This window comes from Sulfuricella sp. T08 (assembly GCF_000971475.1).
GTDB lineage: Bacteria > Pseudomonadota > Gammaproteobacteria > Burkholderiales > Sulfuricellaceae > Sulfuricella.
Genome location: NZ_DF967533.1, coordinates 113,450 through 199,681 on the forward strand (window position 1 = coordinate 113,450; position 86,232 = coordinate 199,681).

Here is an 86,232-nt window from a genome sequence, read left to right on the forward strand (position 1 = left end):
CACACTCAGACCCAGGCTGCGCCCCAAGCTGATGACAGCCACGGCGATTGCCGCGTCGTTCGAATCGGTAATAATGTCCTGCACAAAAGACCGGTCGATCTTGAGGCGGTCGATCGGAAAACGTTTAAGGTAGCTGAGCGAGGAATAGCCAGTACCGAAATCGTCGATGGCCACCAGCACACCGCGAATCTTGAGTTGTCCCAAAATCAGGCTGGTTTCGCTGATGTTTTCCATCAGCAAGCCCTCAGTCAGCTCAAGCTCCAGCAGCTTGGGGCTGATCCCCGTTTCCCGCAAAATGCTATCGATCATTTCCACCAGGTTATCCTGGCGGAACTGGCGAGCGGATAAATTCACCGCCATGCGCAGTGGCGGCAGCCCGGCATCCTGCCAGGCCCGGCACTGGGCGCAGGCGGTGCGCAAGACCCACTCGCCAACGGGAATGATCAGGTTGTTCTCTTCCAGCAACGGGATGAATTCGCCGGGCGGAACCAGGCCGCGCTCGGGATGATTCCAGCGCAGCAGCGCTTCCACACCGATCACCTGTCCACTTTTTATGTCCACCTGGGGCTGGTAGTGGAGTGTAAACTCTTCTCGCTCCATGGCTCGCCGCAGCGCGCCTTCCATGGCAAAACGCTCAATCGCGAGCGCATTCATGTCCGTGGTGTAAAAACGGAAATGGTTGCGCCCGTATTCCTTGGCACTATACATCGCGGCATCGGCATTCTTGAGCAGGCTATCGCTGTCGCGGCCGTCCATGGGGTAGATGGTGATTCCCATGCTGGGCGTGACATAAATCTCCTGGCTGGAGGGCGTAAAGGGCAGGGAAAAAATATCCACGATTTTCTTTGCAATTAACGCGATTTCCTCAATCTCCGACACCCCTTCCAGAACCATGGCAAATTCATCACCACCAATCCGCGCCAGGGTGTCATCCTCCCGCACACAGCGGCGAAGGCGATCCGCGATATCCTGCAGCAGCAGGTCGCCATGGGTGTGCCCAAGGGTATCGTTAATGTTCTTGAAATTGTCTATATCGAGCAGCATCACCGCGATCATCCGGTGGCTGCGGGCAGACTGGCTGATCGCATGCCCAAGACGATCGAGAAACAAGAAGCGGTTCGGCAGCCCCGTCAGCACATCGTAGTTGGTCACCTGGACCAGGTTCTGCTCCGCCTCTTTATGATGGCCGAGAATACTGGTTATCTTGAGGGATTTTCCCGACAACTCTTTTTCGGTTTCCCGCAAAACGCTGACCAGATAATAGAGGAAGGGAACCATGGCCGTTGTGGCGATAACAGCCGTGATCATGCTGACCCAGAAATTATCGGCCGATCCGTTACCGGTGAGCACAATGATGGATTCCGTCAAAAGCACGGAGACCAGAACCGGCAGCACGACGAAAACCCATAGCCTTCCGGATTTGGCCTTTTCAGCCAAGTGCGCTGCGGCCGACTTGATCAATTCCAACCTGTCACCTGGGCTTAAAGGGTGGGACGTCCTTCATGAGCATAGGCAAGCTCATGAATGGACTGGCATGAAATGCAACGCGCAGCGGTCGGGTAAACCCGTAGCCGCTCTAGTGGAATATCCGCTCCGCAGTCGACACAGGCACCATAATCCCCTGCAGCGAGACGCTTGAGCGCCACCTCGATAGCACGCACCTCAATAACTTGCCGGTCGACCATCGCAGCGCCCAAGTCGGCCAGCATGTCCGCCACCGACTCATCGCCCAGATCGGTAACGCGCCCGGCAAAATCAACATAATGCTGCTCACCCGAACGGGCCAGCTCGTCGCGAATTTCTTCAAGCAGTAGCTGGCGGCGCTTCTCCAGGCTCTGCTTGAGTTGCGCAGCTTCGTCAGCAGTAAAAGCAGCCATGATTCAGACTCCTCGTAAAAAAAATCGGCAGAACAAAATGGCAATTCTATCACAGGATATGGAGATCCTGTTTTAACGATTATTCATCAAGCTACTCTACTTCAGCACTCAGATTTCTCTGTGCCCGCTTCACAATATAGCAGCAAGCGCTGTTGTCCTTGTAACTCTGGAACCACCCCCGGCATACTTCCCTGACCCATTCCGGCCGGCTCCTGGCAGCGTCATTCAGCCAGTTGGCAACAGAATCCTGTACATATCGGCTTTCGTCGCGGCAGCATGGCTCAAGCAATTTCAGGCCATGCCAGGGTTCGGCCTGCAACGGAGCAACGTGTTTCGCCCACACCCCGCGTGGCCGCGTAATCTCGACGGCAAACCAGCGCAAATTGGCATCCGGCTCGGACACCCATCCCTGCAACAGGGCAATCGCCTCGAACGGTGCGATCACGACAACCGGACGCAACGCCAGCCAGGCCCATTCGCGCACGCCGAAATGACGGTCCGCGGCAAGCGGCCTCATCGCCATGAATTTATCGGCGAACCCCAACTCCGGATGCAAAGCAATAGCAAAGCAGGCAAACCCGCGCACCGTATCAGCGGGATGAACGATGAGCTGCTGCAATGCCTCCACATCGTCAAATGCACCATGCCGGCCCACCATCCTCCCGGCCAGCTCCATGCGCTTTACCAGTCCATGCCCGGAAAAATCCTGGCGCGCAGCTTCCTGCGCCAGTCCTGCCGCGCTTCCAGACCAGCCATCCAGCGTGCCGAGCAACACAGCGAAATCCATCGACGTCTGCTCGGTCAGGGTGGCGGTTTCCGTTTCACCGCGGTTGAGAAGATCGGTCAGATCAGGCGGGATATCGCGCAGCCGGACATAGCCTTTACGTTTCGGCATAAACCGGCTGCCACAATCGATTTTATCCATCCATGAATTTTAGCGTAAAATGGCGACCTCGCCCCAGTAGCTCAGTGGATAGAGCGCCCCCCTCCTAAGGGGTAGGTCGGACGTTCGATTCGTCTCTGGGGCACCACTACTTATTCACAATCACCGGCTCCCCCACTGCGATATGCCACTTATTTCTGGGGCTATCCTTTACTGGCATCCGCAGCCGGTTTGGGCAAGGTTCCAGATGGCTTGAGAATTGGCAAGGACCGTGGAGGAGCCTTGACAGGATTTCCTGGCGCTACGGCTTTAGCCTTGTCGCCAGATATTATGTTCTTGGCCGATATGTCGGCGGTTTTAGCCGCTTCCTTCGATTTTCCGCTCTCCTTCCTGGTTACGGCGACAAGCTTCTTTTCCTCTGGCTTTTTATACTGGCAGGCGTGCTCGAATTTTTGTTCGCCTTCAGTATCGGGAATCACGTAATTCGGCTTGCCATAGTAACTGGCGGTAATGGTGGTAATCTCGCTGCCATCCTCAGCGTAATACACCTTCATCAGCAGATCTGCGGTGCGGCCGCTGCAGTTGTAGCGCATCAGGGATTTTGCCGACTTGAAGTAGAAATCGCCTGGCCGCGCCTGCTCCAGCGCAGAGTAAACTTCCCGGTCCCAGGCCGTCACGATGTCCCCCTGACGCAGCAAACTGGCCAGATCGATCTCGGCATGCATTTGTGCGTTGGATATTACCGACGACCACATGGCCGCCTCGGTTCCAGGCGGGAATATCAAAAACGCTACCGTCAGCACAAATCGCAATGGTGTTTTCATGCATCTCTTCAATATGGGCATATCCTGCGGACAAGGATATTTTTATTATCATGGAACGCCAGAGAACCTGATGCATATCAATTCAGCTGACCATTCCATGGTTATCGGCCGTAATCGTGATAAGTTTAATTCCGCAAAAAAACATTTACCAATTAAGAAGTTGTCGATGACGGGAACATCCTCTTTACCTACGATTAATTCACACTTTGCAGAGGATGGATGCGCATTGGCGACTAAACCCATGATGTCAGTATCTATTTACATATAGCATTGATTTTATACATTTAATTTTTAGTTGAATTATTGAGCTTCACAACAAAATCCCTTACCCTCAAGACACTTAAAGATGATTAAAACAAGTTCTCCACAAAGTTATCCACAGAAAATGTGCAGAAGCCGTAGGAACTAACCTCTATCCATTCGCTGCTTTTTTTGGTAACTTTCAGTGATGAATTATTGCAGCCATTGCGGCGCCAAAGTGGAGCTGAGAATTCCACCCGGAGAGCATCTGCCGCGCCACATGTGCGGCATCTGCGGCGCCATCCATTACGAAAATCCGAAAATGGTCGTCGGTGCGATCCCCGAATGGGAGGACAAGATTCTATTGTGTCGTCGTGCCATTGAACCACGCTACGGGCTGTGGACCTTGCCTGCGGGGTTCATGGAAAACAACGAAACAACGGCCCAGGCGGCGATGCGCGAAACCGCGGAGGAAGCGCATGCCCGCGTGGAAATCGTCGCGCTCTATACGCTCTATAATCTGCCGCACATCAGCCAGGTGCATCTATTCTTCCGCAGCCGCCTGCTCGACCTCAACTTCATGCCGGGCAGCGAAAGCCTGGAAGTTGCACTATTCAGCGAAGCAACAATCCCTTGGGAGAAACTGGCCTTTTCCAGCGTCCGCAGCACCCTGCGGCATTTCTTCGAAGACAAGCGCAAGGGTGAGTTCGCCCTGCACTTCGGCGACATCACCCTGCCTCTTGACGAGAAAAAAGGCGCACAAGGCGCCCCTTAACTCCGAGCCAGCAGCAGGGGTGGCTAACTTCCCGCCATCGCCAGCAACAGGCCATTAAGACGCTGCACGAAGGCTGCAGGATCGTCCAGCTGGCCACCTTCGGCCAGCAAAGCCTGGTCGAACAGGATGTGGCTCCAGTCGCCGAAGCGCTCGCTCCCCGCCTCGCCCTTGAGTTTCTGCACGATCGGATGGTGCGGATTGATCTCCAGGATCGGCTTAGTCTGGGGCGCTTCCTGCCCCATCGATTTCAGCATCCTGGCCAGATTCCCACCCAAGTCGTGGGCATCGGCTACCAGACATGCTGGGGAGTTGGTCAGGCGGTGGGTGATACGCACTTCCTTGACCTTGTCGCCGAGCACTTCCTTGACCTGGTCGATCAGCTCCTTGAACTCGCCGGCTTCCTTTTCCTGCTCCTGCTTCTCGGCCTCGTCCTCCAGCTTGCCCAGGTCGAGCTCGCCCTTCGCCACCGACTGCAGCAGCTTGCCATCGAACTCGGTGAGGTGCGACACCATCCACTCGTCCACTCGATCCGCAAGCAGCAGCACTTCGATGCCCTTTTTCCGGAAAATTTCCAGATGTGGGCTGTTCTTCGCGGCGGCAAAGCTGTCGGCGGTAACGTAGTAAATTTTGTCCTGGCCCTCCTTCATGCGGCCGATATAGTCTGCAAAGGAAACACTCTGCTCGGCAGTATCGGCATGGGTTGAGGCAAAGCGCAGCAGCTTGGCAATGCGCTCCTTGTTGGCGTGATCCTCGCCGACACCCTCCTTGATCGCCTTGCCAAACTCGCCCCAGAACTTGGCGAATTTTTCCTTGTCGTTCTCAGCCAAGTCGTCGAGCAGGCCGAGCACTTTCTTCACCGAACCGGCACGGATCGAGTCGATATCCTTGCTGTGCTGGAGAATCTCGCGCGAGACGTTGAGCGGCAGATCGTTGGAATCGATCACCCCGCGCACGAAACGCAGGTAGCGCGGCATCAGCTGCTCGGCGTCGTCCATGATGAACACCCGACGCACGTACAGCTTGATTCCATGACGTACTTCACGGTCCCACAGGTCGAACGGGGCGCGTGCCGGGATGTAGAGCAGCTGGGTGTACTCCTGCTTGCCCTCCACCTTGCTGTGGGTGTAGGCCAGCGGCGCTTCAAAATCATGCGCCACATGCTTGTAGAACTCCTCGTATTCCTCGGCGGTCACTTCGTTTTTCGGCCTCGCCCATAAAGCACTGGCGCGGTTCACCGTTTCATCCTCTTCGGTGAGCCGGCTTTCCTGCTTGTCGGCATCCCACTCTTCCTTCTGCATCAGGATGGGCAGCGTGATGTGGTCGGAATACTTCTTGATGATGCTCTTGATGCGCCAGCTGTCGAGCAGATCGTCCTCGCCCTCTCGCAGATGCAGGATAACATCGGTGCCACGACCGGCCTTCTCCACTGTTTCCAGGGTGTAGTCGCCCTCGCCAGCGGATTCCCAGCGCACGCCGTGCTCGGCGGTCAGCCCGGCGCGGCGGGTGATCAGCGTGACCTTGTCGGCCACGATAAAAGCGGAATAGAAGCCCACGCCGAACTGGCCAATGAGGTTGGCATCCTTGGCCTGGTCGCCGCTCAACGCCTCAAAAAACTGGCGCGTGCCGGACTTGGCGATGGTGCCGATATGCTCGATCACCTCCTGGCGCGACATGCCAATGCCGTTGTCGGAAATGGTGATGGTGCGCGCCGCCTTGTCCTGGCTGACGCGTATCCTCAAACTGGAATCGCCTTCGAACATCGCATCGTCGGCGAGTGCTTCAAAACGCAGCTTGTCAGCGGCATCCGAGGCATTGGAAATCAGCTCGCGCAGGCAAATTTCCTTGTTGCTGTAGAGGGAATGGATCATCAGCTTCAGCAGCTGACGGACTTCAGTCTGGAAACCCAGTGTTTCCTTGTGTGCTTCTACGGTCATGTTGTTTTTTCTCCAGTTGCGAAAACCCTATACTGAATAGGGGCTGACGCAGGAAATTCAAGAGGGCAATCTACCTAAAAACGGCGATTGACCGCTCATGTTTCGATACGGCCTTCGGCCGACTCAACACGAACGGCCATTATGCGGCATCACCATCTGGGTGAAATCCGTTCGTCCTGAGTGGCGCGGTTTCTCGCGCGTATCGAAGGATGTGGGTTGATCGGTTCGTGTAAACGATCCGATTTAGGTTTTAATGAGGTTAAGCAATGCGTCGATAGTCAGCTCATGCGAGCGACCCGCTTGCAGGCGTTCAGGGCTGAAATGGTTGGCGTAGTTCTGACTTTGCGTTGCGTCGTTATTAACGAAGGGGGCGAACTGCTTTTTCAGCGCTTGGGCATTGCCGTTGGGGTTTTCCTCCAACACGCGCAGCATCAGAGCCTCAAAGCAGGGTTCCGATGTGAGCACCTGAATTTTCTTTTTCTTTGCCAGCTTTCCAACGGCAGGCGACCAATCGACATCAGTGTCTAGCAGGGCGGCAACCTTATCATAATCAGCGATGGCCATTTGCCGTGCAGTCCACTCGACCACATGCTTTGCACCCTTGCCCTGTGCATTTTTGATCTTTACCGATAACCCGCAACCACGCGGCACATATAACTGCTTAACATGGTTGAGAAACGCCACTTCATCGGCACCTTCCCCCACGATTAGCAGCGTACGCTTTGCTTGCCGGATAGCCATGGGTGCCAATTAGATTTGCGGCACAGCGCCATAGGCACCTGCCATGTATTTTGCGTAGAGATTATCGTCGTTGCGGATACCTGCAACAGCATCCAAACGAATTGCCGAACTCTCGCAGTTAGAATCCTTCTGCACCAACATCACCTGAGACTTGTGAATCACGTTCAACACTTCAACAGCATGGCAAGTAAACAAGAGTTGTGCCTGGTGCGGGTTGCTGGAAGGGTTGGCGAACAAGTCGAGGATGGGTTCCAGCATGTGCGGGTGCAGGTCATTCTCGAACTCGTCTATGATTGCGAGGCCACCAATCTCCAAGGCGTTTAGCAGACGCGACAACAGCACGAATGCACCCTGCGTGCCGCTCGATTCCATGACAAAAGGCAAGCTGAATTCAGTCTCCCGGTCTTTGTGCTTGCCGAAGGGCACCCATACTTTCTCATCGGGCTTCTGAGGGTTATTGGTAGGCATTTCATGCAATTCAACGCCGGACAGTCCTAAATCCCATGCCGCCAGCAGTTGATCCATCCGCTCACGCTGATTGGGATAAACCGAGAAATGCTGAGCGGCTGATGATACGTCCTGCGCTCCTATCGGTATCCTGCCCAGCACATTGACGTTGGTGACGACATAAGGCATCACCATGCGTGTCGCCAGCGGCACGCCGAACTGCGCCGCCCATGAAATCAGCGAAACATTCGGACGCACCTTGCGTGCCTCCTGTGCCGCCAAACCAAAATCTTGCTGCTTCACTGCATAGGTGTTGGTTGCCGCGTTCCAATCACGAACGAAGACATAGCTGAAACGCTCACGTTTCTGGTAAAGCGCCTCATGGAGCACCCGCTCCGGCGTGCATCGCAGCACATACCGCCACAGCTTGCCGTCAAAATCCAACATGCACTCGAAGTCGGTTGGCTCGTGGTGGGCTGCGGCGTGTGGGGTCAGTGGAATAAGTGCATCTGGCTGATTCTGAAATGAATGCGCAACAAACCAGCTCAGAAAAGCCATGGGTTTAAGCAAAGCCGTCTTGCCGCTGCCATTAGGGCCAACAACGGCCATCAGCTTGGACACGCGCTCGCCCGTGGCCGCCTCGTCCATCCAATTCGTCAAAGGTACCTTGCGGCTCAACGTCAGATCAACCTCGGTCCGCTCCCGAAAAGACTGGAAGTTGGAAAACGCATAACTATGGAGCATAGATGTCTCCTTTAACTCATATAATAAACAAAATAATGTTCATTATATGAGTTAATTAAAAATAATCCAGTAAATATGTTGGGGCTGGCAGTCATTCTGTCGAATCCTGTTCAGTTTCCAATGCCAGCTCTCCTTGCCCAACATCGCGCACATTTGATGCCGATGGTTTATTGCTGGCACACGCATCGATCAAGACGACATCACGGCGACCGGTCAGGCCAAGTTCTGTCAGAATAGTCTGCACCCTGCGGAATTCAGTGTCGGCGAAATAGAGAATGGCCTTGATTGATTTAGCCGTATCATTCGCTGCTTCATATACACCCACTTGGTGTTTCAGGTTTTGTTTCAGTTTCGAGTTCGATGCCAGTTTGAACTCAATCAGCGTCTTGTCGCGACTACCATTGGAAACCTTGAAATCAACCGGGCCACGCCCGTTATTGACCTCGCGATTGACATCGTAAGTGGTGGCGCACCAAGTTAGCAGATACATAATTTGCAAGTCTGCCTCGCGCTGAATCGGCTTGCCTTTGTGGTAGAAAATCCGGTAGCCATCCTGATCCTCAATCACGGATTTCAGGAAATGTAGGCGACGCAGAGATTCTTCATAGCCGTCGCTTGCCTCATCATAGAACGGGGTGCCAAGCAGCTTTTCATCAACCAGTGCTCGAATCTGAGTAATGAACTGCTCCTCTGTATCGCGAACCTTCAAGCCACTAACCTTGTGCGCTTCATCGCCCGTCTTTTCTTTGTGGCGGATGTAGTAGTCAAGCACCTGTGGAAATTGTTCGATGGTTGAGGCGGCGGCTTCACGAATTTCCTCCTCCTTGGCATCCTCGGACAGGCGGCGCAGAAAATAGTCATTCACCTGTGCTCGCAACTGCTCATCAGGCACCGCTTGATAGATGTCCTGGAAATGATCGATAAGGTCGCCTCGATTGATCCACGCTTCATCCTTGGTCAGGATGTCTCTGGGCGAGAGAAGAACAAAGTCATTGCCGATAGTCGGCAATTCATACTTGGCACCCTTCCAGCGGCGAGCGGCATAGTCAAAGCGTACCTTCTCTATCGCAAATTCACGCCGCAACGATGCGTCGATATGCTTCCTTGCAAATTCCTGCGTGTATTCGAGTAAATAGGGTTTGATCAGATTCGTGGTGAAGTCGCTCAAATGGTCACGACCTACGCCATCCGCCATCAAACACAGTTTTTCTAGGTGACTGCCCTGAGTAATGGTCTCGTCACCGAAATTCTTGAACACCCGATGTAGATTGCGATGCAGCGTCTCGGCAAACTTGTTGCCCAGCCCGCTTCCTTTATTACCAGTGCGGCTAAACCCCAGCCAGTTCTGGCCGACTTCCGGGAAACGGAACCAGTTGCCGAGCAACCCCTTGTTGATCGAGGCGTCAGTCGAAATATCGCGCAGAAACTTAACATAGCGAATGATCTCTTCGTGAAGATCGTGGTATTCCGGCTTGTTGCTATCAAAAAGCAGGAAGGGATCGACAAACAAGGGCAGATCATTGATCAGAGAAACATTGAATGCGCCGTAGTCTTTCAGCACTTCCGGCGATACCTCGAAGAAATCAGTGAAGTATATTTTCGCGGTCTTCGAGGTCATGTTTTCTCCGATCAAATTGCGACGCTGAAAGCCTGTGCCAGCAGCATGTCGGTGGCGGTCTTGACCTTCTGCATGGTGTGTTGGGATCTGCGCTTTTCCACCTGGCTATTTCTTCGTGATATCTACCAGTTTATAGACTTGAACGAGTTTTTTCTGGACATGGCGCACCATCCATCGCAGGTTAGTCCAGTCCTGAAGAAACTCATCATGACTTGGGAATTCCGCCTGCCGCTGAAATGGCGGTAAAGTCTTATCGCTTTCGTTCTCCCACCAGTGGCGATATTGTCCATGCCATTTTTCGAGAAAAGGCCGCAATACATCCTGCATCATTCGGAAGATCAACGCTCCTAGATGATTCTGTTGATCGGCACTGAGCCGCCCAACGGGAAATTTCCGCATGATCGCCCGTGCTTCCTGAAAAAACCGATATAGTGAGTCCAGGCTCTCGACATAGATTTCGCCAGTGAAGTCCTTGCATTTCGGATCACTCAGGCGACCAGTGATAGCCCGCCGTGTCGAAAGCTCTGTATACAGTTCCCACGCACACTGACGGTCGAGGTCTGACAAGTCAGCCTTCAATTTGATCAGTTTCAAATCCAACTCGAACGAACCTCTTTCCAGAATCATGGCATCACCCGTTACGTTGCTTAATATCAAATGGATTGTCGATCAGCGCTTTCGACAAGTTCGTGGCAGCGTTAACCATCTGGGTTAGTCGCTGCGCGGTCAGATTGTCCCAATGCTCAAATGATGCATAGCGGGAGCAAACATTGCGATGAAATCGTTCAGGCACAACAATCTTGCCGTCGTTAGTTTTTTGGTGATTGGGCAACACGATGCCAACCAAGCCATGTTGCTTATCCAGCGTTGCCTTGATCTCCCAATCCACATACTTCCGTTGGTGCGTCTGTGCACCAATCAGCACGACCGTGCAGGATGTGCCCGTAATGTGCTTATCTCGGATGCGTTGCATCACATATTGAGCATTACCACTATCAATGCCACGATCAAGGGAGTTGTCGAACACCGCCTCATATTGATCATGGAAGAAGCGCGAAAACCCATCGTAATAGGCTTGGTCATTGCCATGGTGATAACTGACGAATATTTTCCGACGCACCGGCTGCATCATTGATGACAGCAGGCCGTTCATGTTTGAGTTACCAAAGTAGTCAGCCATCGCCTACTTACCAAACAAGGCAAGACCGGCGACCAACAGGCCCAGAATGAACAGCCCCTTTTGCTTTTCCGACTTGATAGTCTCGGCAATTCGTCCTATGGCAGCCGCAGCTTCCTGCTGGCTCACACCGCCAAGATTGACTGCCTGATATTGGCGCATCCAGCCTGGCAACGATTCGGGCGGTTGATCCCATACAATGGGCACCAGTTTCTTGTTAGCACCAATAGCCACTCCCATCTCCTGCATGACCCACTTTGACTCGCTCGCGGCACGGCTGGCAAGGCACAACACCCAAGTTGATGCGCGCAGATTCTCCATAATTGCAGGCATCCACTGTTCACCCGGCTGTATCGACATCGAGGCAAGATACACGCTCAACCCTTCTTGTGACATATGGCGGTGCAGGAACTCCGCTAACGGGAGGTCTGCCTTTGCGTGGGAAATAAAAACATCCGGCATTAGAAAAGTTTCCTTAACTCATCAATCTGTTTAAGGCCGATGGCGGCGATTTCTGGGTCTCTGTATTTCCCGAACCAAGTATTGATTGCATCGAGAAATCCAACGCTGTTTTTCATTTGATTGAGCGAAAGGCCCTTGTGATGTATCAGACAAACCAGCACCGGATGAGAGAAATGCAAAGCACCATCGTTCAGTATTCCCGTCAGCAGTTTCTCGCTCATGAATGGCCCGATCGTGAAACGCTTTTCGGTTACGACCAGTTCAAAGCCTTTGAAAGTCGCGTGTGTGCCATAGGTCGATAGGAACTTATATCTTTCACCTCGTCCTTTTTCCTCGAAACCGTCTCGCTTGTCGAGAACGCCCCGAATTTTGTAGGGCTTGAACTCATCGACCTCGCCATTGCGCCACGCCGCAATACTTTGGGGGCTATAATCAAAATAATCGAGTAAGAAGCCAACCTCAACAACATCGCGCAGGAAGGAAACGGATCCCTGGTAATAGCCACTAAGTAGCAATTTCAAAAAACATGATCCGGAGTTGAAAAGGCGGATGCCGAGACCGTAGATAACCTGCTCGTCGTCTGACAGTTTTTTGGGTGCATTGACGTGTGCGGCGTGGAGCATATCAAGGCAGGAATGCATCATCTCCACATGGTCTTTCAGCGATTCACTTGTATTGATGCAGAGCGACGATTCCGTTCGGATGCGCTCCTCTTCCCCATGAAGACCTTGGAGGTTTTCTGGAAGATATGGCGTGATAATCAGGCTGTCCGTCATCAGGAAAATACCTGTGCCAGCAAGGCATCAAAGGTGGCTTTGGCCTTGTCGGTGGCGGTGGATTGTTGGAATTGAATCGCCTGCATGGCCTCTGCATGTTCGGAAAAAATCTCTTGTAATCTCACCGGTGGCAAGGGGAACTGATACTTGAATAGTGCCACTCTGTTCAGTTTTGGCATTGATGCGCGCACAGATTCGGCTGTCGCATATTCGGTAAAAGCCTTGCTCAACAGTAGTGATAGCAGAAAGGTCGGTCGCAGTGTTATGCCACAACGCAGTGGATACATATCTGCACTGCAATAGCCTCCGGTCTGCACCAAGGTCGCCTTCGCCAAATAGGGACGAATCTTTGAATAGAGAGCATCGCCCGCATCAAACCAATACTTGCCGCTCTTTGGGAGAACATCACGCACGGTCGGCATGGAGATTAGTTTTCCGCTCATGCTCTCAATTGAATCGGCCCCAATGCACAACATGTCGGCCTCTGCGGCAAGGTCAGGCGTTCGCACTACGGATGGAATCCCGACATGCTTCCCCAAGGATTCGACCGGCCACCCCCTCGGATTCGTCGCCGGGTCGCCGAACATATCGAGAAAAATCCCCGGCACCAGTTCTGCTGCCTTCCGTTCCGCCTCGCGCCGCAGCCGCACGATGCCCTCGGCGCGGGAGAGAATATCGACGATGCGGCGTTGTTCGGAGAGTGTAGGAACCTGAACCTGCCAGTTTTCTACTTCCGATTTCCGAATAGACGGCGGGTTTGAGTCAGAGGCGAAATCGCTGATATTTTTTGCTAAAAAAAGAAAATAGAGAAAGTCTGGTTCAAGTAACTCGGGTTTGGGGATAACCGCCATTACGTTGTTATCAGCGCAAGATGGTTGCGTCAGTTGTCGCTTTTTGTTGGTGCCGATTGCAGCGCCAATTTTTGGGAATATGAGAGATCCAGCCGGAAATGCTTTTGCCCTCAATTTGCCGCGCACTTCGTCCGAGACGCTATTATTCCAGCGTTGGATTTCGCGCTCGTTTCCTGCAAGGTTCATGTCGCTAACTTTGAGGAATGGAAATACTGCGTCTTGGGTTCCTTGATACTGCAAAGGAAAACCCGCACCAGAATCCACCTTCGCGACATCTGCTAGCCGACACTCCATCATGCAGCCCGCTCCGCCAACACCACACGCAACGCCTCCACCTCTTCCACAATTTCCGCCTCAATCGCTGCCAACTCATCCAGCAACTCGCGCGGGTCGCGGTGCTCAACGGCGGCCTGGGACATAGGCCGATAGCGCCCAGCGGAAAGATTGAAGTCGTTGGCACGGATTTCGCCAGCGTCGGCGAACCACCAGTTGTGGGGCCAAGGCTGCCCCTCGATACGCCCGCACGGCGGGCTACTCGGGGCGAACGGAGCTTTCCAGGTTTGCCACTTAGCCCAATTTTGTTCGCGGCCTTTGTAAGTTTCTGTCAGCCCCGGTAGGTCGTCTGCCTCGATGGGTGTGTCGTGGTTGGCATCCATTTTGTAGCCGTCGTTGTCGGCATGGAGGAACTGCACTTTTTCAGTGCTGCCGCCTTTGCGGAAAAACAGCACCGAAGTCTTCACGCCGGAGTAGGGCTGGAATACGCCACCGGGTAGGGACAGCACCGCCTCGACCCGGTTATTCTCGATCAATTGCCGCCGCAGTTCCTTGTGCGCGGTGGTGGAACCGAATAGCACGCCCTCGGGCACGATCACGCCGCAGCGTCCGCCGGGCCGCAGGCTGTCCATCATGTATTTCAGGAACAGTAACTCGGTGGCGGTGCTGGTGCCAACCTTCACTTCCTCGACGACTCGATCCTTATCCACCCGACCGGCGAATGGCGGATTGGCGAGCACGACATGGAAGCCCTCGGCGGGCAAACCCAGTTCAGCCTTGCGTTCATTGTCCAGGGTGGTGGTCAACACATTGCGCAGCAGGATGCGGACATTCACCAGTCCGCGCAGGGTCAGGTTCATGGTGGCGAGCCGCACCATTTTTGGGTCAACATCGTTGCCGAAGAAGGTGGCGGTTTGTAGTGCGGAGACCTGTGCCGCCGAGAGTTTGTCGCCCAGGCCGCGCTTCTGCATCTTGCCGTCGAGTTCTGCCTCATGAATCGCGCCAGGCGAGGAGTTCGCCAGCCGGATGTGATTGTAGGCCGCCACTAAAAAACCCGCCGTGCCCGCTGCCGGGTCGTAGATGGTTTCCCCTACCTTGGGGTCGATGATCTCGACGATGGTGCGGATGATGTGGCGTGGCGTGCGGAACTGGCCCAATTCACCTGCCTGCTTGATCTGCCGCAGCACATGCTCGAACAGATCGCCCTTGGTGTCGGCATCCGACTGGTCGAGCCGCAAGCCATCGACCAGACTAATAACCTGAGTCAGCACGGTCGGCTCGTCGATGGAAAGACGCGCGCCGCTCATAAAATTGTGGGCACCCCGTTCGCCCAGTTCGGCGACGAAGGCGAACACCTCGTCGCGCACGAATCGCACCAGCGACTCGCCCGATAAACCCTTGGCCCACACTGACCAGCGGAAACGGTCGCGCGGAATGGTGTCGCCGCTGCCTTGGGCATTGAGCGGATTGCGCAGTTTCCAGTCGCCCTCGAACAGGCTCTCGTAGGGCAGTTTCAGCACCTTGGCTTTGAGTTTGTTCTCGGTGTCGATGCCCTCGATCAGATAGAAGAAGAACAGGAACGAGAGCTGCTCGGCGTTGCTTACTGGATCAGGATAGCCGCCGCCGAAGAGGTAGTCGCGTATCTGGTCGATAGACCGCCGCATGTCGGGGGTCAGGGGCATAAATACTTTTCCTTTTTTGATTTGTTCATCATGTCCCTCGATACGCCCGCTTTGCGGGCTACTCGGGACGAACGGAGGTGAAGAGGTTGGCCATTCGTGGTGAATAGCGCGCACCGCGCATAATTACAACCGTTCATGGTGAGTAGCGCGCACCGCGCATAGTTACAACCGTTCGTGGTGAGTAGCGCGCATCGCGCGTGTATCGAACCATCATCCCAACTTCTTCTTCGTGAAATCTTTTTTCGCCAACTGGGATACCCTCCCCCAATCGCTCTGCATCATGGCTTCCTTCTTTTTCCGGCTCCAACCCTTGATCTGCAATTCCGCAGCCAAGGCTTCTTCGCGGGTGGCACATTCCTGTGACCACGCAAGCTCGACCGGCAAACGTTCCGCCGTGTATCCGCCACATGCGCCGGTTTGATGTTCACCCAAGCGTTTTTCAAGGTTATCGGTGTGCCCTGTGTAGTAAGAACCGTCAGCGCAGCGAAGGATGTAAATCCAGAATATCATTGCATCAACCCGCATCGGCCATCACGGCTTGAAATATCTGGCGACTCCGACTTTTCATGGCCGAAAACGGCGGCGTTGAGGCTGTCGATCAGGGCTTCGAGGCGTTCCTCGCCGCCGAAGACACGCACCGCCTGCGGGTAGCCGCCCAACTGCGAAAAAGGATGGAAAGCGAAGTGGCCGGTGCTGAATTCGTCCATGCTTCCGGCGTTAGCACGCAACTGGCTGCCTATCATGCGCAACCAACTTTCCTCGCCGGGGTTGATGTCCTCCCGTGCTAGCAGCCATGCCTCGAAGCGGGTGCCCAGTTCGGCGGCTTTCTGTTCCGATGCTTCGGGGAAAACCATGTTGCCGTTTTCGTCGATGCTGATCCACTCCCGTGTTGTCGGGTCGATGTGGTCGTCAATGTCCAGTGCCAGCAGGCGGCGCGGCTCGTATTTCTTCTTGGATGGTGTCTTGGCAACGATCACTCCACCCTCGGCCATCGGGTCGTCGTCGCCGTGGTAGTCGCACACGCCAGTGAAGTCGAACATGGTGAAGACGGGTTTACCTGTTGCCTTGCGCGTGCCACGCCCGCGCATCTGCTGGTAGAGGATGGTTGAGCGGGTGAAGCGGGCGAAAATCAGGCTGACTACCTCGGGGCAGTCGAAGCCGGTGTCGAGCATGTTCACTGAAACCAGAATCTTGGGGAACGGCTCTTTCTTGAAGCGGCGTATTTTGCTCATGCCGTCGAGGGTATCGTCGCTGCCCATACCGGAGACTACATAATCCGCATAGCGGATCTCAGGCGAGGGTTTCAGATCGGCAAACTGGGCATCGAAGAGTTGGGCCAGTGTCTCGGCGTGCCGCTTGTTGACGGCGAAGACGATGGTTTTGCCGAACAGGGGTTTGCGTTGCACGCCCTTGCTGTCGATGAAGCCGTTGTCCAGCACTTGGCGGAATTCGCGCACGATGGCACGGTTACGTTCTGGAATGGTGAAACGGCGTTCCAGTGCGGAAGGATCAACCACCAGGGAGTCTATGCCCTGAAACAGTTTCTCGAACTCGATGCGGGTGTCGGTGTCCATTGATGGCCAGTCCAACTCATCGCGCTTGACCTCGAAACCACCCTCGGCAGCAGTCTTGACGGTCTGGGCCTTGTAAATCTGATACGGGGCGAGATAGCCCTCGCGGATCGCGTCTTTGAGTTTATAGGAGAAGGTGGGCTTCTCGACCTCGAAGAAGCGCAGGGTGTCGCGCACGAACAGCGTGTCTTCCTCGTCGCTGTTCGGGTCATCCAGATCGGCAACGCAAGGCGTGGCGGTGAGGCCGACCTGTGTGCCGTCAAAGTGCAGCAGCACTTTTTTCCATTGGCCGTAGATGCTGCGGTGGCACTCGTCACTGATGACCAGATCGAAGTAGCCCGGCGAGTAGTCAGCGTAGATGTTCACCATGGATTGCAGCGTGGTGATGGTGATTTGCTTTTCGTCCTGGAATCGCCGCCCGGCCCGCAGCACATAGGCCGGATAATCCGGCAGGTGCTCGGCGAAGGCGTCCTCGGTCTGTTTGGCGAGCGGGATGCGATCTACCAGAAACAACACGCGGGTGATGGCGTTGGCCTCGAACAGCCGTTTGATGAAGGCGGCAGCAGTGCGCGTCTTGCCGGTGCCGGTCGCCATTTCGACCAGGAGTTTACGCCGCCCCTGTTCGATCTCATGGCAAAGGGTGTCGATACACTCGATCTGGTAATCGCGCTCGACGATACGGGTATCTATGTTGACGGTGAGCGGATCACGACGCAGCAGACGGGTAGCGAAACGGCGTTCGAGGTCGTCCTGTTTGAAGAAAGTCTTGACCGGGTGGGGAAAGGCTTCGCGTTCCCACTCCCAAAACCGCACTTCATCACCATTGGTGAGGAATATATAGGGCACGCCCAGTTGGCGGGCGTAACCCTTGGCCTGTTCGGCGGCATCGCCCGGGCTGATAGAGAAGCGCTTTGCCTCGATGACGGCCATGGAGCGGCCATGACGGTCGCACAGCACATAGTCGGCGCGAGTACCATCCTCTACAAACACTTCATAGCGGACGCTGTTCTGGTCTTGGGTATTCCAGCCCTGGCTGGCAAGTTGGGCGTCGATGAGGACGCGTGAGAAGGCTTCGTTGGTTTTTGTCATGATGGGCGCTGCCCGGTTTATCCGCATCGGCAACCCACATTCTATGACACCCACCTATTTTCGACAATTTTCTCTGCCCAGAACAGGCCGATGATGGTCTTCACGTCGCTGATGCGCCCGTCACGCACCCATTCCATCGCGGTGTCCAGCGGCAACTGAACGTTCTCCAGGAACTCGTCCTCGTCGCGGCAGTGGCCGTGCTCACTCAATCCTTGCGCCAGATAGATCAGTATCCGCTCGTCCGAATAGCCGATGCAGGGGTGGATGGTTGTCAGGAATCGCCACGTCTCTGCAGCATAGCCGGTTTCCTCCATAAGCTCGCGCTGGCCGCAGACAAGTACGTCCTCACCGGAATCGATTTTGCCGGCAGGTAGCTCATGGAACTCGCGGCCCACCGGATAGCGGAACTGCCGTACCATCAGCACATCACCATTATCCAGCACTGGAACCACCACCACCGCGCCAGGATGGACGATGTACTCGCGCGTGGTGGTATTGCCGTTGGGTAACATCACCTGGTCCTCCCGCACATGCAGTAGGCGGCCGTCGTAGACGTTGCTGGTGGACAACTGTTTTTCGGTTAAATCAGGGGCATCCATGAAATCTCTATGCAGGCTAGATGAAGTGCGAGGTAAACGGGGAACTGACCAGAATAGCGGCCCAACGGCCACCATCCAGGCTAACTAATGAAGATGAGTACAGTCACAGCAGCGAGTGCTGGATGCTATAGGCGCACAACGCCATCAAGGGCTGCGGCAGGATACCCAGCGCCAGCACGGCCATTCCGTTCATGCTCATGAGCACACCGGCGTCGGGTTGTGAAGAAATTGGCGACTGATCTTCAGGCGCATCGAAATACATCAGCTTGACGATACGCAGGTAGTAAAAAGCGCCGATCACCGACATCAGGACGGCGAATACGACTACCCAGACGAAGCCGGCCTGCAACGCCGCCTGCAGCACGGACAGCTTGGCGTAGAAGCCCACCGTCGGCGGCACGCCGGCCATGGAGAACATCAGCAGCAACATCATGAAGGCATACCACGGACTGCGCTGGTTCAAGCCCTTGAAATCGTCGATGTTTTCCGCCTCGAAGCCCTTGCGCGATAGCAGCAGAATCATGCCGAAAGTACCCAGGCTCATCAGCACGTATGACAGGACATAAAACATTGAACCGCTGTAGCCGTTCAGGCTGCCGGAAAGGATTCCGAGCAGCAGGAAGCCCATATGGGAGATGGTAGAATAGGCCAGCATTCGCTTGATGTTGGTCTGGGCGATGGCAGTTATATTGCCGATCGCCATCGACAGCACGGCCATGATAATCAGCATGCCCTGCCAGTCATGTGCTATCCCCTGCAGGCCTTCGACCAATAGACGCATGACGAAGGCAAAGGCAGCAATCTTTGGCGCCGAGCCGATGAACAGTGTCACTGCGGTAGGCGCGCCCTGGTAGACATCAGGCACCCACATATGGAACGGCACTGCGCCAAGTTTGAATGCCAGACCGGCGACGATGAACACCAGGCCGAACACCAGCATTGTCCTGCTGCCGGCGCTTTGCTGGACCGCGGCAGCAACCTTGCTCAGTTCCAGGCTGCCGGTCGCACCGTAGATCATCGACATGCCGTAGAGCAGCAAACCTGAAGCCAGCGCACCCAGCACGAAATACTTCATCGCCGCCTCGGTGGCCTGCGCCGAATCGCGCTGTAGCGCTACCAGCGAATACAGGCTCAGGGACAACAGTTCCAGGCCGAGATACAGGGTCAGGAAGTGGCTGGCCGAAATCATCACCATCATGCCGAGCATGGCGAACAGCACCAGCACAAAAAACTCACCGCTGAACAGGTTGCGCAACTGGATATAACTGCGTGAATAGACCAGCATCGCCGCCACGGCAAGGTAGGTCATCATCTTCAGCACGTCGGCCATGACGTCGTCGACGAACATGCCATTGAAAGTATGAACCACATCCTGACCACTAGTGCTCACAGTAATCCAGGCTGCACCGAGCAGCGTGAACTGGGTCAGGGCATAGCTGATGAAACGGTTTTTGCCTGACAGGAACAGGTCCACCACCAGGATCAGCGATACCATGATCAGCACGAAGATTTCCGGCAGTGCAGGCGTCAGGTTGGGCATGGCGAATATCATCTTGGGTCTCTCAGTTAACTTGCTTCGCGCTCTTAAAGCTTGCTTTGCGCCACATGCGACAGCAAGTTGTTCACCGAATGGTGCATCACCTCGGTAAACGGCAACGGGTACAGCCCCATACCGAGCACCGCAACGGCTAGCAATCCCAGCACCAGGAACTCGCGCGACGAGACATCCTTGAGATGCTCGACATGGTCGTTGGCGACAGCGCCAAACACCACCCGCTTCACCATCCACAGCGTGTAGGCGGCGCCGAAAATCAGCGTCACTGCGGCTAGAAAGGCGTACCAGAAATTGGCCTTGACCGCGCCCATGATCACCATGAATTCGCCGACGAAACCGCTAGTCCCCGGCAAGCCGGAATTAGCCATGGCAAATAGCACGAAAAAGGCGGCGAAGATTGGCATTTTGTTCGCCACGCCGCCGTAGTCGGCAATCATGCGGCTGTGCATGCGGTCGTAAAGCACGCCCACGCAAAGGAACATCGCGGCAGAGATGAAGCCGTGGGAAATCATCTGCACTAGCGCGCCCTCGATACCATAGGCATTGAAGATGAAGAAACCGAGGGTGACGAAGCCCATGTGCGAAATTGAGGAATAGGCAATCAGCTTCTTCATGTCCGTTTGCGCCAGCGCCACAAGACCGATGTAGACCACGGCGACCAGCGACAGGGTGATCATGAAGCCGGACAGGGCATGGCTCGCATCCGGCACGATCGGCAGGGAGAGGCGCAGGAAGCCGTAGGCACCCATCTTCAGCATGATCGCCGCCAGGACCACCGAGCCGCCGGTCGGCGCTTCAACGTGAGCATCAGGCAACCAGGTGTGCACCGGCCACATCGGCACCTTGACCGCGAACGCCATGAAGAAAGCGAAGAAGATCAGGATCTGCTCGGTCAGGGTCAGCGGCAGACGATGAAAATCCAGGATCTCGAAAGTGCCGCCCTTGGTGTACAGGTAAATAAACGCCACCAGCATCAGCAGCGAGCCGAGCAGGGTGTAAAGGAAGAACTTGACCGCCGCGTAAACCCGGTTCGGACCGCCCCAGATTCCGATGATCAGGAACATCGGAATCAGCATCGCCTCCCAGAACACGTAGAACAGCACTGCATCTAGCGCGGCGAATACGCCATTCATCAGGCCGGACATGAAGAGGAAGGCCGCCATATACTGCGCCACACGTTTTTCGATCACCTTCCAGCCGGCGATCACGACCAGCACGGTGGTGAAGGTAGTGAGCAGGATGAACAGTACCGAGATGCCATCCACGCCGAGATGGTAGGTGACCTTGAAGGTCTCGATCCAGGGGCTGATTTCGACGAACTGCATGCCTGCCTGCAGGTTGTCGAACTGGGTATACAGCGGCAGGCTCAGCGCGAAGCCGGCAAGTGCGCCGATCAGCGCCAGAACACGGGCGAGCCCGGCGTTGCGGTCGCTGCCGGTGGCGAGCACGGCGACGCCGGCCGCGATCGGCACCCAGATAACCAGACTCAACAATGACAGGCCTGCAATCATGCTTATTCTTATCCCTTCACAAACAGCGTCATCAACACGAACACGCCGATGATCATGGCGAAAGTGTAGTGGTAAATGTAGCCCGACTGGAGACGGCGGGTCAGTGTGGAAAACCAGCCGATCAAACGCGCCGTGCCGTTGACGAAGAAGCCGTCGATCACAGCGACATCGCCGCCTTTCCACAGGCTGCGCCCGATTAGTCTCGCACCGCCGGCGAAGAACCAGTCATTGAACTCGTCGAAGCCGTATTTGTGTTCCAGCACTGTGTAAATCAGGCTGAAACGCTGTTTTATCGCCTCGGGGATATCCGGCCGCTTCATGTAGAAGAACCATGCCGTTCCCGCACCGCTGAGCGCCAGCCAGAACGGCAAGGAGGTCAGCGCATGCACCGCCATACCAAATGCACCATGAAATTCATGCATCAGCTCTTCCATTGCCGGATGGTTTCCGGAGACAAAAATCGAGCCCTGGAAATAGTCGCCGAACAACATCGGCTGGATGGTGATATAGCCTATCACCACTGAAGGGATCGCCAGCATGATCAGCGGCAAGGTCACCACCCAGGGCGACTCGTGCGGCTTGCCGCCGTGTCCATGTTCGCCATGGCCATGGCTGGCATGTGTTTGGAAACGCTCCTTGCCGTGGAACACCAGGAAATACATGCGGAAGGAGTAGAAGGCGGTGACGAACACCCCCGCCACTACGGCGAAATAGGCAAACCCGGAACCCGGCAGGTGCGAGAGCCCGACCGCTTCAATGATGCTGTCCTTGGAGTAGAAACCGGAGAAAAAAGGCGTACCGATCAGTGCCAGCGAGCCGATCAGGGAGGTGATCCAGGTGATCGGCATGTACTTGCGCAGGCCGCCCATGTTGCGGATATCCTGGTCATGGTGCATGCCCATGATCACCGATCCGGCGGCAAGGAACAGCAGCGCCTTGAAGAAGGCATGGGTCATCAGATGGAAGATCGCCACCGAGTAGGCGGAAGCGCCCAGCGCCACCGTCATGTAGCCGAGTTGGGACAGGGTGGAATACGCCACCACGCGCTTGATGTCGTTCTGGATCACACCGAGGAATCCCATGAACAGGGCGGTAATCGCACCGATCACCATGACCACTGACAGCGCCGTTTCGGACAGCTCGAACAACGGCGACATCCGCGCCACCATGAAGATACCCGCAGTCACCATGGTGGCGGCGTGGATCAGTGCAGAAATCGGGGTCGGGCCCTCCATCGAATCAGGCAGCCAGACGTGCAGTGGAAACTGGGCCGACTTGCCCATCGCACCGATGAACAGCAGGATGCAGATCACCGTCATCAGCATCCACTCCTGACCCGGAATCAGCGTTATCATTTGACCCGCCATTTCCGGGGCACGCGCAAACACCGCCGCGTAGTCCAGCGTGCCGAAGTTCGCCAGCACCATGCCGATACCAAGCAGGAAGCCGAAATCGCCCACGCGGTTGACCAGAAAAGCTTTCAGGTTGGCGTAAATCGCTGTCGGACGTGTGTACCAGAAGCCGATCAGCAGGTAGGACACCAGTCCCACCGCCTCCCAGCCGAAGAACAGCTGGACGAAATTGTTCGACATCACCAGCATCAGCATCGAGAAGGTGAACAGGGAAATGTAGCTGAAGAAGCGCTGGTAGCCAGGATCCTCTCGCATGTAGCCGATGGTGTAGATGTGCACCATCAACGAAACGAAGGTAACCACCAACATCATCACGGCAGTGAGGCGGTCAATCAGAAAGCCGATCTCAAAGCGGGTATCGCCCGTAGTGAGCCAAGTGTAGACGCTACCGTTGAAGGTGTGGCCGGCAAGCACGTCCTGGAAGATCACGACCGAAGTGACAAAGGAGATCGCCACACTGAGGATGGTCACCCAGTGCGAAGCGGCACGCCCGATCAACCAGCCGAACAGACCGGCGATCACCGCCCCGGCCAGTGGTGCCAGAGGTACCAGCAGATAGAGTTTTTGCATTTCAGTCATAGTATCTCGTGATGAGTGATGAGTGATGAGGTATGGGCGCCCGGTTTACCGGATTTTCTCCCATCATTCATTACCAGTCCCTCATTACCCTTTTAAATGATCCAGCTCGGCCACGTTAACGGTGTTCAGGTTGCGGAACAGCGCCACCAGTATCGCCAGGCCGATGGCCGACTCGGCCGCGGCTACAGTGAGTATGAAGAACACGAAAACCTGTCCGGCGGTGTCGTGCAAATAATGCGAAAAAGCGACGAAGTTCATGTTCACCGCCAGCAGCATCAGTTCAATAGCCATCAGCAGGACGATCAGGTTCTTGCGGTTAAGGAAGATGCCCACCACGCTGATGGCAAATAGCAGCGCGCCGAGGATCAGATAATGGGTCAATGTCAGCACTTTATTCCCCTTTTTTCTCAGCCGGCATCGAGATCAGACGCACTCGGTCTTCGCGCTTGACGCTCACCTGCCAAGCCGGATCCTGATGCTTGGTTTCGGGGCGACGACGCATCGTGATTGCGATTGCGGCAACGATTGCCACCAGCAGGATCACCGCGGCGAGTTCAAACGGGTAGACGTAGTCGGTATAGAGCAGGCGGCCCAGTTCCTTGGTGTTGCTGTAGTTGGCGGCATGCGACTCCGGACTGGTTACAACGCTACGGCCAACCACTGTCATCACCAGCGTCATTTCGATTGCCATCAGGATACCGACGAAAGCTGCCAGCGGCAGGTTGTCCCAGAAGCCCTGACGCATCTTATCGATGTTCAGGTTGAGCATCATCACCACGAACAGGAACAGCACCATCACCGCGCCGATGTAGACCAGCACCAGGGTAATCGCCAGGAACTCGGCCTCCAGCAACAGCCACAGCCCAGCCCCGGTAAAGAACGACAGCACCAGGAACAGGGCGGCATGCACCGGATGGCGCGCGGTCACCACGCGTAACCCTGCAAACAGCAGGATGCTCGCGAGGAAGTAAAAAACTAACGTTTCAAAGCTCATTTAGCCATTCCAGTAAAAACCGTTTCACCGCAGGTTAATCTTTTCTCAACGGTACTTCGCATCTGCCGCCCTGTCCTGGGCGATTTGTGCTTCGTATTTGTCGCCCACGGCCAGCAGCATGTCCTTGGTGTAGTAAAGATCACCGCGTTTTTCGCCGTGGTAATCGAAAATCCGGGTTTCGACGATTGCATCCACCGGACAAGCTTCTTCACAAAACCCGCAGAAAATGCACTTGGTCAGATCGATGTCATAGCGCGTGGTGCGCCGGGTGCCGTCATCACGCTGCTCCGATTCGATGGTGATCGCCAAGGCCGGGCACACCGCCTCGCACAGTTTGCAGGCGATGCAGCGTTCCTCGCCATTGGGATAGCGGCGTTGCGCATGCAGACCACGAAAGCGCGGCGACATCGGTGTGCGCTCCTCGGGGAACTGCACCGTGATCTTGCGTGAGAACATGTGACGCCCAGTCACCGCCATGCCCTTGAGCAGCTCGATAAGCAGGAAAGTCGAAAAGAAGCTTTTGATCTTGTTCACGCTTTTCGCCTCAATGGAACAGGTAGCCGAAGGGGGTCTGCATGGCAGCGCTAACCACCACGATCCACACCAGGGTCACCGGGATAAACACCTTCCAGCCCAGGCGCATGATCTGGTCATAACGGTAGCGCGGGAAGGTGGCGCGAAACCAGAGGAACAGGAACAGCACAAACAACACCTTGGCCAACAACCAGAAGATGCCCGGAATCCAGTTGAAAGGCGCAAAATCGAACAGCGGATTCCAGCCGCCGAGGAACATCAGCGAGGTCAAGGTCGCAACCAGGATCATGTTGGCATATTCGGCCAGGAAGAAGATGGCGAAGGACATGCCGGAATATTCGACATGAAAACCGATGATTTCGGATTCACCCTCGACCACGTCGAACGGCGCGCGGTTGAGCTCGGCCAGGCCGGAAATCAGGTAAACGATGAACAGGGGAAACAATGGCAGCCAGTACCAGTTGAATACCCCACCCTGCTGAGCCTTGACGATCTCCCCCAGATTCAGGCTCTGCGCCGCCATCAGCACGCCGACCAGAGCGAAGCCCATGGCGATTTCGTAGGAAACGATCTGCGCCGCGGCACGCATCCCGCCGAGGAAGGCATACTTGGAATTGGATGCCCAGCCCGCCAGCACGATGCCGTACACACCCATCGAAGTAATCGCCATGATGTAGAGCACGCTTGCATTGATATTCGCCAGCACCAACTCTGGCGAGAATGGCACCACCGCCCAGGCAGCTAGCGCCGGACCGATGGCCAATACCGGAGCGAGAAGAAATATCCCCTTGTTGGCACCGGCGGGAATCACGATTTCCTTCATCAGCAGCTTCAGTCCATCCGCGATCGGCTGCAACCAGCCCTTGGGACCGACGCGATTGGGGCCGATGCGCACCTGCATGTAGCCGATGATCTTGCGTTCAGCGTAGGTCAGATAGGCCAAGCCCAGCATCAGCGGCGCGACGATGGCGACGATCTTAGCCATGCTGTACACCAGCGGCCAGGCAAAGCCGAAAAATCCTTGAAGCGTCATGACTAATTCGTTCATGGTCTACCCCACCTGCCCTAGCGCGATCTCGTCCAGCATGCCGCCGAGCATGGCGGTGGCCGGATGTCCGGCTGCTACCCGCACACACCCCTTGGGCAACAGGTCATCGCGCATCGCCTTGAGAACGACGCTGCCTGCACCCTGGCTGACGCTGACGTCAGCACCCTCGGCAACGCCCACGCTGGCTAGCGTTTCTGCATTCATCCATGCACCCTGCAGAGCTGCTGCGGCAGTATTCTGCAGCGCGGCAGCGCGACGCACGATTGGATCAGCTTGGTAGGCCTGCACTTCGCCGATGCGCTGCAAGCCACCCTTTGCGCCAGCCGGCTTGGCAATAAATGCTTTCAGCGAGTTGTTCAACTTCGCCGTAATGTCGCCATTCAGTACTTCGGCGCGAACCTGCTCGGCGCTGTCGTAATCAAAGCCCGCCACTTCCATCAGGTTGCCCAGCACGCGTAGCACTTTCCATCCGGGACGGGTTTCACCCAGCGGCTTCGCCACGGCGTTGAAGCTCTGTGCCCGGCCTTCGGTGTTGACGAAAGTACCGGAGGTTTCAGTGAACGGCGCCACAGGCAGCAGCACGTGGGCGTAATCCAGTGCCTTGTTCTTGTAGGCGCTCAAGACGACGACCAGTTGCGCCGCTTGCAGCGCGGCCAGCGTTTTGCTCGGATTGTAGGTATCCAGCTCCGCTTCGACGCCGAGCAAAATATAGGCACGGCGCGGGTCATCGAGCATCTGCGCGACATTCATGCCTCCCTCGCCGGGCATCGCACCGGCCAGATGCGCGCCGACGCTGTTTGCCGCCTCGCCGAGGAAACCAAGTTTGGCACCGGCCAACTCCGCCACCTGTTGCGCCAGAGCATGCAGCTCAGCGTAGCGTGGGTGATGCTGCGCCAGATTGCCGAGCAGAACAGCCTTGCGCTCGCCCTGTTTGAGACTGGCGGCAATCGCTTGCGCTGCCGTATCGGCGGATTCGCCAGCCAGTGCGCATCGCACCTGATCCAGCGTTGCCACCATCGCGTCGGGCGCAACGATCGCCTTGTTGGCGACACGGCACAGCAGGTCGTCATCCACCGGATTGATCAGGTTCAGCTCTGCGCCGCGCTTGACGGCCTGGCGCAGGCGATGTGCCAGCAGCGGATGGTCGGCGCGCAGCGTGCTGCCAACGATCAGGACGCTATTCAGCTGGTCCAGTTCGGCAATCTTCATTCCCATCCAAGGCGCGCCCTGCATTGCGGCATCGGCGCTAAAGTCGGACTGGCGCAGGCGGTGATCGACATTGGCGCTGCCGATGCCGCGCAGCAGTTTCTGCAGCAGGTAAAGTTCTTCCAGGGTGGCATGGGGAGTAGCCAGCGCGGCTATCTGTTCCTCGCCCTGCTCGTCGCGGATGCGCTTGAGTCCGGAGGCAACGAATTCCAGTGCCTCAGGCCAGTCGCACTCGTGCCACTCGCCATTGCGCTTGATCATCGGACGCCGCAACCTGTCTTCAGAGTTCAGGCCTTCATAGGCGAAACGGTCCATGTCCGACAGCCAGCACTCATTGATCTCTTCATTGTCACGCGGCAACACGCGGAAAACGCGATTGTCCTTGGTCTGCACGCTGAGATTGGCACCCAGACCATCGTGGGGACTGACTGAGGGGCGCGTAGTCAGCTCCCAGGCCCGCGCACTGTAGCGGAAAGGCTTGCTGGTCAGTGCGCCGACCGGGCACAGGTCGATAATGTTGCCGGACAGCTCGGAATTGATTGAACGTTCGATAAAAGTTGTGATTTCGGCGTGCTCGCCGCGGCCGACCTGACCCATCTCCATCATGCCGCCGATTTCCTGGCCGAAGCGCACGCAGCGGGTACAGTTGATACAGCGCGTCATGTCGGTGGTAATCAGCGGGCCGATGTTCTTGTTGAACACCACGCGTTTTTCTTCGGCGTAGCGCGAGGCGCTCGCGCCGTAACCAACCGCCAGATCCTGCAAATCACATTCGCCGCCCTGATCGCAGATCGGACAATCGAGCGGATGGTTGATCAGGAGGAACTCCATCACCGCCTTCTGCGCCTTGATCGCCTCCTCGGAGCGCGTCATCACCTTCATGCCCTCGGTTACCGGCGTGGCGCAGGCCGGCATTGGCTTCGCCGCCTTCTCGACCTGAACCAGGCACATGCGGCAGTTGGCGGCTACGGAAAGCTTCTTGTGGTAACAGAAGCGCGGAATATAGATCCCCTCCGCATCAGCCACATCCATGATGGTGCTGCCGGGTTCAACCATTAGCTGTTTGCCGTCTATTTCGATATTTAGCATGTCATTTAAACCATGCACTTCTTGTGCTGGATGTGGTACTCGAATTCGTTGCGGAAATGCTTGAGCATGCCCTGCACTGGCATCGCCGCAGCGTCGCCCAAAGCGCAGATAGTCCGCCCCATGATGTTGCCGGCCACCGAGTCCAGCAGGTCGAGATCTTCCGGCCGTCCTTGGCCATGCTCGATGCGGTGGATAACGCGGTACAGCCATCCGGTGCCTTCGCGGCAGGGCGTGCACTGGCCGCAGGACTCCTCGAAATAGAAGTAGGACAGTCGCTCCAGCGCGCGCACCATGCACACCGTGTCGTCCATCACGATCACCGAACCCGCGCCGAGATAGGAACCGGCCTTGGCGATGGAATCATAGTCCATGGTCAGGTCCATCATGATTTCTCCCGGCAGCACCGGCACCGAGGAACCGCCCGGAATCACCGCTTTAAGCTTGCGCCCATCCTTCACCCCGCCCGCCATTGCGAGCAGTTCGCTGAATGGCGTGCCCATGCCGATCTCGAAGTTGCCGGGGTTGTTAACGTGACCGGAAACGGAAAAAATCTTGGTACCGCCGTTGTTCGGCTTGCCGAGTTCGAGGAATTTCTGGCCGCCATGCTTGATGATGTAGGGAATCGAGGCCAGGGTCTCGGTGTTGTTGATCGTGGTCGGCTTTCCGTACAGACCGAAACTCGCTGGGAACGGCGGCTTGAAGCGCGGCTGGCCTTTCTTGCCCTCGATCGATTCGAGCAGCGCGGTTTCCTCGCCGCAGATATAGGCACCATAGCCCTGGTGAGCATGGATGTCGAAATCGAAGCCGCTGCCGAGAATGTTCTTGCCGAGCAGGCCGGCGGCGCGCGCCTCGTCCAGGGCCTCTTCAAAGCGCTCGTACTCCGCCCAAATCTCGCCGTGAATGTAATTGTAGCCCGCCTTCGCACCCAGCGTGTAGCCGCCGATGATCATGCCCTCGATCAACTCGTGCGGGTTGAGGCGTAGGATGTCTCTATCCTTGAAGGTGCCCGGCTCGCCCTCGTCGCTGTTGCAGACCAGATACTTGTCGCCGGGGTAGTTCTTCGGCATAAAGCTCCACTTCAGGCCGGTAGGAAATCCTGCACCGCCGCGGCCGCGCAGCGCCGAAAGTTTTACCTGCTCGATGATCGCCTCGGGCGTCATCTTTTCGGCCAGCACCTTCTTCAGCGCGTCGTAGCCGCCAACGGCAAGATAATTCGCCAGCTTCCAGGATTCTGGCAGGTGGATGGAGTGGAATATAACTTTATCGCTCATGGCTACTCCAACCCCGCCAGAATGCGGTCGGCCTCTTCGGGTGTCAGCCTGGCGCACATCCGCACATTGTTGACGGTGGCCACCGGTCCATCGCCGCAGACCCCCATGCACTCGCCTTCCTTGAGGGTGAACTTGCCGTCCGGCGTGGTTTCTCCGAAGCCGATGCCAAGTTTCCTTTGCAGATGATCGACCGCCGATACTGCACCCATCAGGGTACAAGGCAGATTGGTGCAGACCGTGATCTTGTACTTGCCGACCGGTTGCAGGTTGTACATGTTGTAGAAGGTCGCCACTTCCTGCGCCGCAATCGGCGGCATGCCCAGATAGCCGGCGACAAATTCGATGGTTTCCGGCGCGAGCCAGCCCTTCTCGTCTTGAGCGATGCGCAGCGCTGCCATCACCGCCGACTGTTTGTGTCCGGATGGATACTTGGCGATCTCGCGATCAATTTTTTTGAGCGATTCAGGCGATAACATTAGCGGTCTATCTCCCCGAATACGATATCGAACGTGCCCATCAGCGCCACCACGTCGGCAATCATGTGGCCGCGTGCCATTTCGTCCATCGCCGACATGTGTGAGAAGCCCGGGGCGCGGATCTTGAGGCGGTATGGCTTGTTGGCGCCATCGGAAACCATGTAGATGCCGAATTCGCCCTTGGGATGTTCCACTGCCGCATAGCACTCACCTTCAGGAACATGCATGCCTTCGGTAAACAGCTTGAAGTGGTGGATCAGCTCTTCCATGTTCTGCTTCATTCCCTCACGCGCAGGCGGCGCCACCTTGTGGTTGTCGGTGATCACCGGCCCGGGATTGACGCGCAACCAGTCCACGCACTGCTTGATGATGCGGTTGGACTGGCGCATTTCTTCCATGCGCACCAGGTAGCGGTCGTAGCAGTCGCCGTTGACGCCGACCGGGATGTCGAAATCCACTCTGTCATAAACTTCGTAGGGCTGCTTCTTGCGCAAGTCCCATGCCAAGCCAGATCCGCGCAGCATCGGGCCGGTCAGTCCCAGCGCCAATGCGCGTTCCGGCGTAATCACGCCGATGCCGACGGTGCGCTGCTTCCAGATGCGATTGTCGGTAAGCAGGGTTTCGTACTCGTCGACGCAACCGGGGAAGCGGTTGGTAAAATCTTCGATGAAATCCAGCATCGAGCCGTGGCGGTTGGCATTCATGCCGTCCACCTGCTTCGCGTTGTGGACCGTCATTTTCGCGGTTTCATACAGCGGCATGCTGTCGGGCAGATCGCGGTACACCCCTCCCGGGCGGTAGTAGGCGGCGTGCAAACGCGCGCCCGAGACCGCCTCGTAGATATCCATCAAGTCTTCGCGTTCGCGGAAAGTGTAGAGGAAAATCGTCATCGCGCCGATGTCCAGACCGTGCGCGCCCAGCCACAGCAGGTGGTTGAGGATGCGGGTGATCTCGTCGAACATGACGCGGATGTACTGGGCGCGGATCGGCACTTCGATGCCGAGCAGCTTTTCGGTCGCCATCACGTAGGCGTGCTCGTTGCACATCATCGACACGTAGTCGAGGCGATCCATGTAGGGCATCGCCTGGAGGAAAGTCTTGTGCTCGGCGAGCTTCTCGGTGGCGCGATGCAGCAAACCGATATGTGGATCGGCGCGCTTCACCACCTCGCCATCCAGCTCCAGCACCATGCGCAGCACGCCGTGCGCCGCCGGATGCTGCGGCCCAAAATTCAGCGTGTAGTTTCGAATATCAGCCATGCTGAACCTCCAAAACGGAACGCTTAATTTCAGTGCAGGCTAACGTGAGCATAGCGAACGTTAAGGCCGTAGGCCGGCCGAAGCTAAAATTCAACGTGTAGTTACGGATATCAGCCACCGTAATTCTCCTCGCGCACGATGCGCGGTGTCAGCTCGCGCGGATCGATACTCACCGGCTGGTAGATCACGCGGCGCTGCTCCGGGTCGTAGCGCATCTCGACGTTGCCGATAAGAGGGAAATCCTTGCGGAAGGGATGGCCGATGAAGCCGTAATCGCTGAGGATGCGGCGCAGATCGGGGTGCCCGGTAAAAATAATACCGAACAGGTCGAAGGCCTCGCGCTCGAACCAGTTGGCGCCCGGCCAGATTTCGGATACCGAATCCACCACGGGGAAATCATCGTCACTGACAAACACCTTGACTCGCAGCCGGCAATTGTTTCTGACTGAAAGCAGGTGAGTGACCGCGCAAAAACGCGGACCCTGCCAGCGACCATCGCCATAGGTGCTGTAATCAACGCCACACAGGTCGGTCAGCTGCTCGAAATGCAATTCTGGATGGTCGCGCAGGGTGCGCGCAACTTCCAGCCAATGTTCCGGACTGATTTCTATCGCCAACTGATTGGCATGCTCGGAGAATCTGACCACTTTGTCGGCCAGCACGCCTTGCAGATTTTGTTTGAGGGTTTCCAGTTTCATCGACGTTTATCGGGCAATGGTATGGGTGCGCCTGATCTTTTTCTGCAGCTGGATCAGGCCGAAGAGCAGAGCTTCCGCCGTGGGCGGGCAGCCGGGCACATAAACGTCCACCGGCACGATACGGTCGCAACCGCGCACCACCGAGTAGGAATAATGGTAATAACCGCCGCCGTTGGCGCAGGACCCCATCGACAACACCCAGCGCGGCTCGGCCATCTGGTCGTAAACCTTGCGCAATGCAGGCGCCATCTTGTTGGTCAGGGTGCCGGCCACGATCATCACGTCGGACTGACGCGGGCTGGGGCGAAACACGATGCCGAAGCGGTCCAGGTCGTAGCGCGAAGCGCCAGCCTGCATCATCTCTACGGCGCAGCAGGCGAGGCCGAAAGTCATCGGCCACATCGAACCGGTGCTGGCCCAGTTGAATACCGTATCGAGCGAAGTGGTGACGAACCCCTTCTCAAGGACGCCTTCTATTCCCATTCCAGAGCCCCTTTCTTCCACTCGTAAACAAAACCGACCACCAGGATGCCAAGGAAAATCATCATGGCGAAGAAACCGAACAGGCCGATTTCCTGTAACACTACAGCCCAGGGAAAGAGGAAAGCGATTTCCAGATCGAAAAGGATGAACAGAATTGCGACCAGATAGTAGCGCACATCAAACTTCATGCGCGCATCTTCGAAGGCCTCGAAGCCGCATTCATAGGGAGAATTTTTTTTGTCGTCGGGACGATGAGGTGCGAGCAGACCGCCCAATGCCTGTGGAATAACCCCAACGGCGAGGCCAACCAAAACAAACAGCAAAATCGGAAAATAATTTTCCAGCATGCAGCCCTCACCATCTGAACCAGGCTAGGCGCCCCATCATGGCAAACGCCCAATTGATTTATTAGTTATTTATTATTTACTAATTTAATTATAACCCCCTTCAACAGAAAGGCGAGCTATTTTTAAAATAATCTGGTGCCGATGAGCAGACTCGAACTGCTACGGCTTGCGCCACCGCCCCCTCAAGACGGCGTGTCTACCAATTTCACCACATCGGCGTTCAAAAACAGGGATGTTACTTAGGGATTTCTCCCGACTTCGACCCGTCAACACCAGCCGGGGCCGGCACAACGGGCACTACTTGCTTGGCAGCATCAACCGGGGCGGCAGGCTGCATCAGACTATGCGACTCCATCACCCCCACATGCCTGGTCTTGTGGCTAGAAAAATAGGTCAATGTCAGGCTGGTCAAAAAGAAAAGTGTAGCAAAAATCGCTGTGGCGCGGCTCAGGAAATTAGCCGATCCGCTGGAGCCGAACAGGCTGCCGGATGCGCCACTACCGAACGCAGCACCCATATCCGCACCTTTGCCGTGCTGCATCAGCACCAGGCCGATTGTACCCAGTGCCGCAATTATATGTATTACCCAAACCAGTGTTTCCATTATTACCTCATGTTACAGTTTAGCGCTTTGCCGCGTGGCAGATCGCCAGAAATTCCTGCGCATCCAGAGAGGCGCCACCAATCAGGCCGCCGTCGATATCCGGCATGCCGAACAACTCAACCGCATTCGACCCTTTGACGCTACCGCCGTACTGAATGACCAGCCCGTCAGCGACATTCTTGCTCTGGGACGCAATCTTGCTGCGAATAAAGGCATGCACCGCCTGCGCCTGCTCCGGCGAAGCCGTCTTGCCGGTACCGATTGCCCAGACTGGCTCATAAGCCACTACCGCTTTGGACAATGCGGCCACGCCGAGTTTCCCGGTCACCGCGTCAAGCTGGCGTGCCACCACGGCTTCGGTTACGCCGGATTCGCGCTCCTGCAGGCTTTCACCTACACACAGAATCGGCGTCAGGCCGGCCTTCTGCGCCGCCTCGAATTTCAGCGCCACCGTGGCATCGTCCTCGCCATAAATGGCGCGGCGCTCGGAATGACCCACCAACACGTACTTGCAGCCGAAATCCAGCAACATTGAGGAGGAAACCTCGCCGGTAAAAGCGCCCTTGTCGTGCTGACTCAGGTTCTGCGCACCCCAGGCAATCGCGGTATCCTTCAATGAGGATTGCGCCTGAAACAGATATGGGTAAGGCACGCACACCGCGCAACCCATACCCTGAACGCCGGCCATGCCAGCGATGACAGCCTCCAGCAGCGCCTTGTTCTGCGCCAGGCCGCCGTTCATCTTCCAGTTACCCGCAACCAACTTTTCCCGCATGGCTGTTTTTCTCGTTTTTGCAAAGCGGCTAATGATACTGTTTCAGGCAGGCCCGGTCAATCCTGGTTAATCGACCGCAACGGCACGAGTTCTTGTTATTTTTCCAGTAGAGAAGTAATGTTAATCAATTTCTCCAAACAACTTGACCGAACCTGGCCCATGCCCAAAAAATCCAATTCTCACCCCCATTCCGCCGAGCAGAAACCGGATGTCACACTGGCCCACGATAGGGATCAGACATTTCCGGTGGTAGGCGTCGGCGCCTCGGCCGGCGGACTGGACGCCTTCACCAAACTGCTGAAGAACCTGCCCGCAGACACCGGCATGGCTTTCGTTCTGGTACAGCATCTCGATCCCAAGCATGTAAGCCTGCTGCCCGAGCTACTCGGCCGCGCCAGCTCCATGCCGGTGGCCGAAATAACCGACGGCACGCGGATAGAACCGAATCACGTTTACGTGATGCCGCCCAATTACAGTTTAGCCCTGCTGCACGGCGTGCTGCACCTGATGCCGCGACCGGACGGTCTCGGTAAGCACCTGCCGATCGACGATTTCCTGAGCTCCCTGGCGGAAGACCGGAACAGCAACGCGATCGGGGTGATCCTGTCGGGCACGGCGTCGGACGGGACGCTCGGCATGAAGGCGATCAAGTTTGCAGGCGGCATCACCTTTGCCCAGAGCGAGGATTCCGCCGAATACGACGGCATGCCGCACAGCGTCATTTCAGCCGGCCATGTCGATTTCGTCCTGACGCCGGAGGAGATCGGCAAGGAACTGGTACGTATCGCACGCCACCCCTACCTGCGCCCCGAGGAAACCGGCCCCAGGGGAGAGCTGGTGTCCGGTGGTGGCGACAACCTGAACAAGATTTTCGTGCTGCTACGCTCGCGCACCGGCAACGACTTCACCTATTACAAGCACAGCACCATCCGGCGCCGCATCAAGCGGCGCATGGTACTGCACCAGCTGGAAAAAATTGAGGATTACGTCAAGTACCTGCAGAAGCAGCCGGGCGAACTGGACGCCCTGTTCCAGGACATACTGATCAACGTCACCAGTTTTTTCCGCGATCCCGAAACCTTCGATGCGCTGCAGCAGGAAGTCTTCCCTGCCCTGATTGAAAAACGCTCCGCCGAGCAGCCGCTGCGCATCTGGGTGCCGGGCTGCTCCACCGGCGAGGAGGTGTATTCGGTAGCGATCGCGCTGCTCGAATTCCTCGGCGACCGCGCCAGCAGCTTTCATATCCAGATATTCGCCTCCGACATTGACGACAAGGCCATCGACATCGCGCGCCAGGGGATCTATCCGGAAAGCATCCGCGACGTCATTGCGCCGGGGCGATTGCAGCGCTTTTTCATCAAGACGCCGAGCGGATACCAGATCAGCAAGATCATCCGCGACATGTGCGTGTTTGCGGTGCAAAGCGTGGTCAAGGATCCGCCTTTCTCACGTCTCGACCTGATCTGCTGCCGCAATCTGATGATCTACCTCGGCGCGGTACTGCAGAAGAAAGTGTTGCACACCTTCCACTATGCCCTGCGGCCGGGTCGTTTCCTGATGCTGGGCACCTCGGAAACCATCGGCAGTTTCGCCGATCTGTTCGCCACGGTGGACAAGAAGAACAAGATTTACGTCAAAAAATCGGTGGCCTCCCTGCCGGGCTATGATTTCAGCATCCTGCCCCACGCCCCGATGTCTGCCGCTGACCAGGCTAACCCAGCGCGCGCACCGTCCGCACTCGACATCCAGCACGAAGCCGAACGCCTGATACTGACCACCTACGCCCCGCCGGGCGTGATCATCAACCAGGACCTGCAGATTCTCCATTTCCGCGGCCAGACCGGCCCCTATATCGAGCCCTCGCCCGGCAGCGCCAGCCTCAACCTGCTCAAGATGGCGCGGCAGGATCTGGTCCTGGAACTGCGTTCGGTGGTGAACCAGGCCATCAAGGAGCGCAACAAAGTACGCAAGGAAGGCGTGCGCATCCGCAACGACGGCGGCTACCGGATGGTGAATCTGCAGGTGCTGCCGCTGTCGGAAGAAGGGCCCGCCGAACCGCACTATCTGGTCCTGTTCGAGCCCGGCAGCGAAGCATTAGCCTCAGCGCAGCCTGACGCGGCGACCCCCGATGCCACCAACCTGCGCATCCAGGCACTGGAGCAGGAACGGCTCTCGAGCCGGGAATACATGCAGTCGATCATCGAGGAGCAGGAAGCGACCAATGAGGAACTGCAATCCGCCAACGAGGAAATCCAGTCCGCCAACGAGGAGTTGCAAAGCACCAACGAGGAACTGGAAACCGCCAAGGAAGAGCTGCAGTCCACCAACGAAGAACTCTCCACGATCAACGATGAGCACGAGAACCGCAACCAGGAACTGATGAGTTCCAACAACGACCTCGCCAACCTGCTGGCGAGCGTGGAACTGGCGATCGTGATCCTGAGCGATGACCTGCGCATCCGGCGCTTCACGCCGACCGCAAAAGCGCTGTTGAACCTGATCGACGCCGACATCGGGCGGCCAATCGGCAACATCCGGCCTAACGTCAACATCCTTGATCTGGAAAAACAGGTGCGTGAAGTTATCGACACCATGTCCGCCCAGTCGTCCGAGGTGCAGGACCGGGATGGCCGCTGTTATACCCTGAGCATCCGTCCCTACAAGACCCTGGACAATCGCATCGAGGGCGTGGTGATGTCGTTCATCAACATCGACAGCACCAAGGAGGCCGAACGGATACACCGGATTCTGCAGCAGGAACGACGCCTGGCCGCAGTGGTGCGCGACTCCAGCGATGCGGTCACGGTGCAGGATTTTGCCGGCCGCATCCTGGCCTGGAACCGTCGTGCGCAAGAGATGTACGGCTATACTGAAGAAGAGGCTCTCCAACTTAACATCAGTGTGTTGACCTCCCAAAAAAACCAGGAGGAAATGCGCGACCTGATCGAGCGCCTCAAGCGTGGTGAACATATACCGCCCTTCAAAACCACACGCATCACCAAGGACGGTCGCGAAATCAATGTTTGGCTGACGGTTTCGGTATTACTGGGTGAATCCGGCAATCCCACTTCCCTCTCCACCACCGAAAAGGAATTCTGATGGCCGAAGGCGAAAAAAAGCGTATCGACCCTGCTGCTATGAGCAAATCGGAACTGGTCGACCAACTCAATCAGCTTCAGGCAAATCCCAAGACCGGTCTAGATCAGAGCGAGGCGCAACTGCTGCACGAGCTGCAAGTCCACCAGATCGAACTGGAAATGCAGAACCTCGAGTTGCGGGAAGCGCAGCAGCGGCTGGAAGAAGCACGCGACCGCTATGCCGACCTGTATGATTTCGCCCCGATAAGTTACCTCACGCTGGAAGGGACCGGGCGCATCCTGGAAATCAATCTGACCGGGGCGTCGATGCTGGGCGACGAGCGCGCCAATCTCATTGGCAAACCCTTTTCCGCCCGCCTGGCCCTCAAAGACAGTCAGCTATTCTTCCTCTATCTGAATCGGGTATACCATTCTGTCGGTGGCAGCAATATCGTCACCGAGGTGAAAATCAAGCGCGGCGATGCAGAGGTCGACGTCCGCCTCGAAAGCGCCCCGATGAAGAGCACTGCCGGACGGGACCGCACCTGCCGCATGGTCATGACCGACATCAGCGAACAGAAGCGCACCAAAGGGGCGCTGAAACAGACTCTCCTGGCGCAGGAAGCGCTGCTCAACACGATACCGGCCAAGGTATTCTTCAAGGATAAGGATCTGCGCTACACCGCTGTCAGCCAGGGGTGCCAGGAATTCTTCGGCCGCCCGGTAGCAGACATTCTGGGCAAGACGAATTTCGACCTGATCCCGCGCAAGCAGGCCGAAGGACTTCAGCGGATGGAACTCTCCGTGCTGCTTTCCGGCTTGCCGGAAAGGAATATCGAGCATATGGTGACCGATTCCAAGGACAACCAGCTCTTCTTCACTATTTCGCTTGCCCCTTATTTCGGCCCGGATGGCAAGACTGCCGGCCTGGTCGGAGTCAGCGTCGACGTTACCCCGATCAGGGAAGCGGAACACCTCTCGCAAGACCTGCTGCAACAGAACCGCCTGCTCACACAGCAACTGTTCAGTCTGCAGGAAGAGGAACGGCGCCACCTTGCCCGGGAACTGCACGATGAGCTCGGTCAATGGCTGACTGCAATCCAGGCGGAGGCCGAGGCGATACGCAGTAGTTCCGGCGTCGAACGGGAACCGGAAATTTATGCCAATGCCAAGGCCATCGGCAAGAGTGCTGCCGAGGTCCAAAGCGTGATACGCCGCATATTGCGCCGTCTGCGCCCTGCCCTGCTCGACCAGCTCGGCTTGGCAGACAGCCTGCAGGAGCTGGCAACACAGTGGCGCCAGCACCACCCGAAAATCGTTTGCGACCTGGACCTGGACGGTGATCTCGGCGACATACCGGAACCCCTCAATATCACCCTGTACCGCCTCGTACAGGAAGCGCTCACCAACATCGCCAACCATGCCCAGGCCAGTCATGTTAAGGTGTGGCTGCGCCGCGTTCCGGGCGTAGTGTCAGAGCCGGAGCATCTGCTGCTGACGGTGCAGGATGACGGCAAGGGCATGACCCCCAATCTGCCGCTCAAGGGCTTGGGAATGCTGGGAATGCGGGAACGGGTGATTGCGTCAGGGGGTGAATTCATGTCGCAGAGTGCGCCGGGGCAAGGGGTATGCATCGAAATTCGGCTACCCCTGGTTGCGCCGAGGAAAGAAAGAAGAAAACATGAGTAACAAGCTCGCGACCCCGACATCGATTAAGGTCATGCTGGTGGACGACCATCCCGTAGTACGAGACGGCTATCGCCATCTGCTGGAAAACACGCCGGATATCCGGGTAGTGGCGGAAGCCAACGACGGCGAAGAGGCCTGTGCGCTCTATGAGCAACACATGCCCAACGTGGTGATTCTCGACCTCAGCATGCCCGGCATCGGCGGTCTGGAAGCCCTGCGCCGCATTAAAGCCAAAGATCCGGCGATACATATCCTGGTATTCAGCATGCATGACAGCGAAACTCTGGTCCTGCGCTCGCTGGAGGCAGGTGCCACCGGCTACCTCACCAAGCAAGGTGGCGTGTCACAAATGGTGGAAGCGGTACGCCAGGTGGCGCAGGGGAAATTGTTCGTTGACTCAAAGTTTGTCCCGGACCTGATGCACCACCGCCTTTTTGCCACGGAAGACCCCTTGCATGCCCTTTCCACACGTGAATTTCAAATTTTCCAGATGTTGGCGGAAGGGCATTCGGTATCCGACATCGCCGTCATGCTTTCGATCAGCCCCAAAACCGTCGGGGTACACCACGCCAATATCATGAGGAAACTCAGGCTGCAAAACGCTGCCCAGCTTGTCCGGCTGGCAATCCGTTGCAACGTCGTCAAACCCTGACGTCGGACCGTGATTTTGAAACGATTTGCCATTTGTAATAATTCTGTAATATTCCCCCTCTATGATGGCGATCAGCCAACGGGGGAAACGCCCTGTTTTCTTTGAACCTACTTAGGAGAGCATCGATGAAATTCAAACATGGCCTGACACTGGCCGCCTCCGCAGCACTGGCCCTGGGTTTGAGCTCTGTCGCCTTTGCTGGCGACATTACCGGCGCTGGCGCCACCTTCCCTTATCCGATTTACGCCAAATGGGCGGAGGCTTACAAGGCCAAAACCGGCACCAGCATGAACTACCAGTCCATCGGTTCAGGCGGTGGTATCAAGCAGATCAAGGCCAAGACCGTGGACTTCGGCGCTTCCGACAAGCCACTCAAGCTCGAAGAACTGGAAAAGGACGGCCTGATGCAATTCCCGGCGGTGATGGGCGGCGTCGTACCGGTCATCAACCTGGCAGGCATTACTGCCGGTCAAATCAAGCTGAACGGTTCAGTGCTGGCCGACATCTTCATGGGCAAGATCAAGAAGTGGAACGACCCCGCCATCGTCGCACTGAACAAGGACGCCAAACTGCCTGACGACTTGATTACCGTGGTACACCGTTCCGATGGTTCCGGCACCACTTTCATCTTCACCAACTACCTGTCCAAGGTCAGCCCGGAATGGAAGACCAAAGTGGGCGAGGAAGCTTCGGTTTCCTGGCCTGCCGGGGTAGGCGGCAAAGGCAATGAGGGTGTAGCCTCCTACGTAAAACAGATCAAGGGCTCGATCGGTTACGTCGAGTTCGCCTACGCGCTGCAGAGCAAGATGACCTACACCCAGTTGCAGAACAAGGACGGCCAGTTCGTTCAACCCGTTGAGGAATCCTTCAAGGCTGCCGCCGCCAATGCCCATTGGGACAAGGCACCGGGCTTCTACGAAATCCTCACCGACGAACCCGGCAAGGCCAGCTGGCCGATCACCGGCGCAACCTTCATCCTGATGCACAAGGTTCAGGACAAGCCGGCAAACGCTGCAGAAGTCCTGAAGTTCTTCGACTGGGCCTATACCAATGGCGACAAGATGGCGCTGGATATGGACTACATCCCGATGCCCGACAGCGTCGTGAAACTGGTCAAAGGCGCATGGAAAGCCCAGATCAAGGATGCCAGCGGCAAGGCAGTGTGGAACTGATTTAGCGCATCAAGTGCCCTGACAATCAGACCCCGTCGCAACGCGGGGTTTTTTTGTGAGGACATTCAAGCCCCAGGTCATTCCGCTTTATGAGGAGCCAAGATGAATATCAATGAAATAATCCATAGCCAACTCGAAGCAGCCATTACCGGTTTATCCCGCGCCCGTGATGGCCTCGTCGGCATGAAACCCGGCGAGACTCGGGAAGTTGGCCGGCAAATCGAGTCAGCCGTTTTTTATCTGGAAGATATCCAGTATAATTGGGCATCCTGGGAACGAAGCCGTGCCACTAAGCCCACTTCGGAGGCTTTATGAACAACCTGAAGAAACTCGAGAAACGCATACTGAAAAGCCCGGGCGAGCCCGCTTCGCAGGTTTTCATGGAACTGGTCAAGGCACTCGAACACAAGCTGGACTTCAACTTGGCAACGATTTACGATCTCGATTATGATGACTTCCAGTTGACACTGGATGTTTTGAAGGACTGGCGACTCGACCGCTACGCGAAAACCCGTGAGCGCCTGAAAGCGCTTCCTGATTTACAGCAAAAATATAGGCGCCCGGACTGAACGCTCACCCCGGAGAATATCGGGCTTTCGTCCGGAAAGATGCTATTCCCTAGCGGACACACAAAAGAGCGAGGCGTCCTGAATCTGATATAATTTACCCCCATGTCCAAATTATTCCCCGACACCCGCCTGAAACGACAGCACCTGCTGGATCTGGCCTTCCTCAACATCACGCGATTATTCGCCTTTCTGGTATTCGCCATCCTTGCCGGGATCGTGGTAACCCTGCTGATAGGCAGCCTTCCCTCCATCAAGGCGTTCGGCTTCGGTTTTCTGTTCAGCCCGGAATGGAACCCGGTGACGGATCAATTCGGCGCACTGGTGCCTATCATCGGCACCCTGGCCACTTCGGTTATCGCTCTGCTGATCGGCATCCCGGCCAGCTTCGGCATCGCCCTGTTCATCACCGAGATGTCGCCGCGCTGGCTCAAACGCCCGCTCGGCATCGCCGTGGAGTTGCTGGCCGGCATCCCGAGCATCATCTACGGCATGTGGGGCCTGTTCGTCTTCGCCCCGGACTTCGCCAAAATCGAACCCTGGCTCACCGACCACCTCGGCAACGCTGCTCTGATCGGCCCGCTGTTCCAGGGACCTCCGATGGGCATCGGCATGCTCACCGCCGGCCTGATCCTGGCGATCATGGTGATCCCCTTTATCGCTTCGGTGATGCGCGACGTGTTCGAGATCGTGCCGCCATTGCTCAAGGAATCCGCTTACGGCCTCGGCGCCACCACCTGGGAAGTCGTCTGGCACGTAGTCCTTCCCTACACCAAGATCGGTGTGGTCGGCGGCATCATGCTCGGCCTCGGCCGCGCGCTGGGCGAAACCATGGCGGTGACCTTCGTCATCGGCAACGCCCATGAGCTCAGTGCTTCCCTGCTGATGCCGGGCAACAGCATTTCCTCGGCACTCGCCAACGAATTCACCGAGGCGGTCGGCCCTCTCTACACCTCGGCATTGATCGAGCTGGGCCTGATCCTGTTCCTGATCACCTTCATCGTGCTCTCGCTGTCCAAGCTGTTGCTGATGCAGCTTTCCAAGCGCGAAGGCAAGCAGTCCTAGGACCCTCACAATGCTCTCCCTTTACGCACGCAGACGCCTGATCAACAATTTCAATCTGACCATTGCCCTGCTCACCATGGTGTTCGGGCTGTTCTGGCTGGTCTGGATCCTCTGGACACTGGTCGCGCAAGGCTTTCACGGCCTGAGTCTCGCCATGTTTACCCAGATGACGCCGCCGCCAGGCAGCAACGGCGGCCTGCTCAACGCCATCGCCGGCAGTTTCGTCATGACCATGATCGCTGCCCTGATCGGCACTCCGATCGGCATCCTCGCCGGCACCTATCTGGCGGAATTCGGCCAGAGAGGCTGGCTCGCACCGATCACGCGCTTCGTCAACGACATCCTGCTGTCCGCGCCATCCATCGTCATCGGCTTGTTCGTCTACGAAGTCTATGTGGCGAGCGTGGGCCACTTCTCCGGCTGGGCGGGCTCGCTCGCGCTGGCCCTGATTGTCATCCCGGTAGTGGTGCGGACCACCGAGAACATGCTGCGGCTGGTGCCGAACAGCCTGCGCGAGGCCGCCGCCGCCCTCGGCGCGCCGCAATGGAAAGTGATCATGCTGGTCACCCTGCGGGCATCCACAACCGGCATCCTGACCGGCATCCTGCTGGCGGTGGCACGCATCAGCGGCGAAACTGCACCGCTGCTGTTCACCGCCCTGAACAATCAGTTCTGGAGCAGTAACATGAACCAGCCGATGGCCAACCTGCCGGTGGTGATCTTCCAGTTCGCCATGAGCCCCTATGAGGATTGGCAGCGTCTGGCCTGGGCAGGTGCCTTGCTGATCACTTTCATGGTGCTGATACTGAATATTCTGGCGCGCATTGTTTTCCGCCAGAAGACCCCGTCGCATTAAACGCCGCTTATCCGGTTAACAGGACCCAACAATGAACGAAATTACCAACCCCAAGATCATCCTCAAGGACCTGAATTTTCATTACGGCAGTTACCACGCCCTGAAGTCCGTCAACCTGAGCATTCCGGAAAAGAAAGTCACCGCCTTCATCGGTCCGTCCGGCTGCGGCAAGTCCACCCTGCTGCGCACCTTCAACCGCATGTACGAGCTTTACCCCAAGCAGAAAGCCACGGGTGAAATCATTCTGGATGGCGAGAATATCCTCGATGCCCAGCAGGACCTGAACAGACTGCGCGCCAAGGTGGGCATGGTATTCCAGAAACCGACGCCGTTCCCGATGTCGATTTTCGACAACATCACCTTCGGTGTGAAGCTCTATGAAAGCCTGAGCAAGCGCGACATGGCAGATCGCGTCGAATGGGCGCTGCGCAAGGCCGCGCTGTGGAACGAGGTAAAGGACAAACTCAAGCAGAACGGCACAAGCCTGTCCGGCGGCCAGCAGCAGCGGCTGTGCATCGCCCGCGCCATTGCCGTGAAACCCGAGGTGGTGCTGCTCGACGAACCAGCCTCGGCGCTGGACCCGATCTCCACCGCCCACATCGAAGAGTTGATCCACGAGCTGAAGAAGGACTACACGATCATCATCGTCACCCACAACATGCAGCAGGCGGCTCGAGTATCCGACTACACCGCCTACATGTATCTGGGTGAACTGATCGAGTTCGGCAATACCGACATGATCTTCACAACGCCGAAAAAGACCGCGACGGAAGACTACATCACTGGCAAGTTTGGCTAATCAAACCGAGCGCCCTTCACGTTTTCTCCCTCTCCCCCTGTGGGAGAGGGTTGGGGAGAGGGGTAGCCGGCACCTCCAAACGAAACCAACATTTAGAAGGAAGATCAGGTTTGTTGGGTTACGCGATAAAACCGCTAACCCAACTACATGTCGATATTTCGCTTAAGTAGCGTTACCCCGCCGCCTGGCGCACTGTATCGGCAATCGCTTCGGCCCAGTGCTGGACCTTTTGACCGGACTTGCCTTCCACCATCACCCGCAATAACGGCTCCGTGCCGGATGCACGCAGCAGCACCCGGCCGGCGCCATCCAGTTCCTGTTCAGCCTCCGCCAGCCTTGCCTGAACCTGTGGGCTTGCGCTGAAATCGAAACCTTTGCACACCGGCACATTGATCAGTACCTGGGGATACAGCGTCAGGTCCTTGGTAAAATCGCCCAACGTGGTCTTTTCCACGCGCAACGCGTGCAACACCTGCAGCGCAGAAACGATGCCATCGCCGGTACTGTGCCGGTCGAGACAGAGAATATGGCCAGACCCCTCGCCACCCACCTGCCAGTCACGCTCGTCCAGCATTTCCAGTACGTAGCGGTCGCCTACCTTGGCGCGGGCAAAAGGGATATTCAGCTTCTCCAGGGCATGCTCCATGCCGAGGTTGGTCATGAGTGTACCTACCACGCCGCCCTTGAGCAGACCATGCTGGTGACGATACTTGGCAATCACGTAAAGCAGACGGTCGCCATCGAATACCTCGCCGGAGGCATCCACCATCATCAGGCGGTCGCCATCGCCATCCAGGGCAATACCAAGATCGGCACGGTGCTGTTTCACCGCATCCTGAAGGGCCTGCAAATGGGTAGCGCCGCATTCATGGTTGATATTCAGGCCGTCGGGAAGATTGCCGATGCTGATCACTTCAGCGCCGAGTTCGTGGAATACCGGTGGCGCGACGTGATAGGTGGCGCCGTGGGCGCAATCCACAACGATTCTCAACCCACGCAAATCGAGCTCGGTGGGAAAAGTGCTCTTGCAGAATTCAATGTAGCGTCCGGCAGCGTCGTTAAGCCGACGCGCCTTGCCCAGTTTCGCCGATGGCATGGTTTGCATCGGGTCTTCCAGCGCCTTCTCGATGGCGCGCTCGGTCTTGTCCGGCAGCTTGGTGCCGGCCGCAGAAAAGAACTTGATGCCATTATCCTCGAACGGGTTGTGCGAGGCACTGATGACGATGCCTGCCTGGGCGCGCAGAGCACGGGTGAGATAGGCAACCGCAGGGGTCGGCATCGGTCCGGTCAGCAGCACATCCACCCCGGCCGCGGAAAGCCCGGCCTGCAGGGCGGATTCCAGCATGTAGCCGGAAATACGGGTGTCCTTGCCAATGACCACTGCCGGATGATCGCCCTGCGGCAGCCTCCTCTCCTGCGCTGCCAGCACTTTGCCGGCAGCATAGCCCAGACGCATCACAAAATCCGGAGTGATCGGTGCTTCACCCACCTTGCCTCGAATTCCATCGGTACCGAAATATTTTCTAATCATTGTTTTCCCTTATAGCATTCACAACCTGCAAGGCTTCTTTGCTGGCCTTTACATCGTGCACACGAATAATTCTAGCACCCTTCATTGCCGCAATCACTGCCGCAGCGACACTGGGAATTAGCCGTGCATCCACATCCAGACCGGTGATCTGACCGAGCATGGACTTGCGCGACAGGCCTGCCAGCAGCGGCACCCCCAGTACCCGGAAGCGGTTGAACTCACGCAGCAGTATGACATTATGCTCCAGCGACTTGCCGAAACCAAAACCGGGATCGACCACCAGCCGCTCGCGGCCGATGCCGGCGGCCTGTGCGGCGGCCAATCTTGCTTCCAGAAAAGCCATGACATCCGCCACGACATCCGCATAGCGGGGAGCAAGCTGCATGGTCTGCGGTGTGCCCTGCCTGTGCATCAGGCAAATGGCCACATTCGAGCCGGCCACCGCTTCCAGCGCACCATCGCCTTGCAGCGCATTGATGTCGTTGATCATATCCACGCCGGCATCGATAGCTGCACGCATCACCTCGGTTTTGCAAGTATCCACCGACAGAGGCACGTTGCTGCCCTGCAGCGCCTTGATGATCGGCAGCACCCGTCGCAGTTCCTCGTCAATATCGACAGGCTGCGCGCCGGGACGCGACGATTCACCACCGACATCGAGGATGTCCGCCCCCTCCTCCAGCAGCCGAAAGGCGTGTACTATCCTGGCAGCGGTGGACGCATGGCGACCACCATCGGAGAACGAGTCGGGCGTGACGTTGACGATGCCCATGATCAACGGGCGATTGAGAGGGAGGGTAAAGCGGCCGCAGTGGAGCATATTGGGTGAGGCGTGAGGGGTGAGGCGTGAGGGGCAAAACCTGCGGCGGCGTGAATTTGTTTTTTCGCCTAACCCCTCACCTTCTAACCCCTCACCAAAATCAGGTTTCCTGCGCCGTATGGGGAGTAGGCGCTGCGGGTGCAGCCGGTGCACTATCCGTAGGCGGATTCGGTTTGCTCTGGCTCGGCTTGGGCGGACGTGGCGCATTGCCTTCCATGATGTCGGCGATCTGCTCGGCGTCAAGGGTTTCCCACTCCAGCAGCGCCTTCGCCATCACCTCGATCTTTTCCCGGTTTTCCTCGATCAGATGGCGCGCCACGGCATACTGTTCATCCACGATGCGGCGGATTTCGGCATCCACCTTCTGCATGGTGGTCTCGGATACGTTTTTGTGGGTGGTCACGGAGCGGCCGAGAAATATCTCGCCATCGTTCTCGCCGTAGACCATCGGCCCCATCGCATCGGACATGCCCCACTGCGTTACCATGCGGCGAGCCATCTCGGTGGCGCGCTCGAAATCATTGGAAGCGCCGGTGGTCATTTGCCCCATGAAAATTTCCTCGGCAATGCGGCCCCCGAAAAGTACCGAAATATTCTGCAGGAGATGCTCGCGATCCATGCTGTAGCGGTCTTCAGTCGGAAGCTGCATGGTCACGCCCAAGGCGCGGCCGCGCGGGATGATGGTGACTTTGTGTACCGGATCGGTCTTCGGCAGCAACCTGGCCACGACAACGTGGCCGGATTCGTGGTAAGCCGTGTTCATGCGCTCATGCTCGGGCATGACGATGGAGCGGCGTTCCGCACCCATGATGATCTTGTCTTTGGCCTTTTCGAAATCCTCCATGTCCACCAGACGTTTGTTGAAACGTGCGGCAAACAACGCAGCCTCGTTCACCAGGTTGGCCAGATCCGCGCCCGACATGCCGGGTGTGCCGCGTGCCAGAATATCCGCCTTCACGTCTGGCGCCACCGGCACCTTGCGCATGTGCACCATGAGAATCTGCTCGCGACCGCGAATATCCGGCAGGGGAACTACCACCTGGCGGTCGAAGCGACCGGGGCGCAGCAGCGCCGGGTCGAGTACATCGGGGCGGTTGGTGGCAGCGACCACGATCACGCCAGCGGTGCCTTCGAAGCCGTCCATTTCCACCAGCAGCTGGTTCAGGGTCTGTTCGCGCTCGTCGTTGCCGCCGCCCATGCCTGCGCCACGCTGACGGCCGACTGCGTCGATCTCGTCGATGAAGATGATGCAAGGGGCATTTTTCTTGGCCTGCTCGAACATGTCGCGCACCCGTGCCGCGCCGACACCGACGAACATTTCGACAAAGTCGGAGCCGGAAATACTGAAGAACGGCACTTTGGCCTCGCCGGCAATCGCCCGGGCCAGCAGGGTCTTGCCGGTACCGGGGTTACCCACCATCAGCACGCCACGCGGAATACGGCCGCCCAGCTTCTGGAACTTGCTCGGGTCACGCAGAAACTCCACCAGCTCGGACACTTCCTCCTTGGCCTCGTCGCATCCGGCGACATCGGCAAAGGTCACGGTATTGGTGGTCTCATCCAGCATGCGCGCCTTGCTTTTTCCAAAGGAGAACGCACCGCCCTTGCCGCCGCCCTGCATCTGGCGCATGAAGAAAACCCAGACGCCGATCAGGAGCAGCATCGGGAACCAGGAAACAAACAGGTTCATCAGGAAAGAGGGCTCTTCTTCCGGTTTAGCTTCCACCACCACGCCGTTCTTGAGCAGGTCGCTCACCATCCAAGGGTCGGATGGCGCATAAGTGACGAAGCGCTTGCCGTCGGCCCTCACGCCTTTCAGCACATGACCCTCGATCGACACCCTGGCGATCTGGCCCTGCTTCACTTCGTCGAGAAACTGGGAATATTCCAGTGGTGCCTGGACAGCCTGGCGCTGGCCGAAGTGATTGAACACCATCATCAGCACCAGCGCGATCACCAGCCAGACTGCAATATTTTTCATCAGATTATTCAAAACCGCTCCTCAAACCCACAATATACAAACAAATTCTAAACCCTTTATTCGGCTCGTGTCAGATCTTTTGCGAGCAGAAAGGTTTCATTGGTTCGACCGCGCGAGGCTTTCGGCTTGCGCGTCGCCACCTGCTTGAAATGTCCGCGCATTGTCCGGATGTACTCATCGAAGCCATCTCCCTGAAATACTTTGACCAGGAAACTGCCGCCCGGTTTCAAATGCTGCAAGGCAAACTCCAGAGCCAGCTCGGCAAGGTGCATCGCCCGTGCCTGGTCAACGAGTCCGACACCACTGAGATTGGGGGCCATATCGGAAATAACAAGATCCACCGGACGACCATCAAGCGCCTTGACCAGCTCGGCCAGCACGGTATCTTCGCGGAAATCACCCTTAATAAAGGTCACGCCAGCCAGGGGCAGCATTTCCAGAAGGTCGAGTGCGATCACTTTTCCCTGGCCCGCCAGCTTCTGCGCCACCACCTGCGACCAACCCCCAGGCGTTGCACCCAGGTCAACCACCCTCATGCCGGACTTGAGCAGGTGGTCGCGCTCGATAATTTCCAGCAGTTTATACGAGGCGCGCGAACGGTAACCTTCGTGCTTCGCCAGTTGGACGTAGGGGTCGGTAACGTGCTCCATCATCCAGGCCTTGCTGGTTTTAGTGCGCTTCATCGGGTAAACTGCGAACCTTTCCAAGGATGCTAAATATGATGCTATCACTCACTCCGGAGCAAAGGCGTTTTCTGCGTGCCCAGGCTCACAACCTGAATCCCGTGGTGACGATCGGCGACGCTGGCCTCACCGAGGCGGTCATGAAGGAACTCGAGCGCAGCATCGCCAGCCATGAACTGATCAAGGTCAAATCGCACAGCCGCGACAAAGCGACGCGCGACAGCCAGCTTACTGAAATCTGTGAAACATTGAACGCCGCCTCGGTACAGCACATCGGCAAGATTCTGATCGTTTACAGGCAGGCCGAAAAACCCAAGCTGGTACTGCCGAAGGATTAACTCTTTCGTGGCGCCAGGACCAGAACCAGACCGAGCAGACTTTCGATCAGGTAGCCGATGCTGGATACCCCATGCCAGCGGGCGAAGCGGTCGCGGAACATGCTTTCCATCACTTCCTTCGGCAATGCCTGCGCTTTCAGGCCCGCCAGTATCGGCTGGATGCCAAAGTGAATGGCCACGGTGAGCAGCAACATCACCAGCACAGCCCAGAAAAATCCCTGCTTCAGCGCGCTGCCACCAAATACCGACAGGCGGTGTATCAGCAGATAAACACCGCACCCCATGCCAACATAGGCAATCCAGGTGAACATTTTTCCCGCCAGCATACCGGCCAGCATCTTGTCGCCTAGCGAGGAGAACAGAACCGGTGCGGCCAGGTAACCGATAGCCCACAAGCCGCCCACCCACAAGGTGATGGCGAAGAAGGAAAACTTATCGGCGAAGCGATTCATTAAATGTATTTCACATCCAGCACTTCATATTCGCGCACTCCACCTGGAGCCTGCACCTCAGCGACATCGCCGGCGTATTTTCCAATCAGTGCGCGAGCAATCGGCGAACCGATGGAAATCTTGCCCTGCTTGATGTCGGCCTCATCGTCGCCGACGATCTGGTAGGTCACGGCTTCACCGCTTTCCAGATCCTCCAGATCGACGGTGGCGCCGAACACGCAACGCCCTTCAGCATCGAGCAGCTTGGGATCGATGATCTGGGCATTGGACAGCTTAAACTCAACCTCGGCAATGCGCCCCTCGACAAAGCTCTGGCGTTCCTTGGCCGCATCGTATTCGGCGTTCTCGGACAAGTCACCGTGCGACCGGGCCTCAGCAATGGCCGCGATCACGCTCGGACGCTCGACAGTCTTCAAGTTATGCAGTTCGGCGCGCAGCAATTCAGCGCCGTGTGTTGTCAGTGGAACCTTGCTCATTTTTCCCTCGGATTTCTTGGATTACCAGTTTGAAGCCAGGCAACAGCTTAAAACGCTTTGGGCAACCTGGCGTGCAGGCCCTGCAGGTCATACACCTGCAGTTCCTTCATGTGCTTAATTCCGGCACAGGCGGCGCGGGCTCCTGCCAGCGTGGTGTAGTAGGTGATCTTGTTCTGCAAGGCGGCATTGCGCATGGCGTAGGAATCATGCACGCCACGCTTGTCCTCTACGGTATTGACGATCAGGTTGATGTCGCCGTTCTTGATCATGTCCACGATGTGAGGGCGACCTTCATGCACCTTGTTCACCGGCGTCACGGTCAGGCCTGTTGCGGCAAGGGCCGCCGCCGTACCACGCGTGGCGACCAGGCTGAAACCCTGCTCCGCCAGGATCCTGGCAATATCCATGACCTTGTCCTTGTCGCTACCGCGCACGCTGATGAAGGCGCGGCCGCTGGAGGGCAACTTCACCCCGGTAGCGAGCTGCGACTTGACGAAGGCTTCGGCAAAAGTCGCGCCTACGCCCATCACCTCGCCGGTGGACTTCATCTCCGGGCCAAGGATGGTATCCACGCCCGGGAACTTGATGAACGGGAACACGGCTTCCTTGACGGAATAGTAAGGCGGCACCACTTCGCGGGTAATGCCCTGCTCCTTGAGGGTGCGCCCGGCCATGCAGCGCGCAGCAATTTTCGCCAGTTGCAAACCGGCGGCCTTGGACACGAACGGCACGGTACGCGAGGCACGCGGATTGACTTCGAGAACGTACACCGTCTCACCCTGGATGGCGAACTGCACGTTCATCAGGCCGACCACCTTGAGCGCCTTGGCCATCAGCACAGTCTGGCGCCGCATTTCGTCCTGGATTTCCGGCGACAGACTATACGGCGGCAGCGAGCAGGCGGAATCACCGGAATGCACGCCGGCTTCTTCGATGTGCTCCATCAACCCGCCAATCAACACGTCGGTTCCGTCGCTAATCGCATCCACGTCCACTTCGGTGGCATCGTTGAGGAAGCGATCGAGCAGCACCGGCGAATCGTTGGAAACCTTCACCGCCTCGCGCATGTAGCGTTCCAGGTCAACCTGCTGGTGAACGATTTCCATGGCGCGCCCGCCCAGCACGTAGGATGGCCGTACCACTAACGGGTAGCCGATTTCCTCGGCCAGCCTGATAGCTTCTTCCGGCGCCCTGGCCGTCCGGTTAGGCGGCTGCTTCAGGCCCAGTTCCTGCAGCATCCGCTGGAAGCGCTCGCGATCCTCGGCAGCATCTATCATGTCAGGCGAGGTGCCAATAATTGGCACACCGTTGGCCTCGAGATCGCGCGCCAGCTTCAGTGGAGTCTGTCCGCCGTACTGGACGATTACGCCGAAGGGCTTCTCCACCGCAACCACCTCGAGTACATCCTCCAGGGTCAGCGGCTCAAAGTACAGGCGATCGGAAGTATCGTAGTCGGTCGAGACGGTTTCCGGATTGCAGTTGACCATGATAGTCTCGAAACCGTCCTCACGCATCGCCAGCGCGGCATGCACGCAGCAGTAGTCGAATTCGATGCCCTGGCCGATGCGGTTCGGCCCGCCGCCCAGCACCATGATTTTCCTCTTATTGGACGGCTCGGACTCGCATTCCTCCTCATAGGTGGAATACATGTAGGCAGTGTCGGTCGCGAATTCGGCGGCGCAGGTATCCACGCGCTTGTAGACCGGGCGCACGCCCAAGCTATGGCGATGAGCGCGTACGGCGTGCTGACTCACTCCCAGCAGTTTTGCCAGACGCAGGTCGGAGAAACCGCGCCGCTTCAGCACCCGCATTTCATTCACATTAAGCAAGTCCAGGCTGCGCCCGGATAGTGCCTGTTCACGCGCGACCAGATCGGCCATTTGCGCCAGAAACCAGGGATCAACGTGTGTCAGGTTAAATATCTCAGCCTGGCTCATGCCACAGCGCATCGCGTCGGCAATATACCAGATGCGGTCCGGGCCGGGATTGCCCAGTTCGGCTTCGATGGTTTCCCTGTCTGTAGTCTTCTCGTCCAGCCCGTCGTTGCCGGTCTCCAGTCCTCGCAGCGCCTTTTGCAGCGATTCCTGGAAGGTGCGGCCGATCGCCATCACCTCGCCCACCGACTTCATCTGGGTGGTAAGGCGACTGTTGGCACGGGGGAATTTCTCAAAGGCGAAGCGCGGAATCTTGGTAACGACGTAATCGATCGAAGGCTCGAACGAAGCCGGGGTGCGTCCACCGGTGATGTCGTTCTGCAACTCGTCGAGGGTATATCCCACCGCCAGCTTGGCTGCCACCTTGGCGATCGGAAAACCGGTCGCTTTGGACGCCAGGGCGGAGGAACGCGACACGCGCGGATTCATCTCGATCACCACCATGCGGCCGTCATCAGGGTTAATGCCGAACTGCACGTTGGAACCGCCAGTTTCTACGCCGATCTCGCGCAGCACGGCCAGCGAGGCGTTGCGCATGATCTGGTATTCGCGGTCGGTCAGCGTCTGGGCCGGCGCGACGGTAATCGAATCGCCGGTGTGCACGCCCATCGCATCGAAGTTTTCGATCGAGCAGATGATGATGCAGTTGTCTTTCTTGTCGCGCACCACCTCCATCTCGAACTCTTTCCAGCCGATGACGGATTCCTCGATCAGCAGTTCCTTGGTCGGCGAAGCGTCCAGGCCGCGCTCGCAGATTTCGAGAAACTCTTCCTTGTTGTAGGCGATGCCGCCGCCGCTGCCGCCCATGGTGAAGGAAGGCCGGATGATGGTGGGATAACCGACCATCGCCTGCACCTGCAATGCCTCTTCCAGACTGTGGGCGATCGCCGCACGCGGGCAGTCGAGGCCGATCTTCTCCATCGCCTTCTTGAATTTCTCGCGGTCTTCGGCCTTGTCGATGGCTTCCTTGGTAGCTCCGATCATCTCCACGCCGTACTTTTCCAATACGCCGTGCTTGGCCAGGTCGAGCGCACAGTTCAGCGCGGTCTGACCGCCCATGGTGGGCAGCAACACGTCAGGACGCTCGACAGCGATGATTTTCTCCACCACCTGCCAGGTAATCGGCTCGATGTAGGTGACATCCGCCATCTCCGGATCGGTCATGATGGTGGCCGGATTGGAATTGACCAGGATGACCTTGTAGCCCTCCTCGCGCAGCGCCTTGCATGCCTGCGCGCCGGAATAGTCGAACTCGCACGCCTGGCCGATAACGATCGGGCCGGCGCCAATGATCAGGATGGATTTAATGTCGGTACGTTTTGGCATTATTTGGTGAGGAGTGGGGGGTGAGGAGTGAAGGGAAAACCCGCCACGCCTCACTCCTCACTCCTAACTCCTCACTTCTGTTGTTGCATCAGACCGATGAAACGGTCGAACAAGTAATCCACATCGTGCGGCCCCGGGCTCGCCTCGGGGTGTCCCTGGAAGCTGAATGCCGGCACGTCGGTGCGAGTGATACCCTGGTTGCTGCCGTCGAACAGCGACTTGTGCGTCACGCGCAGGTTGGCTGGCAGCGTTGCCTCATCAACCGCAAAGCCGTGGTTCTGGCTGGTGATCATGACGCGACCGCTGTCAAGATCCTGCACCGGGTGGTTGGCTCCGTGGTGGCCAAATTTCATTTTACGGGTCTTGGCGCCGGAGGCCAGCGCCAGCAATTGGTGGCCAAGGCAAATGCCAAAGGTCGGAATACCCTTGACTAGCACTTCCTTGATCGCATTAATCGCGTAGTCGCAAGGCTCGGGATCGCCCGGGCCATTGGACAGGAACACGCCATCCGGCTTGAGCTTGAAAACCTCTTCGACGGGAGTCTGGGCAGGCAGCACGGTCACCTTGCAGCCGCGCTCGGCCAACATGCGCAGGATGTTGCGCTTGACGCCGTAATCATAGGCGACCACATGGAAGCGGGGTTCGGTTTGGGTTTTGAAACCGCTACCGAGCTGCCACTCGCCTTCTTGCCAGTCATAGGACTGGGCGCTACTCACCACCTTGGCCAGATCCATGCCGGCCAAGCCGGGGAAGCCGCGCGCCAGTTCGATGGCCTTGGCCTCATCAATATCGCCAGCCATCAGGCAGCCACTCTGCGCACCCTTTTCGCGCAGCAGGCGCGTCAGCTTGCGGGTGTCAATATCGGCGATGGCGACTACATTATGGCGCTGTAGATAAGCGCCCAGATCCTCGCTGCTGCGCCAGTTGCTGGACTGGATCGGCAAATCGCGGATCACCAGGCCGGCAGCATGAATCTGCGACGATTCGGCATCTTCGGCATTGGTGCCGGTGTTGCCGATGTGCGGGTAGGTCAGGGTGACGATCTGGCGGCAGTAGGAGGGATCGGTAAGAATTTCCTGATACCCGGTCATCGCGGTATTGAACACCACCTCGCCGACGGTATGACCGGTAGCGCCGATGGAAATGCCGCGAAATACTGTCCCATCAGCAAGCGCGAGAATGGCGATCTGGTGGTGCGGCACGGAGGCTCCTTGAGATTAAAGCGGATATGCAAAGCGGGGTAGGCTCACGCCCTCCCCGCTCTTCAAAACTTTTGGGATTATACCGGATTGCAACGTTGCAATCAACGTAGACCGAGCACGTCCTGCATGTCAAACAACCCCTTGCCGCGCTGCGCGAGGAAGCGCGCGGCACGCAGCGCACCCAGCGCGAAGGTGGCTCGACTGCTGGCCTTGTGGGTGATCTCGATACGCTCGCCGGTTCCGGCAAACAGCACGGTGTGGTCACCAACTATATCGCCGCCGCGCACCGTGGCGAAGCCGATAGTCGAGGGAGAGCGCTCACCGGTTACACCTTCGCGGCCATACACCGCGCATTCCGCCAGATTCCTGCCCAGCGCATTGGCCACCACCTCGCCCATGCGCAGCGCGGTACCGGAAGGCGCGTCGACCTTGTGGCGATGATGCGCCTCGATGATCTCGATATCGTAGCCCTCATTCAATACACGTGCCGCCATGTCGAGCAGCTTGAGACTGAGGTTTACGCCGACACTCATGTTGGGAGCGAAAACTACGCCGATGTCACGACTGGCGTCAGCGATCAGTTCTTTCTGCTCGGAGGAAAAACCGGTCGTACCGATGACAACATTGACGCCAAGTTCGCGGCAGGCTTTCAGATGATCCAGTGTCGCCTCGGGGCGAGTAAAATCGATCAGCGCATTGCAACCCGCGAGCGCGGTCGCCATATCTTCGCTAATAGAAACACCGCATGGCGCTCCAAATAGTTCACCCGCATCCTTGCCGACGAACGGACTGCTCTTCCGCTCCAGGGCGGCCGCGAGCCGCATGTCCGGTGCCTGCGCCACCGCCTCAAGCAGAGCACGGCCCATCCGGCCCGAGCTGCCGGCAATCGCGATATTCAGTGTGCTCATGTTCAGAACCCTATTTTTTCGATCATGCGGCCGAAAAAGCCTTTTTCTTTCTTCGTCGGTGCCGCGTCCTGCTCCGGTTGTTCCGCGGCCCTGGACGGCTCGCCGACTGCCACCGGATCCTTCTTCTCTTCCGTTGGGCTGGCAGCCACCACGTCACCCTCGACGCGTTGCAGCAATTCCTGCTCGAAGAACAGTGCCAGCTTCCGTTCTTCCATCAGCTTGCCGGCTTTCTGGTAGCGGTAGACATAATCCCATCGATTGGCATGGAATGAGTCCATGATGAGCGGAGTACCCAGGACAAAGCGCACTTGGGCCTTGGTCATGCCGGGCTTGAGTTTCGCCACCATTTCCTGAGTAACGACATTACCCTGCTGTATGTCGATTTTGTAAGGCGTCAGCTTTTCGCCAACCGTGTCGGTCACGGAACAGGCGGCAAGGAGCAGGATGGCGATGGCAGCAAGTGCCTGTAGAACGGATTTCATAAAAATCCCGACAAAAAACAATAAAGTGGCGGCATTATAACACCCCAGAAAGCGCTGGAAAGGGAAGGATAAACATTATATGATTAAATCCAGAAAATGCCTTTAACCCCTTTGATATTTGTGGTTAGTCGGCTTTTAAATTTAAACGATTAAATTGAGGATCGATTCATGGGCGACTCGCAGGACCTGAAAAACGCCGGACTCAAGGCCACCACCCCCCGCCTGAAAATCCTCAACCTGTTCGAGACCAGCGACGTGCGCCACCTCACCGCCGAGGATGTGTACAAGATTCTGCTCGCCGACGACGAAGATGTCGGCCTGGCCACGGTATACCGGGTGCTGACCCAGTTCGAACAGGCGGGCCTGCTGATCCGCCACCACTTCGAAGGCGACAAGGCGGTATTCGAACTCAACCAGGGCGGCCACCACGACCACTTGGTGTGCATGCAATGCGGCAAGGTGGAAGAATTCCACGACCCTGAAATCGAGAAGCGCCAGGACAAGATCGCCAAAGAACGCGGCTTTTCCATCCGCGAGCACTCGCTGTATCTGTTCGCTGAGTGTACCAAGCAGAACTGCCCGAACAAGACTTGATGAAAGACACCCTGCAGCCCGGCCTCGCCTACGAATTCAAGTTCCTGGTGCCGGAGACCAAGACCGTGCCGCAACTCTTCCCCGAGGCACCGGAATTCCAGGAGATGCCGGAAGTGTTCGCCACCGGCTTCATGGTCGGACTGTGCGAATGGGCCTGCATCCAGGCTGTCAACCCGCATCTGGACTGGCCCCGCGAGCAGACTGTCGGCACTCACGTCAACCTCAGCCACCTTGCCGCCACCCCGCCCGGGCTGACGGTTTCAGTCAAGGTCCGGCTGGAGAAAATCGAGGGACGCAAGCTCAGCTTTCACGTCGAAGCCGACGACGGTGTCGACAAGATTACCGAAGGCACTCATGAGCGCTTCGTGATCGACGCAGCAAAATTCAACGCCAAAGTCGCCGCCAAGGGACAAATTTAGCGGCGACTAGCGCACCATTTAACCGTAGCTCAGTCCAACCGGCAGTGAGTTCAATCGAAACCTTTCCGTCAAAACCGTGTTACTGACCGCCACCCACTCCGAGCAGGACCCGATCGAAGGCCGCATCCCGGGCAACAAGGGAATCTGGGCCGGCATCCTGAGCGAGATGACCGAATTCGCGCTGCTGTTCGTCGTCTACTTCATCGCCCGCGCCCACTTCCCGCAAGCCTTCCACGAAGGCCCACTGCAACTGAGCCTGTTCGCAGGCACCTTCAACACCGTGCTGATGATCTCCGGCAGTTATTTCGTCGCCAACGCGGTGATCGCGATCCGGCAGAATCGGCCCGAAGTCAGCCTGCGCTGGCTGGTTCTGGTGCTATTCGCCGCCTGCGGCTACTTCGTCACCAAGTATTTCGAGTTCCGCTGGAACGTCAGCCAGGGCATCACCGGCCGCACTGGCATCTTTTTCACCGTCTACTACTACCTGACATTTACCCATATGGTGCATGTTGGCTGGGGCATCATGGGGCTGCTGTGGGTGATGGCGCGCACCAAGGCCGGCGCCTACATCCCGACCGAACATGAAGGCATGGAAGCCTTCGCCTCCTACTGGCACGCCACCGACCTGGTGTGGCTGATCATCTTCCCGCTGCTGTACCTGCTGCGCTGAACAGGCCGACATCATGACCCACAAACAAACCCTGAACCTGCTGTGGCTTCTGCTGGTGGCGCTGACTCTGGGCGGCGCCTTCCTCGGCGAATCCTCCGAGCCCGGCCTCGCAGTCACCCTGGTCATCTGCCTGACCATGGCCTTCAAGGGCAGACTGGTGATCGATCACTTCATGGAGCTGAAAACTGCGAACCGCACGATACGCAACCTGATGCGCGCCTATTTCTACGTGCTGCCGCTGGTGACGGTGCTGGTGTATGTGTTCAGCGAACACTTCGCCAGATTTACAACGCTGTAAGAAGGCGCCAGTTGACTACTCAACCCCCTAACATCTCTGCCGCGTGTTTGCGGGTGGTTTCGGTGACTTCGACGCCGCCCAGCATGCGCGCCACTTCCTCGATGCGCGCCGCCGGCTCCAGCACTTGGATGCGGCTGACTACACCGCCGTCCTGGCTGGATTTGCTGACTTGCCAATGATGGTTACCCTGCGCCGCCACTTGGGGCAGATGGGTGACGCACAGTACCTGGCGCTCGGCACCGAGCTGCTTGAGTAACTGACCGACGATTTCCGCCACGCCCCCGCCAATACCCACGTCCACTTCGTCGAAGATCAGGGTGGGCACCAGCGACACCTTGCTGGTGATGACCTGGATGGCCAGGCTGATACGCGACAGCTCGCCGCCGGAAGCCACCTTGACCAGGGGCTTGGGCGGCAGGCTGGCGTGGGCGCTGACCTGGAACTCGATTTCTTCGAGGCCGTGCGCATTGCCTTCAAATTCGGTCAGCGCGATCTCGAAACGTCCGCCCGCCATGGCGAGGGACTGCATCGCGGCGCTGACCTTCCCGCCCAAATCCTGCGCCGCGTCTTTCCTGGCTGCGCTCAGCTTGCCGGCGAGATCGAGATACTGCGCCTGAGCCGTCTGTTCGCGCTGAGCCTCGTCGCCGCCGCTGTCGAAGCCGCGCAATTCATCCAGTCGACCACTCTTATCTGCCAGCAACTCAGACAGTTGGTCTGGGGCGACACGGTATTTGCGCGCGGCATCGTGAACATCCCCCAGCCGCTGCTCGCACTGGGCGAGCCGCTCCGGGTCGAGATCCAGGCGCTGCAGATAATGGCGCAGGCTGTAGGCAGCCTCGCGCAGTTGCACCTCGGCCGGCTCCAGCAGCTCCAGCACTTCCTTCAATCCGGAATCATACTCGACCAGGTTGTTGAGGCGCGCAATCACACCATTGACCTGCGCCAGGCAAGCCACGTCATTCTCCGACAAGACTTCCAGTCCATACTGCGCACCTTCCATCAGGCTGGCGGCGTGGGTCAGCCGGCCGTGTTCGGCCAGCAATTCTTCCCATTCCGGGCCGGAAAAATTCAGCGCCGCAAGCTCTTTCACCTGCCATTCCAGGCGCTCCAACTCCTCGGCGTAGGCGGCAGCATTCTTTTCCCGCTCCAGCCGCGCCTTCTTCAACGCCTGCCATTCCTTCCAGGCTGTCGCCGTTTCCCTGGCCTGACGCCCCAGGCCGGCGTAGGCGTCGAGCAACTCGCGCTGGGCAGCCACCTTGAGCAGAGATTGATGGGCGTGCTGGCCATGAATGTCCACCAGAAATTCGCCGGTCTCGCGCAATTGCTGCAATGTGGCGGAACGGCCGTTGATGAAGGCACGCGAGCGGCCGCCTGCATCCACCACGCGGCGCATCAGGCATACGCCAGGATCGCCGCCGAGCTCGTGCTCGTCCAACCAGGATTGAAGCTGGGGAAGGGTGCGGGTATCGAATTCGGCTTCGATCTCGGCGCGATCCGCACCGGCACGCACCACCCCGGCATCGGCACGTTCGCCCAAGGCCAGCGACAGGGCGTCGATCAAGATGGATTTACCTGCTCCGGTTTCGCCGGTAAGCACGGTAAAGCCGGGCTGAAATTCCAGCTCGAGGCGGTCTACGATGACGAAATCACGAATATTGAGGGTCAGTAGCATAATGATCGTGGAATGGGTAATTTGTGAGGGGTAATGAAAAAACCACTTTCCATTACCCCTCTCTCATTACTCCTTTACAGTTTTTCCCCCCAGTGCAGCTTCTGGCGCAGCATGTCGTAGTAGCTGTGACCGAAAGGGTGGAGCAGGCGCACCATCTGCTTGGATCGGCGCACGATCACCCAGTCGTTTTCCTGCAAGTCGAAATGGCGCTGACCGTCGAAATGCACGCGCGCGTCGTCAGCATGAAGCAGCAGGAGTTCGATGGTACTTTCACTGTTGACCGCGATCGGGCGGTTGCTCAGAGTATGCGGACAGATCGGCACGAGCACCACCGCTTCCAGCGTAGGATGCAGGATCGGCCCGCCGGAGGACAGCGCATAAGCCGTGGAACCGGTCGGGGTGGAAATGATCATGCCGTCGGAGCGCTGGCTATAAACGAACTGGCCGTCGACAAACACTTCCAGTTCGATCAGGCGCGCCGTCGCGCCTTTGCTGACCACTGCGTCGTTGAAAGCGCAGGCTTCATGGACGTTCTCCCCCTGGCGGCGGATGGTCACGTTTAGCAGAAAGCGCGCTTCGCTGAGGTAATCGCCGGCGAGGATTTCCGCCATGGTTTCCAGCATGGTATCGACTGAAACGTCGGTCAAAAATCCGAGCCGACCCTGGTTGATGCCGACCAGCGGCACGCCGAAAGTGTACAGGGAACGGGCGATATTCAGCATAGTGCCATCGCCGCCGAGCACTACGGCCAGATCGGCCTGCTCCCCGATCTGTTCCAGGTCTGCCAGGGGATAGTCGGTCACGCCGGTGCTTTCTGCCGTCTGCCGCTCCACCAGCACGGTGTGTTCCTGTTCGACGAGAAACTTGGCCAGACGCAGCAGCGAATCACCGATCTCCGGGCTATTGTATTTGCCTATCAGGGCAATGGTTTTGAAGAGCTGACTCATGCCGTGAATTAAACCATAATAAAACTTTTGATGGTACTATGACTCGAAGTGCATAACACATAATGCACATCCAAATATATGATCGACAAACGCGCGCAAATCCTGCTTAAAACCCTGGTGGAACGCTATATCAGCGAAGGCCAGCCCATCGGCTCACGAACCCTGTCGAAGTTCTCCGGCCTGGATCTGAGCCCGGCTACCATCCGTAACATCATGGCCGATCTGGAAGAAATGGGTTATATCATCAGCCCGCACACCTCTTCCGGCCGCATACCCACTCCGCTCGGCTATCGCTTCTTCGTCGACTCCCTGCTCACCGTGCAACCGCTCGGCGCGGTCGAAGTGCATCAACTGGAAAACCAGCTTCACCCCAGCGATCCGCAGAAGCTGATCGCTTCTGCCTCGCAACTGCTATCCGACCTGACCCAGTTCGCCGGCATCGTGATGGCACCGAAGCGCCGCAGCATCGGCTTTCGCCATATCGAATTCGTGAATCTTTCCGAAAAACGCATACTTTTGATCCTGGTCACTACCGACGACAACGTGCAGAACCGCATTATCGTCAGCGAGAAATCCTATTCCGCCTCGGAGCTGACCCAGGCGGCCAACTTCATCAACCAGCACTACGCCGGTTGCACCCTGGAAGAGGTGCGCAGCAGAATGCAGGTCGAACTGAAACAGTTGCACCACGACATGACCACGCTCATGACTCTGGCGATGGAGGCCGGCGGCGCTGCATCGAACGAAGGCGCCGACAGTTACGTACTCTCTGGCGAACGCAAGCTGCTGCATGTGCAGGACCTGTCTTCCAATATGGCGTCCTTGCGCAGGCTATTCGACGCCTTCGATCAGAAAACCACCCTGCTGCAGCTTCTGGACATCAGCCAGCACGCCCAGGGCGTGCAGATATTCATCGGTGGCGAATCCGGCCGCATGCCGCTAGACGAATGCAGCCTGGTGACCGCACCCTACGAGGTGAACGGCCAAGTCGTCGGCACCGTCGGCGTAATCGGCCCAACCCGGATGGCCTACGAACGTATCATTCCGATCGTGGACGTCACCGCCAAGCTGCTGTCCAGCGCGCTTTCCTACCACTGAGGGCTCGTAATCGTGTCTTACCGCACCGAACCGGCTTACCGCCATGGCACGCCCAGCCGAACCGGCGTTCTCCTGATCAATCTCGGCACGCCCGATGCGCCCACCGCTGCGGCAGTTAAACCTTATCTAAGGGAATTCCTCGGCGACCCGCGCGTGGTGGAAATTCCCCGTGCGCTGTGGTGGCTGATTCTGAACGGCATCATCCTCAACACCCGGCCGAAGAAATCGGCGGAAAAATACGCCCAGATCTGGACCAAAGAAGGCTCGCCGCTGCAGGTTCATACCCAGCGGCAGGCCAAGCTGCTGCGGGGCTATTTGGGTGAATTGTTGAAACCGACCCTCTCCCCAACCCTCTCCCACGAAGGGGAGAGGGGGCAAACGCCTATCCCTCCGGAAAACGGAGGGATAGGCTCTGTTTTGATCGAATTCGCCATGCGCTACGGCAATCCTTCGGTTGCGTCGGCGCTGGAAAAACTCAAGCAGCAGAACTGCGGGCGCATCCTGATTTTCCCGCTCTACCCGCAGTACGCCGCCAGCTCCACGGCTACGGCCATGGACGCAGTGTTCGACATCTTGCGCAAGATGCGCAACATGCCGGAAATCCGTACCGTCCGGAGCTTTCACGACCACCCCGGATACATCGCGGCATTGGCGCAAAGCGTGCGCGACGACTGGATGCAGAATGGTCATCCCGACAAGCTGGTCATGAGCTTTCACGGCGTACCACGCTACACCCTGGACAAAGGCGACCCCTACCACTGCGAATGCCAGAAAACCGGCCGGCTGCTGGCAGAAGCACTGGAGCTGAAACCGGATCAATACCGGATCAGCTTCCAGTCGCGCTTCGGCCGTGCCGAATGGCTCAAGCCCTACACCACGGCAATCCTGGAAGAACTCGGCAAGCAGGGCGTAAACCGGGTGGATGTCATCTGCCCAGGCTTCGTCGGCGACTGCCTCGAAACCCTGGAGGAGATTGCACTGGAAGGCAAAGCCTCCTTCCTCGGCGCCGGAGGCAAGGAGTTCCGTTACATTCCCTGCCTGAATGAACGCGATGACTGGATTCGCACCCTGAGCGATATCGTCACCGCAAACCTGCAAGGCTGGATAGCGACGGAAGAGAAAGAAGCCTGCGCCGCTTCTCGCAACCGTGCGCTGGCGATGGGTGCAAAAGACTAAAAGCCTTCAATTTCAAGATCAAGCCGCCCTCTCCTCAAGCTGTTTGAAAAACATCCGGCGTATCTCACTAACGCACTGATATTTTTATAAATATCTTAATATTTTCAGTGCACGCACCATCAAGTTCCGCTCCAAACCGCCGATAAACTTAAACAAGTTTCCACCTTCGGCACGGAACAAATCATGAAGATCGAAAGTTCGAACCTCCTGCTAAGCAGCCAGCATAGTTCCATCGACAAGCACACGGCCAAGGAGTCACTCAGAATGTGGGTCGGCGACCAGCGGCCCGATTTCGAAGGGCGATCACGCCAGCGACAGAATCCGGCCCCGGCTGCAGACAGCGTCCGGCTTTCGGCGGAAGCCCTGGCTGCCGCCCATGCTGATACCACCAAGCAAGTGGCTGCGGTCGACCCGGAAAAAGACCTGGAAAACGATCCCCGCTACCAACTGATCATACTGATGGTAGAGGCGTTAACCGGAAAGAAAATCAAGCTGACCAAACTTGAGGATGTCCAGCCGGCTGTCGAGCCCGCGAACATTCCTGACCCCAACAAGGCCGCGTCTCAGCAACAGCAACAAACGAGACCAGCGGGATTCGGCATCGAATACGACCGCCATGAAACCCTTTACGAAGCGGAACAAACCAGTTTCTCCGCGCAAGGCGTGGTCAAGACTGCCGACGGCAAGGAAATCAGCTTCGACCTCCAGCTTTCGATGAGCCGCGAACACTATGAGGAAAGCAACGTCAGCCTGCGCCTGGGTGATGCAAAAAAGAAAGACCCGCTGGTGATTAATTTTGGTGGCACCGCGGCACAGCTCACCAGCACCAAATTCAACTTCGACCTCAATGCAGACGGATCGGCAGACCAGATTTCATTTGTCGCCCCTGGCAGCGGCTTCCTGGCGCTGGACAAAAACGCGGACGGCAAGATCAACAACGGTAGCGAGCTGTTCGGCCCTGCCAGCGGCAACGGCTTTTCCGAACTAGCCGCCTACGACCAGGACAAAAACGGCTGGATCGACGAAAATGACGCGGTTTACCAGAAACTGCAAATCTGGACCAAAGATGCCGGTGGCAAAGACACCCTGAGCAACCTGGCGCAGAAGAACGTCGGCGCGATCTATCTCGGCAATATCAGCACGCCATTCGACATCAAGAACGGCCAGAACCAACTCGACGGCCAAGTCAAATCATCCGGCGTCTATCTCAGTGAAGACGGCGGCGCCGGGACAGTGCAGCAAATTGATCTGGCGGTATAGGATCCAGGGGCTAGCTCCTGTTGTGTTGAGCCAGCCAGAGTTCAAATTCCTCACGCGGCATGGGTTTGGCGAAATGGTAGCCCTGCAGGTAATCCACCCCCAACTCGCGTAACCTGGCTGCGGCTTCTTCGTCCTCTACCCCTTCTGCAACGGTCTTCAGATTCAGTGCACGCGCCAGGTTGATGATTGCCTGTGTCATGCTCGAACCGCGCGGATCGTTAAGGCGGCGCACAAAGGAAATGTCGATCTTGAGTTCGTCCACGTGCATTTCATGCAGCTGCGAAAGCGAGGAATAACCGGTACCGAAATCGTCGATGGCAATGCGAAAACCCGCCTCCTTGAGCTCCTGCAGGCGCTCCGCGGCATGCTCCACGTCCAGCAGCGCAATGCTTTCAGTCACCTCAAGGATGATGCTCCCTGGGGAAAGTTGATGTTTGGACACCTCTTCCAGCAGTTGCTCGGTGAAGTAGGGCTTAAAAAGCTCCCGCTTCGACACGTTCACTGCAATGCTCAAAGTCAGGCCCTGACGTTGCCAGCTTTCGGCGGCAGTCAAACTGGCAAGCCATACCTGCTGACCCAACTCCCGGATCATTCCGATACTTTCCGCTATCGGAATGAAGGTGGCAGGACCGATCCAGCCCAGCTCGTCATCATGCCAGCGCGCCAGCACCTCCACGCCACTGCACGCACCGGTAGAAGCTGCGATAATCGGCTGGAACCAGGCCTGAATAAGCTGGGATTTAACGGCATTGGCCAGGCGATTCTGAATGTAGAGTTCCTTCTTGCCGATGCCCTGGCTGGTCATGTCGCGGAAGAAGCACACCTGATTTCGACCCTGGGACTTGGCGTAGAACATTGCGCGGTCAGCCTCGGAAAACAGGGTTTCAACCTCCTCCCCATCATCGGGATAAATCGCCACGCCCATGCTGAAAGTCACGGGCAAGTCGGCACCGTCCACTTGCAGCGGCGATTGCATGACTTCCCTCACTTTTTTAATCGTGTCCCGAATTGAGTCCTCTGACTCCATGTCGGGGAGCAGCAGCACAAACTCGTCCCCGCCCCAGCGTGCCAGGGTATCGCCTGCCCGAAGCTGGGTCTTCATTACCTCGGAAAAAGCCTGCAACAGCTTGTCGCCCACTTTGTGACCAAGGGTATCGTTGATATTCTTGAAATGATCGAGATCGATAAAGCACACCCCCACCTTGTGCACCGTACGCGAAGCCAAGCGCAAGGCGACCTTGAAACGGTCCTCCAGCAGCACCCGGTTCGGCAGTTCAGTCAGGGCATCATGGAGGGCCATGTGAGAGATTTGCTTCTCTTGCAGATAAGTCTGGGTGACATCGCGCAGCACCCCGCGCAGGCCGGCCACCTTGCCCAACTCATCCCAATGACTGACGAAGCGACACTCCAGCCAGGAGTCGTGCACCAACCCGTCTATCTCACCCAGCCGCAAACGCAGTCCCATGTGGCTTTTCACACCCCTGAACAACCCATCACACTGGGTATGCAAGGCCTCTAGGTCATCGACATGAATGAACTCATCCAGCCTGCGCCCTACTGCATCGTCACAATGAGCCAGGGTGGACCAACCCGGACTGGCGCGCTGGATGCGCCCATCGCAATCCAGCTCCAGCACAGCCTCTTCCAGCAATGCCAGAGTATCAAGATAGGCCTTTTGCTCGCGTTCCCGGGTATCGACTGTTTGCATCAGACTTCGCAATGAGAGCGCCAGATCACCGATTTCATCTTTTCGGCTTTGCGCCGGCTCGAGCTCGGTCTCAGCCAGCCTCAACCTGCCGCTACCGGTAAAGCGTTTGGCCGCAGCTTCCACACTTTCCACACGCAGGACGGTGCTCTGCAGCCAGCGCCCCAGACCGAGCCAGAGCAGAATAGCAACGAATACCACGGCCATGACCGGGCGCAGCAGGAATTCAGGCAGGGGGTAACTGACGTAGATTTCACGCTGGATAAACAGTTGCAGCTTTTCACTGCCGGGCCAGGACAAAGCCGTTTCTATATAGTGCGGCTTGAAGCTGGATAAAATCCTGCGATCAAAAGAAGTCGCGTCTTTGGGTAAGACACTCGAAGAAGCCAGCAGAGCGCCATCGAATTTCAGGTGCAAGTGGGTTTCCGGGATTTCCAGTTTCTTCAGCATGGAGTTGTTAAGGGATTTCAGCAGCAGCAAGCTGCCCTGACCTCCCTGGCCTAACCATAGAGGCCGCTGAAACACCTGGTAGAACTCGCCATGGTCGGCCGCATACAGCCAACCCAAGGAGAGTGCGGAAATATTATCCAGAGCATGGGCTTCCGTGCCGTATCGAAACAAGACTTTTCCCTGCCCATCCAGTATCAGAAGGTTGGAAAACTCGATGAATTCCCATTGTGCATTAAGAAGCGCATTCAGTTTCGCCCAGCGCAGATCGGCAGAGTCTTCCAGAATACGGGAAAACTCGATGCGCGCCTTGATCTGTTCCGCCTCGGTTTGCCATTCGGATTCAAGGCGCGGCAACTGGTCAAGGTAATAGCCTTCGATGAGCGCCTGTTTCTGCGATGCCTCACGCTGGTAGAAAGTGGCATAACTACTAAGACCGATCAGCAGTATGCCGATCATGGAGATGACAAGTACTAACGCCAGCCTGGATATCGCTTGCCCGTGTAGCGTGCCTTTTTTTGCCGAAAAATTGCGCAGATACCGGAGAATCAAAGTTTATTCCCCGACCACTGGTAGGAGACCAGGGAATGAACATCGAGATCCGCCGACAAGGGCACGCTGGCGGCCCGCAGGAAATTCACTGTTTCTCCGACCTGTTTGCGCGAAAAACGGCCGTCGGAACTGAATATGTCGGGAACCCTGGCGAGTGTGGCAATCAGTTCACGCCGCTCATTTTCATTCGCCACTCCGAGCTTGCCGACAATGGCTTCAGGGGTGGCCGCATGCATCCAGACCAGAGTACGCTGCACCATTTGCACCATCAGCTCGGTGCGCTGCGGGTTCTCACGCACAGACTCGGCGGAAGCTGCCACGACGGAACGTGGGTGCGCCAAGCCGGGTATCCTTGCCATGGCCACGGGTGTGTTCATATCGAGAAGTATCCGGCCGGCATCCCTGCGAACCAGCTCGCTGACAAATGGCTCTTCGCAGAACACGGCATCCACCGCTTGTCCGGCCAGAGCGCCGTACACTGCATCGATATTTTGCGCGTTTGGTACCCAGCGCACCTCGCTCGGCTTCACCCCATAGCTGGACAACACGACCTCTGCCAGAGTATTCAGGTAAGTCTTGCTGGCAACGCTGCCGGCAGAGACGCCGATACTGCGGCCTTTCAGATCGCCGACTTTCCTGATCTTGCCGGCCAGATCCTTGCGTACCACCAGCGCATAGGGCGGCATCTTGCCGCTTAGCGGCACCACCGCCAAGACCTTCTCCCCCTTCGAGGCCAGCACAGGAAGAACGGAAAATCCCACCGCAGCGAAGTGGGCATTTCCCGCCAAAGCGTCTTCGAAAGAGCGCACGCCACTGGGAAAATATCGGATAGACAGATGAACGCCAAGAGCGCGGTCGATACCGAGCGCCGGAATGAGCTCGACCGGCATGAAAGCCAGAGCACGGGGCCCGGGAATGTTGATGCGTATCACTGGCTGGCCAGGTTCAGCAGCCCAGGCACGCGGCAGACAAGGCAAAGCCGCCAGGACTGCCATCGCCTTGAGGGCAGACCTTCTCGAAGAATTCATACCGATCTCTACCCCCCTTTTATTTTCTACTCTTCAGTTATTACGTGGATATCCGCAGCAATTACGAACCCGGGAAGCTTGCTTCAGGCCATATCGCAAGACCCTGCCAAACACTGATCCATTGGGCAAGGCTTGTGAATTCCATAACCCTGAGCGTAATCAACGCCAAGCTCTCGCAGCTTCTCCAGGATAGCGTCATTTTCCACATACTCGGCAATCGTCTTGATCCCCATGACGTGACCGACCGTATTGATCGCCTGCACCATGGCGTAATCCACCGTATCATCCACCATATCCTTGACGAAAGCGCCATCAATTTTCAGGTAATCCACTGGCAGAAATTTCAGGTACATGAAAGAAGACAAGCCGCTGCCGAAGTCATCCAGGGCAAAGCGGCAGCCTTCGGCCCTGAGTGCTTTGATCAGTGCAGCAGCATGCTCGAGGTTGGCTACAGCAGCGGTTTCGGTGATCTCGAAGCAAATCAGGCGCGGTGGCACCTGATGCATGGCGAGTTGTTCACTGATGAACTGCTCGAGATTTTCCTCACTCAGTGAAGCGCCGGACAAATTGATGCAAAAAACCTCGCCAGCCTGCCCCGGACGCTCGCGCAGATGCTGCCCGATGGTAGCCAGGCCATGGTGGATCACCCAGCGGTCAACCGCCGGCATCAGGTTGTAACGCTCCGCGGCCGGGATGAAGTCCATCGGCTGCACCAGCACTCCTTCCTCGTCCAGCAACCGCAGCAGGATTTCACAATGTCGTTCCTGCATTCCGTCTAGCGGAGCAATCTTCTGGCAATACAGGACAAAGCGGTTCTCCTCCAGTGCCTGGCTGATGCGCGACACCCACTGCATTTCACCGTGGCGCCGAGCCAGTTCCAGGTTACCGGGCCGAAAAACCTGCACCCGGTTGCGCCCTTTTTCCTTGGCGGCATAGCAGGCGGCGTCGGCCTCGCTCATGAGTTCCTCAATGCTGACGCTGTCGGCGTCGATGAGGACCAAACCAATACTCGCCCCCAAGTCGAAGGGGCGCCCCTCCCAGCTGAAGCGAAAATCCTTGACCACCTGGCGCAGGCTTTCCGCGATTTTCAGTGCCCGGTCGAGGGGGCAATTCTCCAACAGCACGCCGAACTCATCCCCGCCCAGGCGCGCGAGGGTGTCGGACTCGCGCATGCCTTCCTGCAACAGATAGGTAAGCTGGCGCAGCAGCTTGTCGCCCACCGCGTGACCACAGGTATCATTGATCACCTTAAACTGATCCAGATCGATGTAGCAGAAGGCATGTCCCTGCCCGAGATTCCTGGCGCGCACCAGCAGTTCAGCCAGACGCCGCTCGAACTCGCGCCGGTTAACCAGGCCGGTAAGCGCGTCGTGGGTGGCGTGATAAGACAGCAGGTGCGGCGTGTGACGCATCTGCGTCACATCGTAGAACACCATCACAGCGCCGATGATGGCGCCTTCCCGGTCGCGGATCGGCGCCGCCGAATCCTCGATGATGTACTCCTTGCCATCCCGCGCAACCAGCACCACATTGCTCGCCAGCCCGACCACCTTCCGTTCGCGCAGGCACTGCTCCACCGGGTTGGGCTCCGCTACGCGCGTCACGCCATCGATCAGTACACACACTTCGGTCAACAACTTGCCGTAGGCATCCTGCGTCTTCCAGCCGGTCAGCTGCTCGGCCACCGGATTGAGGTATTCCACCCGCGCGGCACCATCGGTGGTAATCACTGCATCGCCGATGGAATGCAGCGTCACCTCGGCGAGTTCCTTCTGCTTGAACAGCGAGTTGGCGGTCTGACGCACCTTGGTCATGCTCCAGATCGCCAGCATCAGGGCCGCAACCAGCATGACGGCGTGGCGTAGCATGTTCAGCAGGGTCTCGCGCATGGCCTGTGCCGCAAACTCATCGGCGACCAGGCTCACCGCGCTGGAGACAGCCAGGATGGAATCGATCGCCTGGGTCGAGCGCTCGAACCATTCAGTGCCACTTAGGGAATAACCGCCATTGTCGACCTCCCGATAAACCTGACGACGCACCGATTCGTAGCGGCCGAGGAAGGATTGCTCCATCTCCCTCACTGCATGAACGATACGGGGATCGGTGCTCTTCAGTCCGGCGACCACCTGGATATCGAAAATACTGCGATCGACCACGCCGCGATTCGCCTTCATCTCGTCCAGCACAGCCGGCGGCAAAGGCAGCCGTGCACTGATGTAGTAGCCCAGCATGGCGCGCTCGCGCCCGGCGTGCTCGCTCGCCAGCCACACCCAGCGCTTGAGAGAGAGGTTGAGCTGGGCCACGTGACGCGGTGTATCCACCGGCAGGAACGCCGCCTCGCGCAAGCGCGAAGAAACCCCGATGAAGTGGCTGATCACTTTCTGCCACTCAATTGCGGTATAGGTACAGGCTTCGCCTTTCAGACACGAATCAGCACGACTGCGCGCCTGAATCAAATTCACCTGTTCGCGCTCTGCCTGACGGATGGCATCGACAAACTCGGAATCCGGGTTCCCGCGTATCGCCAGGTCGCGTGCCAGAACGAGTGCCTGGTTCCAACTGATATCGCCTTTTTCGCGTAGACCGGCAATGCTCTTCAGGATCACCGGAGAGGCTGGAACAGGGCTGCCCAGTGCGCTGGCGGTCAGACCGCGCTCCACCGCCTCGCGACCAGCAGCCCTGAACAGGTGATCCGCCATTGCATTGGCCTGACCCATATCACGCACGGCACGGTAGTTGGAATAAGAATCCCAAACCACCTCCCCGGTGAGCACCAGGACGAAGAAGGCCAGCGCGACGAGAGAAAAATTGATGATTTTGGAGTGCGAAAAACTACGAGCCATTAAGATTAACCTAATTGATTAATATCAACACATCACTCCCAAACAACAGGTTGTTCTGCACGATGCCATAGAACCCAAACGCTTGCAACCGAACCAGGCCACCAGCCATACAAATCCGGCCTCTCAGAGCATAAACCAAAAAAACCTCACTACCCCTCTCTTGAAAATAAAACATTGCACCCAATATGGTTTTGCATCGTTATCAGGAGAACGTCACATGCAGCCAGAAGATCAAAAAAACAAAATCGAGCAGGAAGAGTTTCTCGAAAATCTCGGCGAATCTTCAGCCATGGGCGATGCCTTCCAGGCGGGAATCGAAGGCGAAGCGGCCGAAGTCATGCCCAGCCTGGAAGAAATGCTCAAGCAGGCTGAACTAAACGCTCAGGAACATCACGATGCCTGGCTGCGCGCCAAGGCCGACACGGAAAACATCCGCAAGCGCACCCAGGTGGAAATCGCCAACGCCCACAAGTTCGCCGTCGAGGGTTTCTCGTCCGAGCTGCTGGCCGTCAAGGACAGTCTAGAAGCCGCCATCAAGGTGGAAACCGCCGATCTGGCCAGCATGAAGAGCGGTGTCGAGCTGACCCTCAGACAACTGGTATCGGTATTCGAGAAATTCAATCTGAGCGAAATCGACCCGACCGGCGAAAAATTCGATCCCCACAAACATCAGGCCATCAGCATGGTGGAAGCCGACGCTGCTCCCAATACGGTAGTCAGTGTCCTGCAAAAAGGTTATCTGCTGCATGACCGGGTACTGCGCCCGGCGCTGGTAATGGTGGCCAAGACCAAAGAGTCTTGAAATAGTCACTAGCATCCCCATCTGGGAAACAAGGTTAATTCTTAATCATTCGTTACAAAGGAAGAAACATGGGAAAAATCATTGGTATTGACTTGGGCACCACCAACTCGTGCGTTGCGGTGATGGAAAACGGCCAGTCCAAGGTCATCGAAAACTCCGAAGGCGCGCGCACCACGCCTTCCATCGTCGCTTACGCCGAAGACGGCGAAATCCTGTGCGGCGCGCCGGCCAAGCGCCAAGCCGTCACCAACCCGAAAAACACTCTCTACGCGGTGAAGCGTTTGATCGGTCGCCGTTTTGAGGAAAAGGAAGTGCAGAAGGACATCGACCTGATGCCCTACAAGATCCTCAAGGCTGACAACGGCGACGCCTGGGTCGAAGCCCGCGACAAGAAAATGGCACCGCCGCAGGTGTCTGCTGAAGTGCTGCGCAAGATGAAGAAGACTGCCGAAGACTACCTCGGCGAGGAAGTTACCGAAGCCGTCATCACCGTGCCGGCCTACTTCAACGACAGCCAGCGCCAGGCCACCAAGGATGCCGGCCGCATCGCCGGTCTGGAAGTCAAGCGCATCATCAACGAGCCGACTGCGGCCGCGCTCGCCTTCGGCATGGACAAGAAGGAAGGCGACCGCAAGATTGCGGTATTCGACCTCGGCGGCGGCACCTTCGATATTTCCATCATCGAGATCGCCGAGATTGAGGGCGAACACCAGTTCGAGGTGCTCTCCACCAACGGCGACACCTTCCTCGGCGGCGAAGATTTCGACCAGCGCCTGATGGACTACCTGGTGGACGAATTCAAGAAAGAAAATGGCATCGACCTGAAGAACGACGTACTCGCCCTGCAGCGCCTGAAAGATGCCGCTGAGAAAGCCAAGATCGAGCTGTCTTCTTCGCAGCAGACTGAAGTCAACCTGCCCTACATCACCGCCGACGCTGCCGGACCGAAACACCTGGCCGTGAAAGTCACGCGCTCCAAGTTCGAGTCCCTGGTGGAAGAACTGATCGAGCGCACCATTGCGCCCTGCCGCATGGCCATCAAGGATGCCGGCGTGAAGCTCGAAGACATCGCCGACGTGATCCTGGTCGGTGGCCAGAGCCGCATGCCCAAGGTGCAGGAGAAGGTGAAGGAGATTTTCGGCAAGGAAGCCCGCAAGGACGTTAACCCGGACGAAGCCGTCGCCATCGGCGCGGCAATCCAGGGCGGTGTGCTGCAGGGTGAAGTCAAGGACGTGCTGCTGCTCGACGTAACGCCATTGTCCCTGGGCATCGAGACCATGGGTGGCGTGATGACCAAGCTGATCCAGAAGAACACCACCATCCCGACCAAGGCGAGCCAGGTATTCTCCACTGCCGAGGACAACCAGAGCGCGGTGACCATCCATGTTCTGCAGGGTGAGCGCGACGTGGCCTCCGGCAACAAGAGCCTGGGCCAGTTCAACCTCTCCGACATACCGCCGGCATCGCGCGGCATGCCGCAGATCGAAGTCACCTTCGACATCGACGCCAACGGCATCCTGCACGTTTCCGCCAAGGACAAGGCCACCGGCAAGGAGAACAAGATCAAGATCCAGGCCAGCTCCGGCCTGTCCGAAGAGGAAATCCGCCGCATGGAGCAGGACGCGGCTGCCCACGCCGAGGATGACCGCAAGACGCTGGAACTGGTCAACGCCCGCAACCAGTGCGACGGCATGGTGCACTCGGTGAAGAAATCCCTGACCGACTACGGTGACAAGATCACTGCCGATGAAAAAGCCGCCATCGAGGCCGCCCTGAAAGAAGCCGAGGAAGCGCTCAAGGGCAACGACAAGGACACCATCGAAGCCAAGACCAAAGCACTGGGAGAAGCTTCCCACAAGCTGGCCGAGAAGATGTACGCCGAACAAGCCCAGCCAGAAGCGGGCGGGGCTGAAGCCGGCAAGAAAGAGGCTGATGACAACGTGGTGGATGCCGAGTTCGAAGAAGTCAAAACCGAGAAGAAGTAAAACCCATTAACCGCGGAGGACGCGGAGGACTCAGAGGAAAAACCCGCTTCATGCCTGGGGTTCCTCCGCGTCCTCCGCGTCCTCTGCGGTGAGAGAGCCATATGTCCAAACGCGACTTTTACGAAATTCTCGGCGTCAACAAGGACGCCAACGACGACGAGATCAAGAAGGCCTACCGCAAGCTCGCGATGAAGTTCCATCCGGACCGCAACCCGGACAATCCGAAGGCGGAGGAGCATTTCAAGGAAGCCAAGGAGGCTTACGAGATCCTGTCTGACGCGAGCAAGCGTTCCGCCTACGACCAGTACGGCCATGCCGGTGTCGACCAGCAGGCCGGCATGGGCGGCGCGGGAGGGTTTGGCGGCGGTTTCGCCGATGCCTTTGGCGACATCTTCGGCGACATCTTCGGCGGTGCCGGCGGTGGCCGTGGCGGACGATCCAACGTCTACCGCGGCGCCGACCTGCGCTACAACCTGGAAATCTCGCTGGAAGATGCCGCACGCGGCACCGAAACCAAGATTCGCATCCCCACCATGGCAGAGTGCGACACCTGCCACGGTAGCGGCGCCAGGGCCGGCTCCAAGCCGGAAACCTGCCCCACTTGCGCCGGCCACGGCCAGGTACGGATGCAGCAGGGATTCTTCTCGATCCAGCAGGCCTGCCCGAAATGCCACGGCAGCGGCAAGGTGATCGCCCATCCCTGCGGCACATGTCAAGGCAGCGGGCGCGTCAAGCAGTACAAAACCCTGGCGGTGAAAATCCCCTCAGGAGTCGACGAAGGCGACCGCATCCGCCTCTCGGGCGAAGGCGAAGCCGGTGTCAACGGCGGTCCGCCAGGCGATCTGTACGTGGTCATCCAGATCAAGGCCCACTCGGTTTTCCAGCGCGACCACAACGACCTGCACTGTGAAATGCCGATCAGCTTCACCACGGCAGCGCTGGGTGGCGAAATCGAGATCCCGACGCTGGACGGCCACGCCAAAATCAAGATCCCGGCAGAAACCCAGTCCGGCAAGGTGTTCCGCCTGCGCGGCAAAGGCATCAAAGGGGTCCGCAGCAGCGCTCACGGCGATCTGATGTGCCACATGGTGGTGGAAACACCGGTAAGCCTGACCGATCGTCAGAAAGAACTGCTACGTGAACTGGAGACGCTCAACGAGCAGGATGGTGCCCGGCACAACCCACGCACAAAATCATGGATGGACAAGATGAAGGATTTTTTCGGGCAGTAAGCTTGCACGAACTTGATGAAAAAAGACTAGGGGCAGGAAGATGATTCCTGCCCCTAGTCTTTTGTGGTTCATCGCGGTGGGATGATGGGTATCGCTGCGCTCGACCCATCCTACGTTTACTTGAGCCAGTTACGTTGGATATGTGCTGTTATTTTTTTACACCAGTATTATTCGGTGGCGAAATCGGCGTTATTGGTAGAGGTGCCTTAGGCCCACTTGGATACTGTGGACACCACTCAGTCTTCATGGCCTCCCGCAGGATGGTTTTGTATTCGGGCGTATTAATATCGTGATTCTCTTCGTTGACCTGTTCCACCGTGTAGAAGGGCTCTATCCCTTCCGCAGGCGGCCCGCCGACAATGACGTTTGCCCGGCTGATTTGTGGCGGGAATTCCGCCAAGGTGACACGCTTCCATTGACCACTCTCGTACTTGAACAATATCTGCGGGGGATTGGGACGTTTCCATTTATTATAGGCAATGCAGCCAGCAGGGTAACCCCCGATGTAAGGGACGTTGTTCACAATATCCAGAACCACGACGTTTATGCCGTTCGGCTCAGGTACGTCATCGCGAAAGCTCATGGCCCAGATGATTTTCTGGTGTGTTTCCGGGATCGAGAAGGTAATAGTTTCATCCAGTATCTGCCGCTCTCGGCTTTCCAAGGTGGGGCGGCTACCCAGCTTCTGAACCCGTTCAACGATGATTTTTTTTGCCATCGTGCAACAGCACTTCTTCCTTCCAGCTTTTTCCACCAAATCCGAATAACCCCGCCTCTGCGCTCATGCTGACCCAGGCCACTAAAACCAGTCCAAACTTCATCATCTGTTTCAGCCACGGTCGATTTGCTTTCATGCTGTGTTCCTTTCAGTACAGTAGGATGGGTGGAGCGCAGCGATACCCATCACCCTACCCCAAAGCGCAGCGATACCCATCAATCCCTCACCTCTCCCCAAAACACAACTCACTCTCCACACCTCCACCCCAATCTGCCGCATAGTTTCCCAGTTCGACAAAGCGGTGAAATGACGAATAAGGCCATTCCGCCACCGATTTTACATGTCCATGCTTGACCGGATTAAAATGGATGTATTCGGCATGCCGCTCAAAATCCTGTTCATCCCTGAGCGTGTGCTCCCAATACTGGCGTTGCCAGATACCCCGTTCACCCTTGTTGCTGCGGCTTTGTGAAATGCGCTCGCCCTTGGGTAATCCGCGCGAAAATGTCGTTTTGATCAAACGCCAGCGGGTTGCGTAATCCAGATCATCCGGCGGTAACGTCCAGATGGTGTGCAGATGCTCAGGCATGACCGCAATGGCTTCTATCTGGAATGGATGCCGTGAGCGGGTATAGCGGAAAGCCTCGCGCAATAACGCGATATGATCGGTGAGCAGGCGGGATTGGCGGTCAGCCAGATTGACGGTGAAAAAGAAGCTGCCGCCCGCGATGAAATTGCGCCGATAGTTGGTCATCGGTGCATGGTATCAAATTTATGATTGGTGGGTATTGATGGGTATCGCTGTGCTCCACCCATCCTACAACTGCGGTGAGCCACGAAAATCTATGTAGGATGGGTGGAGCACAGCGATACCCATCACACAAGACCTAAGCCCGCCGCCAGACCGTCCCCTGCGGTGTATCCTCCAGCACGACACCTTCATCCAGCAATTCCTTGCGGATGCGGTCGGCGGCGGCATAATCTTTGGCTTTTTTGGCGGCTATCCGTTCGGCGATGCGCTTTTCGATCTGTTCCGGCGTACATCCCGACTCCCCCGCGCTACCCTGCAAGAACTCGCTCGGATCGCGCTGCAACAATCCCAGCACCCCTCCCAATGACCTGAGCAGGCCGGCGAGTTGTTTGTCGTGGGTCTTGTTGGCTTCGTTGGCCAGGTCGAACAATACTGCAACTGCCTCGGCAGTATTGAAGTCGTCTTCCATCGCTGCCTTGAAAGCAGCGGCATAGGGGTCGTGCCAATCAATTGCTACGCCGTGAGGGGTGAGGGGTGAGGGGTGAGGCGGGACATTTTTCAGCGCTGTGTAAAGCCTCGTCAACGCGCCTTTGGCATCGTCCAGGTGCTGGTCGGAATAATTCAGGGGGCTGCGGTAGTGGGCGCGCAGAATGAAGAAGCGCACCACTTCGGCATCGTAGCGCTCCAGCACTTCGCGGATGGTGAAGAAGTTGCCGAGCGATTTCGACATCTTTTCGTTGTCCACCCGCACGAAGCCATTGTGGATCCAGTAGTTGACATGCTGGTGGCCGTGCGTGCCCTCGGACTGGGCGATCTCGTTCTCGTGGTGGGGAAACTGCAAGTCCGCGCCGCCGCCGTGGATGTCGAAATGCTCGCCGAGCAGGGCATCGCTCATCACCGAGCACTCGATGTGCCAGCCCGGACGGCCCTGCCCCCAAGGCGAATCCCACTGAGGTTCGCCGGGTTTGGCTGATTTCCACAGCACGAAGTCGAGCGGGTCGTCCTTGCCCACGGCGACATCCACCCGCTCGCCGGCGCGCAGGTCGTCCAGCGACTTGCCGGAAAGCTTGCCGTAACCGGGAAATTTGTGCACCGAATAACACACGTCGCCGCTCTTCGCTACATACGCCAGTCCGTTGTCCATCAGGGCCTGGATCATGGCGATCATGCCGGGCACGTACTGGGTGGCGCGCGGTTCATGCTCCGGCTTCTCCACGCCAAGTTTCGCCGCGTCCTCGTCCATCGAGGCGATAAATCGGCCGGTCAGGGCATCGATAGGTTCGTGATTCTCGGCCGCACGCTTGATGATCTTGTCGTCGATGTCGGTGATGTTGCGCACGTACGTGACATCGAAACCATCGGCCCTGAGCCAACGGTTGATCATGTCGAACACCACCATCACTCGCGCATGGCCGAGGTGACAGAAGTCGTACACCGTCATGCCGCAGACGTACATACGGACCTTGCCGGGTTCGATGGGGATGAAATCCTGCTTGGAACGAGAAAGGGAATTGTAAATTTTCAGCATCTGATAAACCTAATAAACCTTTAAAATTCTTGAACCGCAAAGGACGCAAGGGACGCAAGGAATTCAGAAGCTTGAACAATTTAATCTGCTACCCAATGGGCGATGCGAAACGCGTTCATTAACTTATTGCCTTACCTTGCGAACCTTAGCGTCCTTTGCGGCAAAAATTAGCCCTGCTCCTTTGTCCACGAATCCTTCAGCGTCACCGTACGGTTGAACACCAGCTTGCCTCCGGGCTGGTGGTCGTGGCGGTCGGCGCAGAAGTAGCCGAGACGCTCGAACTGGTAGCGGGTTTCGGGCGCGGCATCGCGCACGGCGGCTTCCACCCAGCCCTGCACCACGGTCAGCGATTCGGGGTTGATGAATTCGCGGAAGTCGCGCGCCTTGTCGCTATCCGGCTCGGCCACGGTGAACAGGCGGTCGTAGAGCCGGATTTCCGCCGGCAAGGCATGCTCGACAGAAAGCCAGTGGATCACGCCCTTGACCTTGCGCCCCTGCGGGTTCTTGCCGAGCGTGTCGGGATCGATCGAGCAGCGCAGTTCAACCACATTGCCAGCGCCATCCTTGATCGCTTCATCGCACTTGATGACATAACTGTAGCGCAACCGCACCTCGCCGCCCGGCACCAGGCGCTGCCAGCCTGGCGGCGGGTTTTCGCTGAAATCGTCGGCCTCGATCCAGATTTCCTCTGAAAATGGCACCACCCGGTTGCCAAACTCGGGGTGGTTGGGATGGAAGCCGGCTTCGCGCGACTGCGTTTCGCCTTCGACGAAGTTGGTGATCACTACTTTCAGTGGCTTGATCACTGCCATCACGCGCGGCACGCGCACTTCCATGTCCTCGCGGATGCAGCCTTCGAGCACACTCATGTCGACCACGTTGTCACTCTTGGAGATGCCGATGCGCCGCGCGAACTCGCGGATGCCTTCGGGCGTGTAGCCGCGCCGGCGCATGCCGGTGATGGTGGGCATGCGCGGATCATCCCAGCCTGAAACCAGCTTTTCCGTCACCAGCTGGTTCAGCTTGCGCTTGCTGGTCAGGGTGTACTGCAGCTCCAGGCGGGAGAATTCGATCTGCTGCGGATGGCATGGCACCGGCAGCTGGTCCAGCACCCAGTCGTAGAGCGGGCGGTGGTCCTCGAACTCGAGCGTGCACAGGGAATGGGTGATGTTCTCCAGCGCATCGGAAATGCAGTGGGTGTAGTCGTACATCGGGTAGATGCACCACTTGTCGCCGGTGCGGATGTGATGGGCACGGCGAATGCGGTAGATCGCCGGATCGCGCAGGTTGATGTTGGGCGATGCCATGTCTATTTTGGCGCGCACCACCTTGCTGCCATCGGGAAACTCGCCGGCGCGCATCTTGGCGAACAGGTCAATATTTTCCGCCACGGGGCGGTCGCGGTACGGGCTGTTTCTGCCCGGCGCAGTGAGTGTGCCGCGGTATTCGCGCATCTCCTCGGGGCTGAGGTCGCACACGTAGGCCTTGCCCTGCCGGATCAGCTCGGCCGCGTAATCGTAAAGCGCCTCGAAATAGTCCGATGCCCAGCGCACCTCGCCGTCCCACTGGAAGCCCAGCCAGCGCACATCGTCCTGGATGGAGCGGGCATATTCATTGCTTTCCTTCTCGGGATTGGTGTCGTCGAAACGCAGGTTACATCTGCCCTGAAAGTCCAGCGCCAGGCCGAAATTCAGACAGATCGACTTGGCGTGGCCAATGTGGAGATAACCATTGGGCTCAGGTGGAAAACGCGTGACGATGCACTTGTGCTTGCCGCTGGCAAGATCGGCCTGAATGATGTTGCGGATGAAATGGGGAACGGGGGCGTTATCGCTGCTGCTCATAAACTGGGGTCATTCTGAAAAATTTCGAAGCAAAGGGTTTGGTGAAAGGGGCGGTTCTTGTTAGAATTCAGCCTGTTTGCAATATAGTGAAAAGTATACTACCAATGAGCCGTTTCCGCATTGCCACGATCTTAGCCTCCCTGTCCTGTACCTTGTTCTTCACCTTCGGCCAGCCTGCTCGCGCCGATGAGCTGCAGGACATCAACAAGCTCTACAAACAGGGGCAGAACGACAAGGCTCTGGAACGCCTCGAAAGCTACCTCACCAGCCGCCCCAAGGACGCGCAGGGGCCGAAAATCGCGCAGGGGCGTTTCCTCAAGGGACTGATTCTGGCAGAGCAGGGCAAGAATGCTGAAGCGATCCAGATCTTCACCAGGCTGACCGAGGAATATCCCGAACTGCCCGAACCCTACAACAACCTGGCGGTGCTGTATGCCTCACAGGGGCAATACGATAAAGCCCGGCATGCCCTGGAAATGGCGATCAGCACCCACCCGAGCTACGCCACAGCGCACGAGAATCTGGGCGACATCTACGCCAAGATGGCGAGCCAGGCCTATGACAAGGCGCTGCAACTGGACAAGGGCAATGTTGCCGCGCAAACCAAGCTGGCGCTGGTCAAGGAACTGTTTTCCGCTGGCGGCAAGGCGAACCGCGCCCCAACCAAGACCACATCCCCGGCGGCTGCCCCTGCTGCCGCGCCCGCAACGACCCCGGCAATACCCGAAGCGATCAAGCCTGCACCCTCGCCAGCCCCCTCCATAGTGCAGCCGGTGCCAGCCCCCGCACCGGCGCCTGCCAAGCCCGCACCGGAACCCAAGGCCGCGCCAGCAACCGAACAAGTCAGCAAATCCGACACTGAAGCCGCCGTGCTGAAAACGCTCAACGGCTGGGCTAATGCCTGGTCGAGCAAGAACGTGGGCGCCTATCTTTCCTATTACGCCAAGGATTTCAAAGTGCCAGGCGGCAGCCGTGCATCCTGGGAAAAAGAGCGCAAGAATCGCATCAGTCGGCCCAAGTCGATCCATGTCGGCATCGAATCCCCTCGCGTCACTCTCAGCGATGCCAGCCATGCCAGCATCACTTTCAAGCAGAGCTACAAATCCGACGCCTTGCAAACCATCACCACGAAAACTATTGTACTGGTGAAAGCAGGCGACAAATGGCTGATCCAGCAGGAGCGGATCGGCCGGTAGTCCTATTTTGCGCAGAACCTTCCATTTATCCGGCATGGCAAGGATTATCCTTGTCGTTGTAATCGCCCTGGCTTCAGCATTGGGCTTTTTCGCCCTGACCCGGGATAAACATCCCGGGCCGCGACAAAAAAGCGAAGCGCCGCAGCGCCAGTCCCCAAGCGACCTCGAGTCGATGCTGGTGAAAAGCCTGCTGGAGGTCCGGCAAAACCGCCTCGACCTCGCCATGAACGACATTGAGGCCCTGCTCAAAATCTACCCCAATTTCAAGCTGGCCCACCTGATTCGGGGTGACCTGTTGATGGCGCGAGCATATCCACTGAGTTCCATCGGCAGCGCAGCCGGCGCCTCCCAGCATCAAATCTCCGATCTGCGCGAGGAAGCACGCGCCCGCCTGCTGCGCCACCTGGAGCAGATGCCGGTCAATCAAGTGCCCAAATACCTGGTGCAGTTTCAGCCGGAACAGCACTATGCAGTCGTTGTGGACACTGGAAAATCACGGCTCTATCTGTATCAGAACGATAACGGCACGCCGCGCTATATAGCTGACTACTATGTCAGCAGCGGCAAGGCCGGCTCCGAGAAAATCAAGGAAGGTGATCAGAAAACGCCGTTAGGGGTGTATTTCGTTACCTCCCATCTGCCCAAAACCCAGATTTCAGACTTCTACGGCACCTCCGCCTTCCCGATCAGCTATCCTAATGAATGGGACAGGCAGCAGGGGAAAAACGGCCATGGCATCTGGCTACACGGAGTACCCAGCGACACCTACAGCCGACCGCCGCGCGCGAGCAGTGGTTGCGTGGTGCTGGCCAACCCCGACCTGGACAAGCTCGGAAAAGACTTGCAGATCGGACTGACTCCCGTGGTAATCAGCGACCACATTGAATGGGCGGACGCCAAGGAACTGGCTGCTCAGCGCGACGAACTCGGCAAGCTCGTCGAGAACTGGCGGCACGACTGGGAAAGTATTGATTCAGATAAATATTTGCGGCACTATTCAAAAAACTTCAAAGCTCCCGGCCAGAACTACAGCTCCTGGGATACTCAGAAGCGCCAAGTCAACATGGGCAAGACCTGGGTCAAGATCAAACTGTCCGGGGTCAGCATTTTTAGCTACCCGGGCAATGAAAACCTGATGGTGATAACATTCGATCAGGATTACAGCAGCAACAATCTGAAAAACCAGATGAAGAAACGCCAGTACTGGAAACTTGAGAACAACGAATGGAAAATCATCTACGAGGGGACAGCATGAAAACACTCCGCCTGATCTTTCTGGCAGCAGGAATTTTCTTCAGCGCGGGCACCCATGCCGCCAATCCGCAAGTGACCATGCGCACCAATCTGGGCGACATGGTATTTGAACTTTTCCCGGACAAGGCGCCGAAAACCGTCGCCAACTTCCTGCAATATGTAAATGACGGCCACTACAAGGGCACCCTGTTTCACCGCACCATCAATAAATTCATGATCCAGGGCGGCGGTTTCACACCGGACTACCAGTACAAACCCACACACGAGCCGATCAGCAATGAAGCCGACAACGGCCTCAGGAACGAACGCGGCACGTTGGCCATGGCGCGCTCCTACGACCCGAATTCAGCCACCGCACAATTCTTCATCAACCTCGATGACAACAAATATCTCAACTTTCATCGCCCACTGCCCGATTACTACGGCTATTGCGTCTTCGGCAAAGTAGTCAAAGGCATGGATATTGTGAAAAAAATCGGCGCCGCGCCCACTGCTGCTGGCGGACCGTTTGACGCCGACGTCCCGATTCAGCCGGTGATCATCGAGGAAGTAGCGCTGGTCACCGAAATCTCGACGGACAATTCCAGGATTGCGGAATCGGTCGAGCCGGTAAAACCCCACAAGAAAACCCCCAAGAGTAAAAAGGAAAAAACCCATGGTTAAGCTTCACACCAATTTCGGCGACATCACCATTGATCTGGACGCCGAGAAAGCCCCAAAAACTGTTGAGAACTTCCTCAAATATGTGGAAAAGGGCTTTTACGACGGCACGATATTCCATCGCGTCATCGATGGCTTCATGGTTCAGGGCGGAGGTTTCATGTCCGGTCTGATCCAGAAGGAAACCATGGCGGAGATCGAGAACGAAGCCGGCAACGGCCTGAAGAACGAAACCTACACCATCGCCATGGCACGCACCCCCAACCCCCATTCGGCCTCCAGCCAGTTTTTCATCAATACGGCGAACAACAGCTTCCTCAACTACACAGCATCAACCCCGCAAGGCTTCGGCTACTGTGTCTTCGGCAAAGTAATTGACGGCAAGGAAATCGTGGACCGCATCGGCAAGGTCAAGACTGGCAGCCAGGCAGGTTATCAGGATGTGCCTCTGGAAGATGTGGTGATCGAGAGCATCGAAGTTTGCTGACGTAATGGGTGATAGGTAATGGGATACCCCATTACCGCTTCATCATCACTCCTCCCCCCAATGAAACACAGCCTGTTTGTCGCCGACCTGCACCTTGGCCCGGAACGCCCGCAGACCACGCGAGTATTTGAAGATTTCGCACGCCACACTGCATCCCGGGCCGAGGCGCTGTACATTCTGGGCGACCTGTTCGAGTACTGGGCAGGCGACGACGACCTGGTCGACCCCCATCACGCCACAGTCACAAGCACCCTGGCGGAATTAAGCCGGAGCGGCACGGCAGTTTTCATCATGCACGGCAACCGTGATTTCCTCATAACCGAGGACTTCGCGCGCGCCGCCCACGCCCGCCTGATTCCTGACCCCACCCTGATCAACCTTTACGGCACGCCGACCCTGCTGATGCATGGCGATACCCTGTGTACCGGCGATACGGCTTATCTCGCCTTCCGCGCCAAGGTCCGGCAGCCGGCATGGCAAATGGAGTTTCTCGCCCGCCCTCTGGCGGAGCGCAAGGCCGAGATCGAGGCACTGCGTCAGCGCAGCGAATCCGACAAGCAACTGAAATCCATCGTGGAGATGGATGTCCATCCAGACGCGGTCGCCGCCGCCCTGCGCGAACACGGCTACCCCCGCTTGATCCATGGCCACACCCACCGCCCCGCCCGCCACCTGCACCGGATCGATGGCCACGACTGCGAGCGCTGGGTACTGGATAGCTGGTATGATCATGGCAGCTATCTGCGCTGCGATGCTGCAGGATGCGATCCAATTCAAATCTAAATCTGGAGCACCATCATGATCCTGATCCTTTCCCCCGACGCCCAGCCTGACAGTGCCGAATACCGCCAGCTGCTCGACCACTTGGCGCAACTGCCCAAAATCAAGACCCGCATCCACCAGGAAAAAGGTGTCCATCAGACCCTGACAGAAATCTACCTGATCGGCGATACCGCCTCGCTGTCGCTGGAAAACATGGAAAGCCTGCCCGGCGTCGAGCGCGTAGTACGTATTTCCGAAGAATACCGCGTGCTGGGACGGCACAAGGACGACCATCGACCCACCCATTTTGAATACAACGGCGTGCGCTTCGGTCAGGACAACCTTAATGTTTTCGCCGGCCTGTGCGCGGTGGACACGCCCGAGCACGTCGAGATGATGATGAAGGCGCTCCAGGAACATGGCCAGGTATGCACCCGGATGGGCGCCTACAAACCACGCACCAGCCCCTATGCCTTCCAGGGCCACGGCAAGGCCTGCCTGCCCTGGGTGTTCGAGCTGGCCGGCAAGTACGGCATCAAGGTGATTGCCATGGAAGTCACCCATGAGTCCCATGTCGACGAGATCCGCGAAGCGCTGAAGCAGACCGGCAACCCCACCGGGGTGATGATTCAGATCGGCACCCGCAACACCCAGAACTTCGAGCTGCTGAAAATCGTCGGTCGCCAGCGCGAATTTCCTGTGCTGTTCAAACGCGGCTTCGGCATCACCCTCGATGAATCACTCAACGCTGCCGAATACCTTGCCTCGGAAGGCAACCGCAACGTGGTATTCGGCCTCAGGGGCATGAAAACCAACATGGGCGACCCGCACCGCAACCTGGTCGATTTCGCCCATGTGCCCGTAGTCAAACGCCTAACCCGGATGCCGGTATGCGTCGACCCATCGCACTCGGTCGGCACGCGCAACCGCGCCCCGGACGGCATCCTGGAAATCTTCCACGCCACCATGCAAGGCGTGATCGCCGGCGCCAACATGATCCTGGTGGATTTCCACCCGGCGCCCACCAAGGCACTGGTGGATGGGCCGCAGGCGCTGCTGATGGAGGAGTTGCCGTTGTTCCTGGAGTGCGTGAGGAATGCGCGGGAGGCTTATGAGAAGAATGTCAGGCTGATGGGTGAAGCGAAACGTGGCTAATGCTAGTTAGCAGTTTAATGTGACCTTGCCTCCCCCCTTTTGACCAAAGGTATCGGGTTAATTGAACCTGCCCCCATTTCCCGCGTTGACAGCAAAAACCTGTCTTGGTTTATACATAAGCAGAGTTGAGAAAACCAGCCAGAAAGGGTTTGAGTTTCTCAAGAGCGCTTACTTCCGGCTGCATTTATTTCGCGGCAGCAGAATCTTTCTCGAAAAGATAGTGAAGCAAGGCGGAAGCTGCTTCGTCATGTGGTAGAAGTCGGCCAGGCGTTCCCGTTATGGTTGCCATGCCATAACGCACAATCGGGACTCCATGCTCTACAGTGTATGTCGCCAGATGACGAGTGCCATTGTGCTCTACTTCTAAATGGTGTTCTTGGGGAGGACGTTTCATCTGAGACTCCTAACGTTTGAAATCATCGGACCTCCGCAGTTTTTCGCGCAGGTCCGGTGGATTGAGAGGTTATACGTCGTGATATCCGGCTGTTGCCGATTCATCGGGGCTGGCCACTTGGTTTCGAAGAGCCTCGATTTCAAGAGATTGCCTATTGATAAGCATTGCCAACAAGCGCTGTGATCCCATGATTTCAGACACAAGAATATGGTGAGCAGATTGGCGATTGAAATTTGCTGCGAGAGCTATTAGGGAAGCCCTGAACAAGTCATCATTCAGGACCTCGAATTAAACATATTGCGGCATCAGGCTTTTTTCCACCGGAATTAGCCTGAAACAGCC

General features: G+C 57.3%; 81 protein-coding genes and 2 tRNA genes (1 of these 83 running past the window's edge). 28 read left to right on the plus strand and 55 right to left on the minus strand.

Translation table 11 applies throughout. The features are described from left to right. The 3 genes from SCT_RS07660 to SCT_RS07670 form a co-directional block, all read right to left on the minus strand. Positions 1-1,467: the 5' portion of a bifunctional diguanylate cyclase/phosphodiesterase gene (locus SCT_RS07660; protein ID WP_059421197.1), read on the minus strand. Its footprint begins 141 nt before the window's first position; 1,467 of the gene's 1,608 nt are visible here — the first part of the coding sequence; it begins with the start codon at positions 1,465-1,467; the stop codon falls past the left edge of the window. Between the two features lie 14 nt (positions 1,468-1,481). After that, positions 1,482-1,877: a TraR/DksA family transcriptional regulator gene (locus SCT_RS07665; RefSeq protein ID WP_059421204.1), complete on the minus strand. Its 396-nt coding sequence runs from the start codon at positions 1,875-1,877 to the stop codon at positions 1,482-1,484. Positions 1,878-1,968: 91 nt separating this feature from the next. Beyond that, complete coding sequence (locus SCT_RS07670) at positions 1,969-2,772, minus strand: hypothetical protein (RefSeq protein ID WP_082098241.1); 804 nt, start codon at positions 2,770-2,772, stop codon at positions 1,969-1,971. A gap of 60 nt (positions 2,773-2,832) precedes the next feature. Between SCT_RS07670 and SCT_RS07675 the strand changes: the two genes are divergently transcribed. Continuing rightward, a tRNA-Arg gene (locus tag SCT_RS07675) sits at positions 2,833-2,908 on the plus strand. A 55-nt stretch (positions 2,909-2,963) separates the two neighbouring features. On the opposite strand, the gene SCT_RS07680 is transcribed toward SCT_RS07675, so the two are convergent. Further along, complete coding sequence (locus SCT_RS07680) at positions 2,964-3,584, minus strand: surface-adhesin E family protein (protein ID WP_059421210.1); 621 nt, start codon at positions 3,582-3,584, stop codon at positions 2,964-2,966. Positions 3,585-4,032: 448 nt separating this feature from the next. Between SCT_RS07680 and SCT_RS07685 the strand changes: the two genes are divergently transcribed. Next, positions 4,033-4,599 (plus strand): NUDIX hydrolase, encoded by a 567-nt coding sequence (locus SCT_RS07685; RefSeq protein ID WP_059421211.1) that lies wholly within the window; start codon positions 4,033-4,035, stop codon positions 4,597-4,599. Between the two features lie 23 nt (positions 4,600-4,622). On the opposite strand, the gene htpG is transcribed toward SCT_RS07685, so the two are convergent. The 30 genes from htpG to tpiA all read right to left on the minus strand — a co-directional run bounded on the left by htpG (position 4,623) and on the right by tpiA (position 34,404). Further along, entirely contained in the window at positions 4,623-6,533 is a 1,911-nt protein-coding gene (htpG, locus tag SCT_RS07690) for a molecular chaperone HtpG (RefSeq protein ID WP_059421213.1), read from the minus strand. A 243-nt stretch (positions 6,534-6,776) separates the two neighbouring features. Then, positions 6,777-7,238, minus strand: a complete 462-nt coding sequence (locus SCT_RS07695; RefSeq protein WP_159107887.1) for an RloB domain-containing protein — start codon at positions 7,236-7,238, stop codon at positions 6,777-6,779. 45 nt (positions 7,239-7,283) lie between these two features. Continuing rightward, positions 7,284-8,369, minus strand: a complete 1,086-nt coding sequence (locus SCT_RS07700; protein WP_202812132.1) for an ATP/GTP-binding protein — start codon at positions 8,367-8,369, stop codon at positions 7,284-7,286. Positions 8,370-8,556: 187 nt separating this feature from the next. After that, positions 8,557-10,083: a hypothetical protein gene (locus SCT_RS07705; RefSeq protein ID WP_059421219.1), complete on the minus strand. Its 1,527-nt coding sequence runs from the start codon at positions 10,081-10,083 to the stop codon at positions 8,557-8,559. A 105-nt stretch (positions 10,084-10,188) separates the two neighbouring features. After that, positions 10,189-10,710: a hypothetical protein gene (locus SCT_RS07710; RefSeq protein WP_059421221.1), complete on the minus strand. Its 522-nt coding sequence runs from the start codon at positions 10,708-10,710 to the stop codon at positions 10,189-10,191. Between the two features lie 4 nt (positions 10,711-10,714). Then, positions 10,715-11,236, minus strand: coding sequence for a TIR domain-containing protein (locus SCT_RS07715; RefSeq protein WP_237759629.1), 522 nt, complete (start codon positions 11,234-11,236; stop codon positions 10,715-10,717). Between the two features lie 30 nt (positions 11,237-11,266). Continuing rightward, positions 11,267-11,722 carry a toll/interleukin-1 receptor domain-containing protein gene (locus SCT_RS07720; RefSeq protein ID WP_059421225.1) on the minus strand — a complete coding sequence of 152 codons (456 nt, stop codon included), beginning with the start codon at positions 11,720-11,722 and terminating at the stop codon, positions 11,267-11,269. Then, a complete protein-coding gene (locus tag SCT_RS07725) occupies positions 11,722-12,498 on the minus strand; it encodes a hypothetical protein (RefSeq protein WP_059421227.1) in 777 nt (258 codons plus the stop codon). The genes SCT_RS07720 and SCT_RS07725 overlap by 1 nt, the downstream gene beginning before the upstream one ends. Further along, the gene (locus tag SCT_RS07730; protein WP_059421228.1) at positions 12,498-13,646 is read right to left on the minus strand and encodes a restriction endonuclease subunit S; all 1,149 of its coding nucleotides are present in this window, start codon (positions 13,644-13,646) and stop codon (positions 12,498-12,500) included. Before SCT_RS07730 ends, SCT_RS07725 begins: the two co-directional genes overlap by 1 nt. Next, the gene (locus tag SCT_RS07735; RefSeq protein ID WP_059421230.1) at positions 13,643-15,304 is read right to left on the minus strand and encodes an N-6 DNA methylase; all 1,662 of its coding nucleotides are present in this window, start codon (positions 15,302-15,304) and stop codon (positions 13,643-13,645) included. The genes SCT_RS07730 and SCT_RS07735 overlap by 4 nt, the downstream gene beginning before the upstream one ends. A gap of 210 nt (positions 15,305-15,514) precedes the next feature. Then, entirely contained in the window at positions 15,515-15,814 is a 300-nt protein-coding gene (locus tag SCT_RS07740; RefSeq protein ID WP_059421419.1) for a GIY-YIG nuclease family protein, read from the minus strand. Next, positions 15,811-17,964 carry a DEAD/DEAH box helicase family protein gene (locus SCT_RS07745; RefSeq protein ID WP_059421232.1) on the minus strand — a complete coding sequence of 718 codons (2,154 nt, stop codon included), beginning with the start codon at positions 17,962-17,964 and terminating at the stop codon, positions 15,811-15,813. Before SCT_RS07745 ends, SCT_RS07740 begins: the two co-directional genes overlap by 4 nt. 41 nt (positions 17,965-18,005) lie before the next feature. After that, positions 18,006-18,563 carry an NUDIX domain-containing protein gene (locus tag SCT_RS07750; protein WP_059421235.1) on the minus strand — a complete coding sequence of 186 codons (558 nt, stop codon included), beginning with the start codon at positions 18,561-18,563 and terminating at the stop codon, positions 18,006-18,008. Between the two features lie 103 nt (positions 18,564-18,666). Next, a complete protein-coding gene (nuoN, locus tag SCT_RS07755) occupies positions 18,667-20,115 on the minus strand; it encodes an NADH-quinone oxidoreductase subunit NuoN (RefSeq protein WP_059421237.1) in 1,449 nt (482 codons plus the stop codon). Positions 20,116-20,147: 32 nt separating this feature from the next. Beyond that, positions 20,148-21,629: an NADH-quinone oxidoreductase subunit M gene (locus SCT_RS07760; protein ID WP_059421239.1), complete on the minus strand. Its 1,482-nt coding sequence runs from the start codon at positions 21,627-21,629 to the stop codon at positions 20,148-20,150. Between the two features lie 8 nt (positions 21,630-21,637). Then, positions 21,638-23,620 carry an NADH-quinone oxidoreductase subunit L gene (gene nuoL, locus SCT_RS07765; RefSeq protein WP_059421242.1) on the minus strand — a complete coding sequence of 661 codons (1,983 nt, stop codon included), beginning with the start codon at positions 23,618-23,620 and terminating at the stop codon, positions 21,638-21,640. Positions 23,621-23,704: 84 nt separating this feature from the next. After that, the gene (gene nuoK / locus SCT_RS07770) at positions 23,705-24,010 is read right to left on the minus strand and encodes an NADH-quinone oxidoreductase subunit NuoK (RefSeq protein ID WP_059421246.1); all 306 of its coding nucleotides are present in this window, start codon (positions 24,008-24,010) and stop codon (positions 23,705-23,707) included. A gap of 1 nt (position 24,011) precedes the next feature. Continuing rightward, positions 24,012-24,614, minus strand: coding sequence for an NADH-quinone oxidoreductase subunit J (locus SCT_RS07775; RefSeq protein WP_059421248.1), 603 nt, complete (start codon positions 24,612-24,614; stop codon positions 24,012-24,014). A gap of 45 nt (positions 24,615-24,659) precedes the next feature. Further along, positions 24,660-25,148 carry an NADH-quinone oxidoreductase subunit NuoI gene (gene nuoI, locus SCT_RS07780; RefSeq protein WP_059421250.1) on the minus strand — a complete coding sequence of 163 codons (489 nt, stop codon included), beginning with the start codon at positions 25,146-25,148 and terminating at the stop codon, positions 24,660-24,662. Between the two features lie 10 nt (positions 25,149-25,158). Then, positions 25,159-26,181, minus strand: a complete 1,023-nt coding sequence (gene nuoH / locus SCT_RS07785) for an NADH-quinone oxidoreductase subunit NuoH (protein WP_088178647.1) — start codon at positions 26,179-26,181, stop codon at positions 25,159-25,161. An 18-nt stretch (positions 26,182-26,199) separates the two neighbouring features. Beyond that, positions 26,200-28,491, minus strand: coding sequence for an NADH-quinone oxidoreductase subunit NuoG (gene nuoG / locus SCT_RS07790; RefSeq protein ID WP_059421255.1), 2,292 nt, complete (start codon positions 28,489-28,491; stop codon positions 26,200-26,202). Positions 28,492-28,496: 5 nt separating this feature from the next. Then, positions 28,497-29,762, minus strand: a complete 1,266-nt coding sequence (gene nuoF / locus SCT_RS07795; RefSeq protein WP_059421257.1) for an NADH-quinone oxidoreductase subunit NuoF — start codon at positions 29,760-29,762, stop codon at positions 28,497-28,499. 2 nt (positions 29,763-29,764) lie between these two features. Continuing rightward, positions 29,765-30,238 (minus strand): NADH-quinone oxidoreductase subunit NuoE, encoded by a 474-nt coding sequence (gene nuoE, locus SCT_RS07800; protein ID WP_059421262.1) that lies wholly within the window; start codon positions 30,236-30,238, stop codon positions 29,765-29,767. After that, a complete protein-coding gene (locus SCT_RS07805; protein ID WP_059421268.1) occupies positions 30,238-31,497 on the minus strand; it encodes an NADH-quinone oxidoreductase subunit D in 1,260 nt (419 codons plus the stop codon). The genes nuoE and SCT_RS07805 overlap by 1 nt, the downstream gene beginning before the upstream one ends. Positions 31,498-31,607: 110 nt before the next feature. Further along, a complete protein-coding gene (locus tag SCT_RS07810) occupies positions 31,608-32,195 on the minus strand; it encodes an NADH-quinone oxidoreductase subunit C (RefSeq protein ID WP_059421273.1) in 588 nt (195 codons plus the stop codon). 6 nt (positions 32,196-32,201) lie between these two features. Beyond that, positions 32,202-32,678, minus strand: coding sequence for an NADH-quinone oxidoreductase subunit B family protein (locus SCT_RS07815; protein WP_059421277.1), 477 nt, complete (start codon positions 32,676-32,678; stop codon positions 32,202-32,204). Next, the gene (locus SCT_RS07820) at positions 32,669-33,025 is read right to left on the minus strand and encodes an NADH-quinone oxidoreductase subunit A (protein ID WP_059421279.1); all 357 of its coding nucleotides are present in this window, start codon (positions 33,023-33,025) and stop codon (positions 32,669-32,671) included. Before SCT_RS07820 ends, SCT_RS07815 begins: the two co-directional genes overlap by 10 nt. 133 nt (positions 33,026-33,158) lie before the next feature. Next, positions 33,159-33,243: transfer RNA gene (locus SCT_RS07825), tRNA-Leu, on the minus strand. Positions 33,244-33,260: 17 nt separating this feature from the next. Next, positions 33,261-33,629 (minus strand): preprotein translocase subunit SecG, encoded by a 369-nt coding sequence (gene secG, locus SCT_RS07830; RefSeq protein ID WP_059421283.1) that lies wholly within the window; start codon positions 33,627-33,629, stop codon positions 33,261-33,263. A gap of 19 nt (positions 33,630-33,648) precedes the next feature. Continuing rightward, on the minus strand, positions 33,649-34,404 hold the full coding sequence (gene tpiA / locus SCT_RS07835; protein ID WP_059421290.1) for a triose-phosphate isomerase: 756 nt from the start codon (positions 34,402-34,404) through the stop codon (positions 33,649-33,651). A gap of 159 nt (positions 34,405-34,563) precedes the next feature. On the opposite strand from tpiA, the gene SCT_RS07840 reads away from it, so the two are divergent. From SCT_RS07840 to pstB, 9 genes are all read left to right on the plus strand, one after another. Further along, complete coding sequence (locus SCT_RS07840) at positions 34,564-37,503, plus strand: chemotaxis protein CheB (RefSeq protein WP_059421420.1); 2,940 nt, start codon at positions 34,564-34,566, stop codon at positions 37,501-37,503. Further along, entirely contained in the window at positions 37,503-39,170 is a 1,668-nt protein-coding gene (locus SCT_RS07845) for a PAS domain-containing protein (protein ID WP_059421292.1), read from the plus strand. The genes SCT_RS07840 and SCT_RS07845 overlap by 1 nt, the downstream gene beginning before the upstream one ends. Beyond that, on the plus strand, positions 39,163-39,822 hold the full coding sequence (locus SCT_RS07850) for a response regulator transcription factor (RefSeq protein ID WP_059421296.1): 660 nt from the start codon (positions 39,163-39,165) through the stop codon (positions 39,820-39,822). The genes SCT_RS07845 and SCT_RS07850 overlap by 8 nt, the downstream gene beginning before the upstream one ends. Positions 39,823-39,947: 125 nt before the next feature. After that, entirely contained in the window at positions 39,948-40,994 is a 1,047-nt protein-coding gene (gene pstS / locus SCT_RS07855) for a phosphate ABC transporter substrate-binding protein PstS (RefSeq protein ID WP_059421299.1), read from the plus strand. Between the two features lie 102 nt (positions 40,995-41,096). After that, the gene (locus SCT_RS07860; protein WP_059421301.1) at positions 41,097-41,309 is read left to right on the plus strand and encodes a hypothetical protein; all 213 of its coding nucleotides are present in this window, start codon (positions 41,097-41,099) and stop codon (positions 41,307-41,309) included. Next, complete coding sequence (locus SCT_RS07865) at positions 41,306-41,563, plus strand: hypothetical protein (RefSeq protein ID WP_059421303.1); 258 nt, start codon at positions 41,306-41,308, stop codon at positions 41,561-41,563. Before SCT_RS07860 ends, SCT_RS07865 begins: the two co-directional genes overlap by 4 nt. A gap of 102 nt (positions 41,564-41,665) precedes the next feature. Further along, a complete protein-coding gene (gene pstC / locus SCT_RS07870) occupies positions 41,666-42,625 on the plus strand; it encodes a phosphate ABC transporter permease subunit PstC (protein ID WP_059421305.1) in 960 nt (319 codons plus the stop codon). A 10-nt stretch (positions 42,626-42,635) separates the two neighbouring features. Then, positions 42,636-43,481: a phosphate ABC transporter permease PstA gene (pstA, locus tag SCT_RS07875; RefSeq protein WP_059421307.1), complete on the plus strand. Its 846-nt coding sequence runs from the start codon at positions 42,636-42,638 to the stop codon at positions 43,479-43,481. A gap of 31 nt (positions 43,482-43,512) precedes the next feature. After that, positions 43,513-44,280 carry a phosphate ABC transporter ATP-binding protein PstB gene (pstB, locus tag SCT_RS07880; protein ID WP_059421309.1) on the plus strand — a complete coding sequence of 256 codons (768 nt, stop codon included), beginning with the start codon at positions 43,513-43,515 and terminating at the stop codon, positions 44,278-44,280. Between the two features lie 172 nt (positions 44,281-44,452). On the opposite strand, the gene glmM is transcribed toward pstB, so the two are convergent. The 4 genes from glmM to SCT_RS07900 all read right to left on the minus strand — a co-directional run bounded on the left by glmM (position 44,453) and on the right by SCT_RS07900 (position 49,295). Then, on the minus strand, positions 44,453-45,811 hold the full coding sequence (gene glmM, locus SCT_RS07885) for a phosphoglucosamine mutase (RefSeq protein ID WP_059421311.1): 1,359 nt from the start codon (positions 45,809-45,811) through the stop codon (positions 44,453-44,455). Next, positions 45,804-46,631, minus strand: coding sequence for a dihydropteroate synthase (gene folP, locus SCT_RS07890; RefSeq protein WP_059421312.1), 828 nt, complete (start codon positions 46,629-46,631; stop codon positions 45,804-45,806). Before folP ends, glmM begins: the two co-directional genes overlap by 8 nt. A gap of 100 nt (positions 46,632-46,731) precedes the next feature. Next, positions 46,732-48,624, minus strand: coding sequence for an ATP-dependent zinc metalloprotease FtsH (ftsH, locus tag SCT_RS07895; protein WP_059421314.1), 1,893 nt, complete (start codon positions 48,622-48,624; stop codon positions 46,732-46,734). Positions 48,625-48,668: 44 nt separating this feature from the next. Next, positions 48,669-49,295: an RlmE family RNA methyltransferase gene (locus SCT_RS07900; RefSeq protein ID WP_059421317.1), complete on the minus strand. Its 627-nt coding sequence runs from the start codon at positions 49,293-49,295 to the stop codon at positions 48,669-48,671. A gap of 35 nt (positions 49,296-49,330) precedes the next feature. Here SCT_RS07900 and SCT_RS07905 point away from each other — a divergent pair, with 35 nt between their 5' ends. After that, positions 49,331-49,633, plus strand: coding sequence for a YhbY family RNA-binding protein (locus SCT_RS07905; protein WP_082098236.1), 303 nt, complete (start codon positions 49,331-49,333; stop codon positions 49,631-49,633). On the opposite strand, the gene SCT_RS07910 is transcribed toward SCT_RS07905, so the two are convergent. The 6 genes from SCT_RS07910 to SCT_RS07935 form a co-directional block, all read right to left on the minus strand. Continuing rightward, a complete protein-coding gene (locus SCT_RS07910) occupies positions 49,630-50,085 on the minus strand; it encodes a DUF4149 domain-containing protein (RefSeq protein ID WP_059421319.1) in 456 nt (151 codons plus the stop codon). The two genes, SCT_RS07905 and SCT_RS07910, sit on opposite strands and share 4 nt — an antisense overlap. Continuing rightward, complete coding sequence (gene greA, locus SCT_RS07915; RefSeq protein ID WP_059421321.1) at positions 50,085-50,561, minus strand: transcription elongation factor GreA; 477 nt, start codon at positions 50,559-50,561, stop codon at positions 50,085-50,087. Before greA ends, SCT_RS07910 begins: the two co-directional genes overlap by 1 nt. 47 nt (positions 50,562-50,608) lie before the next feature. After that, a complete protein-coding gene (gene carB / locus SCT_RS07920; RefSeq protein WP_059421323.1) occupies positions 50,609-53,821 on the minus strand; it encodes a carbamoyl-phosphate synthase large subunit in 3,213 nt (1,070 codons plus the stop codon). 71 nt (positions 53,822-53,892) lie between these two features. Beyond that, a complete protein-coding gene (gene carA / locus SCT_RS07925; RefSeq protein WP_059421325.1) occupies positions 53,893-55,023 on the minus strand; it encodes a glutamine-hydrolyzing carbamoyl-phosphate synthase small subunit in 1,131 nt (376 codons plus the stop codon). Between the two features lie 101 nt (positions 55,024-55,124). Next, a complete protein-coding gene (gene dapB / locus SCT_RS07930) occupies positions 55,125-55,931 on the minus strand; it encodes a 4-hydroxy-tetrahydrodipicolinate reductase (RefSeq protein ID WP_059421327.1) in 807 nt (268 codons plus the stop codon). A gap of 2 nt (positions 55,932-55,933) precedes the next feature. Then, the gene (locus SCT_RS07935) at positions 55,934-56,413 is read right to left on the minus strand and encodes an outer membrane protein assembly factor BamE (RefSeq protein ID WP_059421329.1); all 480 of its coding nucleotides are present in this window, start codon (positions 56,411-56,413) and stop codon (positions 55,934-55,936) included. A gap of 168 nt (positions 56,414-56,581) precedes the next feature. Here SCT_RS07935 and fur point away from each other — a divergent pair, with 168 nt between their 5' ends. The 4 genes from fur to SCT_RS07955 all read left to right on the plus strand — a co-directional run bounded on the left by fur (position 56,582) and on the right by SCT_RS07955 (position 58,394). Continuing rightward, on the plus strand, positions 56,582-57,007 hold the full coding sequence (gene fur, locus SCT_RS07940; RefSeq protein WP_059421334.1) for a ferric iron uptake transcriptional regulator: 426 nt from the start codon (positions 56,582-56,584) through the stop codon (positions 57,005-57,007). Then, positions 57,007-57,426, plus strand: coding sequence for a thioesterase family protein (locus SCT_RS07945; RefSeq protein ID WP_059421336.1), 420 nt, complete (start codon positions 57,007-57,009; stop codon positions 57,424-57,426). Before fur ends, SCT_RS07945 begins: the two co-directional genes overlap by 1 nt. Positions 57,427-57,502: 76 nt before the next feature. Then, entirely contained in the window at positions 57,503-58,096 is a 594-nt protein-coding gene (locus tag SCT_RS07950; protein WP_059421338.1) for a cytochrome c oxidase subunit 3 family protein, read from the plus strand. A gap of 13 nt (positions 58,097-58,109) precedes the next feature. Continuing rightward, positions 58,110-58,394 carry a cytochrome C oxidase subunit IV family protein gene (locus SCT_RS07955; protein WP_059421340.1) on the plus strand — a complete coding sequence of 95 codons (285 nt, stop codon included), beginning with the start codon at positions 58,110-58,112 and terminating at the stop codon, positions 58,392-58,394. Between the two features lie 19 nt (positions 58,395-58,413). On the opposite strand, the gene recN is transcribed toward SCT_RS07955, so the two are convergent. After that, entirely contained in the window at positions 58,414-60,066 is a 1,653-nt protein-coding gene (gene recN, locus SCT_RS07960; protein WP_059421341.1) for a DNA repair protein RecN, read from the minus strand. 74 nt (positions 60,067-60,140) lie between these two features. Further along, complete coding sequence (locus SCT_RS07965) at positions 60,141-61,013, minus strand: NAD kinase (RefSeq protein WP_059421343.1); 873 nt, start codon at positions 61,011-61,013, stop codon at positions 60,141-60,143. 78 nt (positions 61,014-61,091) lie between these two features. On the opposite strand from SCT_RS07965, the gene hrcA reads away from it, so the two are divergent. From hrcA to SCT_RS07980, 3 genes are all read left to right on the plus strand, one after another. Continuing rightward, positions 61,092-62,111: a heat-inducible transcriptional repressor HrcA gene (gene hrcA, locus SCT_RS07970; protein ID WP_059421345.1), complete on the plus strand. Its 1,020-nt coding sequence runs from the start codon at positions 61,092-61,094 to the stop codon at positions 62,109-62,111. A 12-nt stretch (positions 62,112-62,123) separates the two neighbouring features. Then, positions 62,124-63,287 (plus strand): ferrochelatase, encoded by a 1,164-nt coding sequence (gene hemH, locus SCT_RS07975; protein ID WP_059421346.1) that lies wholly within the window; start codon positions 62,124-62,126, stop codon positions 63,285-63,287. A 183-nt stretch (positions 63,288-63,470) separates the two neighbouring features. Beyond that, positions 63,471-64,547 carry a hypothetical protein gene (locus SCT_RS07980; RefSeq protein WP_059421348.1) on the plus strand — a complete coding sequence of 359 codons (1,077 nt, stop codon included), beginning with the start codon at positions 63,471-63,473 and terminating at the stop codon, positions 64,545-64,547. 10 nt (positions 64,548-64,557) lie between these two features. Here SCT_RS07980 and SCT_RS07985 read toward each other — a convergent pair whose 3' ends face one another. The 3 genes from SCT_RS07985 to SCT_RS07995 all read right to left on the minus strand — a co-directional run bounded on the left by SCT_RS07985 (position 64,558) and on the right by SCT_RS07995 (position 71,122). Continuing rightward, positions 64,558-67,251 (minus strand): bifunctional diguanylate cyclase/phosphodiesterase, encoded by a 2,694-nt coding sequence (locus SCT_RS07985; protein ID WP_059421352.1) that lies wholly within the window; start codon positions 67,249-67,251, stop codon positions 64,558-64,560. Next, positions 67,248-68,279: an ABC transporter substrate-binding protein gene (locus tag SCT_RS07990; protein ID WP_082098237.1), complete on the minus strand. Its 1,032-nt coding sequence runs from the start codon at positions 68,277-68,279 to the stop codon at positions 67,248-67,250. The genes SCT_RS07985 and SCT_RS07990 overlap by 4 nt, the downstream gene beginning before the upstream one ends. Positions 68,280-68,362: 83 nt before the next feature. Continuing rightward, positions 68,363-71,122 (minus strand): EAL domain-containing protein, encoded by a 2,760-nt coding sequence (locus tag SCT_RS07995; protein WP_059421358.1) that lies wholly within the window; start codon positions 71,120-71,122, stop codon positions 68,363-68,365. A 217-nt stretch (positions 71,123-71,339) separates the two neighbouring features. Here SCT_RS07995 and grpE point away from each other — a divergent pair, with 217 nt between their 5' ends. The 3 genes from grpE to dnaJ all read left to right on the plus strand — a co-directional run bounded on the left by grpE (position 71,340) and on the right by dnaJ (position 75,141). Beyond that, positions 71,340-71,924, plus strand: a complete 585-nt coding sequence (gene grpE / locus SCT_RS08000) for a nucleotide exchange factor GrpE (protein WP_059421363.1) — start codon at positions 71,340-71,342, stop codon at positions 71,922-71,924. Positions 71,925-71,992: 68 nt separating this feature from the next. Continuing rightward, on the plus strand, positions 71,993-73,909 hold the full coding sequence (dnaK, locus tag SCT_RS08005) for a molecular chaperone DnaK (RefSeq protein WP_059421366.1): 1,917 nt from the start codon (positions 71,993-71,995) through the stop codon (positions 73,907-73,909). A 101-nt stretch (positions 73,910-74,010) separates the two neighbouring features. Next, positions 74,011-75,141: a molecular chaperone DnaJ gene (dnaJ, locus tag SCT_RS08010; protein WP_059421368.1), complete on the plus strand. Its 1,131-nt coding sequence runs from the start codon at positions 74,011-74,013 to the stop codon at positions 75,139-75,141. A 148-nt stretch (positions 75,142-75,289) separates the two neighbouring features. Here the strand turns inward: dnaJ and SCT_RS08015 are convergent, their stop codons facing one another. The 5 genes from SCT_RS08015 to SCT_RS08030 all read right to left on the minus strand — a co-directional run bounded on the left by SCT_RS08015 (position 75,290) and on the right by SCT_RS08030 (position 79,982). Further along, on the minus strand, positions 75,290-75,859 hold the full coding sequence (locus SCT_RS08015) for a hypothetical protein (RefSeq protein WP_059421370.1): 570 nt from the start codon (positions 75,857-75,859) through the stop codon (positions 75,290-75,292). Further along, complete coding sequence (locus tag SCT_RS17310) at positions 75,837-75,995, minus strand: hypothetical protein (RefSeq protein WP_159107888.1); 159 nt, start codon at positions 75,993-75,995, stop codon at positions 75,837-75,839. The genes SCT_RS08015 and SCT_RS17310 overlap by 23 nt, the downstream gene beginning before the upstream one ends. Positions 75,996-76,082: 87 nt before the next feature. Beyond that, positions 76,083-76,613 carry a transposase gene (locus SCT_RS08020; protein ID WP_059421372.1) on the minus strand — a complete coding sequence of 177 codons (531 nt, stop codon included), beginning with the start codon at positions 76,611-76,613 and terminating at the stop codon, positions 76,083-76,085. 133 nt (positions 76,614-76,746) lie between these two features. Then, on the minus strand, positions 76,747-78,138 hold the full coding sequence (cysS, locus tag SCT_RS08025; protein ID WP_059421376.1) for a cysteine--tRNA ligase: 1,392 nt from the start codon (positions 78,136-78,138) through the stop codon (positions 76,747-76,749). Positions 78,139-78,305: 167 nt separating this feature from the next. Beyond that, positions 78,306-79,982, minus strand: a complete 1,677-nt coding sequence (locus SCT_RS08030; protein WP_059421378.1) for a glutamine--tRNA ligase/YqeY domain fusion protein — start codon at positions 79,980-79,982, stop codon at positions 78,306-78,308. A gap of 104 nt (positions 79,983-80,086) precedes the next feature. On the opposite strand from SCT_RS08030, the gene SCT_RS17865 reads away from it, so the two are divergent. The 6 genes from SCT_RS17865 to SCT_RS08060 are packed head-to-tail and all read left to right on the plus strand — an operon-like array spanning position 80,087 to position 85,496. Then, on the plus strand, positions 80,087-81,178 hold the full coding sequence (locus SCT_RS17865) for a tetratricopeptide repeat protein (protein ID WP_059421381.1): 1,092 nt from the start codon (positions 80,087-80,089) through the stop codon (positions 81,176-81,178). A 34-nt stretch (positions 81,179-81,212) separates the two neighbouring features. After that, positions 81,213-82,433 (plus strand): murein L,D-transpeptidase family protein, encoded by a 1,221-nt coding sequence (locus tag SCT_RS08040; protein ID WP_237759631.1) that lies wholly within the window; start codon positions 81,213-81,215, stop codon positions 82,431-82,433. Continuing rightward, the gene (locus SCT_RS08045) at positions 82,430-83,095 is read left to right on the plus strand and encodes a peptidylprolyl isomerase (protein WP_059421387.1); all 666 of its coding nucleotides are present in this window, start codon (positions 82,430-82,432) and stop codon (positions 83,093-83,095) included. The genes SCT_RS08040 and SCT_RS08045 overlap by 4 nt, the downstream gene beginning before the upstream one ends. Beyond that, on the plus strand, positions 83,088-83,579 hold the full coding sequence (locus SCT_RS08050) for a peptidylprolyl isomerase (protein ID WP_059421393.1): 492 nt from the start codon (positions 83,088-83,090) through the stop codon (positions 83,577-83,579). The genes SCT_RS08045 and SCT_RS08050 overlap by 8 nt, the downstream gene beginning before the upstream one ends. A 60-nt stretch (positions 83,580-83,639) precedes the next feature. Then, positions 83,640-84,362, plus strand: coding sequence for a UDP-2,3-diacylglucosamine diphosphatase (locus SCT_RS08055; protein ID WP_082098238.1), 723 nt, complete (start codon positions 83,640-83,642; stop codon positions 84,360-84,362). Between the two features lie 15 nt (positions 84,363-84,377). Then, positions 84,378-85,496 carry a 3-deoxy-7-phosphoheptulonate synthase gene (locus SCT_RS08060; protein WP_059421400.1) on the plus strand — a complete coding sequence of 373 codons (1,119 nt, stop codon included), beginning with the start codon at positions 84,378-84,380 and terminating at the stop codon, positions 85,494-85,496. Between the two features lie 184 nt (positions 85,497-85,680). On the opposite strand, the gene SCT_RS17100 is transcribed toward SCT_RS08060, so the two are convergent. Further along, positions 85,681-85,890 (minus strand): hypothetical protein, encoded by a 210-nt coding sequence (locus SCT_RS17100; protein ID WP_144408248.1) that lies wholly within the window; start codon positions 85,888-85,890, stop codon positions 85,681-85,683. Positions 85,891-86,232 lie beyond the last annotated feature (342 nt).

Bases quoted from the DNA above. Each gene is read 5' to 3' on its own strand.
- nuoG (WP_059421255.1), bottom strand. From the start codon at position 28,491: ATGCTAAATATCGAAATAGACGGCAAACAGCTAATGGTTGAACCCGGC.
- recN (WP_059421341.1), bottom strand. From the start codon at position 60,066: ATGCTACTGACCCTCAATATTCGTGATTTCGTCATCGTAGACCGCCTC.
- SCT_RS07860 (WP_059421301.1), top strand. From the start codon at position 41,097: ATGAATATCAATGAAATAATCCATAGCCAACTCGAAGCAGCCATTACC.
- fur (WP_059421334.1), top strand. From the start codon at position 56,582: ATGGGCGACTCGCAGGACCTGAAAAACGCCGGACTCAAGGCCACCACC.
- nuoL (WP_059421242.1), bottom strand. From the start codon at position 23,620: ATGACTGAAATGCAAAAACTCTATCTGCTGGTACCTCTGGCACCACTG.
- SCT_RS07805 (WP_059421268.1), bottom strand. From the start codon at position 31,497: ATGGCTGATATTCGAAACTACACGCTGAATTTTGGGCCGCAGCATCCG.
- nuoE (WP_059421262.1), bottom strand. From the start codon at position 30,238: ATGTTATCGCCTGAATCGCTCAAAAAAATTGATCGCGAGATCGCCAAG.
- SCT_RS08020 (WP_059421372.1), bottom strand. From the start codon at position 76,613: ATGACCAACTATCGGCGCAATTTCATCGCGGGCGGCAGCTTCTTTTTC.
- SCT_RS07730 (WP_059421228.1), bottom strand. From the start codon at position 13,646: ATGATGGAGTGTCGGCTAGCAGATGTCGCGAAGGTGGATTCTGGTGCG.
- SCT_RS07935 (WP_059421329.1), bottom strand. From the start codon at position 56,413: ATGAAATCCGTTCTACAGGCACTTGCTGCCATCGCCATCCTGCTCCTT.
- SCT_RS07845 (WP_059421292.1), top strand. From the start codon at position 37,503: ATGGCCGAAGGCGAAAAAAAGCGTATCGACCCTGCTGCTATGAGCAAA.
- SCT_RS07700 (WP_202812132.1), bottom strand. From the start codon at position 8,369: ATGGACGAGGCGGCCACGGGCGAGCGCGTGTCCAAGCTGATGGCCGTT.
- SCT_RS07705 (WP_059421219.1), bottom strand. From the start codon at position 10,083: ATGACCTCGAAGACCGCGAAAATATACTTCACTGATTTCTTCGAGGTA.
- SCT_RS17865 (WP_059421381.1), top strand. From the start codon at position 80,087: ATGAGCCGTTTCCGCATTGCCACGATCTTAGCCTCCCTGTCCTGTACC.
- nuoH (WP_088178647.1), bottom strand. From the start codon at position 26,181: ATGACGCTTCAAGGATTTTTCGGCTTTGCCTGGCCGCTGGTGTACAGC.
- nuoF (WP_059421257.1), bottom strand. From the start codon at position 29,762: ATGAGCGATAAAGTTATATTCCACTCCATCCACCTGCCAGAATCCTGG.
- carB (WP_059421323.1), bottom strand. From the start codon at position 53,821: ATGCCAAAACGTACCGACATTAAATCCATCCTGATCATTGGCGCCGGC.
- SCT_RS07760 (WP_059421239.1), bottom strand. From the start codon at position 21,629: ATGATTGCAGGCCTGTCATTGTTGAGTCTGGTTATCTGGGTGCCGATC.
- SCT_RS08030 (WP_059421378.1), bottom strand. From the start codon at position 79,982: ATGAGCAGCAGCGATAACGCCCCCGTTCCCCATTTCATCCGCAACATC.
- SCT_RS07745 (WP_059421232.1), bottom strand. From the start codon at position 17,964: ATGACAAAAACCAACGAAGCCTTCTCACGCGTCCTCATCGACGCCCAA.
- SCT_RS07980 (WP_059421348.1), top strand. From the start codon at position 63,471: ATGAAGATCGAAAGTTCGAACCTCCTGCTAAGCAGCCAGCATAGTTCC.
- SCT_RS07820 (WP_059421279.1), bottom strand. From the start codon at position 33,025: ATGCTGGAAAATTATTTTCCGATTTTGCTGTTTGTTTTGGTTGGCCTC.
- secG (WP_059421283.1), bottom strand. From the start codon at position 33,629: ATGGAAACACTGGTTTGGGTAATACATATAATTGCGGCACTGGGTACA.
- SCT_RS07720 (WP_059421225.1), bottom strand. From the start codon at position 11,722: ATGCCGGATGTTTTTATTTCCCACGCAAAGGCAGACCTCCCGTTAGCG.
- SCT_RS07680 (WP_059421210.1), bottom strand. From the start codon at position 3,584: ATGAAAACACCATTGCGATTTGTGCTGACGGTAGCGTTTTTGATATTC.
- SCT_RS08050 (WP_059421393.1), top strand. From the start codon at position 83,088: ATGGTTAAGCTTCACACCAATTTCGGCGACATCACCATTGATCTGGAC.
- SCT_RS07740 (WP_059421419.1), bottom strand. From the start codon at position 15,814: ATGATATTCTGGATTTACATCCTTCGCTGCGCTGACGGTTCTTACTAC.
- SCT_RS07850 (WP_059421296.1), top strand. From the start codon at position 39,163: ATGAGTAACAAGCTCGCGACCCCGACATCGATTAAGGTCATGCTGGTG.
- pstC (WP_059421305.1), top strand. From the start codon at position 41,666: ATGTCCAAATTATTCCCCGACACCCGCCTGAAACGACAGCACCTGCTG.
- SCT_RS07725 (WP_059421227.1), bottom strand. From the start codon at position 12,498: ATGACGGACAGCCTGATTATCACGCCATATCTTCCAGAAAACCTCCAA.
- SCT_RS07775 (WP_059421248.1), bottom strand. From the start codon at position 24,614: ATGAGCTTTGAAACGTTAGTTTTTTACTTCCTCGCGAGCATCCTGCTG.
- SCT_RS07865 (WP_059421303.1), top strand. From the start codon at position 41,306: ATGAACAACCTGAAGAAACTCGAGAAACGCATACTGAAAAGCCCGGGC.
- SCT_RS08060 (WP_059421400.1), top strand. From the start codon at position 84,378: ATGATCCTGATCCTTTCCCCCGACGCCCAGCCTGACAGTGCCGAATAC.
- dapB (WP_059421327.1), bottom strand. From the start codon at position 55,931: ATGAGCACACTGAATATCGCGATTGCCGGCAGCTCGGGCCGGATGGGC.
- greA (WP_059421321.1), bottom strand. From the start codon at position 50,561: ATGAGCAAGGTTCCACTGACAACACACGGCGCTGAATTGCTGCGCGCC.
- SCT_RS07840 (WP_059421420.1), top strand. From the start codon at position 34,564: ATGCCCAAAAAATCCAATTCTCACCCCCATTCCGCCGAGCAGAAACCG.
- SCT_RS07815 (WP_059421277.1), bottom strand. From the start codon at position 32,678: ATGGGAATAGAAGGCGTCCTTGAGAAGGGGTTCGTCACCACTTCGCTC.
- SCT_RS07685 (WP_059421211.1), top strand. From the start codon at position 4,033: ATGAATTATTGCAGCCATTGCGGCGCCAAAGTGGAGCTGAGAATTCCA.
- SCT_RS07710 (WP_059421221.1), bottom strand. From the start codon at position 10,710: ATGATTCTGGAAAGAGGTTCGTTCGAGTTGGATTTGAAACTGATCAAA.
- grpE (WP_059421363.1), top strand. From the start codon at position 71,340: ATGCAGCCAGAAGATCAAAAAAACAAAATCGAGCAGGAAGAGTTTCTC.
- SCT_RS17310 (WP_159107888.1), bottom strand. From the start codon at position 75,995: ATGAAAGCAAATCGACCGTGGCTGAAACAGATGATGAAGTTTGGACTG.
- SCT_RS08015 (WP_059421370.1), bottom strand. From the start codon at position 75,859: ATGGCAAAAAAAATCATCGTTGAACGGGTTCAGAAGCTGGGTAGCCGC.
- dnaJ (WP_059421368.1), top strand. From the start codon at position 74,011: ATGTCCAAACGCGACTTTTACGAAATTCTCGGCGTCAACAAGGACGCC.
- SCT_RS08040 (WP_237759631.1), top strand. From the start codon at position 81,213: ATGGCAAGGATTATCCTTGTCGTTGTAATCGCCCTGGCTTCAGCATTG.
- SCT_RS07670 (WP_082098241.1), bottom strand. From the start codon at position 2,772: ATGCCGAAACGTAAAGGCTATGTCCGGCTGCGCGATATCCCGCCTGAT.
- SCT_RS17100 (WP_144408248.1), bottom strand. From the start codon at position 85,890: ATGAAACGTCCTCCCCAAGAACACCATTTAGAAGTAGAGCACAATGGC.
- htpG (WP_059421213.1), bottom strand. From the start codon at position 6,533: ATGACCGTAGAAGCACACAAGGAAACACTGGGTTTCCAGACTGAAGTC.
- SCT_RS07955 (WP_059421340.1), top strand. From the start codon at position 58,110: ATGACCCACAAACAAACCCTGAACCTGCTGTGGCTTCTGCTGGTGGCG.
- SCT_RS07810 (WP_059421273.1), bottom strand. From the start codon at position 32,195: ATGAAACTGGAAACCCTCAAACAAAATCTGCAAGGCGTGCTGGCCGAC.
- pstA (WP_059421307.1), top strand. From the start codon at position 42,636: ATGCTCTCCCTTTACGCACGCAGACGCCTGATCAACAATTTCAATCTG.
- SCT_RS08055 (WP_082098238.1), top strand. From the start codon at position 83,640: ATGAAACACAGCCTGTTTGTCGCCGACCTGCACCTTGGCCCGGAACGC.
- glmM (WP_059421311.1), bottom strand. From the start codon at position 45,811: ATGATTAGAAAATATTTCGGTACCGATGGAATTCGAGGCAAGGTGGGT.
- nuoN (WP_059421237.1), bottom strand. From the start codon at position 20,115: ATGATATTCGCCATGCCCAACCTGACGCCTGCACTGCCGGAAATCTTC.
- SCT_RS07945 (WP_059421336.1), top strand. From the start codon at position 57,007: ATGAAAGACACCCTGCAGCCCGGCCTCGCCTACGAATTCAAGTTCCTG.
- SCT_RS07750 (WP_059421235.1), bottom strand. From the start codon at position 18,563: ATGGATGCCCCTGATTTAACCGAAAAACAGTTGTCCACCAGCAACGTC.
- folP (WP_059421312.1), bottom strand. From the start codon at position 46,631: ATGCTCCACTGCGGCCGCTTTACCCTCCCTCTCAATCGCCCGTTGATC.
- pstS (WP_059421299.1), top strand. From the start codon at position 39,948: ATGAAATTCAAACATGGCCTGACACTGGCCGCCTCCGCAGCACTGGCC.
- cysS (WP_059421376.1), bottom strand. From the start codon at position 78,138: ATGCTGAAAATTTACAATTCCCTTTCTCGTTCCAAGCAGGATTTCATC.
- SCT_RS07995 (WP_059421358.1), bottom strand. From the start codon at position 71,122: ATGGCTCGTAGTTTTTCGCACTCCAAAATCATCAATTTTTCTCTCGTC.
- SCT_RS07910 (WP_059421319.1), bottom strand. From the start codon at position 50,085: ATGAATCGCTTCGCCGATAAGTTTTCCTTCTTCGCCATCACCTTGTGG.
- SCT_RS08045 (WP_059421387.1), top strand. From the start codon at position 82,430: ATGAAAACACTCCGCCTGATCTTTCTGGCAGCAGGAATTTTCTTCAGC.
- SCT_RS07665 (WP_059421204.1), bottom strand. From the start codon at position 1,877: ATGGCTGCTTTTACTGCTGACGAAGCTGCGCAACTCAAGCAGAGCCTG.
- SCT_RS07735 (WP_059421230.1), bottom strand. From the start codon at position 15,304: ATGCCCCTGACCCCCGACATGCGGCGGTCTATCGACCAGATACGCGAC.
- dnaK (WP_059421366.1), top strand. From the start codon at position 71,993: ATGGGAAAAATCATTGGTATTGACTTGGGCACCACCAACTCGTGCGTT.
- SCT_RS07965 (WP_059421343.1), bottom strand. From the start codon at position 61,013: ATGAGTCAGCTCTTCAAAACCATTGCCCTGATAGGCAAATACAATAGC.
- hrcA (WP_059421345.1), top strand. From the start codon at position 61,092: ATGATCGACAAACGCGCGCAAATCCTGCTTAAAACCCTGGTGGAACGC.
- SCT_RS07990 (WP_082098237.1), bottom strand. From the start codon at position 68,279: ATGAATTCTTCGAGAAGGTCTGCCCTCAAGGCGATGGCAGTCCTGGCG.
- tpiA (WP_059421290.1), bottom strand. From the start codon at position 34,404: ATGCGGGAAAAGTTGGTTGCGGGTAACTGGAAGATGAACGGCGGCCTG.
- SCT_RS07905 (WP_082098236.1), top strand. From the start codon at position 49,331: ATGATGCTATCACTCACTCCGGAGCAAAGGCGTTTTCTGCGTGCCCAG.
- SCT_RS07715 (WP_237759629.1), bottom strand. From the start codon at position 11,236: ATGAACGGCCTGCTGTCATCAATGATGCAGCCGGTGCGTCGGAAAATA.
- SCT_RS07900 (WP_059421317.1), bottom strand. From the start codon at position 49,295: ATGAAGCGCACTAAAACCAGCAAGGCCTGGATGATGGAGCACGTTACC.
- pstB (WP_059421309.1), top strand. From the start codon at position 43,513: ATGAACGAAATTACCAACCCCAAGATCATCCTCAAGGACCTGAATTTT.